This window comes from Kribbella sp. CCNWLW201, from assembly GCF_037203805.1.
Lineage (GTDB): Bacteria > Actinomycetota > Actinomycetes > Propionibacteriales > Kribbellaceae > Kribbella.
Genome location: NZ_JBBCBQ010000001.1, coordinates 1,413,802 through 1,525,666, shown reverse-complemented (window position 1 = coordinate 1,525,666; position 111,865 = coordinate 1,413,802). Strand labels below are relative to the sequence as shown.

The following is a 111,865-nucleotide window of genomic DNA, read 5'->3' as shown; positions in this document are numbered from 1 at the left end:
GTGAGGAGCGTCGTACGGCGCTTGCGGAGCCGGAGGCCCTGCTGGACGGTGCGTTCGAGCAGGTCGGTGGACACTGGCTCGAGGTTCTCGGTGGCCCGGTGCATCAGACCGGGCAGGGTGTCGTTGAGGTTGTTCATGGGTTCTCCCGGTGAGGTCAGTGGACGATCAGTTGGGCGGCACCGTCGCCGAGGACCGCCCGCAGACGGTCGAGGGCGCGGGACGTCCGGGTCGTGATCGCGCTGGCGTTCTTGCCGAGATCGAGCGCGACCTGCTCGACGCTGCGATCTTCGAAGAACCGCAGCACCAGCACAGCCCGATCCAGCGGCGCCAGCTCGGCCAAAGCACTCTGCAGCGACAACCGCAACTCAGGGTCACCAGTCCGCTCGGCCCGCTCCGGCACCTCCGCGGTGGGCCGCTCCGACCAACTCCGCCGCCGGCGCTGGGAGATGAACGTCCGCACCAGCGCGGCCCGCGCATACGCCCCCGGATTGTCGATCCGCTGCCACGTCTTCAGCATGTTCGCGAGCGTGTCCTGCACCAGATCCTCGGCATGATGCCGATCACCCGTCAGCAACCAGGCGGTCCGGTACAACTGTGGAATCCGCGCCCGCGCGAACTCCTCGAAATCCTCCGTCGTAGCCCTCATCGCAGCCTTTCGATCGACGCTCCTGCCTACAAGACGCACCGACCGCCCGCGCAGATCACACCCGGATCAGAAGACCTTCGACAACACCCACACCGAGAACGCCAGAAACCCCACCACAAACGTGACCAGAAGCACGACGCCGTACCCCAACCACAAACTCCCAGAAGACTTCACCGGGCCATCCTGCCAGCCCAACAGACAACCTCAACCACAGGAGCAAAAGCCGAACGACAAGATCAGCCACAGCAGCCGAGCGAAGCGAAGGCGCGGGGGGTGCGGGTGGCGGAGCCCCCGCTCGCGGCGAGCGGAGCGAAGCCGCACAAATGCCGAAGGCGACCCGGTCCGCGCTTTCCGCGGACACAGATCGCCTTCGACTTCGGGTGAGTGACGGGACTCGAACCCGCGACCACCTGGACCACAACCAGGTGCTCTACCAGCTGAGCTACACCCACCATTGCCGGTCTTACTGCGACGGCTGAGCAATCATAGCGATGAAGGCCGATTACCAGAAATCGGGTCGGCGGACGCCCCGTTGCCTGTGTCGGAGACCAGGCTGGCGGCGGCTCGGGCGGTGTCGGAGTCGGGGCCGGGCTGGGGGACGAAGACGGTCTGGCGGTAGTACCTGAGCTCGGCGATGCTCTCGGTGATGTCGGCCAGGGCGCGGTGGTTGCCGGTCTTGGCCGGGGTCGCGTAGTACACCCGCGGATACCAGCGCCGGACCAGCTCCTTGATCGAGCTGACGTCGACGTTGCGGTAGTGCAGGTGCGCCTCGACCCGGGGCATGTCGCGGACCAGGAAGGTCCGGTCGGTGCCGACCGAGTTGCCGGCCAGCGCGGCCTTGCGCGGCTCCTTGACGTATCCGGAGATGAAGTCGAGCACCTGCTGCTCGGCGTCGGCCAGCGGGATCCCGTTCGGCAGTTCGGCGAGCAGCCCGGAGTCGGTGTGCATTTCGCGGACGAAGTCGCCCATCTGCTCCAGCGCGGCCGGGGGTGGCGCGATCACCAGGTCGATCCCGTCACCGAGCACGTTCAGTTCGTAATCGGTGACGAGGACCGCGACCTCGATCAGGGCGTCCGCCGCCAGATCGAGGCCGGTCATCTCGCAGTCGATCCACACCAGCCGGTCGTTCATGGGCACCCACCTTACGGTGACCCGGGGACACCGTCGCGCTCCCCACCTCCGAAGCCGCCGCGTGGCGCGGACTTGCACCACTCACCAAACCCCGCGGACGGCAGGTGTCGAGCGTCGGCTGAGCGTGAGGCACCCGAGTCGTCGGTGGTTGGTGAGTGGTGCAGGTCCGGGTCAGGCAGGTGCGTGGCCGAGGTGGATGCTGCGGACGGACAGTACGGCGAGGTCCGTGCGCCGGCCGAGATAGTGCTCGCTCTCCGGATCCAGCAGCTGTGCCCAGACCGCCAGATCCTCGGGCGAGAGCCACTCCTGCGCCTCGACATGCCCATGACCGTGCCCATGCCCATGCCCATGACCGTGTGTCGGTTCGGCGTCCGGAGTCAGCCAGTCCACCCGGTGCTGGAACTGCGTGATGAGCTGGTCACGCTGCTCAGCCGACAGTGGTGCCGGGGACTCGCTCAGAATGCTCCGAGTGGTCACGTCAATCAGCCCGGCCCGGGTCAGCGCGTCGGTCCAGCCGTATGGCATCGGCACCGTGCCCGGCAACCCGTCACGCATCGCCGCGAAGTACCGGTCCTGCGCCAGGTCCAGCCGCAACTCCAGCCCGGGCTCGCCGATCCCCAGGTCCCACGGCAGGCTCCGCGACGGCAGACCGCCCTCTGCGAGCGCCAGCCGCCCACCCGGTGCCAGCAACGACGCGAGCGCGTCGACGGCCGCCTGCTGGTCCCCTGCGTGATGTACCGAGGCCGACGCCCAGATCAGGTCGGCCGGTGCATCGATTGCCTTGCGCAACGGTTCGGCACCGTCGTCCATCGACGCCAGCTCACACCGGACTGCTCCGGCCGTGTGCTGCCGCGCCTGCTCCAGTACGTCGGGATCCGCGTCGATCGCGACCACCGTCGTACCCGCCGGCATCGCCTCGGCCAGCGCCTTCGCCATCCCGCCGCCGCCGCAGCCGACGTCCACCGCCACCTTGTCGCTGTCCCGGACCAGACTCGCCGCGACCGTCGCGTTCCACTCGGCCTCGTTCGCCGCCGACGCCCGCAGCCGTCCGGCCTCTTCACTCCACTGAATCTCCACCATGCCGCCAGTCTCAGCCCGCCCACCCCAAAATCACACCTCCCGTTGCCGTTCCGGCAAGTGGGGGTGTCCCGGCTGTGTCAGGAGCTTTGCTCACCCCATTCGGGAGATTTTCACGTTCAACCAGGAGATCAGGGCTAACACGGTTGCGGCCCGGTGACACGGGGTGCTGTCCTATTCGAGTCTGGGGAGGAGGTGGGGCGCCGGTGGAATCCGTGGCGGGGACGGTGGGGCGGCCCCGGTTGTCGTCGTTGCTGGACGAGGGCGTCCAGCGGCGGCTGCTGACCGTGGTGGCGGACGCAGGCTTCGGGAAATCGACACTACTGAGTTCTTGGGCGGCCACCCGGCCATGCGCCTGGCACACAGTCCGCGCGGAGGACGCCTCGCTCGCAGCCATGGTGTCCGGTCTGGTCGCCGCACTTCGCCGCCAGGTGCCTGCTCTCGAAGCCATCCCGGCTGAGCTGCAGAGCCCCCGCGGCCCGGATGCCGATGCCGAGCAGCAGACCCGGGCTCTCGCGTACGCCGCTCTCCTCGCCGAGGCCCTGGAGGAGAACCTCAGCGGCGACCTCATCCTCGTCCTGGACGACCTGCATGAGATCGACCCGGATGCTCCCGCGGCCAGACTGATCGAAGGCCTGGTCCGCATCGCACCGTCGAACCTCCACATGGTCGTTGCCTCCCGCACGCACATGCCCTTCGGTATCGACCGTCTCCGGGGCCGCGGTCAGGTGCTGGAGATCGACGCGACCGCTCTGGCGTTCACAGTCCCCGAGACCCTCGCCGTACTGCGGAAGGTCCTTGGTGAAGGCACCGACGACCTCGCTGAGTCGTTGCAGACCGCAGTGCAGGGCTGGCCGGCCGCCGTACGCCTTGCTGTGGAAGCACTGCGGACTGCACCGGCCGACGAGCGTGGCAGCCGGTTACGACGCGCCCTGCGGTCGGACGGCCCGCTGTACGACTACCTCGCCGAGGAGGTCTTCGCAGCAGAGCCTCCAGCGGTACGGCGCTTGGTCGCCGGCGTGGCTGTATTACCGCGGTTCGGGTCCGAGCTGTGTAAGGCAATAGGACTGACAGACAGTGCGGAGACTCTCCAGCAACTCCGGACCAGGGGACTACTCGTCTCGGCCGGTGATGCGGACGGCTACGAGCTCAACCCACTGGTGAGGAACTTCGCCAAGGACAGGCTGGCAGTGGACCCGGAGGAGCTGGCTGAGCTCTCTCTGGAAGCCGGCAAGTGGTTCGAGTCGACAGGCGAGTACCGGGATGCCCTGACCTGCTACCAAGCTGTCGACCCGGCTGCGGCCGCTCGCATGTTGGCCGAGCGAGGCCATGCGATGGTCAGCGGTGGCCTGGCGGAGATCGTGGTCGCTGCGGTCGCCGCACTGCCTGCAGAGCTGCGTGACGCCAGCATGGACCAGTTGGAGGGTGAAGCCCGGCAGGTCCTCGGTGACTGGCAGGGTGCGGTGGAGTGCTTCGACCGGATCATCGAGCCCGCGGGTGAGATCCCGGTCGCTATCGCCTGGCGACTCGGACTCATCCACCACCTACGCGGCCATACGGACGTGGCGATCGCGATGTATCAGCGCGGTCGGATCGACGGGCAGCACCCCACCGACGAGGCATTGCTGCAGGCGTGGTGGGCGGGTGCGCATTGGCTGCGTGGTGAGTTCGAGGAGTGCCGTGCGCTGGTCACCGCTGCGCACGCGACGGCCAAGGTCTCCGGAGACGATGGGGCACTGGCCATCAGCCACACCGTCCGAGCGATGCTCGCGGCGGTCGACAGCGATCCACAGGGCAACTACACCAACTACGTACGAGCGTTGGAGCATGCGGAGCGAGCCGGCGACCTGCTGCAGTCGATCCGCATCCGGGTGAACCGCTCCTCGCACCACGTCGCTGAGGGCGACTACGCGCTGGGTCTGAAGGAGTTGGACGTCGCTCTGGAGCTTGCGGACCGTGCAGGCTTCGCAGTGTTCCGTGCCCTGGCTCTGAACAACCGTGGCGAAGCTCTGCTCAGGCTGGGCCGGTTGGACGAGGCCATCGGTGAACTGGAGGCGTCACGGGCGCTCTACCAGAAGCTGGACTCCAAGCGAGTCGCTCAGCCGCTGTCCATCCTCGGTGAGGTCTACCGCGAGCGTGGTGACCGTGCCATGGCCAGAGCCTGCTTCGAAGAGGCCAAGGCGATTGCCGAGGAGACCAAGGACATGCAGGCCCTCGTGCCTTCGCTGGCCGGTCTCGCTCGAGTGCTGGCCGTCGAGGAGCCGCAGCGCGCCGCCGAGCTGGCCGCCTTGGCTCGGCAGGCAGTTGCCTACGGCCCTGTCCTCGGCCTCTCCGGTGCACTGGTCGCGCTGGGGTGGGTCACCCTGCACGCTGGCAACCAGACCGAGGCGGCGGCCACAGCACAAGAAGCGGCCGCGCTCTGCCGCAAGAGACGCGACCGGGCCGGCCTGGCCGACGCTCTGGAGCTGTACGCGGCGGCAGGCGGCGGCGAGGTGCTGCACGAGGTCCTGAACATCCGCAGCGAGCTCGGCGACCAGTTGGGTCTGGCCCGGGCCGAGTTGATGCTCGCCAAGCGCACGACCGGTGCCGAAAGCCGTGAGCTCGCTCTGCACGCGCACCAGCAGTTCCTGGCCGCGGGAGCGACCCGCTACGCGGCAGCAGCGCTGGCAGCCAGTGACGAGAGTGGCCCGGCTCCCGTCCGGATCGAGTGCCTCGGTGGCTTCCGCGTGCTCCGCGACGGCAAAGCGGTCCAGTTGGGGGAGTGGCCGTCAAAGAAGGCCCGGGATCTGCTGAAGATCCTGGTCGCGCGTCGCTGCCACCCGGTGGCCCGAGTGCAGTTGCTGGACCTGCTCTGGCCGGAGCAGGACGAGTCGGTCGCCTCACCCAGGCTGTCCGTGGCCCTGTCGACCGTGCGGTCCGTGCTCGACCCGGAGAAGAGGTACCCGCCAGACCGCTTCGTCGGCGCCGACCGGGCCACCATCTGGCTCGACGGCGACCAGGCGTCCGTGGACGTCGAGCGCTTCCTGCACGACGCCCGGGAGGGTCTCAACACGAGCGATCTGCGGTTGCTCCGCGCGGCAGAGGCGGCGTACAGCGGGGACTTCCTGGAAGAGGACGTGTACGCCGACTGGGCCGCCGGGATGCGTGAGGAGGCCCGGGCGCTCTATGTCCGAGTGGCGCGGGTGCTGGCCGAGCGGGGTCGCCGTGACCCCGATGCGGCGGCCGGATACCTGCTCAGGATCCTCCAGCGGGACCAGTACGACGAGCGCGCCCATCTGGGCCTGGTGTCGGCGTTCCAGGCGAGTGGTGCCCACGGCGAAGCGCGTCGGGCGTACCGCACCTACGTGCAGCGGATGGCCGAGCTGGAGGTCGAGCCGGCCCCGTATCCGGCGGTGCCGGCCCGGCTTTAAGGATTTCTGAAGGTGCGGTCGCACCATCTGACCATGGCAGCGCCGGTGCACAACCCAGTGGTGGTTCGCGAGTTCGGTCTGGCGGGTCAACCCGGTCGCGACTACCGCACCGAACCAGGTACGCCCGTCAGGGCGACTCTGGCCGGTGTGGTGGTCCAGGTCGAGGCCGGGCGGGTCGTGGTCGAGTCGAACGCGATCTGGCATGTCTACGACCAGCTGTCTGAGCTCACGGTCAGCCAGGGGGAGACCGTGGAGACCGGGGATCTGCTGGGGGTCGCGGCTGGTGCACAGCTGCGGTACGAGGAGCGGGTCGCGCCGTACGGGGTGGGGGACCAGCGGAGTCCTCAGTTCGACCTGCACACGAATGCCCGGATGCGGATGGTGGCGCAGGGCGGGTCGGTCGAGGAGGGAGCGACCGAGCCGTCCGGCGCTACCGTTGAGCCGTGATCGCGACCACGTTCCACACCGCCCGGCTCGTCATGCTCCCGTTGCAGGTCGAGTACGCCGCGGAGATGGCCAAGGTCCTCGCCGACCCGAACCTCTATACGTTCACGGGCGGCGAGCCACCCACCGTGGACGGGCTGGAGAACCGCTACCGTCGTCAGCTCGCCGGATCGGGTCGTGACGACGAGCACTGGCTCAACTGGGTGATCCAGTACGACGGCCAGCTCGTCGGCTACGTGCAGTCGACCGTCACCGGCAGTACGGCGGAGATCGCGTGGGTCGTGGGCACCGACTGGCAGGGCCGCGGCTACGCGAAAGAGGCCGCGCTAGGCCTGGTCTCCTGGCTGAACGAACAGGGCGTCGAGCGGATCATCGCCCACGTCCACCCCGACCACGCCGCGTCAGCAGCCGTCACCACCGCCGCAGGCCTCACCCGCACCGACCAGCTCGAAGACGGCGAGTACCTCTGGACCACATGACAACAGGCCCGGCCCCCTGAGGGGACCGGGCCTGTCGAAGTGAGGCTCAGACCGGGCGGACGTTCTCCGCCTGCAGGCCCTTGGGGCCCTGGGCTACGTCGAACTCGACCTTCTGGTTCTCCTCGAGCGACCGGAAACCGTCGGTCGCGATCGCCGAGTAGTGCACGAAGACGTCGGCGCCGCCGCTGTCCTGGGTGATGAAGCCGAAGCCCTTCTCACCGTTGAACCACTTCACTGTTCCGCTGGCCATGCTGTACTCCCTTGTGGGCCCATGATGGGCACGGGTCGGGCCCGACGGGTGCCGGCGCCCGGGTTGCCGCAACGAGCCCTCTCACAACAGACCTAGGCCTGGAATGAGAAAACGCCCGGCGGATTACAATCCGCGGGCGCTTCGCAACGAACGTGGAACTGCAAAAACTGCAACCACGAAGACCCTAGCACGCTCAGCAGACCATCAACCACTCGTCACCACGCTGTGTCGTCGCGTGTCCGGAAACTGGCGAGCGCTTGCCGAGAGTGTGATCTTGACCGCATTCAGGCTCCCGCCTACTGTATCCCGTATACCAAGCCCCTCCGGAAGGTGGGACACATGAAGGTAGCTGTTCTCGGCGCCGGTGCGATCGGTGCCTACGTCGGCGCGGCCCTGCACCGCGGCGGCACCGAGGTCCACCTGATCGCCCGCGGCGCCCATCTGGACGCGATCCGCTCCGGCGGCGTCCAGGTCCTCAGTCCGCGCGGCGATTTCGAGGCCCGTACGCCGGCCACCGACGACCCGGCCGAGGTCGGCCCGGTCGACTACGTCTTCCTGGGATTGAAGGCCAACTCCTATGCCACCGCCGGCCCGTTGATCCAGCCGTTGCTGCACGACGAGACCGTCGTCGTCGCGGCGCAGAACGGCATCCCGTGGTGGTATTTCCACGGTCTCAAGGGCCCGTACGAGGGCCGCCGGATCGAGTCGGTCGACCCCGGCGGGTCGGTGACCGAGGTGCTGCGGCTCGACCGGGCCGTCGGCTGTGTCGTGTACTGCTCGACCGAGCTCGAGGGACCGGGCGTCGTACGCCATCTGGAAGGCACCCGCTTCTCGATCGGCGAGCCGGCCGGCGGCATCTCGGACCGGTGTGTGGCCTTCAGCGAGGCGATGATCGCCGGCGGGCTGAAGTGCCCGGTGGAGGAGGACATCCGCAAGGACATCTGGATCAAGCTCCTCGGCAACGCGGCGTTCAACCCGATCAGTGCCCTGGCCCGGGCGACGATGGTGGAGATCGCCACTCACGAGGGCACCCGGGCGATGGTCCGGCTGATGATGGAGGAGTCGCTGGAGATCGCGGCCGCACTCGGCTGCCATCCGGACATCTCGGTGGACAAGCGGATCAACGGCGCCGAACGGGTCGGCGAGCACAAGACGTCCATGCTCCAGGACCTGGAGAAGGACAAGCCGCTCGAGCTCGACGTGATCCTCGCCGCCGTCGTCGAACTGGCCGACCTGACCGGTACGCCGGCCCCGACCCTGCGCGCCGTCCACGCAGTCGCCGACCTGCTGGCCACCAAGGTCGGCATGGCCCACGCGCCGACCCCAGCGCCGGCGCCCTCATAAAAGCCAGGTGGGTCCGACCACAGCGACGTCGGACCCACCTGTTCCACCCTGACTCGCCAGTGAAGCCACCGTGCCCTAGGGCCCTCACCTCATCGAGTGAAATAAGTCGGTGGTTGGAACGCGCTTGCCAGCAGCAAAGTCGTCACACTCGATGATCGTGAGCACGGTGGCTTCAGTGGCGGGGTGGGGAGGTGGGCACGGTGGCTTCAGTGGCGGGGTTAGAGCTCGCGCGGGCCTAGGGACAACTCGGCGACGAAGTGGGCGACCGGGTCGGCCATTACGTCGAGTTCCAGTACGACGAGTTCGTTGCGGCCCGGTCGCAGTACCGGACCCGGCACGTAGAGCGTCTCCTGCGGACCGCGGCGCCAGTAGCGGCCGAGGCAGAAGCCGTTGACCCAGGCGAGGCCCTTGCCCCAGGCAACGGTGGAGAGGAAGTGGTCGACCGGCTCGGCGACGTCGAATCCGGCCCGCCATGCCGTGGGTCCGACACCAGGGGCATCCGGCGTCAGGCCCACGGAGTCCCACAGCTGCGGTACGCCATCGAGGTCGATCGCGCAGGCAGACCAGTCGGTCAGCTCCACGGCGCCGAGCTGGACCGGGCCGATCAAGCCCTTGGGCTCGCCGATGCGCTTCCCGTAGTTGACCCGGCCCTGATCCTCGACGACTATCTCGAGCCGACCGCGTCCACGCGGCACCATTAGCGCCCGATCGTGCCGTTCCCGATCGAGGACGCCGATCGGATCGCCGTCGAGGAACACGTACGCCCGGTCCCGCACCTCGTCGACACTCAGCAGCGCCGGACCGTCGACGTCGATCGAGGTGGCGAAGACAGCCAGGCGCGCATCCAGCGAGTCGAGCGTCGGCATGACCTCGTGCTGCGAGGACACACCCCAGGCCGACGGGTCCGCGAGCAGCCGGATCGGCGAGCCCAGCGCTGCGGAGGTCTCCGGCGCCGCCGCCCCCGACGCCGGGACAACGTCGGGGACCGGCGCGTACCGGGAGATGACCTCCCGGAAGGCGTGGAACTTCGCTGTCGGGTTCCCCGCCTCGTCCAAGGGGGCGTCATAGTCGTACGACGTGATGGTCGGCCGGTAGACGCCCTTGTCGTTGGCCCCACTGGTCAGCCCGAAGTTCGTGCCGCCGTGGACCATGTAGATGTTCACCGACGCACCCGCCGCGAGCAGCGCGTCCAGCTCGGCGGCAGCCTCGGCGACACTGGTCGTGTGGTGCGGTCCGCCCCAGTGGTCGAACCAGCCGTCCCAGAACTCCATGCACATCAGCGGCCCGGTCGGCTGATGCTTCCGCAGCGTCGCCAGCCGCTCATCGGCCCGCGATCCGAAGGACCCGGTCCGCAGTACGCCGTCCAGTCCGCCGGCCGCGAGCATCGCGTCGACCGGCTGATCGACCGTCACCAGCGGCACCGTGATTCCGGCGCCACGGATGATCTCGGCCACTGACTTCAGATAAGTCTGGTCGTCGGCGAAAGCGCCGTACTCGTTCTCGACCTGGACCAGCAGCACCGGTCCGCCCTGGTCCACCTGAAGCGGCGTGAGGATCCGCAGTACCTGCTCCAGATATTCGCGAACGGCCGCCATGAACTGCGGTTCGTAGCGGCGGACGCCCATCCCCGGCGTACGGAACAGCCAGGCCGGGAGGCCGCCGTTGTCCCACTCGGCGCAGATGTACGGACCCGGGCGGACGATCGCGTACAGGCCGGCGTCCGCGATCTCCCGGAGGAAACGCTCGAGGTCGAGCATGCCGGAGGTGTCGAAGACACCCGGCTGTGGGCTGTGGGCGTTCCACGGCACGTAGGTCTCGATGGTGTTGAGGCCCATCAAGCGGGCCTTCTCGATCCGGTCCGCCCAGGTGTCCGGGTGCATCCGGAAGTAATGCAGCGCGCCGGACAGGATCCGGAAGGGCTTTCCGTCGAGCAGGAAGTCGGACTCACCGATCGCGAACTCGGTCATCTCACTCTTTTCAAGACAAGAAAGATGGCAGCGGCCGGGCCGGATCCCGGCCGCTGCCAGCGTGTGGAGTACTAGCCGTTGACCTGGAAACCCTGCTGGTTGCCGTAGGCAACCAGAGCGTCCTGCCAGGCCTTCAGGCCGGTGTTCAGATCGGACTTGGACTGGTACGACTTACCAACCGTGTCACCGTAGATGCTGTTGGCGTACAGCTCGTACGGCAGGTAGCTCCAGCCCTTGACGACCGAGTCGGCCGCACCGGTGAGCACCTGGTTGATCTTCTGCCCGCCGAAGTAGGCGCTCGCCTTGTCGACGAAGGCCGGGTCCTTCAGGTCCGCCGTGGTGGCCGGGAAGCCGCCGCTGGCCAGGAACGGCTTGACGCCCTCGTCGTGGTTCAGCCACCGGACGAACGCCGCGGCCAGCGCCGGGTTGGCGCTCTGCTTCAGCACGGACTCGGTGCTGCCGCCGTTCTCCGCGGTCGCCGGCTGGCCGTCGTACGTCGGCATCGGGGCAACCGCCCACTTGCCAGCGCCGGCCTTGACCGAAGCCTCCATCACACCCGGCATCCAGGCGCCGGTAGGCAGGGTGGCGATGGTGCCGTCGCCGAGGGCCTTGAACCACTCGTCGGTCCAGCCGGGGATCTGCGAGACCAGGCCGCCCTCGACCAGCTGGTTCCAGGTCGAGGTCCACTTCTTGGAGCCGTCGTCCTGCAGGTTGATGGTGATGTTCTTGCCGTCGGTCTTGAACGGCTGACCGCCGGCCTGCCAGATCATGCTGGTGGTGAAGCCGGCGTCACCGGAGTCGTTGGTGATGTAGGACTTCGGGTTGGCCGCGTGCAGCTTCTTCGCCGCGGCGATGTACTCGTCCCAGGTCTTCGGTACGGCGATCCCGTACTTGTCGAAGACCTCCTTGTTGTAGAACAGCGCCATCGGTCCGGAGTCCTGCGGCAGACCGTAGAGACCGCTGCCGGCGTGGACGGCGGCCCAGGTCGAGGCCGTGTAGGCGGACTCGTACTGGCTGAAGCCGTACTGGTTCAGGTCGACCAGCGAGCCGGGCAGCGCGAACTGCGGCAGCGCCTGGTACTCGATCTGCGCGACGTCCGGCGCACCTGAACCGGCCTTGATCGCGTTCTGCAGCTTGGTGTAGTGGTCGTTGCCGGTACCGGCGTTGACCAGGTTCACCTTGACGTTCGGGTACTGCTTCTGGAACGCCGCGACCTGAGCCTCGGCCGACGGGGTCCAGCTCCAGTAGGTGATCGTCCCGCCCGCCTTGAGCGCGGCGTCGACCGCGTCGACGGAGCCCGTGGTCGCGCTGCCGCTGCTGCCGGCGGAGCTGTCCGATCCGCCGCACGCGGCCACGACCGCGAGGGCCGTGAGAGCGGCCCCGGCAACCACCAGGTGCCGGATGCGCCGATGTGCCTTCATGGTGTTCCCTTTCACTTGACACTCCCTGCGGAGAGGCCCGACTGCCAGAACCGCTGAAGAAGGAGGAAGGCGACCACCAGGGGCACGATCGTCAGCAACGATCCGGTGATCACCAGGTTGTAGATGGGGCGGGCACCCACGCCGGTCGCTTGGTTGCTCCACTGGGTGAGCCCGACCGTGAGTGGGTAGAGGTTGGGTTTGCTGAGCATGATCAGCGGGAGGAAGTAGTTGTTCCAGGTCGACACCACCGCGAACAGCAGGGTGGTGACGATGCCGGGGGCAAGCAGTCGCAGCGCGACGGTGAAGAAGATCCGGACCTCGCCGGCCCCGTCGATCCGGGCCGCCTCGAGCAGTTCCACCGGTACGGCGTCGGTCGCGTAGACCCACATCAAGTACAGGCCGAACGGGCTGACCAAAGACGGGATGATGATCGCCCACACGGTGTTGGTCAGGCCGAGGTTCGAGAACATCAGGAACGTCGGCACCGCGAGCGCCGTCCCCGGTACGGCGACCGCACCCAGGAGCACCGCGAACACCGCGCGCCGGCCGGCGAACTTGTACTTCGCCAGGCCGTAGCCGGCCGCGGTGGCGAGCAGCGTCGCACCGCCGGCACCGACGACGACGTACAGCACCGTGTTGCCGAGCCAGCGCAGGAAGATGCCGTCGTTGTAGGTCAGCGTGTCCTTGATGTTGGTGAACAACGCGAAGCTCTTGCCGAACCACAGGCCCGGGCTGGAGAGCAGGTCGTTCTGCGTCTTGGTCGCGCTGATCAGCAACCAGAGCAGCGGAACCAGGGTGTAGATCAGGTAGAGGACCATCACCCCGGTCAGCAGCGGCGACCGCTTCGGCCGCAACGGCGACGTCCGGGTCTTCTTCGCGGCCCGCGTCGTGCTCGCGACGCGGGGTGCTTCAGCTGTCGTGGTCATGGGGCCTCCCGGCCTGGACTGAGGAGCGCAGGGAGCGAAGCGACTGAAGTGACGAGGGAAGGCTGGGAGCCAAGGCCCCATGACCCTGCCGGCGCCGAAGGCCCGGCCAAAAGCAGAGTCACAGTGCCTCCCGGGAGCCGCGGAGTTGGACGACGTACGCGATGATCGCGGTGATGACGCCCATCACGATCGCGATCGTGGCGGAGTAGTTGAACTGCTGGCCGGCGAAGGACAGGTTGTAGGCGTACATGTTCGGCGTGTAGTACGTGGTGATCACGTTCGGCGCCAGCGTGCGCAGGATGTTCGGCTCGTTGAACAGCTGGAAACTGCCGATGATCGAAAAGATGGTGGCGATCACGATCGCGCCGCGCAGCGCCGGCAGCTTCACCGCCCGGATGGTCCGGAACGTCCCGGCCCCGTCGATCGCGGCCGCCTCGTACAGCTCACCAGGAACCGTGCGCAACGCCGAGTAGAAGATCAGCATGTTGTAGCCGACGAACTCCCAGGTGACGATGTTGGCGATCGACGGCAGCATCCAGGTGCCGCTCAGCGGCTGGATGGACGTCGTACCGAACAACTCGTTCAGGTCGGCGGCCAGGCCGAAGTTGTTGCCGTAGATGTAGCCCCACATCAGCACCGCGACCACACCCGGTACGGCGTACGGGAGGAAGATCACGATCCGGAAGAAGCCGGCCGCGTGCAGCCGGAGACTGTCGATCGCCAGCGCGGCCAGCAGCGCCAGGATCAGCATCACCGGCACCTGGACGATCAGGAACACCAGGACCCGGCCGAAGGAGTCCCAGAACTTCGAGTCCTGGATCGCGTCGGCGTAGTTGTCCAGGCCGACGAACACGTTGCCGCCGAAGAACGCCTGCTCGCGGAACAGGCTCAGATAGATCGCGTACCCGATCGGGGCCAGGAAGGTGAGCGCGAACACGGCCAGGAACGGGCCGACGAAGACCCACCCCTTCGCGTCCTTGTGCACCCCTCGCCGCCGAGGGGAGCCGGCCGCCTTGCTGAGTTGACCTTGGGCCACGGACTCCGCCATCTGCCCGTCGACCTCCTCTCGCTTCCCGCGTCACCCGACGCGCCCGATGTTGACGTCAACATCGTCGGCGTGACGGTAGCGTGTTTACGTCAACATGTCTACACTGCGGACACAAGCGAGGAGGACCCGATGTCAACGGAGGAGACGCCGGTACGGCGGCGGCGCGGCCCGTCCATGGCGGACGTCGCCCGGCTGGCCGGGGTGTCCGGGCAGACGGTGTCCCGCGTCGCGAACGAACGGCACAACGTGGACTCGGCCACCCGGGACCGGGTCCAGGCCGCCATGCGCGAGCTCGGCTACCGGCCGAACAGCGCCGCCCGGGCGTTGCGCAACGGGCAGTTCCGCAGCATCGGCGTGATCGTCTTCGAGCTCTCCAGCTTCGGTACGACGCGCACCCTCGACGCGGTCGCCGCGGCGGCCACCATCAGCGGCTACGCGATCAACCTGCTGCCGGTCCTGGACGTCAACCAGCGCGCGGTGACGAACGCCTTCAGCCGGCTGGGGGAGCAGGCGGTCGACGGTGTGATCATCCTGATCGAGGCGCACACCCTGGACGAGGCCGGCGTAGCGCTGCCCGAGGGACTGCCGGTCGTCGTGGTCGACTCCAGCGCCCATTACGACTACCCGATAGTCGACACCAATCAGGCCCAGGGCGCCCGTCTCGCCACCGAGCATCTGCTGGATCTCGGGCACGAGACGGTCTGGCACCTGGGCGGCCCGCCGACGTCGTTCGCCGCGGACCGGCGCCGGCGCTCCTGGGAGCGGACGCTGATGCAGCGGGGGTGTGAGGTCCCACCGGTGCAGGACGGCGACTGGTCACCCGGATCCGGGTACGTAGCCGGCCGCCGCCTGGCCGCGAACCCGGACGTCACCGCGGTGTTCGCCGCGAACGACCAGATGGCGCTCGGGCTCCTGCGCGCGTTGCACGAGGTGGGCCGCGCGGTGCCGGGCGACATCAGCGTGGTCGGCTTCGACGACATGGAGGAAGCCGCCCACTTCTGGCCGCCGCTGACCACGATCCGGCAGAACTTCGCCGACGTCGGCCGGCTCAGCGTCGACGCCCTCATCCGCGAGATCCAAGCCGGCGAACACCACCACGACCCGGTCGCCGTACCCACCAAACTCGTGGTCAGAAGCAGTACGGCGCCGCCGCGCAAGAGCTGACGGTCAGACGGCGACAGCCATCACCGCGCGCATCAGTTGGGCCGTCTCCGACGGGGTCTTGCCCACGCGTACGCCGACGGCCTCGAGGGCTTCTTGTTTTGCTGCTGCTGTCCCGGAGGAACCGGACACGATCGCGCCCGCGTGACCCATCGTCTTGCCCTCGGGCGCGGTGAACCCGGCCACGTAGCCGACGACCGGCTTGGTCACGTTCGCCTTGATGAACGCGGCCGCCCGCTCCTCGGCGTCACCACCGATCTCGCCGATCATCACGACCGCGTCGGTGTCCGGGTCGTCCTGGAACGCCTGCAACGCGTCGATGTGCGTGGTCCCGATGATCGGGTCGCCGCCGATCCCGATCGCGGTGGAGAACCCGAAGTCGCGCAGTTCGTACATCATCTGGTAGGTCAGCGTGCCCGACTTCGACACCAATCCGATCCGGCCGGGACCCGCGATATCGGCCGGGATGATGCCCGCGTTGGCGCGCCCCGGGCTGATGATGCCCGGGCAGTTCGGGCCGATGACCCGGGTGCCGGCCGCCTGGGCGTGCGCGAAGAACGCAGCGGTGTCGTGGACCGGTACGCCCTCGGTGATCACCACGACCAGGGGAACACCCGCGTCGACGGCCTCGATCACCGCGCCCTTGGTGAACCGCGGCGGTACGAACACCACCGACACGTCGGCGCCGGCCGACTTCACCGCGTCGGCACAGGATCCGTAGACCGGGATCGACCGCTTGGCGAAGTCGACCGACTGGCCGCCCTTGCCCGGGGTCACGCCGCCGACGATATTGGTGCCAGCGGCAAGCATCCGGCTGGTGTGCTTCTGTCCTTCGGACCCGGTCATGCCCTGCACGATGACCCGGCTCTGCTCGGTCAGGAAGATCGCCATGTCGCACCTCTCAGTTCTGGGCTGCCAGCTCGGCGGCACGGGCGGCGGCGCCGTCCATCGTGTCCACCACGGTCACCAGCGGATGGTTGGCCTGGGCAAGGATCCGGCGGCCTTCCTCGACGTTGTTGCCGTCCAGCCGGACCACCAGCGGCTTGTCGGCCTTGTCACCGAGTACGGCGAGCGCCTGCACGATCCCGTTCGACACCGCGTCGCACGCGGTGATGCCGCCGAACACGTTCACGAACACACTGCGCACCTGCGCGTCGCTGAGGATGATGCCCAAGCCGTTGGCCATCACCTCGGCCGAGGCGCCGCCGCCGATGTCGAGGAAGTTGGCCGGCTGCACGCCGTACTCCTGCCCCGCGTACGCGACCACGTCGAGCGTCGACATGACCAGGCCGGCGCCGTTGCCGATGATGCCGACCGAGCCGTCCAGCTTGACGTAGTTCAGGCCCTTCTCCTGCGCCGCGGCCTCGAGCGGATCCGCGGCCGCCTTGTCCTCGAAGCCGGCATGGTCGGAGTGCCGGTACGACGCGTTCTCGTCGAGAGTCACCTTGCCGTCGAGGGCCTCGAGTGACCCGTCGCCCAGCTTGACCAGCGGGTTCACCTCGACCAGGGACGCATCCTCGGCGATGAACACGTCCCACAGCTTCCGTACGACGTCCTCCGCGCCGGCCGGGAAGCCCGCGGCCGCGACGATCTCGGCGGCCTTGGCCTCGTCCACGCCGACGGCCGGATCGATCGCGATCTTGGCGATCGCGTCCGGGTTGGTGTGCGCGACCTCCTCGATCTCGACACCGCCCTCGGTGCTGGCGATGCAGAGGTAGTCGCGGTTGGCTCGGTCGACCAGGAAGGAGAAGTAGTACTCCTCGGCGATGTCGGCGGCCGGCGCGAGCAGCACGCGGCGGACGGTGTGGCCCTTGATGTCCATGCCGAGGATCTCGCGCACTCTGCCGACCGCATCGGCGGGGGACTGGGCCAGCTTCACGCCGCCGGCCTTGCCGCGGCCGCCGGTCTTCACCTGCGCCTTCACCACCACCCGGCCGCCCAGATCCTCGGCGGCCGCGGCGGCGTCGGCCGGGTCCTCGATCACCCGGCCGAGCGTCACCGGGACGCCGTGCCGGGCGAACAACTCCTTGGCTTGGTACTCCATCAGGTCCACGGCAGCAGCCTCCTCATCGGGGTTATCGGCGACTGTATGCTGTATGCATTCCGCTTCACAAGAGCCCAACCGCAACACACCGGGTCTGGACAGCCGTACGCCGGAGGAGTACCAAGGTTCCATACGGTATGCAGTAGTCAGGAGGCCGGAGATGAACCACGCGACTCCACCGCCCCGGGACGTGCGCGACGTCTACGGTCGCCGCTACCGGATCGGCGAAGATGCCCGTGACCTGACCGGGCACCCGCGACGCTGGCAACTGTGGGCCGCCTGGGCCTGCATGGTCGCCATCAGTCCGCTGCAGTACTCCTTCGGTACGGCGGCTCTCGGCCTCGACGCGGATCGCGGTTGGGGTGCGGCCCGGACGATGTGGCTGCTCGCCGTCTTCGTCGCCTGCCAAGCACTCGTGGCGATCCCGGCCGCCTGGGCTCATCGGGTACGACGTGCCACACCGACGCAACTCGTCGTCCTCGGAGGTGTGCTGGCCGCCATCGGTCTCACCACCCTCGCGCACGCGGACGGCTACGTCACCGTCGTCCTCGGCTACGCCTTGATCGGTGGCACGGGCGCGGGTCTCGTGTACGCCGCGTGCATCACCACGTCGGCCCGGTGGTTCCCGGATCGGCGGACCGCGACGATCGGATTCGTCACCGGTGGGTTCGCGATCGGCGCCGTACCGAGTATCGCGTTGCTGACCATCGTCGACTCGCCTGGTGGGCGTCGGCTGGTGTTCGATCTGACCGCGCTCGTCGCCGTACTCGTCGTACTGACGGCGGGTGGGCTGCTGAAGGATCCGCCGCGGCATTGGTGGCCGGCCGAGATCGACGCGCAGTCGTGGGCGATCGACCGGAAGCTGAATCGGAGCATCCCGCACAACGCGCCGGCGGTCCGGCATTACCGGCCGGCTGAGGCGATGCGGACCGGCGCGCTGCCGTTGATGTGGCTGACCTTGGCGTTGAGTACGGCGCTGTCTCTGTTCGGCATCGCGTTCGTCGTGAGCTATGCCGTCACCGCTGAGCTGGGGGTCGCGGTGGCCGGGTTCGCGGCCGGAATGCTTGCCGCGGTCAACGGTCTTGGCCGGTCGCTGGCCGGGCATCTGTCGGACCAATTCGGCCGGCGTCGGGTGTTGGCCGCCGTACTGATGGTCGAGGGGTTCACCCATGTGGGGCTGGTCATCGCCGGTGAGGCCGGTGCGGGCTGGGCGTTCGTGTTGTGTGCGATGTTCGCCGGGCTCGGTGGTGGCGCCTTCTACGCGATCATGGCGAACCTGGTGCTGGAGTTCTTCGGTGAGAACAGCCTGCTGCAAAACCAGGCGATCCTGTACTCGGCCAAGGCTGCCGGTGGAGTCGTCGGGATCGGGGTGGCGGCTTCACTGGTGGCTGTGGTCGGCTATCGGCCGTTGTTCCTCGGTGCTGGCCTGCTCGGCGTACTGACTGCGTTGACTGTGCGGTTCCTGAAGCAGCCTGGGCGACCTGCGCTACCGGTCCGCCCGCAATTGGGCACGCCGGTCGCCGGCTCGGGCTCGGGCGAGTGAGCGGCTACGGCAGGGTCGCGCGGCCCGATCCCTGTGTGATGGAGCTGGTGTCGAAACTGGCTCGTGAACCCTGGACGGATCGCCCGACCAGCGTGCATCCGACGTTGAGTGCGGTGGCCAGGGCGGTTCACGATCACAGCAGTTCAGTCGGTCGCCGGGCCCTGCTGCCGCTGGCGTCGAGCTTCATCGGCACCGCGCGGCCCGGGTTCGAACCGTCCGCCCGCCTGGTCGCGTTGTGTGTCTCGACCGCGCTGGCCGGCGGCGAGATGACGAAGGACGAGCGGGTGCGGTTGGCGAGGGCTCATCAGACCGCGATCCACTTGATGACTGGTCGCGACGAGCCCGGGGGAGCGGCACGCTGGTGGCTGCCGCTCCTCGGCCGGGTCGGCTGGAGCGAGCCGTTCTACCGGACCTTCGTCGCGACCGAACAGGCCGCGGAAGCGGTCGCGGTCACCGCCCGTGGTTCGAACGGCGACCGCGACGTACGCCTGAGGCAGTTACTCAAACAATGCCTGGCTGCTCATGGTGCCCGCCGGTCGGGCGCTCCCAGGCCCTCGTGCTCGACATCGGCCCAGAAACCGTGGTCGTAGTCGCCGTCCGGGATCACTACTAGTTCGTGCCGACGAGGAGCACGGACCTGCTGCTCGAGTCGGTGCAGGTCCGTCGCGCACCGGTCGAGATCGTCCATCAGCCGCAGTACGTCGAGATGCGGACCGAGCTGATTCCTCAACGCCAGCAGGGATTTCTCCAGTGCCTGAACGGCTTGACGGGTCCGATCGAGATCCTCGTGAATCGTCATCGCAGCTCCCTGGCTTCGAACTCTGGACAACCCCCATGGTGTGCGATAAGACTACGACTACACCATACGGTATGCAATCTACCACACTTCAGTGCTTCATTCATTTGGCGCACCCCGGCCCTTCCGAGGAGATGACTGCAGATGGCGCAGACAGTGTCGGAGACCCAACCAGTCGCAGACGTCAAGGAGCCCGACGCGTCACAGCCGGCGACCATCTCAGGTGGTCACTTGGTCGCAAAGGCCTTGAAGGCTGAGGGGGTCGACGTGATCTTCACCCTCTGTGGCGGTCACATCATCGACATCTACGACGGCTGTGTGGACGAGGGGATCGCGGTCGTCGACGTCCGGCACGAGCAGGTCGCCGCGCACGCGGCCGACGGCTACGCACGCATCACCGGCAAGCCCGGGTGTGCGGTCGTCACCGCCGGCCCCGGGACGACGAACGCCGTCACCGGTGTCGCGAACGCCTTCCGCGCGGAGAGCCCGATGCTGCTGATCGGCGGCCAGGGCGCGCTGAACCAGCACAAGATGGGGTCCCTGCAGGACCTGCCGCACGTCGACATGATGACGCCGATCACCAAGTTCGCCGCGACCGTGCCGCACACCGCGCGCGCCGCCGACATGGTGTCGATGGCGTTCCGCGAGTGCTACAACGGTGCGCTCGGCCCGTCGTTCCTGGAGATCCCGCGCGACATCCTGGACAGCTCGGTCCCGGTCGACTCGGCGACGGTCCCCGAGGCCGGCCACTACCGGGCCTCGACCAAGAGCATCGGCGACCCGGCGGCTGTCGAGGCGCTGGCCGACCTGCTGGTCCGGGCCGAGAAGCCGGTCGTCCTGCTCGGCGGCCAGGTCTGGACGTCGCGCGGCAGCGAGGCGGCGACCGAGTTCGTCCGGGCCCTCGACGTACCGGCGTTCATGAACGGCGCGGCGCGTGGCACGCTGCCGCCCGGCGACCCGCACCACTTCCACCTGTCCCGCCGGTACGGGTTCAACAACGCCGACCTGATCGTGATCGTCGGGACGCCGTTCGACTTCCGGATGGGCTACGGCCGCCGGCTGCCGAAGGCGGCGACCGTGGTCCAGATCGACATGGACTATCGCACCGTCGGCAAGAACCGCGACGTCGACCTCGGCCTGGTCGGCGACCCGGGCGCGATCCTGGCCGCGGTCACGCAGGCCGCCTCGGGCCGGATCGCGAAGAGCGACCGCAAGGCGTGGTTCAAGGAGCTGCGCGCGGAGGAGGAGGCGGCGTACCAGAAGCGGCTGCCGCGGCAGCTGTCCGACGCGAACCCGATCCACCCACTGCGGCTCGCGCACGAGATCAACGAGTTCCTCACCGAGGACTCGATCTACATCGGCGACGGCGGTGACATCGTCACCTTCTCCGGCGGCGTCGTACAGCCGAAGTCGCCCGGCCACTGGATGGACCCGGGCCCGCTCGGCACCCTGGGGGTCGGCATCCCGTTCGTCCTCGCGGCGAAGTACGCGCGGCCCGACAAGGAGGTCGTCGCGCTGTTCGGTGACGGCGCCTTCTCGATGACCGGCTGGGACTTCGAGACCCTGGTCCGCTTCAAGCTCCCGTTCGTCGGCGTCATCGGCAACAACTCGTCGATGAACCAGATCCGGTACGGCCAGGAAGCGAAGTACGGCCATGACCGCGGCCGCGTCGGTAACACCCTCGGCGACGTCAAGTACGACGAGTTCGCCCGGATGCTCGGCGGGTACGGCGAGGAGGTTCGCGACCCCAAGGACATCGGGCCGGCCATGCAGCGCGCCCGCGAGTCCGGCCTGCCGTCACTGATCAACGTCTGGGTCGACCCGGACGCGTATGCCCCCGGAACCATGAACCAGACCATGTACAAGTAGCAGGAGGACCCGCATGACCAAGGCCCTCGAAGGTGTCCGCGTACTCGACATGACCCATGTGCAGTCCGGTCCGTCCTGTACCCAGATCCTCGCCTGGCTCGGTGCCGACGTGATCAAGCTCGAGGCACCCACCGGTGACATCACCCGCCAGCAGCTGCGCGATGTACCGGACGTCGACAGCCTCTACTTCACCATGCTGAACTGCAACAAGCGCAGCATCACGCTGAACATGAAGTCCGACCGCGGCAAGGAGATCTTCACCGACCTGGTGAAGGACGTCGACGTCCTGGTGGAGAACTTCGCCCCCGGCGCGATCGACCGGATGGGCTTCACCTGGGAGCGGCTGCAGCTGATCAACCCTCGTCTCATCTTCGCTTCCATCAAAGGCTTCGGCCCCGGTCGCTACGAGGACTTCAAGGCGTACGAGGTGGTCGCCCAGGCGATGGGCGGCGCAATGAGTACGACGGGATTCGAGGACGGACCGCCAACCGCGACCGGCGCCCAGATCGGTGACTCCGGCACCGGGATCCACTTGGTCGCCGGCATCCTGGCGGCGCTCTACCAGCGAACCAACACCGGTTCGGGCCAGCGGGTCACGGTGGCGATGCAGGAGGCCGTACTCAACCTGACCCGGGTCAAGCTGCGCGACCAGCAGCGACTGGCTCACGGCCCGCTGCCCGAGTACCCGAACGAGCACTTCGGCGACGAGGTGCCGCGGTCCGGGAACGCTTCTGGCGGCGGCCAGCCCGGCTGGGCGCTGCGGTGTGCACCCGGCGGTCCGAATGACTACATCTACGTGATCGTCCAGCCGCCCGGCTGGGCCCCGATCGCGAACCTGATCGGCAAGCCCGAGCTGGCCGACGACCCGGACTGGGCCACCCCGGCCGCCCGGCTCGACAAGCTGGACAAGATGTTCGCGCTGATCGAGCAGTGGACCGAGCAGCACACCAAGTTTGAGGTGATGGACAAGCTCAACGCACTGAACGTGCCGTGCGGGCCGATCATGTCCACCCGGGAACTGATCGAGGACGAGACGCTGGCCGAGCTCGGTGCCGTGGTCGAGGTGAAGCACCCGCAGCGCGGCAGCTTCAAGACCGTCGGCTGCCCGATCAAGCTGTCCGACTCCCCGGTCCAGGTCGAGACCTCACCGGGCCTCGGCGAGCACAACTCCGTCGTGTACGGCGGGCTCGGTATCGACACCGCTGAGCTCGAGGAACTCAAAGCAGCCGGCGTCGTCTGACGTCGCTCTCTTCCTGCACCTGACGGTACCTACCGCGCATAAGGAGCTCATGGCATGACCTATGACAAGGCAGCAGTCCAGACCATCCTCGACCAGGCTCTGGCGGACGGCCGCACCTCACTGAGCGCACCCGAGGCCAAGCAGGTCGCGGACGCGTACGGCATCCCGACGCCGGGTGAGGGGCTGGCCACGACTGCCGAGGGAGCGGCCGGTCTCGCGGCCGAGATCGGCTTCCCCGTCGTGCTGAAGATCGTCTCGCCGGACATCCTGCACAAGACCGACGCCGGCGGTGTCGTGGTCGGCGTGGATTCCGCGGACGCCGCGAAGCAGGCCTTCACGAAGATTGTCGACAATGCGAAGGCCTACAAAGCTGATGCCGACATCACCGGCGTCCAGGTGCAGAAGATGCTGGTCACCGGCGGTGACGTGCAGGAGGTCATCGTCGGCGCGGTCACCGACCAGACGTTCGGCAAGGTGGTCGCGTTCGGGCTGGGTGGCGTCCTGGTCGAGGTACTGAAGGACGTCACCTTCCGGCTGGCCCCGCTGTCGGCCGACGAGGCCCGCTCGATGATCGACGGGATCGGCGCGCACGAGATGCTGAACGGCGTCCGCGGCGCCAAGCCGGTGGACAAGGACGCCGTGGCCGACCTGATCATGCGGCTGTCCGACCTGGTCACCGACTTCCCGCAGTTCGCCGAGGTGGACCTGAACCCGGTGCTGGCCGGGCCGGACGGCGCCACCGCGGTCGACTTCCGGATCATCGTGGACGCCGAGGCCGGCAAGCCGGTCGAGCGGTACAGCCAGGAGGAGATCCTGACCGCGATGACCCGGATCATGAAACCGCGCGCGGTCGCGGTGATCGGGGCCTCGAACGAGACCGGCAAGATCGGCAACTCGGTGATGAAGAACCTGGTCAACGGCGGCTACCAGGGCGACATCTACCCGATCAACCCGAAGGGCGGTGAGGTCCTCGGGCTGAAGGCGTTCCCGTCGATCACCGATGTCCCGGGTGACGTCGACGTCGCGGTGTTCGCCGTACCGGCCAAGTTCGTCGGCGGCGCACTCGAGCAGTGTGGCGAGAAGGGCGTGGCCGGGGCGATCCTGATCCCGTCCGGGTTCGCCGAGACCGGTGAGCAGGAACTGCAGGACGAGGTCGTCGCGATCGCCCGCAAACACAACGTGCGCATTCTCGGGCCGAACATCTACGGCTACTACTACCTGCCGGAGAGCCTCTGCGCGACGTTCTGCACGCCGTACGACGTTCGCGGCAGTGTGGCGTTGTCGTCACAGAGCGGAGGCATCGGGATGGCGATCCTCGGCTTCAGCCGGTCCAGCCGGATGGGCGTCTCCGCGATCGTTGGGGTAGGCAACAAGGCCGACATCGACGAGGATGACCTCCTGACGTTCTTCGAGAACGACGACAACACCAACCTGATCGCCATGCACCTGGAGGACCTGAAGGACGGCCGGGCGTTCGCCGAGACGGCGGCCCGGGTGTCGAAGCAGAAGCCGGTCGTCGTCCTGAAGGCCGGCCGCACCGACATGGGCGCGCGGGCGGCCAGCTCGCACACCGGCGCCCTGGCCGGCAACGACAAGGTGTACGACGACATCCTCCGGCAGAGCGGTGTGGTCCGGGCGCCGGGGCTGAACGAGATGCTCCAGTACGCCCGCGGCATCCCGCTGCTGCCGAGGCCGAAGGGTGAGAACGTCGTCATCATCACCGGCGCCGGCGGTTCCGGCGTACTGCTGTCGGATGCGTGTGTCGACAACGGCCTGCAGTTGATGTCGATGCCGGCCGATCTGGACGAGGCGTTCAAGAAGTTCATCCCGCCGTTCGGTGCCTCCGGCAACCCGGTCGACATCACCGGCGGCGAGCCACCGTCGACGTACCGGAACACGATTGCCCTCGGCCTTTCCGACGATCGGATCCATGCCTTGATCCTGGGTTACTGGCACACGATCGTGACACCGCCGATGGTGTTCGCGAAGCTGGTCGCCGAGGTGGTCGAGGAGTACCGCGCCAAGGGCATCGACAAGCCGGTGGTCGCCTCGCTGTCGGGTGACGTCGAGGTCGAGGAAGCCAGCCAGTACCTGTTCGACCACGGTGTGGTCGCCTACCCGTACACCACCGAGACACCGGTCCAGGTGCTCGGTGCCAAATATCGCTGGGCCCGCAACGCCGGGCCTCTTGGTTAGGTCGTCCGTCGAAAGGAAGCCGGTGATGCGTTTGGTCCGGGGGGAATGCACGGGGGAGCCGTAAGTCAGCAGCTGGCGTCGATCTAAGGAGTCCGCCTTGGACGTCACGAGCAAGACCTCAGAAGTACCCGAAGAGCCCGCCGCGGCGGCCGCGACCGAGCGGGTCTGGCGCGCGGGCCGGCTCGAACCGATGCCGATCCGGAAGCTTCCGGACGCTCCGCCCTCGATCCACATCCTCGGTCCGACCGTCTTCCTGGTCGCGCTGGGCGTCGGTATGGGTGAGTCCTACATGTGGCCCCGGCTCGTCCTGGTGTTCGGGCCGGACATCCGCTGGCTGTTCATGGTCGGTGTCACGCTGCAGGCCTTCGTCCTGCTGGAGATGGCCCGCTATGCGATGGCGACCGGAGAGAGCATCTTCTTCGGCGCGGCCCGGATCTTCAAACCGTTGATGTGGTTCTTCTATGTCGCGGCGATCCTGATCTATATGTGGCCCGGCCACCTGTCGGCCGGGGCCGCCGCGTTCGAGGAGGTCAGCGGCATACCTTGGCAGGTGTCCGCCTGTGTCGCGCTGATCTTCGTCGGTGTGCTGTTCAGCATGCTCTCGGTCATCTACAACTTCCTCGAGAAGCTGCTCGGCCTGCTGATCGGCCTGCTGGTCGTCGGTACGTCGGTGATCGCGGCGATCGTGGGCAGCTGGAACGACCTGGCCAGCACGCTGTCGGGCATGTTCGCGTTCGGGTACTTCCCGGACAAGGCGCTGTCCGAGGCCTGGTTCCCGATCGTGGTCGGTTCGATCGCGTTCGCCGGACCGTCCGGGATGCAGCAGATGTGGTACACCCTGCAGCTGCGCGACAGCGGGGCCGGGATGGGTGCGCACATCCCGAAGGTCCGCGGTCTGCGAGCGGCCAACGAGGCCGAGTCGATGCCGTCGCGGGGCTTCATGTTCGACACCGACGACCCGGCCGAGATGCAGAAGTGGAAGGGCTGGCGCAAGTGGGTGACGTTCGACGCGCTGCTGCTCTTCTGGGGCATCACCATGCTGGTCACGGTCTCGTTCACGGTGCTGGCCATGTCGGCGGCCCGGACGAACCCGGACGTGGCGGGGCTGATCGAAGGCGGTGACCGGGAAGCGGCGCTGAAGGCGATGTCCGACGCGTTCGCCTCGGCCGGCGGCCCGATCCTCGGCTCGCTGTTCTTCGGCTTCATCGCACTGATCGGGCTGAACGCGACCCTCGGTCTGTTCGACTCGTTCTCCCGCGGTCAGGCGGACATGACGTACTACTTCGTCCCGGGAGCCAAGCGGGTCTCGATGTCGAGGCTGTACGCCGGATTCCTCTGGGGTGTGATCACCTTCGGCATCCTGATCCTGCTGTTCGGGCCGGCCGACGGTCCGGCGGGCATCCTGGACATCCTCGCCTTCCTGTCCACGTTCGCGATGGGCGCGTACTGTGTCGTGTTGCTCCTGGTGAACAACATGCTGCTGCCCAAGCCGATCCGGCCCGGACCGGTGCGCAACCTCATCATCGGGTTCGGCGCGGTGTTCTACCTCGGCCTGCTGTTCTACAGCCTGGTTCGCTTCGGTGTGGTCGTGGGTTGAGATGGCCGATCTGAAGCAGCTCGCGGAGTTCTCGGTCCCGGCCGCCTCGGTCGGGGTGGCCGGCGGTGTGGTCGCCGGTGCCCTGGGTGCGGTGGTCGGTCAACCGGCCGGCTGGGCGATCGTCAGTGGCCTGGCGCTCGGCGTACCACTGGTGCTGTTCGGCGCCGGGTACGCGGTCCTGCTGGCAACGGGCAAGATCCCGGCCGGGGTGTTCGCACCGGCCGCGGTCTACTGGGTGATCGGCTTCCCGCTGGCACTCATGGTGCACGCAGTGGCCACCGAGTGGTCCATCACCGGGAACCCGGGGCTGCCGGCCGAACCGTGGAAGTTCCTCGCGTTCCGTGCCCTGGTGAGCATGGGATTCGCGATCGGCTTCCTCTGGATGCACGAGCAGGTCGGCCGGCACTGGTGGCCACGCATCCTGGACCGCAACGAGTACGCCCAACGGACGGTCCAGCAGTACGTCCACCTGGCCGCCGCCCTGGAGGCCCGCAAAGCCGCCACCGGCCGCGGCCGCAAGAAGAAGCTGGCCTGACATTCAAGGGGATATCTGGCTCTCCTGCTTGATGTGTGGGTGATCTGTCCGCACCGGGCGCGGGCTGGCGCCACCAGTCCGCGGGAAGGCCACCAGCACAGGGGTGGCCCGTTCAGTAGGAGGGTTGCCCACTCAGAATTTGAGTGGGCAACCCTCCACCTTGATGGGCAACCCCCTGACATGAGGCTCCGCTCGCCGCACGCCAGTCCCCGGGGGCTGGGAGTCGGCAGTGGGGGTGGCCGGTGACGTGGTGGTCGCCAGGTGCGGCGGCGTACCGATCGACGGGTAGTGGTCAGGTGCCTGGTAGTGCAGCTGAGCGGGGGATGGTGCCCGCGCGTACGTCGTAGCGGGGTGCACTACCCGTTCGTCGGTACACGCACCGGAACGCGCGACTGGTGCTGGGCATCGAGGGGGCCGTTGAGGGTGCCGTGGGGATAGCGCAGGAACTGATGGGCGGTGACCTGCTACTTCCTGTCCCAGGTCACCGTTGACAACCTCTCCTGTCTCAGGTCACCGTGCCGGGTCACCCCGGGCACGCTCGATCCACCCACACATACGGCAGAAGAGGCGGGTATCCCCTCGAATGCGTTCGGTGCAGGGAGGGGCTGGTGTCAGGTCGTCGTACGGCGGCGGCGCGGGCGGGGGGCCGGGTCGGGTGTGGGGTCCGGGGTGGCGGTGCCGGCCTGGAGGTCGTGGTAGGCCTTGCGGGTGTGCTCGGTGTGCTCGCGCATGGTCTGCGCGGCCTTGTCCTCGTCACCCTCGCTGATCGCCTTGACCAGCCGGTTGTGCTCCCGCCAGGACGCCGCACCACGCACCGGCGCGACCGGGGTGTAGTACCACCGGACCCGGCGATCCACCTGGGCGGCGAAGTCCACCAGGAACCTGTTGCCGGACATCTGCGTGATCAGGCTGTGCAGCTCGCCGTTCGTCCGGACCGCGCCGTCGATGTCGCCGGCCTCGTGGTACGCCGTACCGACCTTGCACAGCTCGCGGAGCGTTGCCACGTCCTCTTTCGTCGCGTGCCGGGCCGCGAGCCGCGCGGACTCCGACTCCAGCGCCGCACGGGCCGCCAGCAACTGGTCGACCTCATCTTCGGCGGGCACGTGCACCATCGCGCCGAAGCCCGGCCGCAGGTCCACCCAGCCCTCGTTGTTGAGCCGCTGGAGGGCCTCGCGGACCGGCTGCCGGGACACGCCCAGCATGCCGGCCAGCTCGACCTCGACCAGGTGCCGGCCACGCTCGAGGGTGCCGTCGATGATCATCTCGGTCAGGGCCTCGTAGACGGACTCACGCAACGGCGTCGGCCGCTTGACGTGCCGGACGCCAGGGGAGACCGGATCGGTGGCACCCGCGCTGATGGTCGTCATGAGGTCCTTCCCAGAACAAGCACTGAAGAGATCAGGATGGCACTTGGTAGACAGTCTACCAAGTGCCATGACCGAACATATTTTTTCAGCGCTGAATCCGGCGCTGGATTCAGTGCGTCGGGGTCAGGCGGCGGTCTCGTCGGCCTGGCGCCGGCTCTCATCGGTGAGCTGGGCCTCGGCGGTGAGCCGGGCGAGCTCGACATCCAGGTCGAGCTCCTGCTGCAGTTCCGGGGCATCCGGGAACTGCGGGCGAGCCGCCAGAGCACCGAACCTACGGGTGAAGATCATCATTGCCTTTCCGCTCCGGAACCGTCCGGAGACTCTCCGTTCCCGGATCGGGTGATCCGGGAAATACTGGCTTCTGTATACATTCAACCAGCCGTACTCACCGGTTATGCCCTCGTCTCACGTGATCCCGGTTACCCCGGGCGTGATCCCGGTTACACGGGCTTCCTGATGTGGGCTGGCATCTCCACAGTCGCCGCGGAACGGCCCGACGGTCAAAGACTTGCTTGCTATCTCGCGATAGGGCCGCTCTATCAGTTGAGCTGCGCGGAATAGCCCGAGCCCATCAGGTGTACGTCGAGCAGCTCGTCCAACGCGTCGTGGACGCCAGCCTGCCGGGCGACGTCGAGGAGCGCGCGAGCCAGCACCGGCTCGGGGCTGCGCGCCGCGATCACCAGACCGACTCGCGGGCCGTGTGCCGGACTCTTCAGCGGTACGACGCGCATACCCTCAGGTACCCCGAACATGTGCAGCCACGCGTGCGAGATCACCGTCGACCAGTGATTGCCATGGAGGTGGCTGTAGAGGCCGGAGACCGTGTCGCTCTCGATCGCCGGCGAAGCGGTGACACCGTCGTCGGTGAAGTAGCCGTTCATGATCCGGCGATTGCGCATGTCGGGGGAGAGCAGGCAGAGCGGTAGCTCGGCGACCTGCGCCCAGGTTGCCACCGGCAACTCGGCGAGCTCGGAATGTTGTGGGGTGAGCAGCAGATAGCGCTCCTCGTACAACGGGGTCTTGCGGACCTGGCCGAGCGTGTCGTCGTCGAGGTAGGTCATCGCGACGTCCAGGTCGAACTCGGCCAGCTTCTGGGTGATGTCGCGCGACGACAGCGATTCGATGGTGACCCGCGCGTTCGTGTGCCGTTCGCAGAACGGGGTGGTGAGCAGCGAGACGACGGGCATCGCGGTCGGGATCGCGCCGAGCCGCAGCGTTCCGGTCAGGCCGCCGCGCATCACCGACAGCTCGTGCCGCAGCGCGTCCTGCTCGGCCAGGATCCGCTGGGCCCAGAGCAGGACCCGCTCACCCTCGGGCGTGAGACCCTCGAACCGGCGCCCGCGGCGGACGATCGGTACGTCGAGCTCCTGCTCGAGCTTGCGGATCGCGGCGGACAGCGACGGCTGGGACACGTAGCACGCGTCGGCGGCGCGGGCGAAGTGCTTCTCCCGGGCCAGCGCGACGAGGTACTCCAGCTGCCGGAGCAGCATCAGAACCCGGCCTCGTTGTGGACCGCATACCAGTCGTCTGTATACATAATCCAACTGTAGTGACAGCGATCGGGTGTCGGTAGGTCTCGGGGACCGCGCTCGTGTCGTGTGATGTGGATCACATTCCAAGGTGGTCTATTCCCGCGGCTCCTGTTCGACGGTTGGGCAGGGAATCCCTTGAGTAAGGAGCTGGGTGATGGACAAGGTTGTCTCGAAGGACGGCACCGAGATCGCGTACGACGCGGCAGGCAGCGGGCCAGGGCTCGTGCTCATCGCCGGGGCGTTCACCGACCGGTCGTTCTTCGCTCCGTACGCCGAGGCGCTGTCCACCGCGTTCACAGTGGTCAACTACGACCGGCGCGGCCGCGGTGATTCCGGCGACACCCCGCCGTACGCGGTCGAGCGGGAGTGGGAGGACCTGAACGCGGTGCGCTCGGCGACCGGTGCGCGGTTCGCCTGCGCGTTCTCGTCCGGTGTGATGGTGCTGCTGCAGGCCGGGCTACCGTTCGAGAAGCTGGCGATCATGGAACCGCCGTTCCGGGTCGAGGGCGCGCCGCCGGCACCGGAGCGGTACCTCGAGCGGCTGCAGGAGTACGTCGACGTCGGCAACCCAGGCGGTGCGGCGGAGCTGTTCATGGTGGAGGCGGTCGGGCAGCCGAAGGAGATGGTCGACCAGATCCGGGAGACGCCGATGTGGGCCGGTCTGGAGGCGATGGCGCCGACCCTCGTGTACGACGGCCTGCAGATGCGGGACAGCGCCGTACCCGTGGACCTGCTGTCGTCTGTCTCGGCTCCGGTGTTGGCGCTGTACAGCAACGCCAGTCCGGAGTGGATGCAGCGGGCGGTGCGGGAGACCGCGGCCGCATTGCCGAACGGACAGGTGGAAGGGCATGACGGGACGTTCCACACGCTCCCGCCGGAGACGCTGGCGGCGGTCCTGACGCGCTACTTCATCGCGAGCTGACGCGTTCCGGACAGGACGCGTTTGAGGCGCGGCGCGAGCGGCCGTTCGACCCAGCGGTGCAGCGCGGCGGCTGCGGCGACCATCACGATCATCGTGGCGGCGACCAGGAGGACATGGTTCACCTGGTCGCCGAGCCGCTCGAAGACGATGACGCCGATGTGTGCGTGGATCAGGTAGAGCGGGTAGGTGAGCGCGCCGAGGACGGCGAACCACGGCCTGCCCAGGCGCTGCGTGAGTTTCAGCGCGACCGCGAGCATGACCGCGAAGATCAGCACGATGACGGCGACCACGACCGGGCGGTGGATCTCGGTGCCGTACCGGATGCCGACCCGGTCCGCGAAGCCGATGCCGCGGTAGATCGCGTTGCCCAGTGCGAGCGCGACGATGAGCAGGTACTGCGGTTTCGCGCCGTACCGATGGACCAGGCAGAGCGCCATCCCGGCGATGAAGTAGTGCGAGAACTGGGTGTTCAGGACCAGGTCGGTTGCGTGCGGCAACAGGCCGGTCTGGAACACGAACGTCGCGGCGAGCCAGGCCCAGAGGAACCCGGTGACGCGGCGGCGGGTGATGCCGATCCAGGTGAGGACCAGGATCATCGCGTAGAACCGCAACTCGGCCCACAGCGTCCAGTAGACGACGTCGACGTTCTCGATGTTCGGCACCGAGTTGAACATCGTCAGGTTGGCCAGGTACTGCGGGATGGAGACGGGGAACCGGCCTTGGCTCAGCGTGATCGAGACGACGGTGGTCAGGGTGACGGCGATCCAGTACGCCGGATAGAGCCGGACGGCCCGGGATACGACGAAGGACCGCGGCGTCCGGTCCCACGCGCTCAGCAACACGACGAACCCGCTGATCGTGAAGAACAGGTCGACCCCGAGGTAGCCGTAGCGCGCGATCACGTCGGCGTGCGGAAAGTGCATGGGCGCGAGCCCGCCCGCGTACGCGGAGAACAGGTAGTGATACGCCATCACCGAAACCGCGGCGATGATCCTCAGAAGATCGACTTCGTACAGCCGACCCGATGCACGTGGTTCCACAACCTGTCCTTCCGTCTGCGCAGAACCACTAGACCCTCTTCGGGCTGCGTGATCGTCAGCCCACGGCCTGATCCCGGCCTGCGACCTACGGATGACAAGTGGTTGCCTCAGGCCCCGGCTGCTCTGACCAGCTCGGGGTGTGCGGCTGCGACGCGCTCGTAGGCGGCCAGCACGTGCTCGGAGATGTCGACGTGGTCGATGAAGTTCCGGCCGCGCGGACCGTATCCGTCGGCGTCGTCGCGCAGCCGGCGGATCTCGCCGAGCAGGAGTGACGTGAAGCGCTGGCGGCTCCAGATCTCCGGGAGGTCCGGGCCTGCGCTCACGTGCTTCGGCCCGATGTATGGGATGAGTGGGGCCCGGCTGATCAGGTGGGTTCCGGGAAAGGATCGCTCGAAGCAGGCGTGCGTTCGCCGTTGCATCGTCGGATCCTGGATCAGCAGCAGCCGGCTTGGCCGGTCGATCAGCTGCCGGCTGAAGTCCGCGTTCTCACCACAGTTGGTGGACTGGTCCTCGACCGCGATCGCTGGCGGCGGCACGTCGTACCGGCTGATGAGCAGCTCGCGGAAGATGTGGGACTCGGGTCGCCCGGTGGTGTCGACCTCGAGGCCGCGTCTTGCTGCCGCTTCCTCGAGGTGATGCGTCGAGTGCCCGATCCCGCCGCTCACCAGGATCCGCGGCGCGCGGTCGGCGTGGTAGAGCTCGGCGGCCGCTTCGACCGACTCCAGGACGGCGGAGCCCATCAGGACGATGAGATCCACCGGCTGGTCGTCGGCATCCTGGCGGGCCAGATATCGCGCGATCAGCGCCTCATCCACAGGTCACGCGCTCCAGGTCGGAGTCGAGGCCTTCTGACCTCAGCCTTGCAGACGCATGGGCATCAGGATGTACGCCGACTCACCCGACGGACTGTCGTCGGGGGAGCGGAGACCGGTGAGGTTGGCCGGTTTGATCGGCTGGGTGAACGCGAAATGCGCGATCGGAGCACCGATCGACGCCAGGCCGTCCAGCAGATAGCCCGCGTTGAACCCGGTCACCACCGGATCGCCGGTCAGCGTGACTTCCACCGACTCGGACGCCTGCGCCTCGTCCCCGCTGCCTGCGTCCAAGGTCGCTCTACCGTCCGCGAAGGTCAGACGGATCGGTGTCGTCCGCTCCGCCACCAGCGAGACCCGCTTCACTGCCTCGACGAGCACCGCTGTCTCGACCCGCACGGTGCTGGTGATCGCGGACTCCGCCGGGATCAGGCTGCGGACCTTCGGGAAGTCGCCGTCGATCAGCCGGCTCGTCGCCTGTCGGCCGGCTCCCTCGAACCCGATCAATCCGTCCCCTGTGTGGGTCGAACCGAGCGCGAGAGTCAGGTCGTGACCGGTCATCGCCTTCGCCACGTCGGCGAGCATCCGGGCCGGCACGAGCGCATTCGCCTCTACCTCAGGATCGACTGGCTCCCATTCGAAGGTCCGGAGGGCGAGTCTGTACCGGTCGGTGGCCAGCAGTGAGACGGTCGACCCACGGATCTCCAGCCGGATCGCGGTGAACACCGGCAGAGTGTCGTCCCGCCCGGCTGCGCTCACCACCTGACCGACCGCCCGCGCGAACAGGTCGCCACTCACCACACCGGTCGCTGCGGGCACCTCGGGCAGAGCGGGATACTCGCCGATCGGCAAAGCGTGCAGCACGAAGCGCGAACTCCCGCTGTTCACCTGCACTCGAGCCGCCTCGCCACTCAGATCCACCGAGTCGCCCGGCATGCTGCGGCAGATGTCGGCCAGCAACCGGCCGGACACCAGGAACTGCCCCTCGTCCGCCACCTCGGCCGGCACGCTCACCTGCGCCGAACTCTCATAGTCGAACCCGGCCAACGTCACCTGCCCGTCGCGGGCCGTCACCAGCATCCCGGCCAGGATCGGCACACTCGGCCTGCTCGGCAGCCCTTTGGCCACCCATCCGACCGCGTCCGCCAGCACCTCACGTCCAACCCGAACCTTCACGCGAACTCCTCCCCATCAAGAAGTCCGAGTCAATCACCCGCCACCGACAATTTCTGCCGGCTAGTAACGGAACACCTGGGTTGGTGAGTTGCTGCAGTTCGCCAGGGTTACCTGTTCGGCGTTGAGCTTGCCGGGAGCCGACAGGCAGAGCTTCGGTTTGGTGGTGGACTTGATCCTGCCGTCGGAGCTGATGGTCCACTTCTGGGCCGGATCGGTGCTGCTGCAGAGGTCGGTCCGCAGCGGAGCGCCCACCTTGAGGTTGCCTCCTGGGACGTCCGCGCACACGCCGAGCGCCCGCAACGTGCCGTCGGCCGGACGCGTCCACCGCTGCGCCTGGGTGCCGTTGCAGTCCCACAGCTGGATCTTGGTGCCGGGCACGATCGAGCTGTGGTCGATGTCCAGGCACCGGTCGCCCGGTCCGCTGACGGTGAGCCGCACTGGCGCCGGCGCCGGCGGGGCGGTCGCGGTCAGCTGGACCATCCGCGCCACCGACGGCACACCGTTGCTGTCGACAACGAACAGCATGTAGTGACCGGGCGGGGCGAGGTTGACGTTGGCCGGTGAGGTGATGGACAGCGTCGTACCCGAGGCGCTGAAGGAGAGCGGCACGTAGCGCTGACCTTGGTCGTCGCCGTGGGTCGGCGCACCAAGTCCGACGAGTCCCACCTTGGCGATCGACCCGGCCTGCGGCGAGGTCACCGAGAACGTGCTCGCGTACGACGCGGTCGCCGGAGCCGCCGTGATCGCCGGACGAGGTGCCAACTGCCCGTCGGCGCCGTACAGGTAGGGCGGGGTGAAGTACTCGATGTTCTTTTCGAGGTAACCGACCCGCTGGCACTCGCCGCAGATACCGCCGCCACCGGTCATCACGCGGCCGTCGGGCAGCAAGAGTGCGGTCGAGTGGTACTGCCGGATCCGGTTCGCCGCGGCCAGATTGCGCCACGTACCCGTCTCGGTGTCGTAGAGCTCAGCGGCGTACACCGGACTGGCGAGGTTGACACCGCCGTCGCTCATCACCGCGTTCATGCCACCCGTGGCGAGCGCGTCCCCGTCAGCGAGGACAGTCAGGTTGTGCTGCCTTCGTCCAGTGGCCATCGAGCCGGTTGACAGTGCGAGGGTCGGACCGTTGGAATCCACGATCACCGCGGTGCGGGTCGGCACGCCGACCTTGCCGTCCTCGGCGACGACGCCGCCGCCGGCCACCAGCGTCTTGCCGACCCGGATGGTGGCGAAGCTGGCGTAGTCACGGTTGATCAGGTCCCGGATGGACGTGCCCACTTGCGCGCCGGCCGCACTCGTCTGCAGCGTGCGCATGACTGCGCCGGTACCGACCAGGTCGACATTCCCGTCCGGGCGAACGGTGAGCAGCGGGTACAGCCGGCTGGACGGTGTGGTGAAGCCGGTGAGCAGCCGGATCCACTGGTTGGTCTGATGCACCTCGGCGTTCTCCGGGCCGCCGCCCTGGATCAGGGCCTCCTGGTTCGGGAGTGCGGTGACCGACGGGTACCAGCGCTCGACGGCCATGTCCGGGCCGCGTCGCCAGGTCTCTGTTCGCCAGTCGAACAGGTGCGTCTTCCGGATCCCGTTCAGCGACATATCGCGGTTGCCGCCGGCAACAAGGACGGTGCCGTCGGAGAGTTGGGCGTAGCCGGCGCAGAAGATGTTGTACCCCTGGACGTCGACCCGCTTGCCGGTGTTCGTCACCGGGTCCCACACCGCGGCCCGGGTGAATGACTGGTCGCTGTACGACTCGGCCGGGCCTTCACCGACGGAGTCCCACATGAGCACCTTGCCGTTCGGCAGCGTGGCGCTGAACACCGGTACGACGGGACTCTCGATCACACCGCTCCACGTCCCGGACACCGCCGGGTCGGCCGCCGCGGCGACCGCGTCGGCCACCGCCTGCTCCTTCGGGGACCGGCGGCCGGGCCGTTGACCGGTCTGCCGGGTGACCTCGTCCGACCGAGCCTTGGCAGCGCGCTCGATCTCGTTCATCGGCACCCCGACCAGATCTTCGGCCGCGTGGTCGTGATCGTGGCTGTGATGGTCGTGTGCGGGCGGCGTCGGCGGCGGATCCTGAGCGGTGGCCGGTGTGGTGACGGCCAGCGCCGCCACCAGCGAAACGGCGACGGCGACCGCCGCCCGGGCACGCGAGAAACGTGAGCGCATGACAGGTTCCCCCCTGCAAGCAGACGCGATCAAGGCGGACGATCGCTGGGGTCAGAGTGGTTTCCCCCGCGCTCCGGCGTCAATTCCCAACGAGGTCACGATCAGCGATCGTTACCGCCCGGCGTGCCCCGATTACCCGTTGTACCGCGGATACATCCGATGACTGTCGGTGAGGGCGGTGACCTCTATCCAGCGGCGAAACGGCGTCGTACGGTCGAAAAGTCCGTCTGTGGGGGCGGATTCGGGGGAGGCGCCGCGGCGTCCGTCTGCGGCGGGATTGATCACAGAGGGGGGCCTCTGATGGGCCGCAATCGTGGGGTGTTCGCTGTCGTTGCCGCAGTGTCGGCTGTCGCCGCCGGAGGTGTGCTCGGCGTGGGCTTCGTCTCCCAAGCCGGCGCCACCTCGAGTACGACGAGCACAACGACCACTACAACCACCGCTACGCCGCCGTCGACACCACCGTCGACGACGACTCCGCCGACCACACCGCCGCCTGGTGGTGAGTTCTGCACACCGGGGTTCTGGAAGAACAACCCGGGTGCGGTGGCTGAGACCGGCGTCAACATGTCGCAGTCGTACAACGCGCTGTTCGACCCGGACGTCAACGGCACCAAGAAGGGCGGCGTCGCGAACCCGACTCTGCAGCAAGTGCTGGACGACCCGCAGTTCTACGGCGGTGAGGCGGCCAACAACGTTGGCGCACTGCTCAGCGACGCGCACCCGGACGTCAACTTCACCGGCGACCGCACCGAGGACACCTGCCCGCTGGACGCGGACGAGAGCAACAACTAGTTCGTGCGGTAGGGCCTGGCCGCGGAGTCGCGGCCAGGCCCTGTGCTGGTGATCAGTAGACGGTGACGCCGTACCGGCTCGCGGCTTCGGGCACCGGCTGGTAGAACGTCGTACCGCCGGTCTGGCAGTTGCCGCTGCCGCCTGAGGTGATGCCGAGGGCCTTCGAGCCGTCGTACAGCGGACCACCGGAGTCACCCGGCTCTGCACACACGTTGGTCTGGATCATGCCGCTGACTCGGCCGCCGCCGGAGTACCGGACGGTGACGTTGAGCGCGGTGACCCGGCCGCTGTGGGTGCCTGTGGTGGAGCCCTTGCGGGTCACGTTCTCGCCGACGAACGCGTTGGCCGCGGTGAAGCCGCCCGGGTGGCTGAGCGACGTGTTGCTGTACTGCACGAGTGCGTAGTCGTTGCCGGGGAAGCTGTAGTCGACCGTCGGGCCGATCAGGGTGGTCTTGGCGGAGTTGGCGTACCAGGTCTTCGCGACCTTGCCGCAATGGCCGGCGGTGAGGAAGTAGTAGGTGCCACCCTTCACCACGTTGAAGCCGAGCGAGCAGCGGTACTGACCGCCGTAGATGGCGTCGCCGGCCGACAGCAGCGGCCGGAACACACCACTCGTCCGGTTGACCTGGACACCATCGTGTTTCAGAGCCGCGAGGTCTTTGGCCGAGACAGAACTGTCTGCTGTGACGACCACCTTGCCGGAAGCGGCGTCGGCGTACCAGGCGATGCCCTTCACCCCTGACTGGTCGACCTTGGCAGTCGCAGCCGACAGTTGGGCGGCCGGCGACGGTGCGGCGGCTGCGGGCGGTACGGCGTACAGGCAAGCCGCGACCGCACTGACGGCGGCTGCCAGTTGGGCGATCCGGCGGCGGGCTGACGTGCGTTCGATCCTCACTTGGGCCTCCAGAGGGAGAGCACGGGACCTGCTGGGCGGGGTCCCTCGAACCGTCCGCCGGCAGCAGCACGTAGCCACCGGCTGACACTTTGGAGTATTGGCCCGCCCCGCCGTACGAGCAACCGCTGGCTACTCGAAGGCGATTCGCTCGAGTCGGCTTGCTTGGCCGCGGCTGAGGACTACTGCGGAGACGGCACCGGGTACGACCTGGCTGGGGTCGGCGGCGGCTTGGGCCAGCAGCTCGGGCCAGCGGCGGCAGTGGGTCTCCATGCTGGCCGACCGTACGACGCGACCGCGGGCCCACTGGCCGGAGCGGGCGACGTCACCGGGTACGTCGAGTAGGACGAGGTGCACCGCGAGTCCGGACCGACGGGCGCGCCAGCCGATCAGTCGCCGTACCCAGGGACGGGTGGCGCAGTCGTGGAGGATCATCGGGCCGGTGTGCATCGCGCTGAGGACCTTCACGTAGTACGAGAGGTGCAGCAGCGGCCGCCACCAGGAGTACCGGATCCGGCCGAGCACGGGCATCCAGCGAGCCCGGAGCCGCTCGGAGTCGTACACCCGCACGCCCTGGTGGTCAGCGCCCTCCGGGAACAGCCGCCGGAGCAACGTGCTCTTACCGGCCCCCGGAATCCCGGCCAGCACCACCACCGAGTCCACCGGGTACCGCAACTCAGCCCTGTCCTGCGCCAGGTGGGTCCCCGGCGCCTCGGCGATCCCCAAACCTGCCACAGCAACTCCCGTTCCGCTCGTCCGTACTGGTCTCAACAACCACTTAGACGGACGACGTTCCCCCAACGCCTACAAAGCACGCTAAGAACTCACTGGGAAAACCCTGAGAGCCAGCGACCGGTGGGGACCGGAACGGTGATGCCGGCGACGCTCGTACGAGAGGTCCCTCGAGCCGACCCTGCCGGCGACTCCACAGTGCGCCCCCGGCAGGACTCGAACCTGCGACCAACGGATTAGAAGTCCGACGCTCTATCCAGCTGAGCTACGGGGGCGTGTGGCAGGGAAGAGTCTCTCAGATGGCCGGGGGATCGCGCCTCCGGGTTACCCGGGCATGTCTTCGGGGCGAGCGTCGTACCGCCGGGAAATACAGCCTTGTCGTTCCATCCCGGTAACGCTGCGTGGGCGGTCCTGCCAGGAGATCGGCTCTCCAACTAGGCTGCGGGCATGAGTTACCCCTCACCAGGCCCGGCCGGATCGCCGCAACCCGCGGCGGGGTCGGCGTACTCGCCCGGCGGACCGTACCCGCAGCCGAACCTGCTCGGCAGCCATCCCGTCCCCGGCCAGCGGCGCAACCAGGGCATCCTGATCGGCATCGTGATCGCGGTCGTGTTCGCGATCGCGGGCCTGGTGATCTTCGGCATCGTGGCCAGGTCGACCGGCGCGGGCGGCTTCACCTGGGGGCTGGCGTTCGCGTTCATCCCCGTCATCCCGGTGATCGCGCTGTATCTGTGGCTGGACCGCTACGAGCCGGAGCCGACCAGATACATTCTGTTCGCACTCTGCTGGGGTGCCTTCATCGCCACGCTGGCCGCCATCTTCATCAACACCGAGGTGTCGCACTGGCTGGAGGAGACCGGCGGCGGCGGTGACCGCTCGGCCGTCTTCGTCGCGCCACCGGTGGAGGAGTTCGCCAAGGGCGCGGTGATCCTGCTGCTCGCGCTGATCCGGCGCAAGGAGTTCGACGGCATCATCGACGGCCTGGTGTACGCCGGGATGGTGGGTGTCGGCTTCGCCTTCACCGAGAACATCCTCTACTACGGCCGGATCTTCAGTCAGCTCGCCGAGGAGGGTGGCAGCAACGCCGGCCTCAGGGGGCTGCTCTTCCTCTTCGTCGTCCGCGGCATGATGTCGCCGTTCGCGCATCCGCTGTTCACCTCGTTCACCGCGATCGGAATCGGGATCGCGGTCCGGCATCGCAGTACGGCGGTGCGCTTCCTGGCCCCGGTCGTCGGCTACCTGGCCGCGGTGCTCGCGCACGGGCTGTGGAACGCGGTCGCGAGCTGGGCGGACGCGGCGGGCTTCATCATGTCGTACCTGTTCCTGATGGTCCCGATCTTCATCTGCCTGGTCATCTTCGCGCTGATCATGCGGTCGCGAGAAGGCAAGATGATCGCCTCCCGGCTGTACGACTACGTCCGGTTCGGCTGGCTGGTCGCGCAGGACGTACCGCTGATCGCGACACTGCGCGGCCGCAAGGCACTGCGCCAGCACGCGAAGCGGTACGGCGCCGAAGCCGAAGCCGCCGCGAAGGCGTTCCAGCGGAACGCGACCGACCTGGCCTACCTGCGGGACAAGATCGTCCGCCAGGTGATCGGCCCGGAGGCGCTGGAGAGCGAGAAGCGGCTGCTGAACGAGCTGCGGGCCCGGCGCCCGAGCGTGCCGTTCCCGCCGATGCCGGCGTTCGCCCAGGCCGCACCCCAGTTCCAGGGACCGCCGGCCGGGGGACCGGGTGGACCTGGTGGACCGCCTGGGGGACCTTCGTCCGGAGGGCCGGCTCCGGCCGGGCCCGGTGGTCCGCCGCCGGGTGGTTATCCACCCGCCCAGGCGGGGTATCCCTCGGGTCAAGCCGGTTACCCAGCGAGCCAGTCCGGTTACCCACCGGGACCCCCTGGTCAGCAAGGACCGCCGGGGGGATACGGTCCGTATCCACCATCGCAGTGACTGCCACCCGTCCACGCCGCCAAACGGGGATGACGATGACTTTGCTTCTGCGCTGTCCGACCGGGCACTCTGTGCTCGTGGGCGGACACCGTGGCTGACACCAGGTCAGCAGCTGGTGAGGGTTCGGAGCGCTCGGGAGAGCCGCGGGTTCCGAACCGGGATCAGCCTGCCCAGGAGCTGGCGAACCTGATCGCCCAATCAGATGCCAAAGGCAAAGGTTTCTGGCGCCGCCGACGCCGCAAGTCCGCCACCCCGCCAGTCGCCGATGGCAGCACCCCCGCCGCCGGTACGACGCCTGCCGCCGAGCCGGAGCCTGAGACGCCCGACACCCAGACAGCCGACGCTCAGGCGGCCGAGGCGGCCGAGGCGGGCGTTGACGCGGCGTCCGGGGTGAAGGCGGAGGCTGACAACGCGGCCGAGACCTCAGCTGCGGACAACCAGGCAGATACGTCGGCTGGTGCAGTCGAGGACGCCAAGTCCTCGTCAGCTGCCGACGACCCCACCACAGAGCAGACCACCACCGCCGACGCGGCCAACAAGCCTGTCGAGGCGGATGCGGCCCCCGAGGCAACTACAGCGGGAGACGCTGCCACCGAGGCACCAACGGCCGAACGCGCCGCCACCGACGTACCTGCGGGAGGCGCAGCAGCTGAGGTGCCTGCGGGAGACGCGCGTGCTGAGGTACCTGCGGCGGGAGACGCGGCTACCGAGGTGGCTGCGGCGGGTGACGCGACCGCCGAGGAGCCTGCGGCGGAGACGGATGCCGCGGCGACCGCGGAGGCTGAGCCGCAGCGCCCGACCGTGGGTGTTGTGTACGAGCCGGACGAGTCTCCGGACGGCTTCCCGATGGAGTTCGCCAACATCATCGTCGGCCTCCCGAAGAAGCCGGGTGCAACCAACCCCAGCACCGACGACCCCGCTGACCCACATGCGGCGCCGGACCAGGCAGAAGCCGACCCGGCGCCGACAACTGCCGACCAGCCCGCCGCCCCGGCGAACCCTGCCGGCGGCAACCCGGACAACCCCGGCGGCGACGGCACAGCCGAGCCCACCCAGCCATACGCCGACACCGCGAATGCCGAGCAGGCTGACACGGAGGCCGCATCCGAAGGCGCGGAGTCCCCTGACGAGCAGCCCGCTGGCGCCGAGGCTGAGGCCGCATCCGAGCAGCCGCACGCCGAGGCCGGCCAGTCAGGTGCGGACACCGAGCCGGCTGACACGGACGCTGCGCCCGACGGCACAGAGTCCGCCGACGACCAGTCCGCTGACGCCGAGGCTGAGTCCGCGTCCGAGCAGTCGCACGCCGAGGCCGACCAGTCAGGCGCGGACGATGGCCAGTCCGGTACGGGAGACGAGTCGTCCGACGCGCAGGCTGCGTCTGATGGCGCAGGGTCTGCCGACGAGCAGTCCGCCGAGGCTGAGGCTTCCTCCGAGCAGTCCGCCGAGGCTGAGGCTTCCTCCGAGCAGTCCGCCGAGGCTGAGGCTTCCTCCGAGCAGTCGGACGCCGAGGCCAGCCAGTCCGGAGCGGATGCTGACCAGTCCGGCGCGGAGGCCGAGCAGGCGGACGCGGAGGCTGCGGCCGACGGCGCGGAGTCCGCTGACGCGCACACCGATGGCGCCGAGGCTGAGGCCTCGTCCGAGCAGGTAGCAACCGAGGCCGACCAGTCCGGCGCGGACGCTGAGCAGGCTGAGGCGGAGGCTGCACCCGACGGTGCGGAGTCTGCAGACGAGCAGTCCGCTGGCGCGGAGGCTGAGGGTTCCCCTGAGCACGCGGACGCCGACCAGTCAGGCGGGGACGCTGACCAGTCCGGTTCGGGAGACGAGCCGTCAGACGCGCAGGCTGCGGCTGATGGCGCGGAGTCTACCGACGAGCAGTCTGCCGGCACTGGGGCTGAGGCCTCGTCCGGAGATGCGGGGGCCGAGGGCAACCAGTCTGGCTCGGATGGGCAGTCGGGTGGTGATGCTGAGGAGGCCGGGGCGGAGGCTGAGGGGGCGCGGTCGGCTGACGGGGCTGAGGCTGAGGTTGTTGAGGAGCTTTCGGCTGAGCAGATGGCTGAGCGGGTGGCTGCTGAGCAGGCTGCTATGGCGTTGATTACGGCGCTGATGCGGTTGCGGGGCGCGTTGGCTGCCAGTCAGTTGCCGATTGATGTGGTGGGGGCCGATGAGGCTCGCCAGCAGCAGAAGGCGATGCTGGATCAGCTGGACGACTACATCCTGCCGCGGCTGGTGCAGCTCGAGGCTCCGGTGCTCGCGGTGGTCGGCGGCTCGACCGGTGCGGGGAAGTCGACGCTGGTGAACACCATCATCGGCAAGGTCGTCAGCGAGCCCGGTGTACTGCGACCGACCACCCGCTCGCCTGTCCTGATCCACCACCCAGCCGACGCGGAGTGGTTCGCCGGCGATCGGGTGCTGCCGGGCATGGCGCGGTCCAGTGGCGACAAACCCGGCGGCATGGAGGACCCGGGCCAGCTGCGGTTGGTTGCCGCCGACACCGTTCCGCAGGGGCTCGCGATCCTGGACGCCCCCGACATCGACTCGGTTGTCGAGGCGAACCGCGATCTGGCCACGCAGCTTCTCGCCGCAGCCGACCTCTGGCTGTTCGTCACCACGGCCGCCCGGTACGCCGACGCCGTACCGTGGGACTTCCTGCAGAGTGCTTCCGACCGCAGTACGGCGGTCGCCGTGGTGCTGGACCGGGCGCCGGAAGACACCATCGACGACATCACCGGCCACCTGGCGCAGATGCTGCTCGAGCGCGGCCTGGGTGACTCGCCGCTGTTCTCGATCAAGGAAACGGTTGTCGACAGCAACGGCATGCTGCCGGCCGAGACCGTTGCCTCGATCAAGGACTGGCTGATCGACCTGGCCGCTGACGCGGAGGCTCGGGCAGCCGTCGTCCGGCGTACCCTGCACGGCGCCGTCACTGCGATGGTCAAGAAGACCCCGGCGTTCGCGGCCGCGGTCCGGGCACAGGCCGAGACCGTGATCGAGCTGCGTTCGACGGCGGAGACCGCGTACGACCGGGCCGTCAAGGACGTCGCGAAGGCGACGCAGGACGGCACGATGCTGCGCGGTGAGGTGCTGGCCCGCTGGCAGGAGTTCGTTGGCACCGGCGAGCTGCTGAAGGGTCTGCAGACCAACGTCGGCCGGCTGCGCGACAAGATGAAGGCCACGGTCGTCGGCAAGCCGCCGCCGACCCGGGACCTCAACGATGCGGTCGAGTCCGGGCTGGAGTCGTTGCTGCGCGAGCACGCCGAGGCAGCCGCCGAACGAGCCGAGGAGTCGTGGCAGTCCACGGCCCCGGGCCGCCAGTTGCTCGCTGCCGGAGACCGGGACATGGGCCGGATGTCGAAGGACTTCCCGGCCGCGGCCGGACGCGCGGTCCGCGACTGGCAGGGCTTCGTGCTCGACCTGGTGCGCAAGGAAGGCGCCGACAAGCGCTCGACTGCCCGCATCCTCGCGTACGGCGTGAACGGTCTGGGCCTCTCGCTGATGGTGGTGATCTTCGCCAGCACGGCCGGGATCACTGGTGCCGAGGTGGGTGTGGGTGCCGGGACCGCGGTGGTCGGGCAGAAGTTGCTGGAGGCCGTCTTCGGCGATCAGGCCGTTCGGACCCTGGTGGCTAAGGCCCGGGAGGACCTTGACGGTAGGGTTCATGCCCTGATGGATGCCGAATTCGCCCGCTATCTGGCTGTCCTCGACCAGCATCCGGTCGATCCTGAGGCGGCCAGGCAACTGACGGAGGCCGCGCGCGCGGTGGAGGACTGCACGTGACGGGAATTGTGGATACGGTCAAGGGCCTGGTGAGGGGTTCGACCGATGTCCTGACGAAGATCGAGGCACTGGAGGCGGCCGCGGAGGCCGGTCAGGGCCGGCTGGACCCGGTGGTACTCACCGAGGCCACGCAGATCGTGGAGCGGGCCGGACATCGTCTCAGGATGTCCGGCGAGCTGACCGTGGTCGCGCTCGCCGGTGCGACCGGATCGGGCAAGTCGTCGCTGTTCAACGCGATGACCGGACTCGACCTGGCCGCGATCGGTACCCGCCGGCCGACGAGCTCGATGCCGCTCGCCTGTGTGTGGGGCGAGGAGCCGGCCGGTGAAGTGCTGAACTGGCTGGGGATCCCGCGGCGTCACCAGGTGCAGCATCGCAGCTCCCTGGAGGAAGCGCAGTCGGAGGACCTGGACGGGCTGGTGCTGCTCGACCTGCCTGACCACGACTCGACCGAGGTCGAGCACCGGCTGATCGTCGACCGGCTGGTCGAGCTGGTCGACCTGCTGGTCTGGGTGGTCGACCCGCAGAAGTACGCCGACGCCGCGCTGCACAACCGGTACATCAAACCGTTCGCCTCGCACTCCGGTGTGATGGTGTTCGCGCTGAACCACATCGACAAGCTGACGCCGGACCAGCGGAAGAGCTGCCTCAACGACCTCGACCGGCTGCTCAAGTCGGACGGACTCAAGTCGCCGAACGTCGTGGCCACGTCCGCGGTGAGCGGAGACGGCCTGGACGAGTTGCGCGCCCAGCTGGTCAAGCGGGTCAACAACAAACGGGCTGCCCGTGAACGGCTCGCCGCCGATGTCGACCGCGTCGCGGACCGGATGGCCAGCCAGTGCGGCAACGCCAAGACTCCCGAGATCGCGAAGAGCGACATCACCGAACTCGTCGACGCACTGTCCGACGCGAGTGGTGTCCCGGTCGTCGTCGATGCGGTCCGCCGGTCCTACCTGCAGCGTGCTCGTGCCGCGACGGGCTGGCCGGTGACCAAGTGGCTCCTTCGGTTCCGGCCGGATCCGCTCCGGCGGTTGCACCTGGATCAGGTGTCGAGGCAACAAGGCAAGGCGCTCCGCAAGTCGGCCTCCCACGAGGTCGCGATCGCTCGCTCTTCGTTGCCTGCGGCAACACCGGTGCAGCGGGCCCGGATGGACACCGCCGTTCGCACCATCACCAACAAGGCCGCGGAGGGACTGTCCCGTCCGTGGGCCGACTCCGTCCGCTCGGCGATCCGCCGCCGCGAGGAGGCACTCGGCGACGAGCTCGACCAGGCGGTTGCCCGGACCGACCTCGGTGCGAGCAACAACCCCGGCTGGTGGGGTGCGGTGCGGTTCGTCCAGTGGCTGCTGTTCCTGGTGGCGCTCGGCGGTGGGCTGTGGCTGGCCGCCATGGCCGTGTTCGGCTTCCTGCAGTTGGAGGACCCGCCGCTGCCGAAGTGGAACGGCATCCCATACGCCACGATCATGCTGATCGGCGGCGCAGTACTGGGAGTCGGCGTCTCCTTCGCCTGCCGTGTCTTCGCCACCAGCGGAGCCGCCCGCCGCGGCCGCCTGGTCGCCAAGGCTCTCCGGACCGAACTGGAAAAGGTTGCCGACAGCCACGTTGTGGCGCCGGCTCGCGAAGAGCTCGCCGCCTACACCACCTGCCGCGACAGCCTGGCCACCGCCCGCCGCTAGCCGCGGCGGATGCGTGTGGGTCAGACCTCAGCGCCTGGTGAGTACTGCGCCATGGAGAGCTTGGCGGCTTCGGCGAGATCCTCTTCGGAGGTGGTGCCGGAGTCGCGGACGGCTTCGATCCAGACGCGGACCGACTGCTCGTTGTACTTGATGACCTCGGGAGAGTTGGCCATTTCCCACGGGTCGGTGTCCTCGGCGAGCTCGCCCGCGATGTAGAGGGCGAGGCCGAGGAGGCCGCCGTCCCAGCCGGGGCCGACCCAGAGAGCGCCTGAGCCACCGGGGGCCGGTGGCTCGCCCATCGCGTGCTCGAGCTCCAGCTCGGTCGACGCGTCGGAGCCTGGCCGCAAACGGATCTCGAGCAGACTCGTCGGGCCGCCGAAGGTGACCTTGAACCGCTCGGGTGGTTCGCACTCGAGGATCTCCCCGCCGGCGTTGTGCTCCAGTTGGAACGTCCCGCCGACCTTGAGGTCGCCGGTGACCGGCAGGAACCAGCGGCGCATCCGCTCCGGATCCGTCAGCGCGTCCCAGAGCTCCTCGGGCTCGGCCCGGTACGACCGGCGCATCACCACGGTGACCGTCTCCCCGGTCCGGCTGACTTCCCGCTGAACCGCGTTGATGTGCTCGAGCATGTCGATCACGGTTGTTTCCCTCTCGTCTCCGGCTGTCGTGCAGCCCAGAATGCCGCCCATCGCTTATATAAGTCAATGCTGAGATAGTCATGCGGCCTCGGACTCCCGGGTGGTGGGCGTCAGCGGGGTCGGAGTGGCGTACTCGTCGGGCGGGTACGGCGAAGCGGTCGCCTCGGCCGGGCCGGACGACGGTACGGCGCTGAGCGCGGCAGGCTCGGAAGCGGTTGCTTCACCGTCGGCGGCTGACGCGTTGGCTGGGCGAGGAGGGTTCTTGGTGAAGGTCGTCGTACCTCGGGTGAGGTCGTGGCCGATCGAGAAGGCCTCGAGCACGACGCGGCTGCGGACTTCGCCGGCTTCATCGGTCCACTCGTGGGTTCGCAGTCGGCCGGCGACGATGACCGGCTGGCCGACATGCACCGAGTCGAAGGCGTTCTGGGCCAATGCGCGCCAGCACTCGACGCTGAACCAGGTCGTCGGTTTGTCGACGTACACGCCGCGGTTGCGGTCGTATTGTCGTGGTGTCGAGCCCATCCGGAACGTCGCCCGGGCCGTCTGCCCACCGATCTCCTTGAAATCCGGCTCGCTGCCGACCCAGCCCTGCACCGTCACATAGGTCTCGCCGAGACTCATGATGGCCACCTTCCGTCTGATCGCGATGTCGCTGTCACCGGAGAAGATGCACGTCTCGTCCCAGCATCCGGCGGCCGAACTTCGCATCTGTGGACAACCGAGAGGGCGGTTGGGTCCTGGTGGGTGCGAGCACATAGGCTCTGGGGTATGGCGGAATTCATCTACACCCTTCGCAACGTCCGGAAGGCACACGGCGACAAGGTCGTTCTCGACAACGTCACGCTGAACTTCCTGACCGGGGCGAAGATCGGCGTGGTCGGGCCCAACGGCACCGGTAAGTCCTCGCTGTTCAAGATCATGGCGGGGCTCGATCAGCCCTCCAACGGCGAGGCCCGGCTGGCTGACGACTCGACGGTCGGGATCCTGCTGCAGGAGCCGCCGCTGAGCGAGGGCAAGACGGTGCTGGAGAACGTCGAGGAAGGCGTCGGCGACACCAAGCAGAAGCTGGACCGCTTCAACGAGATCTCCGCCGAGCTGGCCGACCCGGACGCGGACTACGACTCGCTGCTCGCCGAGATGGGCGACCTGCAGACCGAGCTCGACCACCGCAACGCCTGGGACATCGACGCGCAGCTGGAGCAGGCGATGGACGCGCTGCGCTGCCCGCCGGCCGACGTGCTGGTCGACAACCTGTCCGGTGGTGAGCGTCGCCGGGTCGCGCTGTGCAAGCTGCTGCTGCAGCAGCCCGACCTGCTGCTGCTCGACGAGCCCACCAACCACCTGGACGCGGAGTCCGTGCTGTGGCTGGAGCAGCACCTGCAGAAGTACCCGGGCGCCGTCATGGCGATCACCCACGACCGGTACTTCCTGGACAACGTCGCCGAGTGGATCCTCGAGCTCGACCGCGGCAAGACGTACGGCTACGAGGGCAACTACTCGAAGTACCTGGAGACCAAGAAGCAGCGGCTCGTGGTCGAGGGGCAGAAGGACGCGAAGCGGCAGAAGATCCTGGAGCGCGAGCTCGAGTGGGTCCGGTCGAACGCGAAGGCCCGGCAGACCAAGAGCAAGTCCCGGCTGGCCCGGTACGAGGAGCTCGCGGCCGAGGCTGAGCGGGCCAAGAAGCTGGACATCGACGAGATCAACATCCCGGCCGGTCCGCGACTGGGCAGCACCGTGCTGGAGGTCTCCAAGCTGGAGAAGGGCTTCGGCGACCGCAAGCTGATCGACGGCCTGAGCTTCAGCCTCCCGCGCGCCGGCATCGTCGGCATCGTCGGCCCGAACGGCGTCGGCAAGTCGACGCTGTTCCGGATGATCGTCGGCGAGGAGCAGCCGGACGCGGGCAGCCTCAAGCTGGGTGACACGGTCAAGGTCTCGTACGTCGACCAGTCGCGCGGCGGCCTGGACCCGAAGAAGACGGTCTGGCAGCAGGTGTCCGACGAGCTCGACTACATCAAGGTCGCGAACTTCGAGATGCCGAGCCGGGCCTACGTCGCCTCCTTCGGTTTCAAGGGCCCGGACCAGCAGAAGCCGACCGGCGTGCTGTCCGGCGGTGAGCGGAACCGGCTGAACCTCGCGCTGACGCTGAAGATGGGCGGCAACCTGCTGCTGCTCGACGAGCCGACCAACGACCTGGACGTGGAGACCCTGCAGTCGCTGGAAGACGCGCTGCTGGAGTTCCCGGGCTGTGCCGTGGTCGTCTCCCACGACCGGTGGTTCCTTGACCGGGTGGCGACGCACATCCTGGCCTGGGAGGGCACCGACCAGGATCCGGCGCAGTGGTTCTGGTTCGAGGGCAACTTCGCGTCGTACGAGGCGAACAAGGTCGAGCGCCTCGGTCCGGAGGCGGCCCGGCCGCACCGGGTCACCTACCGCAAGCTCACCCGCGACTGAGCTGTACGCGTGAAGAACCCCACCTCCACGAGCAGGTGGGGTTCTTCACGCGAGAGCGTTGTGGTCTTCGAGGACGCGCTCCACAACCGGGAGGTCCTTGGTGATGAGGGCTTTCCAGAGGGCCCAGGCGCGGGCGCGGGCCCACGTGTCGGCGTCTTGCTGGACTGCGTCCCGGAATACCGAACGGGATGAGCCGGAGAAGAACGTGTAGGCGATCACCAGGTCGCAGGCGGGGTCGCCGACTCCCGACGTGCCGAAGTCGATGACAGCCGACAGCCGGCCGTCCTGCACCAGCAGGTTGCCGCTCGCGATATCGCCGTGGAACCACACCGGCGGCCGGTCCCACGAGGTCGCCAGGGCGGCCTCCCAGACTTCGCGAGCGAGATCGGTGTCGATCTTGCCCTCGAGTACGGCGAGCGCCTCCATCGTCTGGTCGTGGTAGACCTCCGGCGGCGCACCGCGGTGGAAACTGTGCGCGCCGGCTTCCGGGCCGCCGGTGGCGTCGACGCTCTGCAGCGCCCGTATGAACTCGGCGATCGACCGCGCGAAGTCGTCGAGATGCGAGACCGTCTCGCACGACGCGGTCTCGCCGTCGATCCAGCGGCGGATCGCCCAGTGGTGCGGGTAGCCCTGACCTGGTTCGCCCTTCGCCACCGCCTCGGGGATCGGCACCGGCAACGCCGGTGCAAGGATCGGCAGCCACTGGTGTTCCTTGTGCACGGCCGCGGTGTAGCTCTCGTGGGTGGGCAGCCGCGCGGTCAGTTCGTCGCCCAGGCGGTACGTCCGGTTGTCCCAGCCGTCGATCTTCACCGGGGTCACCGGCAGGTCGGCCCAGTGCGGGAACTGGTCCGCGATCAAGCGCCGTACCAGCGCAGCGTCGATCCCGGCTCGGCCGTCGTGGTGAAAGTCTGTCACACCTCGGGATTCTCCGAGAGTGGTTCGGTGCCCGGCAAAGCCTTTAGCTCCGCGCTACATCGTCAGCGTTGGCCGATGTGTTCCGAGACGGTGTCGAAGACTCGTCCGACCGCGGCGAAGTCTTCGGGGTCGGCGAGGTCGACGAGGTTGTCGCGGACACCTTCCACGTGGGTCGGGGCGGCCTGCTCGAGGAGGGTGAAGCCGGCGTCGGTCAGCTCGGCCCAGACGCCGCGCTTGTCGCTGACGCAGGACGTACGGCGGACCAGTTCGGCGGCCTCGAGGCGGCCCACGGTGTGGGTCAGCCGGGAGCGGCTCTGGTGCAGCCGGTCGGCCAGGTCGGCCATCCGGAGCCGGCGGTCGGGCGCTTCGGAGAGCCGGACCAGGATCTCGTAGTCGTTGATTCCGATGCCGAACTGACGCAGGTCGTCGTCCAGCTTCGCCATCAGGCGCGCGGTGCCCAGCAGGTACGCGCGCCACGCCACCTGCTGCTCGGCGTTGAGCCACCGGGTCTCAGTCGTCATCGTCACGGGAACAGTGTACCGGGAATGTAGTTGACTTTTAAACCGTTCCTCTCTAGTGTCGTAGCCAAGAGATTGAGCATTGAACTTCCTGGCTGCGTCGTCCCCCCGACCAGTACGACCCCCCCCACAGAAGAGGAACCATGAGCGAGATCACCACCGCCGGCACCACCCCGACCAGCACCATCCCCGGCCTGGTCGCCGGCACCTACGCGATCGACGCCGCGCACAGCGAGATCGGCTTCACCGTCCGTCACCTGATGACCAAGGTCCGCGGCACCTTCAAGGAGTACGCCGGCGAGATCGTCGTCAAGGACTCGCTCGAGGAGTCGACCGCCAACGTCACCGTCGAGCTGTCCTCGGTCGACACCCGCAGCGAGCAGCGCGACGGCCACCTGCGCTCCGGCGACTTCTTCGACGTCGAGAAGAGCCCGAAGATGACGTTCGCCAGCACCGCGCTGACCCCGAACGGTGACGACTACACCCTGTCCGGCGACCTGACCATCAAGGACGTGACCAAGCCGATCGAGCTCGCGGTCGAGTTCCTCGGGGTGGACCAGAACGCCTACGGCCAGACCATCATCGGCTTCGAGGCCACCGCGTCGATCAGCCGCAAGGAGTGGGGTATCGACTTCAACGTGCCGCTCGAGGGTGGCAAGCTGCTCGTCGGCGACAAGGTGGACATCCACCTCGACGTCCAGGCTGCCCTCCAGGCCTGACGCCAGCACTCGAAAGGCCCCGCACCAGCTGGTGCGGGGCCTTTGCTATGCCTGGACCATTCGGTGGGCGAGGTCGGCGTACAGCTTGCCGAGTGCTGCCGGGTCGCCCCGGTGTGGCGTGTACCACCGGGCCACGTCGATGGCGAGGGAGAGTACGGCGAGCGTCGTACCCGGTAGGTCGTCGACGGCGAAGGAGCCGTCCTCCACGCCGTGTGCCAGCACCTGCTCGATCTGTGCGGAGATGGACCGCCGGATCGCCGCCACCTCGGCCAGGTGCTCGGGGGAGAGAGCGGCCAGTTCGTACTGCACCACTCGGGCGATGGTGTGGTGCTCGGCGTGCCAGCAGGTGAATGCCGCGACCATCGAGCGCAACCGATCCGCGGCCGAGGGCTCCGTGTCGGCGGAGCGCAGTACGTCGAGGGCCGCACGGTGGCCGTAGAGGCTGATCTCGAAGAGCAGGCGCTCCTTGGACGGGTAGTGCACGTAGAGCGCGGCCGGGCTCATCCCCGCGCGTGACGCGATGTCGCGGGTGGTCGTGGCCTGGAAACCCTGCTCGGCGAACGCGTCGATGGCGCCGGTCAGCAGCCGGCGGGCGGCGGCCGGCTGGACGTGCTCCCAGACGAGGGGGCTGGTGACTGCGGACACGTTGACACCCTGCCCCAACCACGCGAAGCTAAGCAAGCGCTTAGCCATTTGTCTCACTTCCAGGGAGTCCCATGGAACGGGCCATCTTCAACGAGGACCACCACGCTTTCCGGGCCAGTGCGAAGGAGTACTGCGACCGCTCGCTGGTGCCGCGGATGGAGCAGTTCCTCGAGGAGAAGACGATCGACCGGGCCGCCTGGATCGAGGCCGGCAAGCAGGGCTTCCTCGGGCTGGACGTGCCGGAGGAGTACGGCGGTTCGAGTGTCGGCGACTACCGGTTCAACGCGGTGTTCGCCGAGGAGGTGTCCAAGGTCTCCGCGTCGCTGTCGAGCTGCTTCGGCATCCACTTCGACTGTGCGGCGCCGTACCTGGTGGATCTGGGTACCGAGGAGCAGAAGCAGCGCTGGCTGCCGAAGTTCTGCTCCGGTGAGTACATCGCCGCGATCGGGATGACCGAGCCGTCCGGCGGCTCGGACCTGGCCGCGCTGAAGACGACGGCGAAGAAGGTCGACGGCGGCTGGGTGGTGAACGGGTCGAAGACCTTCATCACCAACGGCGACATGGCCGATCTGGTCATCACCGCCGCCCGCACCGATCCCGCCAATGGCGCGAAGGGCATCAGCCTGTTCGTGATCGAGGAGGGCATGGACGGGTTCGCCCGCGGCCGCAAGCTGGACAAGGTCGGCCAGACCGAGTCGGGTACGTCGGAACTGTTCTTCGAGGACGTGTTCGTACCGGACGAGAACGTGCTCGGCGAGGTGGACCGGGGCTTCATCCACATGATGGAGCGGCTGGCCCAGGAGCGGGTCGGCGCCGCGGTGTCGAACATCGCGCAGGCCACCCAGATCCTGGACGAGACGATCGAGTACGTGAAGCAGCGCAAGGCGTTCGGCCAGTCGGTCGGCTCGTTCCAGTACAACAAGTTCCTGGTCGCCGAGCTCGTCACCAAGGCCGAGGTCACCCAGGCGTACGTCGACAACGCGATCGTCGCCCACGACGAGGACCGGCTGTCGGCCGTGGACGCGGCCAAGGTGAAGTGGTGGAGCGCCCACGTGCAGAACGAGATCCTGGACGCCTGTGTCCAGCTGCACGGCGGCTACGGCTACATGAACGAGTACCGGGTGGCGCGCGCCTGGCGGGACGCCCGGGTGACCAAGATCTGGGCCGGCTCCAACGAGATCATGAAGGAACTCATCGGCCGCGACCTGGGCCTCTGAAAGGGAACTGAGATGCCTGAAGCAGTCATCGTGTCCACCGCGCGGTCGCCGATCGGCCGGGCGTACAAGGGGTCGCTGAAGGACATCCGTCCGGACGACCTCGCCGTACAGATGATCCAGGCGGCGGTCGGCAAGGTGGGCCTCACCGGCGACCAGATCGAGGATCTGGCGGTCGGGTGTGCGGAGCCGCACGACGAGCACGGCGGCAACATGGCCCGCCGGATCGCGGTCCAGCTCGGCTGGGACAACACGCCGGCGACCACGGTCAACCGGTTCTGCGCGTCGTCGACGCAGACCGCGCGGATGGCCTTCCACGCGATCAAGTCCGGTGAGGGCGACGTCTTCGTCAGCGCCGGCGTCGAGTGCGTGTCGCGGTACAAGAACTTCGGCTCGGCCGGGGTCGGCGACCCGAGTTCGTTCAACCAGATCTTCGCCGACGCGGTGCAGCGGACCGAGAAGTACGCCGAGACCAACGACACCTGGCACGACCCGCGGCAGGACGGGCAGATCCCGGACATCTACATCTCGATGGGCCAGACCGCGGAGAACGTGGCGACGCTCAGGGGGATCACCCGGGCTGATCAGGACGCGTTCGGCGTCCGGTCCCAGAACCTGGCCGAGAAGGCGATCGGCAACGGCTTCTTCGACCGCGAGATCGTCCCGGTGACGCTGCCGGACGGGACCGTGGTGAGCAAGGACGACGGCCCGCGGGCCGGCACCACGCTGGAGAAGGTCAGCCAACTGCAGCCGGTGTTCCGGCCGGACGGCACGGTCACGGCCGGCAACTGCTGCCCGCTGAACGACGGTGCCGCGGCGGTCGTGATCATGAGCGACACCAAGGCCCGCGAGCTCGGTCTCACCCCGCTGGCGCGGATCGTGTCGACCGGTGTCAGCGGCCTCTCGCCGGAGATCATGGGCCTCGGACCGGTCGAGGCGTCGAAGCAGGCGCTGGCCCGGGCCGGGATGAGCATCGACGACATCGACCTGGTCGAGATCAACGAGGCTTTCGCGGTCCAGGTGATCGGCTCGGCGCGTGAGCTCGGCATCGACGAGGACAAGCTGAACGTGCACGGCGGTGCGATCGCGCTCGGCCACCCGTTCGGTTCGACCGGCGCGCGGATCATGACCACGCTGGTGAACGGGCTGCAGTTCGAGGACAAGCAGTTCGGTCTGGAGACCATGTGCGTCGGCGGCGGCCAGGGGATGGCAGTCATCCTCGAGCGGCTCAGCTGATGTCCTTGGAGAACCGTACGGCGATCATCACCGGAGCGTCCCGGGGGATCGGGCTGGCGATCGCGCAGCGCCTGGTGGCCGATGGCGCGCGCGTCGTCATCACCGGCCGCACCCAGGAGACGCTCGATGAGGCGGTGAAGTCACTCGGCGGCCGCGATCACGCCTTCGCGGTCGCGGGCAAGGCGGCCGACCCGGAGCATCGTGCGAGTGTGGTCGCCGCCGCGGTGGCGACGTACGGGTCGGTGGACCTGCTGGTGAACAACACCGGCATCAACCCGATCTACGGCAAGCTGCTCGATGTCGACCCGGTGGTCGCGACCAAGATGGTCGACACCAATGTGCTGGCCACGATCGCCTGGGTGAAGGCCTGCCGGGACGCGTGGATGCGCGCTCACGGCGGTGCGGTGGTCAACCTGTCCTCGGTGGCCGGCCTGTCGCCGTCACCGGGGATCGGCTGGTACGGCGCGACCAAGGCGATGCTGTCCCGGGTGACGGCCGAGCTGGCGGTCGAGCTGGCTCCGGAGATCCGGGTCAACGCAGTGGCTCCGGCGGTGGTGAAGACCAAGTTCGCCGGAGCCCTCTACGAAGGCCGTGAGGACAAGGTCGCCTCGACGTACCCGTTGCAACGGCTGGGTACGCCGGAGGACGTGGCCTCGCTGGTGTGGTTCCTGCTGTCGGACGAGGCGTCCTGGATCACCGGCCAGACCATCACCATCGACGGCGGCCTCACCCTCAACGGCGGGATCGTCGGCTAGCGCTTACGGCTGCCTGCCTTGCCAGGCGGCCAGCCGGTCGTATGGCGATGCGTCGTCGGCGACCGGTACGACGGGGCCGAACGGGATGTGGTCGCCGCCGCGCGGCTCGGCCGGCAGGAACTTGCGGACCAGCGGTAGGCAGTGCGTGGCGATCGCGTCGTCCAGCAGATCCAGGCGGTTCGTCGCCTTCGCCAGGTCCCACGAGTGGGTGGCGAGCTCACCGGTGTACGCCGCGATCGCGGCCGAGCCGGGGAGCGTTGCCCACGGCAACTTGCAGATCTTGGTCAGTACGGCGTCATCCGAGAGGGTCTCGTCGATCGCCGTACGACGTTCTTTGAAAGCGGCGGGCACGTCGTCGACACCGGTCGTGACCGTTGGGATCTCGAGCGGATTGCCACCGTTCAGGGCCAGAGAGACGCGGGCGGCAACAGTGAGCAGGTGCCCGAGCAGGGTGCGTACGTCGTACTCGGGACACGGGGTGGGCAGGGCAAGGTCGGCTGGTCCGACGGTGTCGATCAGTCGCTGGGTCTGGTCCAGGGCGACGATGAACATGGGGCGAGGATCGTTCACGAGATCTGTCATGGTGACAGCCTCGCGCCCTATATAAGACATCTTCTGTCCCATATTGTTGGCCTTGTGCGAGCGGACCGGTTGTTGCAGATCATCCTGTTGCTGCAGCGGCATGCGCGGTTGAGTGCGCGGGAGCTGGCCGAGCGGCTGGAGGTCTCCACGCGGACGGTGATGCGGGACATGGAGGCCTTGTCTGCGGCCGGCGTACCTGTGTACACCGAGCGCGGTCGCAATGGCGGGTGTGTGCTGCTGCCCGGATATCGCGCTGACGTGAGCGGTCTGACGCCGCGGGAGGCGCAGGCGTTGTTCGCCTGGTCGGGGCGGGCCGCGCTGTCGGAGGAGCTCGGGCTGCGGGACGCGTTGCAGTCCGCGATGGGCAAGCTGTCGTCGACGCTGCCGCTGGCGCTTCAGGATGATGCCGAGGCGTTGTCGGGTGCGATCGTGGTGGACCGTCGCCGCTGGTTCGCGGAGATCGAGGACACCGGAGCTCTGCCGGTACTGCGGCAAGCGGTGGTGACTCGGAGACGGGTGCGAGTGCTGTACGCGTCGGCGAGTGCTGGGCGGCCTCAGCGTCGTACGGTCGATCCGTGGGGGCTGGTTGAGCAGGCCGGCCGGTGGTATCTGGTCGCGGCGCATCGTGGGGTAGCGCGGATGTATCGCGTGTCACGGGTGCAGCAGGTCGACGTACTCGAAGAACTCGCTGATCGGCCGATCGACCTGGACCTGCAGGCGGAGTGGGATCGCCTGCGCTCCGGACTCGAGCAGAACCTGCCGGTCGGGGTGGAGGTGGTCGTGCGGGTGCGACCGGAGCGGGTTGATCAGGTACGGCGGATTGCCACGCCGATGCTGGCCAAGGGAGAACAGGCGCGAGACGTGCCGTCGGACGACGAGTGGCCGCACCTCGCCATGCACTTCCGGGTGCGTGAGGCGGCGTGTGGCGTGCTACTGGGGTTCGCCACCGATGTCGAGGTGCTGGAGCCGCCCGAGATACGCGAACGCATGCTGGAGCTCGCCACCGCGGCTCTCGAGCTCTACGGCTGAGCTGGGCGGGTCGCGACGAAGCGTTGGCGGACGATGACGGTGCCGTCGGCATCTTCGTCCTCGTTGCGCCAATGGAAGCCCGTCTCGCTGATGTCGGTGAAGATCCAGCGGGTCTTGGTGGCGAGAGGTTCGCGGGCGTCGAGGGTGATGGAGTTCTCGCCGGGGTGACCGATGAACGTCATCACGAAGGCGTGCTTCGGACCCATCCAGGTGGAGCGGAAGGCCTGGAGCTCCGGGTCGTGGATGCGGATCGTGAGACCCCATTCGCCGTCGCCGTCGGTTGCACGGGCAGCCCGGCTGGGAGTGATCCAGATGTCGGCGACCGCACGGCCGTCGAGGGCCCAGGCGAAATGCCATTCACCTTTGGTCTGCCGGGTGACGTTGCCGGCGTCGTCGTACCAGCTGACATCGAGATCCCAGCTGCCGATCAACGGTGCGAAGGGCTCGAACGCCTTGGTGAACTCGGGCCGCGGTTGGTCGGACACCATCAGACCGGCCAGCACTTCGGCGGCCGCCACTCCATCAGTCATGTGCATGTTGGCCATTTACTCCTGTCGCACCCGGGGTCTGTCAAGGGCCCGCGGGCCGCCCGCCGCCGGTGACCACGTCGTGTCCCAGCACGATGGCACTTCCGGCGGTCGGGGCGATCAGTCCAACAGCACCGGGCCACTCTAGTGCCAGTCGGGTACACGGCAGAATCACAGTGAGCGCGCACCTGTTGCGATCGCGTTGCTGTTCGTCGCCGGCCGTTATTCCGTGGCGGCCGACCCACCTGCTGGTTAGGGTCCGGGCATGACGACAGGGGTGAGGATCCGGTCGGCCGTGGGTGACGACGCCGACGCGGTGACTGCGGTACGGCGCGCGGTCTACTCGTACAAGGTGATGTCGCCGGCGGCCACCCGGCACATGATCACCGCGCCGGCGCCGAGTGAGCGTTTCCTCGCTCTCGTCGCGGAGTCGGGCGGTGAGTTGGTCGCGTTGGGAACGGCTGGGCTGAACATCTGGACCAGCGAACCGGGGCAGAGCCACGTCGCGATCTACGTCCATCCGGACCATCGCAAGCAGGGCATCGGAAGTGCGCTCGCGGATCGGCTGCACCAGCACCTCGGTGAGGTCGGCGCGGTCCGGGCGCGAGCCTTCGTGCATCCCGACGGCCTCGAGTTCGCCCGCAATCGCGGGTACGACGGAACGCGGCAGATGCACTTCTCGCGCGTCGATCCACGCGTCCTGCCGGACCAGCCGCCGACCCCGGACGGCATCGAGCTGGTGACGATGGATCAGCTGGACCCGCGGCAGGCGTACGTCGCCGACTCGGTCGCGACACTGGACGAACCGAGTGACTCTCCGCTCGACTCGATCGACTACGACCGCTGGCTCGAGGAGATCTGGAACGGTCCGTCCCTCGACAAGTCGCTCAGCATCGCCGCGCTGGCCGGTGACGAGGTGGCCTGTTTCACCGCGGTCGAAACCGACAGTGACCGGGCCTGGTCGGGGATGACCGGGACCATTCCGTCGTACCGGGGCCGTGGGCTGGCGAAGCTGGTGAAGTCGGTCGCGCTGCGTCGCTGCGCCGCGGCCGGGATCACCGCCGCCTACACGTCGAACGACGACGAGAACGGCCCGATGCTTGCCATCAACAACTGGCTCGGCTACCGCCGGGTGCAGACCGAGATGGGACTGCTGCGACCGCTCGGCGGCTGATCTTCGAGGCGCGTAAAGAATGCGCTGAGACAGAGCTGTAATCGGTTTCGCATTCGGTACGCACCAGGTACCGCGTTATGTTCCGGAGAACTTCGCCGAAGGAGTTCGCATGGAGATCAGGCGTGCTGAGCCGGGGGATGTGGAAGGCGCGATCGCGTTGCACGACGCGCATGCGCCGTACCTGGTGGTCACGGCCTCGGCGCTCCAGCGCGGGCTGGCGTCTGCTCCCGTTCCGGGCCGGGGCACCTTCGCCGCTGTGGACGCGGGCGAGGTGGTCGGCTGGGCGTTGACGGAGCTGATCGCGGGATCAGATCCGCTGGCCGGGCAGCTGCGGGTGCTGGTCCGGCCGGACCACCGCGGCCGGGGCATCGGTGCGAAGTTGCTGGAGGCAACGCACGAGGAGCTGCGATCGGCCGGGGCGACGAGCGCGCGGGTGTTCGCCGACCCGTCGACGGTCGAGTGGGCGGCGCGCTGGGGCTACCGGCAGACGCGGCAGGTGCACTACGCCGGGATCGATCCGCGGAAGGCACCAGACCTCCCCGGAGTGCCGACCGGAGTGAACCTCACACCGCTGAACGAGGTCGACCCGCGCCGGCTCTACGAGGCGGATCTGGTCGCCCAGCGCACCAAACCGGGTGACGCGAAGATCACCACCCGGCCGTACGACGACTGGCTCGCCGGCGTCTGGAAGTCACCGGCAATGGTGCTCGAGCTGAGCATGGCGGCCGTCTACCACGACCAGGTGATCGCGTTCACCCTGGGCAACGGCGACCACACCAGGATCTGGTCGAAGATGACGGCGACGATGCCCGAGTACCGCGGTCGCGGCCTGGCCAAGCTGGTCAAGTGTGCTGCCTTGCGCCGGGCCGCCGACGCGGGAGTGCAGGCCGCCTACACCGCCAACTACGACGGCAACACCCCGATGATCGCGGTCAACGAATGGCTCGGCTACTACCGCGTCGCCACCCACGCAGTGCTGATCTGCCCGCTCTAAGGCACCAGCAGTACGACGGTCTCCGCGACGCAGGCGGGTTTCGTGGAGTTCTCGATCTCGATCACCCAATTCAGCGAGACCTGGATGCCGGCCGGGGTCTCGGCGGTGTTCGAGATCGACGCACTGGCGCGGACACGGGAGCCGACCGGGACCGGAGCCGGGAAGCGGACCTTGTTGACACCGTAGTTGAGCTTGGCGGTGACACCGCTGATCGAGAACAGTTCGTCACCGAAGCGCGCGATCAGGCTGAGGGTCAGATAGCCGTGCGCAATCGTGCCGCCGTACGGGCCCTTCTTCGCGCGCTCGACGTCGACGTGGATCCACTGGTGGTCGCCGGTCGCGTCGGCGAACGTGTTCACCTGCTCCTGGGTGATCTCCAGCCACTCGGTCTCGCCCAGCTGGGTGCCGACCGCGTGCACGACCTCGTCGATGCCGGTGAACGACTGCGCCATCTGCTGCTCCCTTTAGTTTCGCGGTCCGCCGGCGACGTACAGGACCTGGCCGGAGACGAAACCGGCCTCCTCGCTGCAGAAGAACGACGCGGCCGCGGCGATGTCGTCCGGCGTACCGGTCCGGTTCACCGGGATGGTCGCGGCGGTCGCCTTCTTGAACTCCTCGAAGTCGACGCCGACCCGGGCCGCGGTGGCCGCCGTCATGTCGGTCTCGATGAACCCCGGCGCGATCGCGTTCGCGGTGACGCCGAACTTGCCCAGCTCGATCGCCAGCGTCTTCGCCAGCCCCTGCAGGCCGGCCTTCGCGGACGCGTAGTTCGCCTGGCCGCGGTTGCCCAGCGCCGAGGTCGAGGACAGGAACACCATCCGGCCGTAGCCGGCCTCGACCATGTGGGCCTGGCAGGCCTTGGACATCAGGAAGCTGCCCTTGAGGTGTACCGACATGACCGTGTCCCAGTCGTCCTCGGACATCTTGAACAGCAGGTTGTCGCGCAGCACGCCGGCGTTGTTCACCAGGACCGTCGGTGCGCCCAGCTCGGACACCACCCGCTCGACCGCGGCGGTGACCTGGTCGGACTTGCTGACGTCGCAGCCGACCGCGATCGCCTTGCCACCGGCCTCGGTGATCGCCTTCACGGTGGCCTCGCAGGCACCCTCGTCGAGGTCGAGGACGGCAACCGCGTTCCCGTCCTTGGCGAGCCGCTGCGCGACGGCCGCGCCGATTCCCCGGGCCGCCCCGGTCACGATCGCCACCCGCTGTTGCGTCATCGCCTGCTCCCATCGGTCCATGCTCACGGCTCTGTGATACCGGGGATGACATTACCCACGCTCCGTCACGCCGGGAGGACCCAGGATGCGATGATCGCCGTGTGGATGATCACAGCACCGGTGAGAACCGCCACGTGTATCACTGCCCGCTGCGATGGGGTGACCAGGACGCCCTCGGCCATGTGAACAACGGAAGGTACGTCGACTACCTGCAGGATGCCCGGGTCGACTTCCTGTTCCGGACCGCCAAAGAGCTCGGCGCCGAGCTCCTCGAGACCGGCCTGCTGGTGGCCCGGCACGAGGTGCACTACCGCGCGCCGCTGCACTTCCGGCCGGAACCGGTCCGGATCGAGCTGTGGATCAGCGAGATCAAGGCCGCCTCGTTCACCGTCGACTACGAGATCCTGGACGCTGAGCCGGAGCGGACGACGTACGTCGAGGCACGGACCCGGCTGGTCCCGTTCGACTTCGCCGCCAACCGCCTGCGCCGGATCAGCCCGGTCGAACGCGAGGCCCTGACGAAACTGGTGGGCGCATGACCTTCACACATCCGGTGTTGGTCCGGTGGTCCGACATCGACTCCTACGACCACGTCAACAACGTCCGGTACTTCGACTACCTGCAGGAGGCCCGGATCGCCTTCCTGTCCGAGGTCATCGGTACGACGGGCGACTTCTTCGCCGATCACCCGTGTGTCCTGGTCAGCCAGACCGTCGACTATCTGCGACCGATCCTGCTCAGGCATCCGCCGTACGACGTCGACGTGTGGGTGGAGTCCGTCGGTACGACGTCGTACACGCTCGGCTCGAGGATCGTCGACCGGAGCGGGGAGAGCGAGGACGTGTACGCGAAGGCGGTGTCGGTGATCGTCACCGTGGACGGTGAGACACACGTCAAGCGGCCGCTCGCGGACGGCGAACGGGACGCCCTGCTCGGGCACGTTATGACGGCTTGAGACACTGGGGTTGTTATGACTGAGCAACTGAGCTTCTACGACGCTGTCGGCGGGCAAGAGACGTTCCACCGGCTGGTGGCTGCCTTCTACCGCGGCGTCGCCGCCGACCCGGAGCTGCGCCCGATGTACCCGGAGGAGGACCTCGGCCCGGCCGAGGAGCGCTTCCGGATGTTCCTGGAGCAGTACTGGGGCGGCCCACGGACGTATTCCGAGCAGCGCGGGCACCCCCGGCTGCGGATGCGGCACGCCCCGTTCGCCGTCACCCCGAGCGCCCGGGACCGCTGGCTCGGCCACATGCGTGCCGCGCTGGACGAGATCGCACTGCCACCGGATCGGGACGAGGAGATCTGGACCTACATGGTGATGGCGGCGCACAGCATGGTGAACACCGACGAACCGCAGTACCCGGGCGCGATCGACGTGTCCGGCCGCTGAACCTCTCTTCGAAGGAGACAACACGAGCATGGCCGCAACCCGTACCGCCAAGGCCCACTGGGAAGGTTCGCTGCTGGAGGGGGCCGGTCAGGTCACCCTCGAGTCGTCGGGCCTCGGCAGCTTCGACGTGACCTGGGCCGCCCGCACCGAGCCCGAGGCCAGCGGCAGGACCAGCCCGGAGGAGCTGCTCGGCGCCGCCCACTCGAGCTGCTACAACATGGCGCTCTCGAACATCCTGGCCAAGGCCGGCCACGCGCCGGAGTCGCTCGACACGTCCGCCGCCGTGACCTTCGTCCCGGGCGAGGGCATCACCGGCAGCCACCTCTCGGTGAACGGCAAGGTCCCCGGCCTGACCGCCGACGAGTTCGCCCAGTACGCCGAGGACGCCAAGAAGAACTGCCCCGTCTCCCAGGCGCTCGCTGCCCCCATCACGCTCGAGGTCAGCTTCACCGCCTGAGCGGTACCGACCCGCCGCCCGCGCAGCTTCTCTGCGCGGGCGGCGTGCTGATGGGGGAGCACCCGAGGCAGCAGGTGGCGGGCCGTTGTCGTGTTCCCGCCAGACGGCGCCGGGCGACCGGGCGCATACTGCGCCTGTGCCAGATGACGTTGCGCTGCTCGACAACCACTTGGCCTTCCTGGCCGCCCACCGGGGTGAAGTACGGCGTGCCGATGCCGGCATCGAGGTGGTCGGCGAGGACGACTTCTTCTCCTGCTGGATCCCGCTGACGGCGGCTGCCGAGATTCCGGACGGGATTTCGGCCGTGCGGCTGGTGCCGTGGAGCGGCTACGGGTGGGAGCAGCGGCTGACGGCCGCCGGGTTCGAGCCGGCCGAGGTGCTGGTGCACATGGAGTCAACAGACGAGCCGGACCAGAGTGACCCGCTGGACGCCGTCAGCACGGACGAGGACGCGGTGGCCTTCGCCGAGGTACAGGCCGCCGCCTTCCTGGGTGAGGACGATCCGGACATCGGCTGGTGGCGGCAGAAGCTCCGGGAGATGGCGCTCCACAACTATGCGAACCCGGATCAGTCCTTCTACCTGCTCCGGGTCGACGGCGACCCGGCCTCGATCACGCTGGTGTTCCGGACCGGGGAGGTCTACGGCATCTACGCGGTCGCGACCAAACCGGCGTACCGGGGGAGAGGCCTGGCCACGAGGTTGCTGGGCCAGGCGCGGCGGGATGCGGCCGGCGGGCGGCTCACCTTGCAGGTCGTCGAGGGCTCGGCCGCTGAGCGGCTGTATCTGAAGCTCGGCTTCCGTCCGGTGTTCCGGTCACCACATTTTCGTCGTCCGGCTTAGCCTCTTCGGCCTTTTCAGCCGCGCTGCCGACGCCGGAGGGCGCGGTGCTTTCGGGGTCGCGGGTGGTCAGGTTGCCGATCCGGAGGACCTCGCCGTTGCGGACGTACCAGGTGGTGCCGTCGTCGCCGCGCAGGGTCGTGATCCGCAGGCCGACCGCAACGACCACACCGGTCGCCTTCTCCATGTCGATCAGGTCGCCCACGCCGTACTGGTCCTCGAAGATCATGAAGACGCCGGCCAGGAAGTCCTTGACCAGTGTCTGCGCGCCGAAGCCGAGGGCGACACCGATGATGCTCGCCGACGCGATCACCGGCATGATGTTGAAGCCCAGCTCGGCCAGCACCATCACCACCGTGACGGCGCTCAGCACGATCGTCACGGCGCTGCACAACAGCGAGGCGATCGTCTCGGCCCGCTGGGTCCGGCGTTCGTTGGCCAGTGTGTTCTCGACGAACCCCTGGCCGATCTTCGACTTCGACAGCACGCCGGCGACGGCACCGTTCCCGGTCCGGCGGGCGAACCGGCGGATCACCTTGTGCAGGACCCATCGGAGCACGAAGAAGCCGATGATCAGCCCGGCGATCCGGGCCGGGACGACGACGATCTGGTCGGTCACCTCCAGGTTGCCGTCGTTGCCGTACCGGAAGAAGGTCGGGAAGGCCTCCGGCAGCGAAAACAGGGGGTGACTGACTAAGGACACGGGGTAGCTGGTCAGAATAGGCATCTCGCCGCCCGATCTTAGTAAGGCTGACAAGGGAGACGATCGCATGCCCAGCCGGCTGGATGACGAGCTGTCCAGGCTCGTGAGCGCGGGTGTGCTGCGCCAGTACCAGGCCGACGCGCTGCGGGACGCCGCGGACGCCGAGGTCACGGCCGCGCTGGCCGACCCCGGACGAGCCCGGCCGCAACCCGAGGCCGAGCCGCCTCCCAAGCCCAAGACTCCGCCGACGGCGACGCACTCGAGTGCGCTGATCGAGGTGCTCGGCTACATCGGCGGGGCGTTACTCCTTGGTGCGGTCGCACTGCTCACTGTGGCGAACTGGGGTGAGATGGGGCGCGCTGCCCGCGTGAGCACCGGTACGAGCGCCGCCGTGATCCTGCTCGGCGTGGCGGCGGTCCTCGGCGTGTTGCGGCGCAACGAGCAGCTCAGTTCGGCGCTGGCGTCGCTGGGATGCTGCGTGGCCGGGTTCGCCGTGTACGTCGCGATCGAAGGCGAGACCGGTCGCATCGTCGGGGTCGCCGTCGCGCTCGCGCTGGCCGCGGCCGGGCTGTGGTGGCTGGCCGGCTCATCGTTGCTAGTGGCAACCTTTGCGATCCTGGCCGTCGGTGTGTTGGTGATCACGGCAGATGTCCTCACTCCGGACACCGGGACGGCGGACAACAGCGCGGGCATCGCCGGGACCGGTTTCATCCTGGTCGCGTTCGTGATGGCGATGCTCGGACTGTTCCGGGACCAGGTGACCGCGTGGTCGCTGGCCGGGGCGGCGATGTTCAGTTCGTCGATCTGCTGGCTGATCCAGGACCGTGGCGAGATCATGGCGCTGGCCGTCGGCACCGCCGGTCCGGCCGCCCTCTTGGTCGCCTACGGTCGCCGGCACGCGTCGGCGTACGCGGTGGTGGGCTGCGCGATCCTCCTCGTCATCTGGCCGACCGCCCTCTACCAGCTCACAGACAACATGGCCGGCGTGGCGATCGGTCTGGTGGTCGCCGCCGCGGTCCTGCTGGTCGCAGTACTCCTGCTGAGTCGCAGACGCGCGAACCGGTAACCAAGCGGTGTCTGATGGTCCAGCCACCACCTACGGCGCGCGGCGTTACGCAGAAGGGCGGTTGATGCGGCAGACTCGCTGAGGTGACTGCTCCTACTCCGGCCCTTGTCGAGCTAGCGGTTGCCCATGGCGTGGCGACGGAGTACTGGAACTGGCAGGGCGAGCATGTGATCGTCTCCACCGAGGTGGTGGCCGCCGTACTCGCCGCACTCGGTGTGGACGCTTCCACGCCGGAGAAGGCGGCCGAGGCGCTGGACGCACACCGCCAGGCGCGTTGGCGTCGTACGCTGCCACCCACCCTGGTGATGCGGGAGGGCTGGACGCCCTGGTTCGCCGTACACCTGCCGCACGGGTCCACCGCCGAGGTGTGGGTGGACCTGGAGGATGGCGGGCACCGGCGGGACGTCGTGCAGCAGGACCACTGGGTCGAGCCGGAGTGGATCGACGGCATCCAGGTCGGTGAGGCGACGTTCCAGCTCCCGGGCGACCTGCCGATCGGCTACCACCGGTTGTGCGCGCGGATCGGCGGCAGCCCGGAGATCTCGGTCAGCACGCTCATCGTCACCCCACGCAAGCTGGAGCCGGAGAAGCTTCACCGCACCTGGGGCTGGGTGCTTCAGCTGTACTCCGTCCGCTCCCGCCGGTCCTGGGGCATCGGCGACCTCCACGACCTCGCCGATCTGGCTGCCTGGTCCGCCACCGACCTGAGCGCCGGCTTCGTGCTGGTGAACCCGCTGCACGCCGCGGAGACCGCCGGGCGGATGGAGCCCTCGCCGTACCTGCCGGCCTCGCGGCGCTTCGGCAACCCGATCTACCTCCGCATCGAGGACATCGACGAGTACGGCGACCTCGCGCCGGCCGAGCGGGATCGAGTCCGGGCCCTGAGCCTGCAGACCCGGGCGCTGAGTGAGGACCCGACCGCATTGGACCGCGACACCGTGTGGGCGGCCAAGCGGGAGGCACTGCAACTCCTGTTCGGTGTCAGGCCGTCGATCGGGCGGATAGCGGAGTACGGCGCTTACTGCGACCGGGAGAGCCAGGGGCTGATCGACTTCGCCACCTGGGCCGCGATCGCCGACGTCCACGGGCCGGAGTGGAGCAAGTGGCCTGAGGAACTGCGGGAGCCGACCGCTCCGGCTGTCGTTGCCTTCCGCAACGAGAACCCGGACGCGGTGGAGTTCCATTGCTGGCTGCAGTGGCAGCTGGACGAGCAGCTCGCCCGCACGCAGGCCCGGGCCAAGGCGGCCGGCATGTCGCTGGGCGTCGTACATGACCTGGCTGTCGGCGTACATCCGGACGGTGCGGACGCGTGGGCGCTGCAGAATGTGCTGGCACCCGGTATCCACGTCGGTGCTCCGCCGGACGCGTTCAACCAGCAGGGCCAGGACTGGTCGCAGCCGCCGTGGCGCCCGAACGCGCTGGCCGAGACCGGGTACGCCGCCTGGCGGGACCTGGTCCGTGCGGTGATGCGGCACGGCGGTGGGCTGCGGATCGACCACATCCTCGGCATGTTCCGGCTCTGGTGGGTGACGTCGCCGGAGCGCCCGACCGAGGGCACGTACGTCCGGTACGACCACGAGGCGCTGGTCGGCATCCTCGTTCTGGAGGCCACCCGGGCCGGTGTGACCGTGGTGGGGGAGGACCTCGGCACGGTGGAGCCGTGGGTGCGCGACTACCTGACCGAGCGCGGCATCCTCGGTACGTCGGTGCTGTGGTTCGAGCGAGACGCTGACGGGAAGCCACTGGCACCGGAGCGCTGGCGTGAGCTGTGCCTGGCGACTGTGACCACCCACGACCTGCCTCCGACGGCCGGCTACCTGGCCGGCGACCACGTGGAGCTGCGCAACCAGCTCGGCCTGTTGACCAGGCCAGTCGCCGAGGAACTCGAGGTGGACGAGGCCGACCGGGACTCGTGGCTCAACGCCCTGCGCGAGCGGCACTTGCTGAGCAACACCGACGGCGACGTCGAGCGCATCGTCGAGGCGCTTCACCGGTACGTCGCTCACACCCCGGCGAAGCTGGTCGGTGTGGCGCTGACGGATGCCGTGGGTGAGCGTCGTACCCAGAACCAGCCGGGCACCACGGATGAGTACCCGAACTGGCGGGTGCCGCTCGGTGGACCGGACGGGTCGCCGGTGCTGATCGAGGATTTGCCGAACAACCAGCGTCTTCGCCGGTTGATCGGCGCCCTCAACATTTAGTCACCGCTCGGTCACGAGCTGTTGACAATAGATTTGAACGGTTGTTTTCTATCTCTTGAGAAGGCGCCTTCCTTCACTGTCTTTCCGCCCCAACAGTTGAAGGAGTTGTCCGCATGCTGCGAGCACGGAAACTCAGCCTGGCCGGAATCGCCGTCGGTGCCCTGGCGCTGACGGTCAGCACCTCTGTCCCGTTGGCGTACGGCCACGGCTACACCACCGGGCCGACCAGTCGCGCCAAGCACTGCCAGAACGGCACCGTCCAGAACTGCGGCCAGATCCAGTGGGAGCCGCAGAGTGTCGAAGGCCCGAAGGGCTTCCCGGCGGCCGGTCCGGCCGACGGCAAGCTCTGCTCCGCCGGGCTGGCCCAGTTCGCCCAGCTGGATGATCAGCGTGGGGGAGCGTGGCCGGCGGAGCAGTTGCCGGCCGGTCAGAACTACAACTTCCGCTGGTACCTGACCGCACCGCACGCCACCACGGACTTCAAGTACTACATCACCAAGCAGGGCTGGAATCAGAACGCTCCGCTGACCCGCTCGGCGCTCGACCTGAATCCGTTCCTGACCGTCACCATGAACGGCGGCCGGCCGGCCAACAACGTCAGTCATCCCGGCACCGTTCCGTCCGGCCGGACCGGGCGGCACATGATCCTCGCCGTCTGGACCATTCACGACACGGCGAATGCCTTCTACCAGTGTTCGGATGTTCGTTTCTGATTCAGCCTGACGTTTCGTCAATATCTTTCCTGGGCAGTGCACTCCTTGAAATAACCGCCCCTATTTCAAGGAGTGTCCCCATGAAGACTCTGCTCCGCCGGGTTCTCGTTCCGGTCGTCGCCGTACTCGCCGGACTGCTGCCCGGCGTGGTCGCCGTCGAGCAGGCCGCCGCGGTCACCAAGATGACGCACTCGCAGGCGACCGCGATCTTCCGGGCCGCCGGGATCACCTGGTCGTCCAGCGGCAACTGTTCCGACTGGAACAACCCGACCTGCACGTCCTTCACCAACATCAACGACACCACCGTGTACGGCGTCCGCACGCTGAAGCAGGCGAGTGGATGCGCCATCAACCTCACCGGCGGCACCGAGGTCGGCCACGCCAGCGGAACCTACAGCCACCGCAACGGGTACAAGGTCGACTTCTCGCTCTACACCTGTGTCGGCAACTACATCCGGAACACCTTCACCCGGATCGCGGACCGTGGTGACGGAGCCGCTCAGTGGCGCAGCGGCGCAGGCAACATCTACGCGCTCGAGAGCAATCACTGGGATGTGACGTACTACAACTGCGGCGGTTGCTGAGAGGCGCTGACTGGTGCGGGGAGCCGGGGGATTAGGCTCTGGGTGTGATCACTGAAGTTTCCGGGCACAGCCTGCTGATCTTCGTCGGCATCCCCGCACTGGTCATCGCGGTGGTGGCGCTGCTGGTCTTCGCGCCGTCGATCGCGAACGGACCGCGGTACCGCCCAGGCCTGTCCTGGTGGGCTCCGCCGGTCTGGATCAACGGGCCGACCGCGACCAAGCCCGACCCGGCCAAACTGCCCGAGCTGCCAGGTGCACCGGGGACCACCGCGACCGCCGGTTCCGGCGTCGCCCGTTCGACCGGAGGCGCAAGTGCCAGCTGGTGACGCTTTCAACCCCGACCAGCTCTACGACATCGAGAGGGCGGTCCGGCACGCCGAGGAGGTCTCCGGCCTGCACTTCTCCGTGTACGTCGGCGGCGCCGACTCCGAGACCCGGCCGTTCGCCCTCGAGCTGCTGAACGAGCTGGACGACCCGGACCACTCGGTCCTGGTGTACGTCGACCCGGCCGGACGCCGGCTGGAGATCGTCACCGGTGCCCTCGCGAAGCGGCAGCTCTCGGACACCTCGGCCGGTCTGGCCGCGCTGGCCATGCAGACCTCGTTCGCCACTGGTGACCTGACCGGCGGTCTGGTCACCGGCGTACAGCAGCTTGGCCAGCACGCTCACCAGGCCCCGCTACTGCACGCGAACGAGCCGCACAAGCAGTGAGCCAGCGGCTCGAGCCACACCGCATCGAGCTGGACGACATCGTCCTGCGCCCGTTCGCGTGGTCGGACGAGCCGGCGGTCGCTGAAGCGCTGCAGGATCCGCAGATCCTTCGCTGGACCGCAGGTACGGCGGTGATCCGCACGCCCGCGGACCAGCGGGCGAAACGGTGGCTCGAGACACGGGTCGACGGCTGGGCGCGTGGCAACGCGGTCTTCGCGGTTGCGGACGCGTCCAGCGACTACGTGCTCGCCACGGTGTCCGTCCGCGAGGTCAACCGCCTGCCTGATCAGGCAGTCGTCGCGTACTGGGTCAGCCCGGCCGCACGCGGCCGCAGGCTCGCCGCTCGCGCACTGGATGCGGCAGCGCGCTGGGCGTTCGCCAAGGACGGACTGGGTCTGCATCGGCTGTCGCTGGACCACGCCCTCGTCAACGAGGGCTCATGCCATGTCGCCGTACGCGCAGGGTTCCAGCTGGAAGGCACCATGCGCGAGTTCTTCGTCGAGCCGACCGGCGAGCGGCACGACTCTCACCTGCACGCCCGACTGGCTACTGACCCTGTCGTTTAGTTGGGCGCACCGGCTGGCTCGAAGGTGGGGCAGGCCGGGCTCGGGTAGGCGCGCTGTGTCTTCGGTGCGGAGCACATGTCGAGCATCTGCGCCGACGAGGTGCCCGGACCCAGATAGACGATCCAGGTGTCGGTGACCGGCTCCAGGGAGCTGTTGGCGATCCCCGGGTACTGCCCGTCGACCAGCATCGCCTTCGCCGGGATGCCGGCTCTGATCATCTTGATGGCCAAGTCCTTGGCGGTCTGGTCCGCGGCCATCCCGACGTCGGTCGGGTATTTCTCGATCACCACGATCCACTGGCCGCGCTTGAAGGCCGGCGAGGTCGGTCCGGTGTTCGGCGTCGCGCTCGTCTCTGCCTTGGTCTTCGGCGCGACCGAGGAGGCCGGCGGCTTGCGATCCGCCTTGGACGTGTTCACCGACGGAGATGGATCCGTGCTCTGGGTCGGCACGCTCGCCACCGGTGCTCCGCCACCGCCGTTTGCCGCGGCGCCTGCTCCCAGACCCTCGTCGGTGGTCGGGGTCGATGCGCCCCGGGTCAGGATGAACGCGAACACGGCGACCATCGCGGCGGCGGCCACGATCGCCGCGCCGACCGCGCTGTGCGAGCGCTGGGGCTTGCGCGCATGGACGCTGTGCTGGGAATGACTCTGCCGGGAAGGGCTCTTCTGCTGTCTCCGGGCGGCGCGGGCGGGCGGCCTCCGGTGATCCACGGGTGTCACGGCAAAGGTCCCTCCCCAGATTCCCCGGTGGCGGATATTTCCGTGCAGCTTAAACCGAACCACTGCATAAATGAGTACTGCTCAGGTGATGAGAATCTCGTTCTGGCCAAGGGCATCGCGGGCCGCAGTCGATTCCTCACTTTCCGCCGAAGAACAATCGTTTGATCCTCACCGGTAGCGTTCGCGCTACCACTGTCCGGGTCCGTGGGCGATGGTGAGAATTCCCCGGCGCTGAAAACCTCCAGGCAAATGCTTGACCTACTGGAGGGCTGATGAGGGCTTTGATCCTGACGATCGCGGTGACGCTCGCGGCGTCCGTCGTACCGGCGAATGCCGTGGCCGGGCGATCCACGTTGCAGCGGGATGCCGACGCGATCCGGGCCGTCGGCGTCACCGGCGTACTGGCTCGGGAGACGTCACCGCACGGGTCGCGTACGGCGGTCAGCGGGGTGGCCGACCTGGACACCGAGCGGCCGCCGCGACCAGATGGCCGGTTCCGGATCGGCAGCACCAACAAGACGCTGGTGGCGACCGTCGTACTGCAACTGGTCGCCGAGCGGCGGATGGGCCTGGACGACCCGGTCGAGAAGTGGCTGCCGGGTCTCGTGCAAGGCAACGGGTACGACGGCCGGCGGATCACCGTCCGGCACCTGCTGCAGCACACCGCCGGCATCTACGACGGCTACTTCCCGAACATCGAGAACGCGCAGCAGTACTACGAACGCCGGTACCTCATCCACACCGAGGAGGAGATCGTGCGGGCCGGGCTGAGCCACGCACCCGACTTCCAGCCGGGGGAGGGCTGGAGCTACTCCAACACCGGCTACGACCTCGTCGGCCTGGTCATCAAGGCCGTCACCGGCCGGACCTGGTACGACGAAGTCGACCGGCGGATCGTCCGTCGGCTCAACCTGCGCGACACCTACTTCCCCGGCACGAACCCACGGATCGCCGGACCGCACGCCCACGGGTACACGCGGTTCACCGCAGGCGAGTACACCGACACGACCGAACTGATCGACGCGGACGCATCAGGCGGCTACATCTCAACGGTCAAAGACCTGGACATCTTCGTGCGAGCCCTGTTCGGCGGACGGCTCCTGAAGCCGGCCCAGTTGCGCGAGCTGATGCGGACAGTCCCGACCGACGGCAGCGCCGAAGAGATCTGGCCCGGTGCTCGCTACGGCCTGGGCGTCTTCTCGCGCAACCTGTCCTGCGGCGGCACGGTCTGGATCCCAGGCGGCGACCAGATCGGCTACAAAACCCGCCTCGCCTCCACCGCCGACGGCCGCCACACCGTGGTCGTTCGATGTCAACCCAACTGAACGACTCAATGGACGCGGTCTTCGCCCAGGAACGAACCGCCAAGACCCTGATCGACAACGCGATCTGCGACTAGGTGCCGGACGGGATGCCGTCGGACTTGGGCTGCGGGCGGGTGTCGAGGGCATCGTCGAGCCAGGCGTCTACGTCGACGTCGGCGCTGAGGATGTGGTTGACGTAGGAGGCTCGTTCGTGGCTGAGGACCTCGAGTTCCCAGACGCAGGGGGCCGCGCCGATCGGGGCCGGCCGGAGGTCGTCGACGTCCATCCCGCTGAAGATGCTCTGCCGGGACTGGAAGTCCTTCGCCCAGCTCTGCACGACGAGGTAGATGCCGTCGTCACCGAGGTGCAGTACGACGACGCCGAGCCCGACCGCACCCATCGCATCGTCGAACTCGAGCTGCCGGGTGGCGGTGGCGCGGGCGGCCTCGACCATCTGGTCGTCCCACTGCCGTCCGCGAGCAGTGATGATGTACGGCTTCACCAGGCGATGCGGATAGCGCCAGGGCATCAGCGGAGTGACAGGGCGAGGGCGGTACGCCTCGGCCAGTCCGGTCAGCGCTACGGCTGCCGCACCGGCCAGGGCGGGGTCAGAAGCGGGCACCGCCCCAGTCTTACCCCTACTCGGTCCAACACAACACCGGCGGTCTCAGTGAGAGACCGCCGGTGTTGTGTTCAGCTCGCGTCGCGGGCCTGGGCCGCCAGAGCGCGGGTCAGGTCGGCCTGGGCCTCGCTGACGTAGCGCAGGGTGGGAGCGTCCACTGTGGACGACTCCGTCGACAGCCAGGACGTGAGCGCGTCCAGTGTCGGCTGCTCGGCCAGGTTGCGCGGTGACAGGTAGACCAGGACGTTCTCACCCATCGAGGAGCCGAGGCGGGTGTACACGTCCTTGGCCGCGTTCAGGTACTTCTCGACGTACGGTCGCAGCAGCTCTTCCTGGCCGGGCTGCTGGAAGCCGAGGATGGTCCGGAACTGCGTCTCGTTCGGGGTGTCTCCGGACTCGACCGCGATCCGCCACGCGTCTTCCTTGGCCTCGGCGGTGGGTCGGGCGGCCCGTGCCTGCGCGGCCCGCTCCTGCCCGGTGATCGTGGTGTCGCGGGTCAGCTCGTCCTCGATCTCGTCGGCGCCGATCCGGCCGAGCCGGGCCAGTGCGACGATCAGCGTCCAGCGCAGATCGGTGTCGACGACCAGTCCCGTGGGCAGGTCGCGGTCTTCGAGCCAGGCGGCCAGCCGGTCGCTGCCGGCGTCGGAGAACACCGCGGAGCTGTAGGCCCGGGCGAACGCGAGCTGGTGGTCGCTGCCCGGCTCGGCGGTGGCGAGCAGCTCGGCCAGCGTCTCCTCGAACTGCGCCCGCAACGCCGGCCGGTTGTCTGGGGCGGCGTACAGGTTGATCGCGCTGGTCGCCTGCGTGAGCAGCGCTCGTACGCCGGTCAGGTCGGTCTCGGCCTTGATGCCGCGCAGCACGATGCCGACGTACTGGCTGGCCGGCATCTCGGCGTCGCGGGTCATGTCCCAGGCCGCACCCCAGGCAAGGGCCCGGGGCAACGATTCGGTCAGCTGGTCGATCGACTCGACCAGCGTGGCCCGGGACCGCTCGTCCAGCCGGATCTTGGCGTAGGTGAGGTCGTCGTCGTTCAGCAGCACCAGGTCGGGCTGGGTCGCGCCGACGAGCTCGGCCAGCTCGGTGCGCGGCCCGTCGATGTCGACCTCGAACCGCTCGGTCCGGACGAGTCCTTCGTCGGTACGGCGGTACAGGCCGACCGCCAGCCGGTGCGGCCGCAGGACCGGGAAGTTCTCCGCCGCGGTCTGCTCGATCGCAAAGGAGGTGAAGGCACCGGAGGAGGAGTCGACCGCGAAGTCGGCCCGCAGCGTGTTGACGCCGGCTGTGCGCAGCCAGCGCTCGGTCCAGTCGTCCAGGTCGCGCCCGGACGCCTTCTCCAGCGGCTTCAGCAGATCGGTCAGCTCGGTGTTGCCGAACGCGTGGTCGGAGAAGTACTCCTTCAGCGCGGTGATGAAGGTGTCCTCACCGACGAACGCGACCAGCTGCCGCAGCGTCGAGGCGCCCTTGGCGTAGGTGATGCCGTCGAAGTTCACCTCGACCGCGTGGAAGTCGACCATGTCGGCGGCGATCGGGTGCGTCGAGGGCAGCTGGTCCTGCCGGTAGGCCCAGTTCTTCCGTGCGTTGCAGAAGGTCGTCCAGGCCCCGGCGTACTTGGTAGTGGCAACGGCCTGCGCCCAGTGGCTGGCCCACTCGGCGAACGATTCGTTCAGCCACAGGTCGTCCCACCAGGTCATCGTGACCAGGTCGCCGAACCACATGTGCGCGAGCTCGTGCAGGACGGTGTTGGCGCGCGCTTCCATCTCGGCGTGTGTGGTCCGGCTGCGGAAGATGTACTCGTCCCGCAGCGTCACACAGCCCGCGTTCTCCATCGCGCCCATGTTGTACTCAGGCACGAACGCCTGGTCGTACTTGTGGAACGGGTACGGCGTCCCGAACGCCTTCTCGAACAGCTCGAAGCCCTGCTTGGTCACCTCGAACAGATCGTCGACGTCGAGCGAGTCCTTCAGCGACGGCCGGCAGAGCAGCGACAACGGATAGCTGCCGTGCGGCCCGACGTACTCGTCAGTGACGACGTGGTACGGCCCGGCCACCACCGCGGTGATGTACGTCGACATCCGCTCGGTCGGCGGGAACTCCCAGCGGGCCAGCTCCTCACCGTTCGCACCGGAGTACGACGTGGGCTCGGGCGTCGGCGCGTTGGAGATGACCACCCAGCGGGCCGGTGCGGACACGGTGAAAGTGAAAGGGGCCTTGAGGTCTGGCTGCTCGAAGGTGGTGAACACCCGGCGGGCGTCCGGCACCTCGAACTGCGTGTAGAGGTAGGTCTCCTTGTCGGCCGGGTCGACCGAGCGGTGCAGCCCTTCACCGGTGCGCGAGTAGGTGCAGTCCGCGACCACCGTCAGCGTGTTGCGGTCCGCCAGCCCGTCCAGCTGGACCCGGGCGCCGTCGTACACCGTGTCCGGGTCGAGCGAGCGGCCGTTGAGGGTCACCTCACGGACCTTCTCCGCGATCAGGTCGGCGAAGGTGCTCGCGCCGGCCGTGGCGGCGAACGTGATGGTGGTCACCGACCGGAAGGTCGGAGCGCCGCTCGGGGCGTTGGTCAGGTCGAGCTCGATCGCGTACTCGACATCGCTGACCACGCCGGCACGGGTACGCGCCTCGTCGCGCGTCAGGTTGGTTCCAGGCATGTCGGCATCCTATGCACCTGGCTGCCCGCTTCGCCGACGGTTTCCCCGCGACATTGGCCATGGATACCAAACCGGTGCCAAGTTGTTCGATTTTGTATGATGGTGAATATGACTGCCCCCGCAGATTTCTGGTTCGACCCGGCCTGCCCCTGGGCCTGGATGACGTCTCGCTGGATGCTCGAGGTCGAGCAGGTCCGCGATGTGAAGACGACCTGGCACGTGATGAGCCTCGCCGTCCTGAACGACGGGCGGGACGACCTGCCCGAGAAGTACAAGGCCAATCTGGTCAACCTCTGGGGCCCGGTCCGGGTCCTGATCGCGGCCGAGCAGGCGCACGGGAACGAGGTGCTGTTGCCGCTCTACACCGCACTCGGCCAGCGCATCCACGTCGACGGCCGCGGGGTCGGCGACGGCAAGGGTGACGTGGTGAAGGAGGCCCTCGCTGAGGTCGGCCTGCCGCCGTCGCTGATCGAGGCCGCCGACACCGACCGGTACGACGATGCGCTGAAGAAGTCCCACAATGCCGGCATGGACCTGGTCGGCATGGAGGTCGGTACGCCGGTCATCTCGGTCGAGGGCACCGCCTTCTTCGGCCCGGTGGTCACGCCCGCACCGAAGGGTGAAGCGGCCGGCAAGCTCTGGGACGGCGTCCGGCTGGTGGCCGGCACCGAGGGCTTCTTCGAGATCAAGCGGACCCGGGATCGCGGCCCGATCTTCGACTGATTCGGTCTCTACTTCAAGGCTTGTTTCGAGCCGGTCCGGCTGGTGAAGGTTGCTCACCAAAGAGTTCCCTCAAGTGGTGAGTAGGTACCAGATGACGTTACGTGCCGGGATCGCTGTCTTCGACCGTCGTACCGGGCAGTTCGTCCACAAGGACAACGCGGACCACCGGTTTCGGTCCGCGTCCGTGGTCAAGCTGCTCATCGTGCTCGACTATCTCTGGGACCGCGCTCCGGCATACGACGTACCGGCCGCGGACCGGGACCGGCTCGAGGTGATGCTGCGCAGTAGCGACGATGACGCGGCGAGCTACTACTGGGAGGAACTCGGTGGTGCCGCCATCGTCGACCGGATGGTGAAGCGGCTCGGCCTGACCCACACGGCCGGGCCGCCCGCCACCCACCCGGGCTTCTGGGGGTACGTCGCCATCACCGCCGCCGACACCGTTCAGATCTATCGATACATCCTGGACGAGGCACCTGAGCCGGTGCGGCAGTTCGTGATGGGCCTGCTGCATCAGCCGACCCGCCTCGGCACCGACGGTTTCGATCAGTACTTCGGGATCGCATCGGTCTTCGATCCTGACTTCAGCATCAAGCAGGGCTGGTCCGGTTTCCTCGGGTCGAGCGGCTACCGCTCGGACACGGCCAAGCCGGTCGATGCCCCGCTGGACCTGGTCAGCGATGCCCTGCACACCACGGGGACTGTAGGGCCGGGGGACCGGACGATCGTCGCGGTATTCACGTTGCACCCGTCCGGAACGCCGTACGAGACGGCCTACGCCGAGGTGACGCGGCTGACCGCGGAGCTGACAGTGCCAGGCGGCGTACGCGCGCAAGGCGGCGGACAGTAGATTGCAGGCCATGCGAGTGCACATCGGCTCCGACCATGCCGGCTTCGAACTGAAGAACCACCTGGTCCAGCACCTCAAGGGTGCCGGGCACGACGTCGTCGACCACGGCCCGGCCGTGTACGACGCGATCGACGACTACCCGCCGTTCTGCCTGCGGGCCGGTGAGGCGGTGGCGAAGGAGGAAGGCAGTCTCGGCATCGTGGTCGGTGGTTCCGGCAACGGTGAGCAGATCGCCGCCAACAAGGTGAAGGGGATCCGGGCGATCCTGGCCTGGAGCACCGACACCGCGCGGCTCGGGCGCGAGCACAACAACGCGAACGTGATCAGCGTCGGAGCGCGGATGCACTCCGAAGAGGAGGCGACCGGGTTCGTCGACACGTTCCTGGCCACCGACTACTCGGGCGAGGACCGGCACACCCGCCGGATCGACATGCTGTCCGCCTACGAGTCGACCGGCGAGCTCCCGCCGCTGCCCTGATCGGTCGGCTCGCCGTTCTCTGGCTTGTCGTCGCCGGTCTGTTTGGCCTCGACCGGCCGGCGGTTGACCGGCTGCCGCGGGCGGGAGACGTCCCGGGCCCGCATCGAGCGAGCGGTTCCGACCACGGCAGGCGTGGGCGGACCGCTCCGGCCCTTGGCACCACTTGTCATCCCCATATGAGGAATCATGCCTGAAGGTCACACCCTGCACCGCCTGGCGAACGACGTCTGGGACGCGTTCGGCGGCCGCCCGGTCCAGGCGTCCAGTCCGCAGGGCCGGTTCGCCGACGGCGCAGCCCGGCTGAACGGCCAGATCCTGCGGCAGACCGAGGCGCACGGCAAGCACTTCCTGGCCGACTTCGAGGGTGCCGGCTGGCTGCACATCCACCTCGGCCTGATCGGCAAGGTCGACTTCGGGTCGGCCCCGGTCCCCGCACCGGTCGGCCAGGTCCGCCTCCGGTTGCAGAACGAGACGTCGTACGCCGATCTGCGCGGAGCGACCGTGTGCGAGGTGCTGACCGATCCCGAACGTGAGGCGTTGATGGCGCGGCTCGGTCCGGATCCGCTGCGCGACGACGCCGACCCCGAGCTGGCCTGGAAACGGATCCACCGCAGCAAGCTGCCGATCGGGCAACTGCTGATGGACCAGGAAGTACTGAGTGGCGTCGGCAACGTCTATCGTGCCGAGGTGCTGTTCCGGGCGAAGCTGCACCCGATGACACGCGGCCACCTGGTGAAGAAGCGCGAATGGCAGGGGATGTGGGACGACCTGCTCGAGCTGATGAAGTACGGCGTCGAGACCGGCCGGATCGACACCGTTGCCGACGACCACACCCCCGAGGCGATGGGCCGTGATCCACGCCAGGACGACCACGGCGGCGAGGTGTACGTGTACCGCCGGCAAGGGCAGCGCTGCCACGTCTGCCACTCGGTGGTCCGGACCGAGATATTGGCCGGACGCAACTTGTTCTGGTGCCCGAAGTGCCAGCGCGCCGGCCTCACTCGCAAGAGCTGACAGTCATCAGTTGTGTTACGACTGGATGCGCGGACCGGCCAGTCCCGTTATCTTCTTCACACCATGAACAGGAGCGGCGGTCTCGCGGGCGTACGACGGATCGGTCGCCGGGTCGAGGCGCTGGTCCGGCGTGCGCGTCGCTCCCACCAGTTGGCGTTCGTCGCGCTGCTGCTGATGTCGGTGGTCATCGCCGGTTTCAGCCTGGCCTGGCCCGCGCATGTGCCGGCCTCGGCCCTGATCGTCCCGCTGTTGCTCGGCGGCCTGGTGCTGCGCTTCCGGCTACTGGTCGCGCTGACCTGCATCACCTTGGCGTTCGGTTCGTACGTCGTCTGGTCGCGGCCGCCGCCGTTGCCGAAGATGGGCTTCGTCCTGGTGCTCGGGGTGGTCGGGTGGATCGTGATCACCAGCGCCAAGGTCCGCAGCCGGCTCGGCGTATCGGGGACCCGGGGCGAGTCGATGCTGATGGAGTTGCGCGAGACGCTGACGGCCCAGGGTGAACTCCCGGACCTGCCGGCCGGGTGGCGGGCCGAGGCTGCGATCCGGTCCGCCGGTGGGTCGAAGTTCTCCGGTGACTTCGTCGTGTCGACGACTCGCGGCGACCGGCTCGAGGTCGCGCTGGTCGATGTCTCGGGCAAGGGAATCGACGCGGGCACCCGGGCGCTGCTGTTATCCGGTGCGTTCGGTGGACTGCTCGGCGTCGTACCGGAAGCGGAGTTCCTGCCGTCGGCGAACCAGTACATGCGGCGCCAGGACTGGGACGACGACTTCGCCACCGTGGTTCATGTCGCCGTCGACCTGAAGACCGGGGACTTCGACGTACGGACGGCCGGTCATCCGCCAGCGATCCAGTTCGACGCGTGGTCGGGGCGATGGCAGACGCGGGACGCCGACGGGCCGTTGCTCGGGTTGGTGGAGACGCCGGACTTCACGGTGAACCACGGGCTGCTGAAGCCGGGGGACGCGTTGTTCCTGTACAGCGACGGGATGGTCGAGACACCGCTGCGGGACATCGGGCGGGGGACCGACCGGCTGGCGGGGCACGCGGAACGCCTGGTCGCCAAGGGGTTTCAGGGCGGTGCCGCGGAACTGGTCGAGGCGGCCGGCGGGCCGGGGGACGACTCCGCGATCGTGATCATCCATCGCGCGGCGCTCGGCTAGCTCCGGAGATGGCTCCGGGGATGGCTCCGGGGATGGCTCCGGGGATGGCGTAGCCTGCACGGTCGTGACGATCGACAAAGATGTCTCGTTCGACGTGGACGCTGATCGGGCTGCGCCGGACGTCTCGTTCGATGAGCTGCTCGCGTCGATGCCGGACGAGGTCCGGGACGCGTTCCCGCCGTACCACTGGCAGCTGGAGAAGTTGTGGGAACTCGATCTGAAGGTCGAGCCGGTGGAGGTTGCCGACCTGATCTGGATGTTCGACCTGCCGCTGTGGCAGCTCGACGGCGAACGGTTCAAGGTCACCCCGAACCAGGTCGCTGCCACTCCGATGAACTTCCGCGCCCACTATCAGCGCGTGATGGACGCCGACCTCGACTTCCCGATCAACCTGGTCGCGTATCGCGGCCGTCTCGTCGTCCTCGACGGCGTCCATCGGCTGCTCAAGGCCCACTTCCTGCGCCGCCGCTGGATCGAGGCCACCATCGCGACCGCGACCCAGCTGCAGGCCTGTGCACCTTGATGTGCAAGTGGCGACTTGCACATCGGTTAGTTGCGTGGCAGGGTTGGGGGCATGGAGAGCACGGTGGAGCGTGAGGTGTACGTCGAGGCGCGGCCGGAGGTGGTGTGGGCGGCCGTGACCCAGCCGGAGAACTTTGCCCGTTGGTATGCGTTCGGCGGGGTCGAGATCGATCTGCGTCCAGGTGGTCGGCTGGTGATGCGGTGGGACGAGCACGGGGAATATCTCGGGTTCGTGGAGAAGGTGGAGCCAGGTCGCCGGTTCGCCTATCGGTACGCCGTCGATCCTGGTGTGGACCCGATTCCGGGGAACTCGAACCTGGTCGAGTTCACCCTCACGCCGGAAGGTGAGGGGACGAGGTTGCGGGTGGTGGAGACCGGGTTCGATCGGCTGGATGTCTCGGCGGAGGAGCAGGTCAAGCGTGCGGATGAGTCCGCGCAGGGCTGGGACGGTGGCCTCGCTGCGCTGACGGAGTTGGCGCCAACGCTGTGATGGAGACTGTCGCCTCGCCTGCCGACCCCGAACGCCCCGATCCCGCCGTGGCTCCGGTTGTGAGCGTGGATGGTGTGCTGGGGGCCTTGGGTGATGCGACCCGGCGGACCGTCGTGGAGTTGCTGGCCGCGGGTGGTGGGCGGACGGCGACGTCGTTGGCGGGGGAGTTGCCGGTGACCCGGCAGGCGGTGGTGCAGCATCTCGCCGTACTGCGCGAGGCCGGCCTGGTCGAGAGCCGCCGGGTGGGCCGAGACGTCCGCTTTGAGCTACGCCCCGAGGCCCTCACCGAGACCGCGGCCTGGATCGCCGACGTGGCCGCCCAATGGGACCGCCGCCTCACCGTCATCGCCGAAATCGCCGAAACAGCCCGGGTCGAGGCGATGCTGTCGGCGCCCACAGAAGCAAGTCCGGCGGCGACGCCCCCCGGGCGCTTGGGGAGGGCTGACGACGCGCGGTGATTTTTTGATGTTGATGTGTCACCATTAAGATCGGTGACATGACATCGAACAAGGACGACTACGCCCCGAGTCCGACTGACTGGGTTCGTACCCAGGTGGAGAAGGTCGAGGCGGCCGGAACTACCGCCGTGGTCGACATCATGGGTATGCGCGTCGTACTGCTCACCATGCGCGGCGCGAAGTCGGGCAAGATCCGCAAGGTCCCGTTGATGCGGGTCGAGCACAACGGTGTGTACGCCGCCGTCGCCTCGCTCGGCGGCGCCCCCAAGAACCCCGTCTGGTACTACAACCTCAAGGCCGACCCGAAGCTCACGCTGCAGGACGGCGAGGTCACCAAGGAGTACGTCGCCCGCGAGATCGAGGGCGCCGAGTACGACGAGTGGTGGGAGCGGTCGGTCGCGGCCTACCCGCCGTACGCCGAATACCAGACCAAGACCTCCCGCAAGATCCCGCAGTTCGTGCTCGAGCCGGTCGTCTAGTAGGCCAGCCCGGTCGTCCCAGTAAGGTCTGTGCACAGATCCGCGGCGGAACGGTACAGGGTGCCCGGAGGAGCCCAGCGGTTGTGAGACGCTGGGCCCTGCCTGGTTTCATTGACCAGGCACGACGCGCTGCGTCGACAGAGTTCTGGGAGTCGTCCTGACCACACACGACGCGGTGCAGGAACCGTTCGTCGGGTCAACGCGATTGCGTCTGGCCGGACTGGCACTGCATGCCTATACCGCGAGCGGAACGGTGCTCGCGCTGCTCATCGTCATCGCCGCAATCGACGGGGATGCCGTCCGCGCGCTCTGGCTCGGCCTGGCCGCACTGGTGATCGACGGAACCGACGGGATGCTCGCGCGCCGGTTGCGGGTGAAGGAAACCATCCCGTGGTTCGACGGCGCGATGCTGGACAACATCGTCGACTACCTGACCTACGCCTTCGCCCCGATCGTGCTGCTCTGGACCGGCGACTACCTGCCGTCCGGTGCCTGGGGCGCGGTGCTGGCCGCGTTGCCGTTGCTTGCCTCCAGCTACCAGTTCTGCCGGGTCGACGCGAAGACCGACGACCACTTCTTCCTCGGCTTCCCCAGCTACTGGAACGTGGTCGCGTTCTACGTGGTGATCCTCGGTCTCAGCCCGGTCACCACCGGTGTGATCCTGGTCGTCTGCTCGATCCTGGTGTTCGTGCCGGTGAAGTATGTCTACCCGTCCCGGACCAAGGCGTTCCGGTCGCTGAACCTGCTCACCACGGCGATCTGGCTGGCGTCGTACGCCGTCCTGCTCGCCCAGATGCCGAACCCGAACGCCATCGTGGTCGCCGTCTCGCTGTCCTATCTCCTGTACTACGGGGTCCTCAGCCTGTACCTGACCTTCTGGGTGCCCCGACGCAAGGTCGCATAGGTGTTCCTTGGCCTCAGCGCGGCACTAGGTGCCGCGGTGCTCTTCGGTATCGCCTCGATCCTGCAGGCGGTGGGTTCGCGCAAGGTGCCGACCGAGTCGGAGCTCGATCCGCGCCGGCTCGGCGCCTTCGTCGTCGCCCTGCTCAAGCAGCCTGCATTCCTCGCCGCACTGGTCCTGAACCTGGCCGGTTTCGCGCTGCACTTCGTTGCCCTGCGCCTGCTTCCGCTCTACCTCGCCCAGGCCGGAATCGCGGCCAGCCTCGTGGTCACCGCCTTGCTCGCGACCCGGCTGATGTCGGATCAGCTGAGCGCGCTCGAATGGTCCGCGGTGATCGCGGTCTGCGTCGGCCTCGGCCTGCTCGCGGTCTCGGCCGGCGACGCGGGTGACAGCGCCCGTCACCAGGGCCTCACCATCGGCGTCATCGTCGGCCTCGTGGTCATCGCCGTACTCGGAGCCATCGCCAGCCGTTCGAAACACGGCGTCTCCACCGCCCTCCTCGGCCTACTGGCAGGCCTCGGGTACGCCGGCGTCGCCATCTCAGCCCGCTTGCTCCAGGACGGCTCGATCGCCGAGCTCCTCGGCAGCCCAACGACGTACACACTCCCCATCAGCGGCGCCCTGGCCTTCATCCTCTACTCCCTCGCCCTCCAGCGCGGTTCGGTGACCCTGGCAACCACCCCGATGATCGCCCTCCAAACCATCACCCCCGCCGCCGTAGGCGTCTTCGTCCTCGACGACGCCGTCCGCACCGGCTGGTGGCCCGGCGCCATAGGCGGCTTCATCCTCTCCGCCATAGGCTCCCTGATCCTCGTCCGCTTCGAATCCATCAAAGACTGACTTTCTTCCCCACGCCTCGCTACGGCTCCTACGTCGCCCGCTTCGCGACCGCCTCGTGGTGTCGCCAGCGGGCGGACCGGCAGCAGACCGTGGACGGCCAGCAGTGTTCGAGCGACCGGAGTGTCGTCATGCGATGCTGGGCTGGTGGGTGAGCTTCAGTCGGTCGAGCTTCAGATTCCGTCGCCGGTGTCGGAGCTTCACGACGACCGCCTGGCCAGGTCAGCCGTCCGCGTCCTGCTCAAGCGTGACGATCTCATCCACCCAGAGATCCCGGGCAACAAGTGGCGCAAGTTGAAGTACAACATTTCCGCGGCGCGCGAACGCGGCATGGACACGCTCCTGACCTTCGGCGGCGCCTACTCGAACCACATTCGGGCGACCGCAGCGGTTGGCCACTATGGCGGCTTCGGGACGATCGGCGTGATCCGGGGCGAGGAGCATCTGCCGCTGAACCCGTCGCTCGCCTATGCCGCGGCCCGCGGCATGCAGCTCACCTATCTTGATCGGACTACCTACCGCGCCAAGTCCTCGGATGCTGTGATCAGCGGCCTGCACCGAGAGTTCGGTGACTTTTATCTGCTTCCCGAAGGCGGCAGCAACAGCGCGGCCGTGCTCGGGTGCGCAGAACTGCCGACTGAACTGACAGAGCCGTTCGACGTGCTGTTCTGCGCGGTTGGCACCGGCGGCACGCTGGCCGGCATCGCAGCAGGAACGGCTGCGCATCAACTCGTGGTCGGCGTTCCGGTCCTGAAAGGCGGCGATTTCCTCGAGGACGAGATCGTCGATCTGCAGGAAGCCACGTATGGCTCGCGGGTCGGTACGTGGCGCCTCGAAAGTGCCTACCACTTCGGTGGCTATGCGAAGCGGACACCTGAGTTGGATGCCTTCATCGATGATTTCGACGCGAGACATGGCCTGCTGCTTGATTGGGTCTACGAGGCCAAGATGATGTACGCGCTCTTCGACCAGGTGAGTCGCGGAGCGTTTGCCAGAGGTACGACGATCATCGCCGTCATCAGCGGATCCGGTGAGGTCCCCGAGCTCTGAGCTCAGTGCTCGAGCCATTCAAGGCGCCAGTCGCCCGAGTTGACCTTGAACTCCTTGTCGAATCCAAGCCAGCGACCGGTCATCTAACGTCCATGCGGACTGACAACGAGCTGAATCGTTCCGTGGTACACGGCCCCTCGGTAGTAACCGACAGATGATGTTCGCGTTGAGGGGCAGCCCCCCGCGGGCGCCGCGGTGGTTGTCCTCTGCGCCGTGCAGGCGAGCAGTTCTCGTTCTCCGTGGTTGGTTAGCGCGAGGGCCATTTCCAGGGTGGTTCGTCTAGGGGGCGTTGGTTGGCGATGGTGGTGGCGCCGTGGTCTTTGATGAGTTCGGTGGTGTGCAGGTCGTCGGCGAGGGCCTCGAGGGAGGCCACGAACGGGCGGGAGTGGGTTACGACGATGACTTGGGTGTCCTTGGCGGCGGTGACTACTAGGTTTGCCAGGGCGGGGAGGAGGTCCGGGTGCAGGCTGGTTTCGGGCTCGTTGAGGACCAGGAGTTCGGGTGGTCGTGGAGTGAGCAGAGCAGCGACCCACAGGAGGTATCTGAGGGTGCCGTCGGAGAGCTCGGCGCCGGAGAGTGGCCGGAGCAGGCCGTGCTGCCGGAAGGCGACCTCGAAGCGTCCGGCGGCGTTGACGATCTCCACCCGGCTGCCCGGGAACGCCAACTCGATCGCCTCGTCGAGCGCACCCTTCGCTCCGATCTCGCGGATGGTCTGGAGGGCGGCCGCGAGATCGGCTCCCTCGGGGCCGAGGATCGTCGTACGGGTACCGATCTGAGCCTGCCGGGCCGGCGCATCCGCGTCGGTGCGCAGGTGGTCGTAGAAACGCCAGGCGCGCATGCGCTCTCGCAGTGCGAGCAGTTCGGGCGCCCGTTGGGGGTCGGCGAACTCGCTCAGCATGCTGTCGAACGGCTGTAGCACGTGGCCGGTGTCCTGCCACCGGCCATCTCCGTCGCGGATGCGCGCCCCACCGCCACCACGCTCGACGAGCAGAGCGGCGGGCCGCAGGAACGGGCCGGCCCACAGCGCCTCCCGCTTGATCTCCGGATCGAGGTTGAACGCCGACGGCTCGTTGTGGACACCCTTGGTCGGTATCGGCAGCCCGAAGTCGACCGCGTAACCGTAGTCCTCGGAAGCAAAGCCCATCCGGAGTGCGATGGGACCGGTCCGCACCGTCCCTTGCACCGGCCGGTCTTTGCGGACGTGCTCCGGGCCCGCCCACAGCGTGGACTGGAGGCCGCCTTCGCGGGCCAGGGCGGCGACGGCGCCGTTGCGGGAGGCGTCGGCGAGGAGCCGGAGCGCACGGTAGAGGCTCGACTTGCCTGTGCCGTTCGCCCCGGTCACGACGTTCAGCCCGCGAAGGGGCATCACCAGTCGCCGCAGCGACCGGTAGTTCTCCACCGCCAGGCTCGTCAGCATGCTCGTCACGCTACCTACCGGCTCCGACAGAACTCCGCGCCAGCTGAGATAGGGAGGATTTCTGATGTGCGGGCCCACCTCAGGCGAGCAGATTCGGGCGGCGGCAGAAAGCCGACCACTTCTCGGAGGAGGGCAGATGTCGACCACCGGACGGCCCCGCGTCCTGGTCATCGGCGGCAAGCTCCAGCATGTGCGCAAGGCGCGGGAGCTCGGCCTGGATGTGGTGCACATTCAGTTCCCGGACGAGTATGGCCGTGGCCATTGGCCGTACGTCGGTCAGGCGCTGCTGCTCGAGTACGGCGACATCGACCGGCTTCTGCCGTTGGTCCGGGCGCTGCACGAGGCGTACCCGTTCCAGGCGGCCGTGTCGCTGTTCGAGCTCGGGCTGCTGCCGGCGGCGCGGGTCAACGAGATGCTCGGCCTTGGCGGCGAGTCCGTCGCCACGGTGGAGCTGCTGCTGGACAAGTGGCGGATGCGCCGGCACCTGGCCGCTAGGGGCATCAGCCCGGTGGCCTCTGCGGTCGGCCGTTGCGGGCGGGACGTTCGGAAGTTCGTGCAGGCTCACGGGCTCCCGATCATCGTCAAGCCGATCCGCGAATCGGGCAGCCTGGGGGTGTTCCGCCTCCGCGACCAGGCCGACGTGGACGTCGTCGCCGAACGGTTCCGGGCTCTCGACGACGGGCATTGGGCCGCCAAGGACCTGTCCGATGCCGAGTCGTTCGACGAGTTCCTGATGGAGGAGTTCCTGGACGGCCCGGAGATCAGCGTGGAGACGCTGAGCTTCGACGGCCGGCATGTGGTCGTCGCGGTGACCGACAAGGAGACCGGCGTCGACGCCGTACGCGCGGATCCGGCGTTCGTCGACCTCCAGTTGGAGGTGCAGCCGGGTGACGACGTACCGGCGCTGAGGTGGAACGAGGACAAGGTCGGTCACGTCATCGCCCGCGGTGCCACCGCCGCCGAGGCGATCGCCAACGGCAGGCGGCTGGCCGCGGCGATCCACGTGCGCACCGAGCCCGTCGCGTGAACGCCGCGCCGGGCGACGGTTCGGGCGTCCACGGGCCGCGGTTTCGTGACGCGCTGCGCAGCCTGCCCGGCCGGGTGTGGATCGTCAGCCTCGGAATCCTGGTCAACCGGGTCGGCAACTTCCTGCCCGTGTTCATCGTGCTCTACCTGACCGAGCGCGGCTATTCGGCCGGTGCCGCGGGGTTCGTGCTGGGCGTGTCCGGTCTGGGCAACGTGCTCGGCAACACCGTCGGCGGCTACCTCGCCGACCAGATCGGCCGGCGCTGGACCATCGTGCTGTCGGCCGTGACCACCGCCGGGCTGACGGCGCTCGTGCCGTACCTCGGACCGTTCCCGCTCATCGTCGCGGTGGTCGGCCTGATCGGGGTGACCTCGCAGGTCTACCGGCCGGCCGCGGCCGCCGTCCTGCTCGACTCCGTCACGACCAACCAGCAACGGCTGGCCGCCTTCGCGGTGTTCCGGTTCGCGATGAACATCGGCGCCGCGCTGGGCGGCGTCATCGGCGGTGTGCTGGCCAGCACGTCCTATGTCGAGCTGTTCTTGGGCAACGCCGCCGCGTGCCTGCTGTTCGGGGTGGTCGTGGCGGTGCTGCTGCGGAACGCGCCCCGGCCGCTGTCCGACCAGGACGACGCGGACACGCAGGCCGACCACGTGGGGTACCGGCAGGCGCTCGGCGACCGCAGGCTGGTGCGGTTCCTGGTGATGACCCTGGTCGCGGAGTTCGTCTACATCCAATCCACCGTCGGCCTGCCGCTGCACGTCACCGACGTGGGCCTGAGCGCACGCGACTTCGGTCTGCTCATCGGACTCAACGGCCTGCTGGTGCTGCTGCTGGAACTGCCCATCACCGGCGCGGTCTCCCGCTACCGACCGGAGTACGTCCTTGCCATCGGCAACCTGCTCATCGGTGCCGGTCTCGCACTGACCGGATTCATGACCGACATGGGCCTGCTCGCGGCCACCGTCCTGATCTGGACCCTCGGCGAGATGATCACCAGCTCCGTCGCCGCCGCCTACCTCGGCAGCCTGACCCCACCACGCATGGTCGGCCGCTACCAGGGCCTGTACGGCGCCGCCTACACCATCGGCACCGGCACCGGCCCCCTCATCGGCGGCGCCACCTACACCCTCGCCCCCTGGACCCTCTGGACCCTCATCGCCACCGCCGGCCTCCTATCCGCCTACCTCTGCCTCCCACGCGGCAAGCTTTCACCGAAGGAGCGTGAGTAGTGGGCGCGTGGGTTGGATGAACCCACGCGCCCACGGTTCGCTCAGGCCAGGGAGTCTTCCCAGGCTTGGTGGAGGCCGGAGTAGTGGCCTCCGGTGGTTACCAGGTCGCCGGGGGCGCCGTCTTCGATGATGCGGCCGTGTTCGAGGACGAGGACGCGGTCCGCGGTTTCCACTGTGGAGAGGCGGTGGGCGATCACGATCGCCGTACGGTCGGCCAGGATGGTTCGCAGCGCGCGCTGGATCAGCCGCTCGCTGGGAATGTCGAGGCTGGATGTCGCCTCGTCCAGGATCAGTACGGCGGGGTCCGCGAGGAACGCCCGGGCGAACGCGACCAGCTGACGCTGACCCGCGGACAGCCGGCTGCCGCGCTTCTCCACCTGCGTCTCGTACCCCTCCGGCAGCGCCATGATGAAGTCGTGCGCGCCGATCACCTTGGCCGCCTCGACCACCTCGTCGAGCGTGGCGCTCGGCTTGCCGAACCGGATGTTGTCCGCGACCGTGCCGGTGAACAGGAAGTTCTCCTGGGTCACCATCACCACCCGCTCGCGCAGGTCGTCCTCGGTGAGGTCACGCAGATCGGTCCCGTCGAGCAGCACGTGACCGCTGGTCGGGTCGTAGAACCGAGCTACCAACTTGGCGATCGTGGTCTTGCCTGCACCCGTCGTACCGACCAGTGCGAGCGTCTGACCGGCCGGCACGTCCAGGTCGAGGCCTGGCAGCACCGGTACGCCGTCGACGTACTGGAACCGCACGTTGCGCAGCTCGAGGTGCCCGCGGCTCTTACCGGGACGGACCGGCTTGACCGGCTCCGGTACGTCGGGCTTCTCGTTCAGCACCCCGGACAGCTTCTCCAGCGCCGCACTCGCGGACAGGAAGGTGTTGTAGAACTGCGAGATGTCCTGCAGCGGCTCGAAGAACTGCCGCAGGTACAGCAGGAACGCGGTCAGCACACCGACCGTCACGTGACCGTGGTACGCCTGGTAACCGCCGTACGCCAGGATCGCGACGATGGTGATGTTGCCGACGCCCTTGATCGACGGCATGAAGATCGCGTTCAGCCGGAACGACTCCAGGTTCGCCGCCCGGTACCGGTCGTTGACGCCGTGGAAGATCTCCTCGTTGCGCGGCTCCCGCCGGAACGCCTGCACCGCGCGGATCCCGGTCATCGACTCGACGAAGTGCACGATGACGAGTACGACGGCCTCGCGGGTCTGGCGGTAGACGATGGCGGACCGGCGCCGGAACCAGGCGGTGATCAGGATCAGCGCCGGGAACGACAGCAGCGCCAGCAGGCCGAGCTTGAAGTCCAGCGTCAGCAGCAGGATCGCCGTACCGATCAAGGTCAGCAGCGCCGTGACCAGGCCGTCGAACCCGTTCGCCAGCATCTCGTCGATCACGCCGACGTCCGAGGTGAGCCGGGAGATCACCCGCCCGGACGTGAACTTGTCGTGGAACGACGGGCTGAGTCGCTGGAAGTGGTCGAAGACCCGCCGGCGCAGACCGAGCAGGATGGTCTGGCCGAGCTTGCCGGACCGCATCAGGAACAACTGCCGGGCGAACGCCTGCAGCAACGCCATCGCGAACACGGTGCTGACGACGGTGATCAGCGTGGTCGCGCCCTCACCTCTGAGGATCGGCGGGATGCCGTTGTCGATGCCGAGGTGGACCAGGTACGGCACCGCGAGCCGGGCTCCGTTCTCGACGATGACGATCGCGACCAGGATCCAGATCAGCTTGTGGTACGGCCGCAGCAGCTCGCCGAGCAGCTTGCGGGAATCCTCCTTCAGCCGGATGGTCGTTGCCCTCGACAACTCCCGGTCGCCCTCGTCCTCGAAGTACCCCCGCCAGGATTCCTCCGGCGACTTCTCCTCCTCGGGCACGTCCTTGGGAGGTGTTTGCTGGGTCGTCGTCATGCGTGCACCTCCTCTTCTTCGGCCGCGAGGAGCAGCCGGTACGCCGGGACGTCGGTGAGCAGCTCGTGATGCGTACCGACGTGGGTGATCGTCCCGTTCTGCAGCAGGGCGACCTTGTCGGCCAGCATCACCGTCGACGCGCGGTGTGCCACCACGATGCCGGTGGTGTCGGCGAGCACGTTGCGCAGAGCCTCCTCGACCAGCGCCTCGGTGTGGACGTCGAGCGCCGACAGTGTGTCGTCGAGCACCAGAACCGCGGGCTTGGCGAGCACCGCCCGGGCCAGTGCGAGTCGTTGCCGCTGGCCACCGGACAGCGACATGCCCTGCTCGCCGACCCGGGTGTCGAGGCCCCAAGGCAGGTCGTTGACGAACTCGGCCTGTGCTACCTGGAGGGCCTGCTGGATGTCCGCCTCGGTCGCGTCCGGCCGGCCGAGGGTGAGGTTCTCCCGGACACTCATCGAGAACAGCGTCGGGTCGTCGAACGCGGAGGCGACCGCGCCGCGCAGCGACGACAGGGTGAGGTCCCGGAGGTCGTGCCCGTCGATGGTGATCCGCCCGCCGGTGACGTCGTACAGGCGTGGCACCAGTGCGGTGAGGGTGGTCTTTCCGGACCCGGTGGCGCCGACGAGTGCGAGCGTCGTACCGGGAGTGAGGTCGAGGTTGACGTCGTGCAGGATCTCGGGGGAGTCGGGTGAGAACCGGAAGCTGACGTTCTCGAACCGCAGGTGGCCGCGCGGGTTCGTCAGCTCCTCGTCGCCGGACTGGATGGTGGACCAGGTGTCGAGGATCTCGCTGATCCGGTCGGCCGCGGTCATCGACTCCTGCGCCATCGCCAGGATCGCGCCCAGGGACGTGACCGGCCAGATCAGCGAAAGCATCAGCGTGATGAACGCGACCAGGGTGCCGAGCGTGATCGCCTCCCGGCCGACCGCGAGCGCGCCGAGCAGCAGCACGATCACGAGCGTCAGGTTCGGGATCACGCCGAGGAAGCTCCAGAACCTCGACGCCAGCCGAACCTTCGCCACCGAGGTGTCGTAGAGGGTGATCGCGCCGTCGTCGAACTGCTGCTGGACGTGCTGACGGCGGCCGAACGCCTTGATCACCCGGAAACCGAGCGCGGACTCCTCGATCTGGGTGGCCAGGTCGCCTTGCTGGTCCTGGACCTGGCGGGAGATCACCAGGTACTTCCGCTCGAACTTCAGCGACACCACGATGATCGGCACCGCCGCCAGCAGTACGACGACGCCGAGCGGCCAGTAGAGCCGCAGCAGCAGGGTGGTGACGACCACCAGTTGCAGGATGTTCATCACCAGGAACAGCAGGCCGAAGCCCATGAACCGGCGAATGGTGGACAGGTCGGTGGTGACGCGGGAGAGCAACTGACCGCTCTGCCAGCGGGTGTGGAACTCCATCGGGAGTGACTGCAACCGGACGTAGAGGTCGTGCCGGAGCGTGGCCTCCAGATCGCTGACCGTCCGGGACTGGGCCCAGCGGCGGACCCAGACCAGCAGGACCTCACTGATGCTGAGACCGAGGGCGAGCAACGCGAGCGGGACGAGGAGATCGAGCTCGCGGCGGGTGACCGGACCGTCGATGATGGCCCGGGTGACGAGGGGAACGGTGAGGCTGACGGCGACACCGAGGCAGGCGGTGGAGAACATCAGCGCGAGGCGCCAGCGGTGCGGTCGGAGATAGGGGCGGAGCCGCCAGAGATTGCGGCTGCGTTCGGGTGCTCGGGTGGTAGGGGCTGCGATCGACGGCGCGTGGGCAGGTCTCTCTGAGGGCATCTGGACGGGCGCACTTCCCATCATGCTTGGCGTGTAATAGGGGGTCGCGACCGGAAAACGGCGCACTTTCCAGTATCGCCTACCGGTAAGCGCTTGTCTTTCGAATTCCATTCCCGGGTGATGAATTACCGCGTGTCGCAATAGGCAACCCCCGTCACCACGCGGTGACGGGGGTCACAGTCATTACGGATCGCGATAGGTCTGCTAGTTGGCCCTGAGGAACGCGATGCCGTCGATGGTGGCGGGGGCGGTCGAGGTGGAGACGATCTTGACCGCGCCGGTGCGGAACGGGGTGATCGGCAGGTAGGTGACCTTGCGGGCCGTGGTGGTGGCCGCGAGATTCACGGTGCCGATCTTGATGTTCGCGTGGTAGACGTCGACACGGCCTTGCCCCGGGCCGTGGATGGCGACCAGCGCGATCCGGGCGCCGGCCTCGGTTGCCTTGGTCAAGTACGCGCCGTTCGCCTTGAGGATCGAGGTGGTGCCCTGGAAGGCGAGGGTGCTGGTGGAGCGCGTGACGGACCCGGCCGACGTCAGGGCCCGGTCGTCCTGGGGTGCGACGGCGCAGAGTTGCGGCGACCAGGCGGACAGGTTGCCGAGGTAGTCGCGGGACCGGACCATGAAGCACTCGTCCCAGCCGAGCCGCGGCGTCCAGGTGATCGACGTGATCCGGGTGTTCTGCCAGGTCGCCGGGAAGATCCACTTGCCCAGAGCAACACCCGGCGCGGCGATCTTGTAGACGACGTCGTACGACGCGATGTCGGTGTCGTCCTTGTACGTCCAGCGGAAGGTGACCGGCGCAGTCACCGCCACGCGGTCGCCGATCCGCAGGGTGTACAGCGACGGCGCTGTCCCGTCGACCTCACTGCAGTACGACGTACTCCACGCGCTCACGTTGCCCGCGTAGTCGCGAGCCCTGACCTGCCAGCACGTGTCAGTGCCGATCGGTGCGCTGTAGCTGGCCCCAGTCGTCTTCAGACCCTGCCACGACGGGACCTGGTTCCAGGCGCCGTACGGCGACGTGCGGTTGGGCCGCTGCTGGATGCGCAAGTCGTAGGAGTCGACCCCGGTCGCGGGGGAGTTGGGGTCCTGCGGGTCGGTGTAGGCCCACTCGAACGACAGACTCGTGTTGTCGCGGATCCGGTCGCCTGCTGAGGCGCTGGTGAGGACCGGTGCCGTGGTGTCCGGTCGCTGCTGCGGGTCTGCGGTCAGCCAGCTGAGGGTGATGATGCGCGGCTTTGAGGTCGGGTCGGCGTACACGATCTTTGCCACACCAGAGCCGTCGGCGCGGAAGCTGGCCGGCTGCACGCGGACCGGCCCGTAGCGGCGTTGGCCGAGAGCCTGGTCGTTGAGGTCGGTGACGAGCAGATCCTGGTCTGGCGTCGTCTGGACCGTGAAGCCGTTGCCGAGCTGGGAGTCCGCCGCGACAGTGAGGTTGCGGGGCGCTTCAGGGCCCTTGACGTCGACGACCTGGTTGCAGCCGCTGAGCAGGGCCCAGCGACCGTTGACGCGGTCCGGGCCTACTGTGCATGCGCTGGCGACCAGGACGGTCTTGACGGTGCCGGTGGTGAGGTCCTTGCCGGTGAGCTGGCCGGGCTCGGTGACCTTCCAGACCGTGCTGTCGGACATGGCGAACGGTGGTGCGTAGTCGGCCACCTTGGTCTTGGTCGCTACGTCGTACACCTCTGCCGTGGCCGCGTTCGGTGTGCGGTGGGAGACGAGCTTGCCGCCCTTGCCGAGGATGACCTCATCGGCAGCGGGGAAGGTGAGGCCGTTGACCTTGGCCGTGCCGGACTGGAAGCTCAGCAGGCTGGAGCCCTCGAGTTGGAAGGGCTTGGTGTCGTTGGCGCCGCCGGTCGCGGTCCAGCTCGTGCCGTTGTTGCTGGTCTCGTAGAGAGTGCCGTCGGGCTTCTCTGACGCGACCACGCGCGCGGCGGACAGGCCGAGATCGCTGACCTGTGTCGTGGCTGTTCGGCTCGCGACCGGTGTTCCCTCGCCCAGGTGCTGCGGCGGATCGGCCGCCATCACCTGACTCGCGACGACCGGCACCAGCGCGACCGCACAGGCGACAGCAGCGACCTTGACTCGCAACCTGACCACAAGAACCCCCTCGGCGCGCTCCCCAGCGGCACCTCGACACAGGGCGGCACCCTAGCCAGTAACCACGGGTAACGGAAGTGTGCACCGGTCTGGGCCGGTCAGTCTTCGATCGCGTTGAGGATTACGCCGCCGGTCGTCCAGGCGAGGTCGCTGATGATGCGGTTCGCAGTGTCGTCGAGGGTGCTGGTCGGGTCGATGATCTGCTCAGCAGGTACGCCGAGGACGTCGCAGGGCTCGTACCACTCGCGCATCTGCTCCGGCGTGACGACTTTCGACAGCGGTCGGGTGGCATGGCGTCGTACGGTCTCGTCGTACGGGATCTGGAAGTAGTACACCCCGGTCGGGCCGGCGTGGTCGGCGATCAGTTGCCGGAGCATCGCGCCGTACGTCGGACTGTAGAGGCCGCCTTCCAGGATCACGTGGTAGCCGTGATCGAGCGAGTAGCGGACGGTCTGGTCGATCAGGCCGATGTTCGGAGCACCTGGTTTGGGGTGCTCACGGAGCAGGATCCGGCGTAGATAGTCCTGCTCGACCCAGGCGACCCCGCGCCCGACTCGCCGCCGTACCTCCTGCGCCGTAGTGCTCTTCCCGGAGCCCGAGTTCCCCCGAAGCACCACCAGCCGCGTCGTCTCATCCCCAAGCCTCGACACCCCCGAGACCCTAGACCATGCCAGAGTCGTGGAGATGGGATCCAGCTTCACAGAGTTCCGGGGGTTCGGCTTCTGGTCGCGTGACCAGCTGCTGGAGACCTGGCTCGAGTTGCTTGCCGAGGTTGTGCCTGCCGACGCGCCCGGGTGGCTGCGCGAAGCCGAACAGCATTGGCGCATGCAAGCCCGCGCCGGCTTCCAGGGCTGCGTCAACGCCGATCTGGATGCTCGGCTCACCTCAGACGACCGGATCGAGACCGTGCTCGCACTCACGGAGCAGGCCTCCGCGTACGCTGCCCGACTCGCTGCCCAGACAGGCAAACTGCCGGCCGACTGGCTGAACACCCGAGGCGTCGGCGGCGAAGGCACCGTATGGCCCCGCGATCTAGAACTCGAGTCAGTGCGCCAAGTAGCCAACGCGCTGACAGCACTCCTCCGCGGCAACCTCCAAACAACCGCCAAAACAAGCCCAGTCCTGCACTAACGCGGGTACGGGCTGACTACGCGCGCCCGCTACACGTTCTGATGCTCAGGTGCGGGGGATCGGCGGGAGCCACATGGTCGTCCTCGGGTGATCGGGCGCCTCGTTGTCGTTGGGGATCACGACGACTTGGTGGGGATCCTCGTAGATGATCTGGCCGGGGTCTGCTGAGGTGTACCGATCGCACGGGAGATTGTGCGCGGCGAGGATGGCGAGATACCCAGGGATCGGCTCCATCAGATGCTCGGCCGTCGGAACGAACCAGGCGGTCGCCCGCGGGTTGATGTCCGGGTCGTAAACGGTCGGATCGACACTCGTCGGGTCCACGTACGTCGCGTCGTACCAGGCGTTCGTCGTACGGCGGAAGTGTTCCTCCTCCGCACTGAGCAGCCCCCGCTTCCCAAGCATGTTGACCAGCCCAAAGATCCCAATCCGCCGCCCCAGGCGATCAGGAACGGGACTCTGAAACCTGACATACGCCGCGGCACCCATGCCCAGATTCTGACCTGCCAACAGGTCGTCGCGTGTTGCGCGCTGGTCGCACGACCTGGCGAAGAGGAACAGCGACCTGCTTCCCATCGACGCAGGTCTCGCAAAGCTCTGTGCATGATGTTTGCTGCCGCTGCACTCTCTATGGGGCGGTGAGAGATTTCTGTGGGGCCGTGTCGATCCGGGCGTCGCCCGTTCGACCTGTGGGTGCGCGGGCCGAGAGGCGGCCCCGGCGGACGAGGAGAACGTGATGCCGAAGTACATGCTGATCATGCGGGGCACCGATGAGTCGAACGCGGCCCTGATGGCCAAGTTCGAGGAGTTGGCGGCCTCGACGTACCACTACATCGAGGAGTTGGTGAAGGCCGGTGTGTTCGTCGCCGCCGAAGGGCTGGACGATGCGGGCCAGGGCGTTGTGGTCGACTTCAGCGGCGAGGCCCCGGTGGTCACGGACGGGCCGTACGGCGAGACCAAGGAACTGTTCGGGGGCTACTTCCTGCTCGATGTCGCCTCGAAGCAGGAGGCGGTCGAGTGGGCCAAGCGGGTCCCGTCGGTCACCGGGTCCAAGATCGAGATCCGTCGGGTGGCCGGCGAAGACGAGATGCCGCCGGGCCACGAGGGGTCCGTCGAGGAACTGGCCCGGGGCGAGAGCACCAGGATCTGATGGACACGGCCGACGTCGAGGCCGTCTGGCGGATCGAGTCGGCGCGGATCGTCGCCGCGCTGACCCGGTTCACCGGCGATTTCGGGCTGGCCGAGGACGCCGCCCAGGAGGCGGTGGCCGAGGCGCTGGTGTCGTGGCCGCTCACCCCTCCGGCCAATCCGTCCGGCTGGCTGATGGCCACGGCCCGGCGGCGGGCGATCGACGCGATCCGCCGCCGGTCCGCGCTGCGGGACCGATACGCCTTGCTGGCGGCTGACCCGGTGGTCGACGAGGACATTGACCCGGACCGGATCGACGACGACATCCTGGCGCTGATGTTCGTTAGCTGCCACCCGGTGCTCTCGCCCGAGGCCCGGGTGGCGCTGACCCTGCGCGTGGTCGGCGGCCTGTCCACTGAGCAGATCGCCCGCGCGTTCCTGGTGCCCGTGCCGACCGTCCAGGCCCGCATCACCCGGGCGAAGAAGACGATCGCGGCGGCCGGGGTGCCGTTCGAGCTGCCGCCGGCCGATGAGCGCCGGGAACGACTGGGCGGTGTGCTCAGCGTCGTCTACGTCATCTTCACCGAGGGGTCGACGGCCACGTCGGGCGACCGGCTGCTGCGCCCCGGCGTCGCGTACGAGGCGATCCGGCTGGCGCGCACGCTGGCCGCGCTGCAGCCGGACGAGCCGGAGGTGCACGGTTTGCTTGCGCTGTGCGAGCTGACGGCCGCGCGCTTCCCGGCTCGGACCGGCCCGGATGGTTCGCCGATCCTGCTGGAGGACCAGGACCGGCGGCGGTGGGACTTCTCGGCGGTCCACCGTGGGCTGGCCGCGCTGGCCAAGGCATCCGCCCGCGGGCTCGGCCCCTACGGCCTGCAGGCTGCGATCGCCGCTACCCATGCGTCGGCGCCGTCGGTGGAGGCGACCGACTGGGACCGGATCGTGGTGCTCTACGAGGCGCTCGGCCGGGTCGCGCCCTCGCCGGTGGTCGAGCTCAACCGGGCCGTCGCCGTGGCCATGGCCTCGGGACCAGCGCAAGCCCTGGCGATGGTCGACGAGCTGATCGCCTTGGACCGGCTCCCCGGTTCGCACCTGGTTCCGACCGTACGTGGGGAACTACTGGCCCGCCTCGGCCGGCGACCAGAGGCCCGCGCCGAGCTGGAACTGGCGGCCCGGCTATGCACCAACCAACGCGAACGCTCAGTCCTACTACGCAAGGCAGCCGCACTGGGCTAAGGGCACGGGGCCTACGCATCCCGATTGTCCCAAGGCAACCACCTGTGGTCGGCGGGGTACGCCGCCCTCCACAGGGCGATTGCCGGCGGCCAGTATGTGATGGCCGCCACGAGGACGTACGTCGGCCTGATGGTCTCGCTCACCCAGTCAACGTGCCCGTTGTGCTTTGCCCACAGAGCGACGAGCCAGACCCAGCCGCCGAACCCGACGAAGTACGCCGTACCCCACACCCATCGCATCGCACGTGAGGACTTGCGCGCGAGCCAACCCCTCGACCAAGAATCGGAACAGTCGGGTTCGTCGGCCATGTGCAGTACTACCTCGCGACCTTGGCACAGTCCGCCTGTGGCGCTCGTGAGCGAGCGCTGCCCATCCACGAGTCCGCTGACGGACGCCGCCGCGGCACCGGCCGGGTGTAGTCTCCGCGTCCAGCGCGCACGAGGCCGATCGGATGGGCTGGGGGGGTCGACCAGGGTGGCGGAGAAGCCTTCGGGCTGGAGAGATCGCTTCCCGACCGGGCTTCTCCTCGGTGCACTGATCGGCGGCCCCGCTGCCTACGGAGGCGCGGCCCTGCTCGGCAGTGGGTGGTCGGCCTGCGACAAGGCGTCAACGCCCGCGCCAACTCCTTGACCCTGCTGCTCTTCGTGCTGTCGCTCCTCTGGGTGGTCGACTCATTCGTGTTCGGCCTGGTTTTCGCAGTCACATCCGGCAACACGCGCCGCCAGAAACTGCCCGCCGTCCTGGCCGCCCTTGCCGCCGGGGTCGCCCTTGCCTGGTCCGTCTTCGCCTAGCTCGGCACCCCAACTGACTCTCCCGACCCGCAAAGCCCCGCCGGCCTCCCAACCTGGTGGCCATGATGGATCCCTGCCTAAACCGAGCAGCAGACGAACGCCCCAGGCAGAATGCCCGCGGCTTAGGCCTTCTGTGCGCCCACTGCTGCGCTCTCGTGAGGGCACAGCGCGATGATGACGGTGTGAGCGACACCGACCCGCGGGTTGTATTCCTCTTTGACGGTATGGACCTCAACATGTTCCCGTCACTAGCCGCTGCCGAGGACTGGATGGAAGCGGTCGACGTTGATGCCGGCGAGTACACCAACGCGCTGACAGAGACAGGGCGGGTCATCACGATGAGGACAGAGAACGAGGAAGTCGTCCTCGCACTGACTGACGATGTCGACCTGACCAAATTGCACGACCTACTGCGCGAGCACGGTGAACTAATCGGGCAACCTGGTATCGAGTTGGACCCCGTGGGCTTCGCCAATCGGTGCTGGATGCTCGAATGGGAGCAGCGATGGCCGAAATGGCCTCGCTGGTTGGACTCACGCCTCCACCCGCACGGCCCCATCCAGGCGTAGAGCCAGTCTGTCGCGCGATCCGATGACGCCGGGACCCCCGTGCCGACGCGCCAATTGCACGGTAATGGCACAAGACGTGGGAGCGGTCCGCACATACGAATGGCCCAGGCTGGAGGTTGGTGCCTCTGACCTGGGCCGTTGTCCGTGGAGCGGGTGACGAGAATCGAACTCGCGTACCCAGTTTGGAAGTGCGGCCTATCGCCCGTGTGCACACGGCTTTCACGCTCGCAGCCGCACCCCTCTGGACCCTCTTAGCGACCGTCAACGCCCACCCATTGGGACGCGTCTAGGGCGCGAAATATCGCTAGGGCCCGGTCGCCTTGCCCGCATTGTCCCTCACGTTGTCCGCCGCTCGCTGAGCGTTTGAGCGGCTGGCGAAAGACTCGCCGGACGAGGCCACCTTGCTGGATGAGCGCCACGCCCGCCATCGGTACTTAGACCCGGCGTCGAGATAGACCTCGTAACGCGCTGTGGCGGCGCCGACCTTGAACGCCTCGGCTGCGCGTACGGCGTTGCTCCGGCTGTAGAAGGATTCCCCGGCCCAGGCGACCATCTGGCTGCCGCTGTACAGCCGCCATGTGTAGTGCCCGCCCGCATCGGCCTTCACTTCAAACTTCATGTCATTCCCCCCTGACCAGCTCCCTTGGCTGGCCGTGTGCTGTTACTCGGGGTATCGGTAGTCACCGCAACTCGTTACAGAGCACGCGACGGACGAGCGCGCTCGGGAGATCGCCGACCGGCTGAACGCAGTAGTTGAGCGGAAACCACGGTCGGTCATGGGGGCACGCCGGATGGCGAGGATAGGGCCGACGGGTGTTGGTCCCGGTCCGTAGGGCATGTGGAGGGCACGCCGCTGGAATCCCGTTCCGGCATGACGAAGGCCCCCGAGCCTCAGGATGTCTGTGGCTGGGGGCCTTTCGCGGTTTGAGCGGGTGACGAGAATCGAACTCGCGTAGCCAGTTTGGAAGACTGGGGCTCTACCATTGAGCTACACCCGCGGTGCTCGGACATGATTCCACATGTTCTGGGGTGGACTCAAAACGGTTAGCAGATGTGCAGGCGGATCGGGCCGGTGGCTGACTGGACGAGGACCTGTTCGTCGGCTTCCCAGCGGATCAGTGCCCCGGGTGGGACGTCGTACGGCGGACCGTCGACGGCCTCGATGCCGAGCACCATGAGCTCCTGGTCGCCGACTCGGGCGAGGGCGGACGGGGCGGCCAGGTTCAGGGCCGCGGTACGGCGCTGCAGTTGGGAGGCCGGCTCGGTCAGGTCGAGCCAGCGTTCGTCCTGGGTGAAGTGTGGGGCCGCAGTGGCCAGAGTGTCGTCCTGTGGTTCGCCGGGGTCACCGGCCAGCAGGCGTTCGACGCCCTCCTCGAGGACTTCCCTGAGCAGCCGGGTCCAGAGGTCGCGGAGGAGGCGGGCGGTCAGTGGGTCGGGCAGGGGGACCTCGCGCCGGGACAGGATCGCGCCGGTGTCGAACGAGGCCGCCGTACGGTGCAGTGTGGCTCCGGCAGTGCTGTCACCCGCGTAGATCAGTCGCTGTGGATTGGGCCCGCGTCCTCGTGGCAGTGCGGACGGGTGCAGGTTCACCGCGCCGTACGTCGGTATGCCGGTGAGCTCAGTCGGGATCAGCCGCGGGTACGTCGCCGAGATCACAAGATCCGGCCGGAGCGCGGCAACCGCCGGAACAGCGGTCTCGAGGAGCCTGTCGGTCGGCAGACACGGCTGACCGAGCCCAGGGAGTTGCAGCGCGAGTGGCGTCTGGTCGCCGCCGTAACGCCGGATCGCCTCCTCGGCGCTCGGTGTGACGACCAGGGCGAGCTCGTGACCGTGCCGGGCGGCCCAGTCCGCCACCAGTTGGTAGCCGGCCGGCGAGGCGTGCAGGCTGACGATGCGTAGCATGAACAACCTCTCCTAGGTACGGCGCGTACCCGCCAGGGGAGGGTGGTGGCGCGAGCATTGGGTTGGTTCGACTAGACTCGTGCGGTCACTGCGGGGCGTAGCGTAGTGGCTAGCGCGCCTGCTTTGGGAGCAGGAGACCGCAGGTTCGAGTCCTGTCGCCCCGACAAACCCCCTGCAGCACCCCTGCAGCGCGGGCTGTCCCCGTGCTGTGAAGTCATCGATCAAGGAGAACCGCCACCGTGAAGAGCACCGTCGAGTCCATGAGCCCGACGAAGGTCCGGCTCATCGTCGAGGTGCCGTTCGAGGAACTCAAGCCGAGCCTCGACGCGGCGTACCAGAGCATCGCGAAGCAGATCACCGTCCCGGGGTTCCGCAAGGGCAAGGTGCCGCCGCAGGTGATCGACCAGCGGGTCGGTCGCGGGCCGGTGCTCGAAGAGGCGATCAACGACGCGCTGCCGAAGCTGTACTCGCAGGCGGTCCAGGACAACCAGGTCAAGGCGATCGGCCGGCCTGAGGTCGACGTGACCGAGTTCAACGACAAGGAGAGCCTGCAGTTCTCCGCCGAGGTCGAGGTCCGCCCGGAGATCACGCTGCCGGACCTGGAGGGCCTGGAGGCCGAGGTCGAGGACATCGCCATCTCCGATGACGAGGTGGACGAGCAGATCGAGGCGCTGCGGCAGCGGTTCGGCTCGCTGAACCCGGTCGAGCGGGCGGTCCAGGACAAGGACTACATCACCCTCGACCTGTCCGCCAGCAAGGACGGCGAGAAGGTCGAGGAGGCGCAGGCCACCGGCCTGTCGTACCAGGTCGGCAGCGGACAGCTGCTGGACGGTCTGGACGAGGCGGTCATCGGTCTGAACGCCGGTGAGAGCAAGACCTTCGTCACCCAGTTGGTCGGCGGCGCGCTGAAGGGCGAGGACGTCGACGTCGAGGTCACCGTGACCGCGGTCAAGGAGCAGGAGCTGCCGGAGTTCGACGACGAGTTCGCGCAGACCGCGTCGGAGTTCGACACCGCCGAGGAGCTGAAGGCCGACGTCCGCGGCCGGCTGGAGCGCGGCAAGCGGCTGGAGCAGGCCGGCGAGGCGCGGGACGCCGTACTCGAGAAGATCCTGACGCTGGTCGACGTACCGGTGCCGGAGGGTCTGCTGACCGACGAGCTGGCCGCCCGGAAGGAGAACCTGGAGCAGCAGCTCGGGTACTCCGGGATGAGCTTCGAGCAGTTCCTGGAGGGCGAGGAGCAGTCCCAGGAAGAGTTCGACGAGGACCTGAAGAAGCGCTCCGAGGACGCGATCAAGGCCCAGTTCGTGCTGGACCTGGTGGCCGAGCAGCAGGAGCTGAGCGTCAACGACCAGGAGCTGACCGAGCACATCGTCCGGCACGCGCAGCGCTCCGGCGTCAGCCCGGACCAGTTCGCCCAGCACGCGGTCGAGCACAACCTGGTGCCGAGCCTGGTCTCCGAGGTCGTCCGCGGCAAGGCGCTGGCGCACCTGGTCGAGAACGCCAAGGTCACCGACGCCTCCGGCAACGTGGTCGAGCTGAAGACCCTGCAGCCGGACGGCTCCTACGCCGACCCGGCGGCGGCCGAGGCTGACGCCGAGACCCCGGCCGAGGCTCCCGCCGAGGAGCCGGCCAAGGCCTGACAAGCGGTACGACGCGACGGCCCGGATCCCCCGTGGATCCGGGCCGTCGCTGCGTACTCAGGTCGCTGAAAGCGAACTGAAAGCGGCGTTCCCTAGCGTTACCGGCGCATCGTAAGTCCGCCCTGGGGAGCGCCTGATGGAATCGAGACCGCCGGCCGAGCTCGACGAGCCCTGTCTGTGGCTGCCAGGACATCCCGTAGTGCACCGGCTGAGCGCCTGCCGGCCGCCCCGGCTTCAGGTTCGGCCCTGCCACGGACGGAAGACGATGCTCGCCGTACCCGCATCCGATCTGCCGACCGCTCAAGCACCTGGTGAGAGCGCCAACAGATACGAGATGCACGCCTTCGCCGCCGTTGCGCTCTGTGGCTGGTGACCGACGGCACGGGGCCTGTCGAGCGAAAGTTGTTGGCCGGAAAGAACTACGCTCAGGGCAGACACGGTGCGCCGTGAGCGAACACCTGTGGCCCAGCCTTAGGTCTGTCGCCGCCGCCCAGTAATGTCGGCTTCGTGAACGAGACATTTGCAGCCAGCCCCACCGCCGCGGGCGGCAACGGATCCGGCGGACTCGACGACCACATCTACCAGCGCCTGCTGCAGAACCGGATCATCTTCCTGGGGTCCGAGGTTCGCGACGACAACGCGAACGCGATCTGCGCGCAGATGCTGCTCCTCAACGCCGAGGACCCCAACAAGGACATCTGGCTGTACATCAACTCCCCGGGCGGCTCGGTGGACTCCGGCATGGCGATCTACGACACCATGCAGTGGATCTCCAACGACGTCGCCACCGTCGGGATGGGCCTGGCCGCCTCGATGGGCCAGTTCCTGCTCTGCGCCGGTGCGAAGGACAAGCGGTTCGCGCTCCCGCACGCGCGGATCATGATGCACCAGCCGTCCGGCGGTATGGGTGGTACGGCGAGTGACATCAAGATCCAGGCCGAGCAGTCGCTGCACATCAAGGCGCAGCTGTTCAAGCTGATCGCCGAGCACACCGGCCAGCAGCTCGAGCAGGTCGAGAACGACGCCGACCGGGACCGCTGGTTCACCGCCGAGCAGGCCAAGGAGTACGGCTTCATCGACCACGTCGTCGCCAGCGCCGCCCAGCTCAGCAGCGGCAGCCCGAACTCCTGATCTCCCACTCCGTCAGTTAAGGACGCACCCCATGAACTACTTCATCCCGCAGTGGGAGGAGCGCACGTCGTACGGCATGCGCCGGATCGACCCCTACACCAAGCTGTTCGAGGACCGGATCATCTTCCTCGGTACGCCGATCACCGACGAGATCGCGAACGCGGTGATGGCCCAGCTGCTCTGCCTGCAGTCGATGGACTCCGACCGCGACATCAGCATCTACATCAACTCCCCGGGCGGCTCGTTCACCGCGCTGACCGCGATCTACGACACCGTCCGCTACATCAAGCCGGACGTCCAGACGGTGTGCCTGGGCCAGGCCGCGTCGGCCGCCGCCGTGCTGCTCGCCGCCGGTACGCCGGGCAAGCGGCTGGCGCTGCCGAACAGCCGGATCATCATCCACCAGCCGGCCACCGAGGGCACCTACGGTCAGTCCAGCGACATCGAGATCCAGGCGAACGAGATCCTCCGGCTGCGCGCGCTGCTGGAGAAGATGATCGCCGACGCCAGCGGCAAGCCGCTGGAGGAGGTCTCGCGTGACATCGAGCGGGACAAGTTCCTGACCGCCGACCAGGCGATCGAGTACGGCCTGATCGACGACGTCCTGCAGACCCTCAAGACCCCGGTCCCGGCCGGCGTCTGAGCCTCGATCCGTGCGTCCCGGCCGCCGTACCCCAGTGCGGCCGGGAGTGCGGACCGTAGTGCTCCCATCACGTCCGACCCGCATCGACGGTGCTGACATGAGGCTGTCAAGGGCTCAGTGCGTTCGCCACCGGCGTAGTCACAACGCGGCGGCGGGCGCGGCGTTTCGGCCTTTGGCGCGGTACCGTCGAATCGGATCCGGGTTTGCCGTACGGCACCCGGCCCGAGCGGCCTACGCCCCCTTGGCCCACGGTTCGACTGCTCAGAGAAGGGATCTGTCCCGGTGGCACGCATAGGTGACGGCGGCGACCTGCTGAAATGCTCGTTCTGCGGAAAGAGCCAGAAGCAGGTCAAGAAGCTCATCGCCGGTCCCGGCGTCTACATCTGCGACGAATGCATCGATCTCTGCAACGAGATCATCGAGGAAGAGCTGAACGAGGGCTCCGAGGTCGGCCTCACCGAGCTGCCCAAGCCGCGGGAGATCTACGACTTCCTCAACGCATACGTCGTCGGACAGGACGTGGCCAAGAAGGCACTCGCGGTGGCGGTGTACAACCACTACAAGCGGGTCCGGGACGGGCAGGGCAGTTCGAGTGCCGGCCGGCACGCGAAGGACGAGGCCGTCGAGCTGGCCAAGTCGAACATCCTGCTGATCGGCCCGACCGGCTGCGGCAAGACCTACCTGGCCCAGACGCTGGCCCGGATGCTGAACGTCCCGTTCGCGATCGCCGACGCCACCGCACTGACCGAGGCCGGGTACGTCGGTGAGGACGTCGAGAACATCCTGCTCAAGCTGATCCAGGCGGCCGACTACGACGTCAAGAAGGCCGAGACCGGGATCATCTACATCGACGAGGTCGACAAGATCGCCCGCAAGAGCGAGAACCCGTCGATCACCCGGGACGTCTCCGGCGAGGGTGTCCAGCAGGCACTGCTGAAGATCCTGGAAGGTACGACGGCCTCGGTGCCGCCGCAGGGTGGCCGCAAGCACCCGCACCAGGAGTTCATCCAGATCGACACCACCAACGTGCTGTTCATCGTCGGCGGCGCGTTCGCCGGCCTCGACCACATGGTGGAGCAGCGGGTCGGCAAGAAGACGCTCGGCTTCAACACTTCGCGCGAGCCGGAGAAGCCGAAGGAGAGCGGCGGTTACTCCGATGTGATGCCGGAGGATCTGCTGAAGTTCGGCCTGATCCCCGAGTTCATCGGCCGGCTCCCGGTGATCACCACGGTGTCGCCGCTGGACCGTGACGCGCTGATCAAGATCCTGTCCGAGCCGAAGAACGCGCTGGTCAAGCAGTACCGGCGGCTGTTCGAGATCGACAACGTCGAGCTGGAGTTCAGCGACGACGCGGTCGAGGCGATCGCCGACCAGGCGCTGCTGCGCGGCACCGGCGCCCGCGGGCTGCGGGCGATCATGGAAGAGGTTCTCCTCAACGTGATGTACGAGGTGCCGAGCCGCGAGGACGTCGCCAAGGTCGTCGTCACCGGCGAGGTGGTGCTGGAGAACGTGAACCCGACGTTGATCCCGCGCGACCAGATCGAGCGCAAGCGCGAGCGCCGCGAGAAGACCGCCTGAGTTTTCGACGAAGGAGGCCGGGAGTCCGCTGTACGGCGGATACCCGGCCTCCTTCTGTTGATGGACACGACCGGAGCCGGCACCCGCCTACGTTCGTGGTTCGCCCAGTTCCTCTCCGAGTACGAGAAGGCCGGACCGAACGACTGTGCGCTGGCCGAGCTCGGTGATCCGAAGACTGTTGCCGAGAGCACCTTTGACCGGTTGAAGACGCATCCCGTCGTACTCACGGGCGTCAGAGCTGTTGGTGGAGTGGAACCGGCGCAAGGAGGAGTACGCGACGGTCGAGGGCTGCGGCCACACCGTGCTCGGCGAGAGCACCTGCGCCGACAACCTGCTGACCACCTACCTCACCACCCTCAAGGCGGGGAAGTTGGTTCCGCGGTGCATGTCAGGCCGTTCTCTCGATGGTGTCGGCCAGGATCGTGTCGATCGCTTCGAGCAGGTCCGGGTCGAGTTTGACGCCGGCGGCAGCGGCCGAGTCGGCGAGCTGCTCGGGGCGCGAGCCGCCGACGATCGCGGCCGAGATCCCGGGCTGCTGCAGGACCCACGCGATGGACAACTGTGCCAGCGACAGCCCCGCGTCGGCGGCCAGGGGCTTGAGTCGCTGGACCCGCTCGAGGAGGTCGTCGTACAGGAGCCGCTCGATGAACTCGGACCCGGTCGCGTCGGTCGCGCGCGAACCCGCGGGCGGCGGCTGACCGGGGAGGTACTTGCCGGCCAGTACGCCCTGGGCCAGCGGCTGGTAGACGATCTGCCCGATACCTTCGGGCTCACACAGCGGCACGACGTCGGACTCGATGGTGCGGCGGAGCATGTTGTACTGCGGCTGGTTGGACACGATCCGGTCCAGGCCCATGCTGTCGGCGATCTCCAGCGCCCGCCTGATCTGGTCGGCGGTCCACTCGGACACCCCGACGTACAGCACCTTCCCCTGCCGGACCAGGTCGTCGAAGGCCCGCAGCGTCTCCTCGAGGGGCGTCTCCTCGTCGTACCGGTGCGCCTGATAGAGGTCGATGTAGTCGGTGCCGAGGCGTCGCAGCGATGCGTGTGCGGCTTCCATCACGTGCTTGCGGGACAGGCCGCGCTCGTTCGCACCCGGGCCGGTCGGCCAGTACAGCTTGGTGAGGACCTCGACCGATTCCCGCCGTACGCCGGCCAGCGCGAGCCCAAGCACCTCCTCCGCCCGGGTGTCCGCGTACGCGTCTGCGGTGTCGAACGTGGTGATCCCGGCGTCGAGCGCGGCCCGGGTGCAGGCCAGCGCCTGCTCCTGGTCGATCTGCGCGCCGTGCGTGATCCAGTTCCCGTACGCGATCTCGCTGATCTTCAGGCCGCTGCGGCCGAGCCTGCGATGGAGCATCAGAGCTGTCCTCTCGTCGCGGTGGTGTGGGCGCCGCAGGGCGGAATCTGGGAGCGCTTCCAGTCCGCAGTCTAGACAGCTCGGGGAGCACTGTGAACCCTCGAAATCGAACTGAGCAACCCGGAGCGCGGTCTTGACGCGCACGGTCAACGGTCGGCACCATGCCTTCTGACACCGCTGAGAGCGGGTCAGATTGAAAGCGCTCCCGGACTGTCTTCCGCCCACGTCACCCAGACAGGAGAGCAGCACTCATGAGATGGATCACCCGCGGCCTGCTGGCGGCCGCGCTCGCCCTCGGTGTGGTCGTACCGACCACCGCGCCCGGCGCCAGCGCCGCCACCGAACTCATCAAGAACGGCACCTTCGCCTCCGGTACGACGAACTGGTGGGGCTCCGGAAACACCCCGATCAGCGTCGACGCCGGCCAGCTCAAGGCCGTCGTCCCGGGCGGCACGGCCCAGAAGTGGGACGCGATGCTCGGCCAGAAAGTGCCGGCGTTCCCGATCCACAAGGACCACCGCTACGTCCTGTCCTTCGACGCCCGCGCGAGTGCCGTCCGCGAGGTCCGGACCACTGTGCAGTTGAACGACGTCCCCTACACCGCCAACCTCGACAAGCTCTTCACCGTCGGCACCACGACCAAGCGGTACGCGTTCGCCTTCACGGCCGCGAATGAGATCACCGCCTCGGAGCTCACCTTCCAGCTGGGCGGCGTGGCCGGATACACGCTGTGGCTGGACAACGTGTCGCTGGTCGACAACTTCGGCAACGTGGCCGGCAACCCGGTCTCGATGACCAGCGGCTTCTACGTGGACCCGGACAACAACGCCAGGATCTGGAAGGACAAGCCGGAGAACCTCAATCACCCGGATCGGCAGCTCATCATCGACAACATCGCCACCAAGCCGGGGGCACGCTGGTTCGGCGGCTGGAGCGGTGACATCGCCGACGCGGTCCACCGGTTCGTTCGTGACGCGGACGCAGCCGACAAACTGCCGACGCTGGTCGCGTACAACATCCCCGGTCGCGACGCCTGCGGCGGACATTCGAGTGGGGGCGCGGCCGGTGAGGCCGCCTACAAGGCCTGGATCGAGACCTTCGCCGCGGCCATCGGCAACCGGCCCGCGCTGGTGATCCTCGAGCCTGACTCGATCGGCGACATCCAGTGCATCGACGTACAGCTGGAGAAGGACGCGCGGATCCGGATGCTGAGCTTCGCGCTGCAGGCGTTCAAGGATCTGGCGCCGAACACCTGGACCTACGCGGACGCCACGAACAAGGGCTGGGGGGAATACATCACCCTCGAGCAGGTGGCGGATTCGCTGACCAAGATCGGTGTCCAGAACGCCCATGGCCTCGCGGTGAACGTGTCGAACTACTACGACACCCCGCAGAGCATCACCTACGCGAACGCGCTCAACGGCCACCTCTCGTCGGCCAAGCCGTTCGTGATCGACACCAGCCGCAACGGCAAGGGTTCCCTGAACGGCGAGTGGTGCAACCCGGCGGACCGCAAGCTGGGCGTGACCTCGCAGGTCGGCGGCGGCGCCGAGATGCTGCTGTGGATCAAGGTCCCGGGTGACTCCGACGGCCTCTGCGGCATCAAGCGGGTCGATGCCGGCACCTTCGATCCGGACCTGGCGAAGTCGCTGATCCTCGGCGACAGCACCCCGTAAAGACTGACCGGGCCCGGGTGGGCCGTCCCGTCGGCTCGGGCCCGGTCGCTTGACGCTGGTACGACGTACGGATGACAGGCGCCCGTACGTCGTACCGGCTTCTACTGCTTCAGGGCGGCGGCGATCGAGTCGGCGATCGGGGTGGTCGGGCGGCCGATCAGCCGGCTGAGGTCGCCGCCGCGGCCGGCCAGCAGGCCGCGCTCGATGGCGTTGTCGACGTTGACGAGGATCGGGGCGAACTGCTCCGGGACCCCGGCGCCGGTCAGGATGCCGAGCAGCACCTCGGCCGGAACGTTGTTATAGGCAACGTCCTTCCCGGACTGCTTCGACAGCTCGGCGGCGTACTCGGCCAGCGTCCAGGACGTGTCGCCGTTCAGCTCGTACGCCTTCTTCTCATGGCCCTCGCCGGTCAGCACGACGGCCGCGGCGGCAGCGAAATCGCGACGGGAAGCCGAGCCGATCCGCCCCTCGCCGGCGCTCCCGACGACACCGTGCTCGAGCTGGACGGCCACCTGGGCGGTGTAGTTCTCGTTGTACCAGCCGTTGCGAAGGAACGTGTACGGCAGACCCGAGTCGAGGATCGCCTGCTCGGTCGCCTTGTGGTCGGCGGCCAGGTCGAAGTCGGCCTCCGGTCCACCGAGGACGCCGGTGTAGGCGAGCCGGCTGACTCCGGCGGCCTTGGCGGCGTCGATCACGGCCTGGTGCTGGGCGACGCGGTTGGGGTCGGTGCCGGAGATCAGCAGGACCGTGTCGCCTTCCTCGAAAGCCTTCGCGAGCGCGGCCGGGTCGTTGTAGTCGGCGATCCGGACCTCGACGCCACGGGCCCCGAGGCCAGCAGCCTTCCCGGCATCCCGGGCGACGGCGACGACCTGGTCGGCCGGGACGCGCTCGAGGAGTTCGTCGATGACGAGCTGACCGAGTTGACTGGTGGCGGCGGTGACGACGATGGCCATGAATTCTCCTTGTGATTGAGGGTTGCATCACCGAGGTTAGACAGGTCATGGGAGCGGTTCTATGTCCATTCAGCGCTCATTTATGTCTGATCGTCTTTCTGGACTGGCGTATGATGCGAGTATGGATGTTCTTGCCGACGTCGTCACCGCAATGCGCTCCGGTCCGGCCAGCTCCGGCCGGACCGACGTGCGTGGACCGTGGGGCCTGCGGTTCACCGAATCCGCGGGGGCGACGTTCCACCTGGTTCTGCAGGGGAGCTCGTGGCTCCTGCCGCCCGACGGCGGTGCGCCGATCGCGATGGGGCCGGGTGACGCGGTCCTGTTGCCGCGTGGGATCGAGCACGGGCTCGCAGATCATCCTGATTCACCGCTGGTGGACTTCGATCCCGCCGTCGAGCAGCCGACAGGCGGCGACGGCGCCCGGTCGTTGTTGCTGTGTGGGACCTATCGGCTCGATCGGCAGCGGCCGCATCCCGTGCTGAGCAACCTGCCGGATGTCGTCCACGTGCCGGCGGATCCCGGGCGGCATCGGACTCTGCACACCACGATCGGTGTTCTGGGGGAGGAGCTCGACGCCAATCGGCCGGGCGCGGCTGCCGTCGTACCGGCGTTGGTCGATGCCCTGCTGGTGTTGATCCTGCGGGCTTGGCTGGAAGACCGGCGATGCCCGACCGAGAGCGGTTGGTCGCGGGCGCTGACTGACACCGCCGTCGCACGGTCGCTCGAGCTGATCCATGCCGAGCCTGGTGCGACGTGGACTGTCGCCGATCTCGCCGGGGATGTCGGCCTGTCTCGCGCCGCGTTCGCGCGCCGGTTCACCGAGTCGGTCGGTGAACCACCGCTGACGTACCTCTCCCGGTGGCGAATGACGACGGCCGCGCGGTTGCTGCGTGATCACGATCGGCCGCTGGCCACTGTCGCGAAGGAGATCGGGTACACGTCGGAGTTCGCCTTCGCGAAGGCGTTCAAGCGTGACTTCGGGATCGCGCCCGGTGCCTATCGCAAGCAGTTGGCGGTCAGCGGTACGTGAGGTCGTCCGGCCGCAGTGTTGCCACCAGTTCACCCCGGCTGCGGACGCCGACCTTGGCGAACGCCGACTTCAGGTGGTCCTGGATGGTGTGCGGCGAGATCGACAGCCGGTCGGCGATCTCCGCGGTCGTGTGACCGGAGATCACCTCGAGGCAGATCTCCCGCTCCCGCGTGGTCAGTCCGTACGCCGCCAGCAGCATGCCGACCAGGTGATGGCCGGAGGCCGGCTCGATCGTCACCACGACCTCTGACTGGTCGTCGTCGCTGATCAACCGGCTGCCCTGCAGGACCACCCAGCCACCGGTGGGAGTGTGAATCCGGGCCTGGAACGTCCCCGTCGCAGCAGCTCTGGTCCCGGTCACGACGGCGCGCAGCAACACGTCGAACCGACCGGGCGCGATCTCGTTCAGCGCGTCCTTCCAGCTCTGCGCGGCCGAGGTGACCGCGCGCGGCTCACCGCCCGGCCCGGTCACCACGATGGACGGTCCGACCCCTCCTCGATACCCGTGGGCATCGGTGCGCACCGCCACTCTCGTTGCCGCGCCGATCGCCGGCGCCACCGACCCGATGAACTCCACCTCGCGCTCGGTGAAGTCCGTCCCGCCCCGGACGAACCCGGCCGCACCCCAGCAGTCGCCGTCGACCGTGAAGGCGGCCCGCAGTTCGTGGTCGATCCCGAGCGGCCGCCACACCTCGTTCAGCCGGCGATGCCCGACGACCTCGCGATAGGGCAGGTCGGACAGCCGGACCACCGGGTACGGCCGTCCGGCCAGTTCGGCGAATGAGTTCGGGTTGTTCGCGGCGTACTCCGTTTCGGCCAGTTTCAGCTCGTACTCCGCTGGGATGCGGCCGCGGCCGCTGGTCATCGAACCGATCACCAGCGTGCCGGGATCCATCGACGCCCAGCAGGTCAGATCCGCGCCGATGACCTGCTCGACCACCTCGATCGCGGCCGCGTGCAGTTCCGCGACGCCCAGTCCCGACGTCGCCAGTGCCGCGATGTCCCGCCGCGCGGACCGGGCCCGGCCCTCCCACATGGGCTCAGTATGCGCCGCCGACCACCGCCCGCCTATCCCCGAAATGTGGGGATTCGGTCGCCCGGAGAAGCCCCGCCGGACGGGATGGTTCCGCCTCCGGGCGGTTCCTACGGTCAGGTCAACAACTCTTAGGGGAGGTCATCATGACCGAATCGGTGCACCTGAGCACAGCCGGCACGGGCGCGGAGTACGTCGCTCCGGACGCGACCGTCACGGTCAAGGTCGGCAGCGAGCACACCGGCGGGCAGTACGAGATCTTCGAGATCGACGCACCCCGCGGGCCGGCCGCGCCGCCGCATAGCGAGACCTGGAGCAAGGCGTTCTACGTCCTGCAGGGCCGGATCCTGGTCCAGGCCGGCGACCAGGGCTACGACCTCGGACCCGGCGCGTCGATCAGTATCCCGGCCGGCACGATGAACACGTTCTCGGTGCTGACGCCGTCGGCGAAGTTCCTGGCTGTCAGCCAGACCGGGAAGATGGGCGAGTTCTTCGCCGACCTGGCGACCGCCGACCCGACCGACTTCGCCGCGCTGGGGGAGATCT

General features: G+C 68.0%; 113 protein-coding genes and 4 tRNA genes (2 of these 117 running past the window's edge). 66 read left to right on the top strand and 51 right to left on the bottom strand.

The window, feature by feature from the left end; genetic code table 11:
• The 5 genes from V9K99_RS07380 to V9K99_RS07360 form a co-directional block, all read right to left on the bottom strand.
• On the bottom strand, positions 1–137 hold the beginning of the coding sequence (locus V9K99_RS07380; RefSeq protein ID WP_337323149.1) for a hypothetical protein. It extends 643 nt beyond the left edge of the window; 137 of the gene's 780 nt are visible here — the first part of the coding sequence; its start codon is at positions 135–137; its stop codon lies off the left edge, out of view.
• 17 nt (positions 138–154) lie between these two features.
• Entirely contained in the window at positions 155–646 is a 492-nt protein-coding gene (locus tag V9K99_RS07375) for a SigE family RNA polymerase sigma factor (protein ID WP_337323150.1), read from the bottom strand.
• Between the two features lie 379 nt (positions 647–1,025).
• A tRNA-His gene (locus tag V9K99_RS07370) sits at positions 1,026–1,098 on the bottom strand.
• Between the two features lie 31 nt (positions 1,099–1,129).
• A complete protein-coding gene (gene orn, locus V9K99_RS07365) occupies positions 1,130–1,777 on the bottom strand; it encodes an oligoribonuclease (RefSeq protein ID WP_337323151.1) in 648 nt (215 codons plus the stop codon).
• 171 nt (positions 1,778–1,948) lie between these two features.
• Positions 1,949–2,857 carry a class I SAM-dependent methyltransferase gene (locus tag V9K99_RS07360; protein WP_337323152.1) on the bottom strand — a complete coding sequence of 303 codons (909 nt, stop codon included), beginning with the start codon at positions 2,855–2,857 and terminating at the stop codon, positions 1,949–1,951.
• 203 nt (positions 2,858–3,060) lie between these two features.
• Here V9K99_RS07360 and V9K99_RS07355 point away from each other — a divergent pair, with 203 nt between their 5' ends.
• The 3 genes from V9K99_RS07355 to V9K99_RS07345 are packed head-to-tail and all read left to right on the top strand — an operon-like array spanning position 3,061 to position 7,187.
• On the top strand, positions 3,061–6,264 hold the full coding sequence (locus V9K99_RS07355; RefSeq protein WP_337323153.1) for a tetratricopeptide repeat protein: 3,204 nt from the start codon (positions 3,061–3,063) through the stop codon (positions 6,262–6,264).
• Between the two features lie 33 nt (positions 6,265–6,297).
• Positions 6,298–6,711, top strand: a complete 414-nt coding sequence (locus tag V9K99_RS07350; RefSeq protein ID WP_337323154.1) for a M23 family metallopeptidase — start codon at positions 6,298–6,300, stop codon at positions 6,709–6,711.
• Positions 6,708–7,187: a GNAT family N-acetyltransferase gene (locus tag V9K99_RS07345; protein ID WP_337323155.1), complete on the top strand. Its 480-nt coding sequence runs from the start codon at positions 6,708–6,710 to the stop codon at positions 7,185–7,187. The genes V9K99_RS07350 and V9K99_RS07345 overlap by 4 nt, the downstream gene beginning before the upstream one ends.
• Positions 7,188–7,233: 46 nt before the next feature.
• On the opposite strand, the gene V9K99_RS07340 is transcribed toward V9K99_RS07345, so the two are convergent.
• Positions 7,234–7,437: a cold-shock protein gene (locus tag V9K99_RS07340; protein ID WP_132207650.1), complete on the bottom strand. Its 204-nt coding sequence runs from the start codon at positions 7,435–7,437 to the stop codon at positions 7,234–7,236.
• Between the two features lie 339 nt (positions 7,438–7,776).
• Here V9K99_RS07340 and V9K99_RS07335 point away from each other — a divergent pair, with 339 nt between their 5' ends.
• Positions 7,777–8,781, top strand: coding sequence for a 2-dehydropantoate 2-reductase (locus V9K99_RS07335; RefSeq protein ID WP_337323156.1), 1,005 nt, complete (start codon positions 7,777–7,779; stop codon positions 8,779–8,781).
• 218 nt (positions 8,782–8,999) lie between these two features.
• Here V9K99_RS07335 and V9K99_RS07330 read toward each other — a convergent pair whose 3' ends face one another.
• The 4 genes from V9K99_RS07330 to V9K99_RS07315 form a co-directional block, all read right to left on the bottom strand.
• Positions 9,000–10,748, bottom strand: coding sequence for a glycoside hydrolase family 35 protein (locus V9K99_RS07330; RefSeq protein WP_337323157.1), 1,749 nt, complete (start codon positions 10,746–10,748; stop codon positions 9,000–9,002).
• A 71-nt stretch (positions 10,749–10,819) separates the two neighbouring features.
• Positions 10,820–12,184 (bottom strand): ABC transporter substrate-binding protein, encoded by a 1,365-nt coding sequence (locus V9K99_RS07325; protein WP_337336375.1) that lies wholly within the window; start codon positions 12,182–12,184, stop codon positions 10,820–10,822.
• A complete protein-coding gene (locus V9K99_RS07320; protein ID WP_337323395.1) occupies positions 12,181–12,987 on the bottom strand; it encodes a carbohydrate ABC transporter permease in 807 nt (268 codons plus the stop codon). The genes V9K99_RS07325 and V9K99_RS07320 overlap by 4 nt, the downstream gene beginning before the upstream one ends.
• A 226-nt stretch (positions 12,988–13,213) precedes the next feature.
• Positions 13,214–14,143, bottom strand: a complete 930-nt coding sequence (locus V9K99_RS07315; protein ID WP_337323159.1) for a carbohydrate ABC transporter permease — start codon at positions 14,141–14,143, stop codon at positions 13,214–13,216.
• A 129-nt stretch (positions 14,144–14,272) separates the two neighbouring features.
• On the opposite strand from V9K99_RS07315, the gene V9K99_RS07310 reads away from it, so the two are divergent.
• Positions 14,273–15,307, top strand: a complete 1,035-nt coding sequence (locus V9K99_RS07310; protein WP_337323160.1) for a LacI family DNA-binding transcriptional regulator — start codon at positions 14,273–14,275, stop codon at positions 15,305–15,307.
• A gap of 3 nt (positions 15,308–15,310) precedes the next feature.
• Here the strand turns inward: V9K99_RS07310 and sucD are convergent, their stop codons facing one another.
• Together sucD and sucC are read right to left on the bottom strand one after the other, a co-directional pair.
• The gene (sucD, locus tag V9K99_RS07305) at positions 15,311–16,195 is read right to left on the bottom strand and encodes a succinate--CoA ligase subunit alpha (RefSeq protein WP_337323161.1); all 885 of its coding nucleotides are present in this window, start codon (positions 16,193–16,195) and stop codon (positions 15,311–15,313) included.
• 10 nt (positions 16,196–16,205) lie between these two features.
• The gene (sucC, locus tag V9K99_RS07300; protein ID WP_337323162.1) at positions 16,206–17,357 is read right to left on the bottom strand and encodes an ADP-forming succinate--CoA ligase subunit beta; all 1,152 of its coding nucleotides are present in this window, start codon (positions 17,355–17,357) and stop codon (positions 16,206–16,208) included.
• A 151-nt stretch (positions 17,358–17,508) separates the two neighbouring features.
• Here sucC and V9K99_RS07295 point away from each other — a divergent pair, with 151 nt between their 5' ends.
• Entirely contained in the window at positions 17,509–18,891 is a 1,383-nt protein-coding gene (locus tag V9K99_RS07295) for an OFA family MFS transporter (RefSeq protein WP_337323163.1), read from the top strand.
• Positions 18,892–18,938: 47 nt separating this feature from the next.
• Complete coding sequence (locus V9K99_RS07290; RefSeq protein WP_337323164.1) at positions 18,939–19,481, top strand: hypothetical protein; 543 nt, start codon at positions 18,939–18,941, stop codon at positions 19,479–19,481.
• On the opposite strand, the gene V9K99_RS07285 is transcribed toward V9K99_RS07290, so the two are convergent.
• Entirely contained in the window at positions 19,412–19,690 is a 279-nt protein-coding gene (locus V9K99_RS07285; RefSeq protein WP_337323165.1) for a hypothetical protein, read from the bottom strand. The two genes, V9K99_RS07290 and V9K99_RS07285, sit on opposite strands and share 70 nt — an antisense overlap.
• A gap of 141 nt (positions 19,691–19,831) precedes the next feature.
• Here V9K99_RS07285 and V9K99_RS07280 point away from each other — a divergent pair, with 141 nt between their 5' ends.
• The 5 genes from V9K99_RS07280 to V9K99_RS07260 all read left to right on the top strand — a co-directional run bounded on the left by V9K99_RS07280 (position 19,832) and on the right by V9K99_RS07260 (position 27,124).
• A complete protein-coding gene (locus V9K99_RS07280; protein WP_337323166.1) occupies positions 19,832–21,556 on the top strand; it encodes a thiamine pyrophosphate-binding protein in 1,725 nt (574 codons plus the stop codon).
• Positions 21,557–21,569: 13 nt separating this feature from the next.
• Positions 21,570–22,796: a formyl-CoA transferase gene (gene frc / locus V9K99_RS07275; protein ID WP_337323167.1), complete on the top strand. Its 1,227-nt coding sequence runs from the start codon at positions 21,570–21,572 to the stop codon at positions 22,794–22,796.
• A 54-nt stretch (positions 22,797–22,850) separates the two neighbouring features.
• The gene (locus V9K99_RS07270; protein ID WP_337323168.1) at positions 22,851–24,992 is read left to right on the top strand and encodes an acetate--CoA ligase family protein; all 2,142 of its coding nucleotides are present in this window, start codon (positions 22,851–22,853) and stop codon (positions 24,990–24,992) included.
• Positions 24,993–25,089: 97 nt separating this feature from the next.
• Positions 25,090–26,589, top strand: a complete 1,500-nt coding sequence (locus V9K99_RS07265) for an Nramp family divalent metal transporter (RefSeq protein ID WP_337323169.1) — start codon at positions 25,090–25,092, stop codon at positions 26,587–26,589.
• A 1-nt stretch (position 26,590) separates the two neighbouring features.
• Positions 26,591–27,124 (top strand): hypothetical protein, encoded by a 534-nt coding sequence (locus V9K99_RS07260; RefSeq protein ID WP_337323170.1) that lies wholly within the window; start codon positions 26,591–26,593, stop codon positions 27,122–27,124.
• Between the two features lie 611 nt (positions 27,125–27,735).
• Here the strand turns inward: V9K99_RS07260 and V9K99_RS07255 are convergent.
• The 3 genes from V9K99_RS07255 to V9K99_RS07245 form a co-directional block, all read right to left on the bottom strand.
• A complete protein-coding gene (locus V9K99_RS07255; RefSeq protein ID WP_337323171.1) occupies positions 27,736–28,491 on the bottom strand; it encodes a GntR family transcriptional regulator in 756 nt (251 codons plus the stop codon).
• Positions 28,492–28,614: 123 nt separating this feature from the next.
• A complete protein-coding gene (locus V9K99_RS07250) occupies positions 28,615–28,782 on the bottom strand; it encodes a hypothetical protein (RefSeq protein WP_337323172.1) in 168 nt (55 codons plus the stop codon).
• 248 nt (positions 28,783–29,030) lie between these two features.
• Positions 29,031–29,981 carry a LysR family transcriptional regulator gene (locus tag V9K99_RS07245; RefSeq protein ID WP_337323173.1) on the bottom strand — a complete coding sequence of 317 codons (951 nt, stop codon included), beginning with the start codon at positions 29,979–29,981 and terminating at the stop codon, positions 29,031–29,033.
• A 196-nt stretch (positions 29,982–30,177) separates the two neighbouring features.
• Here V9K99_RS07245 and V9K99_RS07240 point away from each other — a divergent pair, with 196 nt between their 5' ends.
• A complete protein-coding gene (locus tag V9K99_RS07240) occupies positions 30,178–30,945 on the top strand; it encodes an alpha/beta fold hydrolase (RefSeq protein WP_337323174.1) in 768 nt (255 codons plus the stop codon).
• Here V9K99_RS07240 and V9K99_RS07235 read toward each other — a convergent pair.
• The 4 genes from V9K99_RS07235 to V9K99_RS07220 form a co-directional block, all read right to left on the bottom strand.
• Complete coding sequence (locus V9K99_RS07235) at positions 30,927–31,985, bottom strand: acyltransferase family protein (RefSeq protein ID WP_337323175.1); 1,059 nt, start codon at positions 31,983–31,985, stop codon at positions 30,927–30,929. The genes V9K99_RS07240 and V9K99_RS07235 overlap by 19 nt on opposite strands.
• Positions 31,986–32,092: 107 nt before the next feature.
• Positions 32,093–32,800: a YdcF family protein gene (locus V9K99_RS07230; protein ID WP_337323176.1), complete on the bottom strand. Its 708-nt coding sequence runs from the start codon at positions 32,798–32,800 to the stop codon at positions 32,093–32,095.
• Positions 32,801–32,839: 39 nt separating this feature from the next.
• A complete protein-coding gene (gene dnaN / locus V9K99_RS07225; protein ID WP_337323177.1) occupies positions 32,840–33,973 on the bottom strand; it encodes a DNA polymerase III subunit beta in 1,134 nt (377 codons plus the stop codon).
• 60 nt (positions 33,974–34,033) lie between these two features.
• Positions 34,034–36,142 carry a galactose oxidase-like domain-containing protein gene (locus V9K99_RS07220; protein ID WP_337323178.1) on the bottom strand — a complete coding sequence of 703 codons (2,109 nt, stop codon included), beginning with the start codon at positions 36,140–36,142 and terminating at the stop codon, positions 34,034–34,036.
• Positions 36,143–36,442: 300 nt separating this feature from the next.
• On the opposite strand from V9K99_RS07220, the gene V9K99_RS07215 reads away from it, so the two are divergent.
• Positions 36,443–36,934: a hypothetical protein gene (locus V9K99_RS07215; RefSeq protein ID WP_337323179.1), complete on the top strand. Its 492-nt coding sequence runs from the start codon at positions 36,443–36,445 to the stop codon at positions 36,932–36,934.
• A gap of 52 nt (positions 36,935–36,986) precedes the next feature.
• Here the strand turns inward: V9K99_RS07215 and V9K99_RS07210 are convergent, their stop codons facing one another.
• The 3 genes from V9K99_RS07210 to V9K99_RS07200 all read right to left on the bottom strand — a co-directional run bounded on the left by V9K99_RS07210 (position 36,987) and on the right by V9K99_RS07200 (position 38,833).
• On the bottom strand, positions 36,987–37,829 hold the full coding sequence (locus V9K99_RS07210; protein WP_337323180.1) for a S1 family peptidase: 843 nt from the start codon (positions 37,827–37,829) through the stop codon (positions 36,987–36,989).
• Positions 37,830–37,958: 129 nt separating this feature from the next.
• A complete protein-coding gene (locus tag V9K99_RS07205; RefSeq protein WP_337323181.1) occupies positions 37,959–38,561 on the bottom strand; it encodes an AAA family ATPase in 603 nt (200 codons plus the stop codon).
• Between the two features lie 198 nt (positions 38,562–38,759).
• A tRNA-Arg gene (locus V9K99_RS07200) sits at positions 38,760–38,833 on the bottom strand.
• Positions 38,834–39,005: 172 nt separating this feature from the next.
• Here V9K99_RS07200 and V9K99_RS07195 point away from each other — a divergent pair.
• The 3 genes from V9K99_RS07195 to V9K99_RS07185 all read left to right on the top strand — a co-directional run bounded on the left by V9K99_RS07195 (position 39,006) and on the right by V9K99_RS07185 (position 45,952).
• Positions 39,006–40,502, top strand: a complete 1,497-nt coding sequence (locus V9K99_RS07195; RefSeq protein WP_337323182.1) for a PrsW family intramembrane metalloprotease — start codon at positions 39,006–39,008, stop codon at positions 40,500–40,502.
• A 90-nt stretch (positions 40,503–40,592) separates the two neighbouring features.
• Positions 40,593–44,276, top strand: coding sequence for an AAA family ATPase (locus V9K99_RS07190; protein ID WP_337323183.1), 3,684 nt, complete (start codon positions 40,593–40,595; stop codon positions 44,274–44,276).
• The gene (locus V9K99_RS07185; protein WP_337323184.1) at positions 44,273–45,952 is read left to right on the top strand and encodes an ABC transporter; all 1,680 of its coding nucleotides are present in this window, start codon (positions 44,273–44,275) and stop codon (positions 45,950–45,952) included. The genes V9K99_RS07190 and V9K99_RS07185 overlap by 4 nt, the downstream gene beginning before the upstream one ends.
• 20 nt (positions 45,953–45,972) lie before the next feature.
• Here V9K99_RS07185 and V9K99_RS07180 read toward each other — a convergent pair whose 3' ends face one another.
• Complete coding sequence (locus V9K99_RS07180) at positions 45,973–46,581, bottom strand: SRPBCC family protein (RefSeq protein WP_337323396.1); 609 nt, start codon at positions 46,579–46,581, stop codon at positions 45,973–45,975.
• Between the two features lie 87 nt (positions 46,582–46,668).
• A complete protein-coding gene (locus V9K99_RS07175; RefSeq protein WP_337323185.1) occupies positions 46,669–47,211 on the bottom strand; it encodes a single-stranded DNA-binding protein in 543 nt (180 codons plus the stop codon).
• 147 nt (positions 47,212–47,358) lie between these two features.
• Here V9K99_RS07175 and ettA point away from each other — a divergent pair, with 147 nt between their 5' ends.
• A complete protein-coding gene (ettA, locus tag V9K99_RS07170) occupies positions 47,359–49,041 on the top strand; it encodes an energy-dependent translational throttle protein EttA (RefSeq protein ID WP_337323186.1) in 1,683 nt (560 codons plus the stop codon).
• Between the two features lie 45 nt (positions 49,042–49,086).
• Here ettA and V9K99_RS07165 read toward each other — a convergent pair whose 3' ends face one another.
• The gene (locus V9K99_RS07165) at positions 49,087–49,956 is read right to left on the bottom strand and encodes an aminoglycoside phosphotransferase family protein (protein ID WP_337323187.1); all 870 of its coding nucleotides are present in this window, start codon (positions 49,954–49,956) and stop codon (positions 49,087–49,089) included.
• 62 nt (positions 49,957–50,018) lie between these two features.
• Positions 50,019–50,477 (bottom strand): MarR family winged helix-turn-helix transcriptional regulator, encoded by a 459-nt coding sequence (locus V9K99_RS07160; protein WP_337323397.1) that lies wholly within the window; start codon positions 50,475–50,477, stop codon positions 50,019–50,021.
• A gap of 140 nt (positions 50,478–50,617) precedes the next feature.
• Between V9K99_RS07160 and V9K99_RS07155 the strand changes: the two genes are divergently transcribed.
• Entirely contained in the window at positions 50,618–51,193 is a 576-nt protein-coding gene (locus tag V9K99_RS07155) for a YceI family protein (RefSeq protein ID WP_337323188.1), read from the top strand.
• Between the two features lie 45 nt (positions 51,194–51,238).
• On the opposite strand, the gene V9K99_RS07150 is transcribed toward V9K99_RS07155, so the two are convergent.
• Positions 51,239–51,838 carry a TetR/AcrR family transcriptional regulator gene (locus V9K99_RS07150; protein ID WP_337323189.1) on the bottom strand — a complete coding sequence of 200 codons (600 nt, stop codon included), beginning with the start codon at positions 51,836–51,838 and terminating at the stop codon, positions 51,239–51,241.
• Positions 51,839–51,909: 71 nt separating this feature from the next.
• On the opposite strand from V9K99_RS07150, the gene V9K99_RS07145 reads away from it, so the two are divergent.
• Genes V9K99_RS07145 through V9K99_RS07135 form a run of 3 tightly spaced genes read left to right on the top strand, consistent with a single transcriptional unit; the run spans position 51,910 to position 55,043 of the window.
• Positions 51,910–53,055, top strand: coding sequence for an acyl-CoA dehydrogenase family protein (locus V9K99_RS07145; protein WP_337323190.1), 1,146 nt, complete (start codon positions 51,910–51,912; stop codon positions 53,053–53,055).
• A 12-nt stretch (positions 53,056–53,067) separates the two neighbouring features.
• Positions 53,068–54,288: an acetyl-CoA C-acetyltransferase gene (locus tag V9K99_RS07140; RefSeq protein WP_337323191.1), complete on the top strand. Its 1,221-nt coding sequence runs from the start codon at positions 53,068–53,070 to the stop codon at positions 54,286–54,288.
• Positions 54,288–55,043 (top strand): SDR family oxidoreductase, encoded by a 756-nt coding sequence (locus V9K99_RS07135; RefSeq protein ID WP_337323192.1) that lies wholly within the window; start codon positions 54,288–54,290, stop codon positions 55,041–55,043. Before V9K99_RS07140 ends, V9K99_RS07135 begins: the two co-directional genes overlap by 1 nt.
• Before the next feature lie 3 nt (positions 55,044–55,046).
• On the opposite strand, the gene V9K99_RS07130 is transcribed toward V9K99_RS07135, so the two are convergent.
• Complete coding sequence (locus V9K99_RS07130; protein WP_337323193.1) at positions 55,047–55,625, bottom strand: TIGR03086 family metal-binding protein; 579 nt, start codon at positions 55,623–55,625, stop codon at positions 55,047–55,049.
• A gap of 54 nt (positions 55,626–55,679) precedes the next feature.
• On the opposite strand from V9K99_RS07130, the gene V9K99_RS07125 reads away from it, so the two are divergent.
• Positions 55,680–56,654: a helix-turn-helix transcriptional regulator gene (locus V9K99_RS07125; RefSeq protein WP_337323194.1), complete on the top strand. Its 975-nt coding sequence runs from the start codon at positions 55,680–55,682 to the stop codon at positions 56,652–56,654.
• Here V9K99_RS07125 and V9K99_RS07120 read toward each other — a convergent pair.
• Positions 56,645–57,190 (bottom strand): hypothetical protein, encoded by a 546-nt coding sequence (locus V9K99_RS07120; RefSeq protein WP_337336374.1) that lies wholly within the window; start codon positions 57,188–57,190, stop codon positions 56,645–56,647. The genes V9K99_RS07125 and V9K99_RS07120 overlap by 10 nt on opposite strands.
• Before the next feature lie 256 nt (positions 57,191–57,446).
• Between V9K99_RS07120 and V9K99_RS07115 the strand changes: the two genes are divergently transcribed.
• Together V9K99_RS07115 and V9K99_RS07110 are read left to right on the top strand one after the other, a co-directional pair.
• Complete coding sequence (locus tag V9K99_RS07115) at positions 57,447–58,355, top strand: GNAT family N-acetyltransferase (protein ID WP_337323196.1); 909 nt, start codon at positions 57,447–57,449, stop codon at positions 58,353–58,355.
• A gap of 109 nt (positions 58,356–58,464) precedes the next feature.
• Positions 58,465–59,349: a GNAT family N-acetyltransferase gene (locus tag V9K99_RS07110; protein ID WP_337323197.1), complete on the top strand. Its 885-nt coding sequence runs from the start codon at positions 58,465–58,467 to the stop codon at positions 59,347–59,349.
• Here the strand turns inward: V9K99_RS07110 and V9K99_RS07105 are convergent.
• Complete coding sequence (locus V9K99_RS07105) at positions 59,346–59,801, bottom strand: MaoC family dehydratase (protein WP_337323198.1); 456 nt, start codon at positions 59,799–59,801, stop codon at positions 59,346–59,348. The genes V9K99_RS07110 and V9K99_RS07105 overlap by 4 nt on opposite strands.
• A gap of 12 nt (positions 59,802–59,813) precedes the next feature.
• Positions 59,814–60,569 (bottom strand): 3-oxoacyl-ACP reductase FabG, encoded by a 756-nt coding sequence (gene fabG / locus V9K99_RS07100; RefSeq protein WP_337323398.1) that lies wholly within the window; start codon positions 60,567–60,569, stop codon positions 59,814–59,816.
• Between the two features lie 101 nt (positions 60,570–60,670).
• Here fabG and V9K99_RS07095 point away from each other — a divergent pair, with 101 nt between their 5' ends.
• The 5 genes from V9K99_RS07095 (at position 60,671) to V9K99_RS07075 (ending at position 63,257) form a co-directional block, all read left to right on the top strand.
• Complete coding sequence (locus V9K99_RS07095) at positions 60,671–61,108, top strand: acyl-CoA thioesterase (protein ID WP_337323199.1); 438 nt, start codon at positions 60,671–60,673, stop codon at positions 61,106–61,108.
• On the top strand, positions 61,105–61,524 hold the full coding sequence (locus tag V9K99_RS07090) for an acyl-CoA thioesterase (RefSeq protein WP_337323200.1): 420 nt from the start codon (positions 61,105–61,107) through the stop codon (positions 61,522–61,524). Before V9K99_RS07095 ends, V9K99_RS07090 begins: the two co-directional genes overlap by 4 nt.
• 15 nt (positions 61,525–61,539) lie before the next feature.
• Entirely contained in the window at positions 61,540–61,959 is a 420-nt protein-coding gene (locus V9K99_RS07085) for a globin (RefSeq protein WP_337323201.1), read from the top strand.
• Between the two features lie 28 nt (positions 61,960–61,987).
• Positions 61,988–62,416 (top strand): OsmC family peroxiredoxin, encoded by a 429-nt coding sequence (locus V9K99_RS07080; RefSeq protein WP_337323202.1) that lies wholly within the window; start codon positions 61,988–61,990, stop codon positions 62,414–62,416.
• A 136-nt stretch (positions 62,417–62,552) separates the two neighbouring features.
• Complete coding sequence (locus V9K99_RS07075; RefSeq protein WP_337323203.1) at positions 62,553–63,257, top strand: GNAT family N-acetyltransferase; 705 nt, start codon at positions 62,553–62,555, stop codon at positions 63,255–63,257.
• On the opposite strand, the gene V9K99_RS07070 is transcribed toward V9K99_RS07075, so the two are convergent.
• A complete protein-coding gene (locus tag V9K99_RS07070; protein ID WP_337323204.1) occupies positions 63,157–63,957 on the bottom strand; it encodes a mechanosensitive ion channel family protein in 801 nt (266 codons plus the stop codon). The genes V9K99_RS07075 and V9K99_RS07070 overlap by 101 nt on opposite strands.
• A 67-nt stretch (positions 63,958–64,024) precedes the next feature.
• Here V9K99_RS07070 and V9K99_RS07065 point away from each other — a divergent pair, with 67 nt between their 5' ends.
• From V9K99_RS07065 to V9K99_RS07035, 7 genes are all read left to right on the top strand, one after another.
• Positions 64,025–65,023, top strand: a complete 999-nt coding sequence (locus V9K99_RS07065) for a hypothetical protein (RefSeq protein ID WP_337323205.1) — start codon at positions 64,025–64,027, stop codon at positions 65,021–65,023.
• 83 nt (positions 65,024–65,106) lie between these two features.
• Positions 65,107–67,224 carry a 4-alpha-glucanotransferase gene (gene malQ / locus V9K99_RS07060; RefSeq protein ID WP_337323206.1) on the top strand — a complete coding sequence of 706 codons (2,118 nt, stop codon included), beginning with the start codon at positions 65,107–65,109 and terminating at the stop codon, positions 67,222–67,224.
• A 113-nt stretch (positions 67,225–67,337) separates the two neighbouring features.
• A complete protein-coding gene (locus V9K99_RS07055; protein ID WP_337323207.1) occupies positions 67,338–67,937 on the top strand; it encodes a lytic polysaccharide monooxygenase auxiliary activity family 9 protein in 600 nt (199 codons plus the stop codon).
• Positions 67,938–68,017: 80 nt separating this feature from the next.
• On the top strand, positions 68,018–68,521 hold the full coding sequence (locus tag V9K99_RS07050) for a hypothetical protein (protein ID WP_337323208.1): 504 nt from the start codon (positions 68,018–68,020) through the stop codon (positions 68,519–68,521).
• Between the two features lie 44 nt (positions 68,522–68,565).
• Positions 68,566–68,847, top strand: coding sequence for an aa3-type cytochrome oxidase subunit CtaJ (gene ctaJ, locus V9K99_RS07045; RefSeq protein ID WP_337323209.1), 282 nt, complete (start codon positions 68,566–68,568; stop codon positions 68,845–68,847).
• On the top strand, positions 68,834–69,232 hold the full coding sequence (locus V9K99_RS07040) for a DUF5130 family protein (protein ID WP_337323210.1): 399 nt from the start codon (positions 68,834–68,836) through the stop codon (positions 69,230–69,232). Before ctaJ ends, V9K99_RS07040 begins: the two co-directional genes overlap by 14 nt.
• Positions 69,229–69,798: a GNAT family N-acetyltransferase gene (locus V9K99_RS07035; RefSeq protein WP_337323211.1), complete on the top strand. Its 570-nt coding sequence runs from the start codon at positions 69,229–69,231 to the stop codon at positions 69,796–69,798. The genes V9K99_RS07040 and V9K99_RS07035 overlap by 4 nt, the downstream gene beginning before the upstream one ends.
• Here the strand turns inward: V9K99_RS07035 and V9K99_RS07030 are convergent.
• On the bottom strand, positions 69,795–70,508 hold the full coding sequence (locus tag V9K99_RS07030; RefSeq protein ID WP_337323212.1) for a hypothetical protein: 714 nt from the start codon (positions 70,506–70,508) through the stop codon (positions 69,795–69,797). The genes V9K99_RS07035 and V9K99_RS07030 overlap by 4 nt on opposite strands.
• A gap of 281 nt (positions 70,509–70,789) precedes the next feature.
• Between V9K99_RS07030 and V9K99_RS07025 the strand changes: the two genes are divergently transcribed.
• A complete protein-coding gene (locus tag V9K99_RS07025; protein ID WP_337323213.1) occupies positions 70,790–71,842 on the top strand; it encodes a serine hydrolase domain-containing protein in 1,053 nt (350 codons plus the stop codon).
• A gap of 70 nt (positions 71,843–71,912) precedes the next feature.
• On the opposite strand, the gene V9K99_RS07020 is transcribed toward V9K99_RS07025, so the two are convergent.
• Both V9K99_RS07020 and pepN read right to left on the bottom strand, forming a co-directional pair.
• Positions 71,913–72,443, bottom strand: a complete 531-nt coding sequence (locus tag V9K99_RS07020) for a hypothetical protein (RefSeq protein ID WP_337323214.1) — start codon at positions 72,441–72,443, stop codon at positions 71,913–71,915.
• Between the two features lie 71 nt (positions 72,444–72,514).
• Positions 72,515–75,088 carry an aminopeptidase N gene (pepN, locus tag V9K99_RS07015; protein WP_337323215.1) on the bottom strand — a complete coding sequence of 858 codons (2,574 nt, stop codon included), beginning with the start codon at positions 75,086–75,088 and terminating at the stop codon, positions 72,515–72,517.
• 108 nt (positions 75,089–75,196) lie between these two features.
• Here pepN and V9K99_RS07010 point away from each other — a divergent pair, with 108 nt between their 5' ends.
• The 3 genes from V9K99_RS07010 to V9K99_RS07000 all read left to right on the top strand — a co-directional run bounded on the left by V9K99_RS07010 (position 75,197) and on the right by V9K99_RS07000 (position 77,139).
• A complete protein-coding gene (locus tag V9K99_RS07010) occupies positions 75,197–75,811 on the top strand; it encodes a mycothiol-dependent nitroreductase Rv2466c family protein (RefSeq protein WP_337323216.1) in 615 nt (204 codons plus the stop codon).
• A 76-nt stretch (positions 75,812–75,887) separates the two neighbouring features.
• Positions 75,888–76,661: a hypothetical protein gene (locus V9K99_RS07005; RefSeq protein WP_337323217.1), complete on the top strand. Its 774-nt coding sequence runs from the start codon at positions 75,888–75,890 to the stop codon at positions 76,659–76,661.
• A 10-nt stretch (positions 76,662–76,671) separates the two neighbouring features.
• On the top strand, positions 76,672–77,139 hold the full coding sequence (locus V9K99_RS07000; RefSeq protein WP_337323218.1) for a ribose-5-phosphate isomerase: 468 nt from the start codon (positions 76,672–76,674) through the stop codon (positions 77,137–77,139).
• Here the strand turns inward: V9K99_RS07000 and V9K99_RS06995 are convergent.
• Positions 77,103–77,315: a hypothetical protein gene (locus V9K99_RS06995; RefSeq protein WP_337323219.1), complete on the bottom strand. Its 213-nt coding sequence runs from the start codon at positions 77,313–77,315 to the stop codon at positions 77,103–77,105. The two genes, V9K99_RS07000 and V9K99_RS06995, sit on opposite strands and share 37 nt — an antisense overlap.
• Before the next feature lie 10 nt (positions 77,316–77,325).
• Between V9K99_RS06995 and V9K99_RS06990 the strand changes: the two genes are divergently transcribed.
• The 9 genes from V9K99_RS06990 (at position 77,326) to V9K99_RS06950 (ending at position 84,048) form a co-directional block, all read left to right on the top strand.
• Positions 77,326–78,153 (top strand): Fpg/Nei family DNA glycosylase, encoded by an 828-nt coding sequence (locus tag V9K99_RS06990; RefSeq protein ID WP_337323220.1) that lies wholly within the window; start codon positions 77,326–77,328, stop codon positions 78,151–78,153.
• A 63-nt stretch (positions 78,154–78,216) separates the two neighbouring features.
• Positions 78,217–79,311, top strand: a complete 1,095-nt coding sequence (locus V9K99_RS06985; RefSeq protein ID WP_337323221.1) for a PP2C family protein-serine/threonine phosphatase — start codon at positions 78,217–78,219, stop codon at positions 79,309–79,311.
• A 64-nt stretch (positions 79,312–79,375) separates the two neighbouring features.
• Positions 79,376–79,834: a hypothetical protein gene (locus V9K99_RS06980; protein WP_337323222.1), complete on the top strand. Its 459-nt coding sequence runs from the start codon at positions 79,376–79,378 to the stop codon at positions 79,832–79,834.
• 51 nt (positions 79,835–79,885) lie between these two features.
• Entirely contained in the window at positions 79,886–80,323 is a 438-nt protein-coding gene (locus V9K99_RS06975) for an SRPBCC domain-containing protein (RefSeq protein WP_337323223.1), read from the top strand.
• A 65-nt stretch (positions 80,324–80,388) separates the two neighbouring features.
• The gene (locus V9K99_RS06970) at positions 80,389–80,781 is read left to right on the top strand and encodes an ArsR/SmtB family transcription factor (protein WP_337336373.1); all 393 of its coding nucleotides are present in this window, start codon (positions 80,389–80,391) and stop codon (positions 80,779–80,781) included.
• Between the two features lie 38 nt (positions 80,782–80,819).
• Positions 80,820–81,260, top strand: a complete 441-nt coding sequence (locus V9K99_RS06965; protein ID WP_337323225.1) for a nitroreductase family deazaflavin-dependent oxidoreductase — start codon at positions 80,820–80,822, stop codon at positions 81,258–81,260.
• Between the two features lie 175 nt (positions 81,261–81,435).
• Positions 81,436–82,164, top strand: coding sequence for a CDP-alcohol phosphatidyltransferase family protein (locus V9K99_RS06960; protein ID WP_337323226.1), 729 nt, complete (start codon positions 81,436–81,438; stop codon positions 82,162–82,164).
• Positions 82,165–83,001, top strand: coding sequence for a hypothetical protein (locus tag V9K99_RS06955; protein ID WP_337323227.1), 837 nt, complete (start codon positions 82,165–82,167; stop codon positions 82,999–83,001). It abuts the gene before it with no gap.
• Positions 83,002–83,145: 144 nt separating this feature from the next.
• Positions 83,146–84,048, top strand: coding sequence for a 1-aminocyclopropane-1-carboxylate deaminase/D-cysteine desulfhydrase (locus V9K99_RS06950; RefSeq protein ID WP_337323228.1), 903 nt, complete (start codon positions 83,146–83,148; stop codon positions 84,046–84,048).
• Positions 84,049–84,295: 247 nt separating this feature from the next.
• Here V9K99_RS06950 and V9K99_RS06945 read toward each other — a convergent pair whose 3' ends face one another.
• Positions 84,296–85,465: an AAA family ATPase gene (locus tag V9K99_RS06945; protein ID WP_337323229.1), complete on the bottom strand. Its 1,170-nt coding sequence runs from the start codon at positions 85,463–85,465 to the stop codon at positions 84,296–84,298.
• Positions 85,466–85,601: 136 nt separating this feature from the next.
• On the opposite strand from V9K99_RS06945, the gene V9K99_RS06940 reads away from it, so the two are divergent.
• Both V9K99_RS06940 and V9K99_RS06935 read left to right on the top strand, forming a co-directional pair.
• Complete coding sequence (locus tag V9K99_RS06940) at positions 85,602–86,492, top strand: ATP-grasp domain-containing protein (RefSeq protein WP_337323230.1); 891 nt, start codon at positions 85,602–85,604, stop codon at positions 86,490–86,492.
• Entirely contained in the window at positions 86,489–87,721 is a 1,233-nt protein-coding gene (locus tag V9K99_RS06935) for an MFS transporter (RefSeq protein WP_337323231.1), read from the top strand. Before V9K99_RS06940 ends, V9K99_RS06935 begins: the two co-directional genes overlap by 4 nt.
• Positions 87,722–87,762: 41 nt before the next feature.
• Here the strand turns inward: V9K99_RS06935 and V9K99_RS06930 are convergent, their stop codons facing one another.
• The 4 genes from V9K99_RS06930 to V9K99_RS06915 all read right to left on the bottom strand — a co-directional run bounded on the left by V9K99_RS06930 (position 87,763) and on the right by V9K99_RS06915 (position 94,171).
• Positions 87,763–89,634, bottom strand: coding sequence for an ABC transporter ATP-binding protein (locus tag V9K99_RS06930; RefSeq protein ID WP_337323232.1), 1,872 nt, complete (start codon positions 89,632–89,634; stop codon positions 87,763–87,765).
• Positions 89,631–91,295 (bottom strand): ABC transporter ATP-binding protein, encoded by a 1,665-nt coding sequence (locus V9K99_RS06925; protein WP_337323233.1) that lies wholly within the window; start codon positions 91,293–91,295, stop codon positions 89,631–89,633. Before V9K99_RS06925 ends, V9K99_RS06930 begins: the two co-directional genes overlap by 4 nt.
• 330 nt (positions 91,296–91,625) lie before the next feature.
• A complete protein-coding gene (locus V9K99_RS06920) occupies positions 91,626–93,521 on the bottom strand; it encodes a hypothetical protein (RefSeq protein ID WP_337323234.1) in 1,896 nt (631 codons plus the stop codon).
• Between the two features lie 98 nt (positions 93,522–93,619).
• Positions 93,620–94,171: an AAA family ATPase gene (locus V9K99_RS06915; protein WP_337323235.1), complete on the bottom strand. Its 552-nt coding sequence runs from the start codon at positions 94,169–94,171 to the stop codon at positions 93,620–93,622.
• Between the two features lie 34 nt (positions 94,172–94,205).
• Here V9K99_RS06915 and V9K99_RS06910 point away from each other — a divergent pair, with 34 nt between their 5' ends.
• Positions 94,206–94,652, top strand: coding sequence for a hypothetical protein (locus V9K99_RS06910; RefSeq protein ID WP_337323236.1), 447 nt, complete (start codon positions 94,206–94,208; stop codon positions 94,650–94,652).
• A 45-nt stretch (positions 94,653–94,697) separates the two neighbouring features.
• Here the strand turns inward: V9K99_RS06910 and V9K99_RS06905 are convergent, their stop codons facing one another.
• Positions 94,698–95,057, bottom strand: coding sequence for a hypothetical protein (locus tag V9K99_RS06905; RefSeq protein ID WP_337323237.1), 360 nt, complete (start codon positions 95,055–95,057; stop codon positions 94,698–94,700).
• Between the two features lie 331 nt (positions 95,058–95,388).
• Between V9K99_RS06905 and V9K99_RS06900 the strand changes: the two genes are divergently transcribed.
• The gene (locus V9K99_RS06900; RefSeq protein WP_337323238.1) at positions 95,389–95,802 is read left to right on the top strand and encodes a YciI family protein; all 414 of its coding nucleotides are present in this window, start codon (positions 95,389–95,391) and stop codon (positions 95,800–95,802) included.
• Positions 95,802–97,016: an RNA polymerase sigma factor gene (locus tag V9K99_RS06895; RefSeq protein WP_337323239.1), complete on the top strand. Its 1,215-nt coding sequence runs from the start codon at positions 95,802–95,804 to the stop codon at positions 97,014–97,016. The genes V9K99_RS06900 and V9K99_RS06895 overlap by 1 nt, the downstream gene beginning before the upstream one ends.
• 11 nt (positions 97,017–97,027) lie before the next feature.
• On the opposite strand, the gene V9K99_RS06890 is transcribed toward V9K99_RS06895, so the two are convergent.
• Complete coding sequence (locus tag V9K99_RS06890; RefSeq protein WP_337323240.1) at positions 97,028–97,255, bottom strand: hypothetical protein; 228 nt, start codon at positions 97,253–97,255, stop codon at positions 97,028–97,030.
• Between the two features lie 345 nt (positions 97,256–97,600).
• Between V9K99_RS06890 and V9K99_RS06885 the strand changes: the two genes are divergently transcribed.
• Positions 97,601–97,807 (top strand): hypothetical protein, encoded by a 207-nt coding sequence (locus tag V9K99_RS06885; RefSeq protein ID WP_337323241.1) that lies wholly within the window; start codon positions 97,601–97,603, stop codon positions 97,805–97,807.
• Between the two features lie 182 nt (positions 97,808–97,989).
• Positions 97,990–98,376 carry a hypothetical protein gene (locus V9K99_RS06880; protein ID WP_337323242.1) on the top strand — a complete coding sequence of 129 codons (387 nt, stop codon included), beginning with the start codon at positions 97,990–97,992 and terminating at the stop codon, positions 98,374–98,376.
• A gap of 304 nt (positions 98,377–98,680) precedes the next feature.
• Here V9K99_RS06880 and V9K99_RS06875 read toward each other — a convergent pair whose 3' ends face one another.
• The 3 genes from V9K99_RS06875 to V9K99_RS06865 all read right to left on the bottom strand — a co-directional run bounded on the left by V9K99_RS06875 (position 98,681) and on the right by V9K99_RS06865 (position 100,278).
• On the bottom strand, positions 98,681–98,995 hold the full coding sequence (locus tag V9K99_RS06875) for a hypothetical protein (RefSeq protein WP_337323243.1): 315 nt from the start codon (positions 98,993–98,995) through the stop codon (positions 98,681–98,683).
• Between the two features lie 308 nt (positions 98,996–99,303).
• Positions 99,304–99,374 (bottom strand) — tRNA-Gly (locus V9K99_RS06870).
• A gap of 46 nt (positions 99,375–99,420) precedes the next feature.
• Complete coding sequence (locus V9K99_RS06865) at positions 99,421–100,278, bottom strand: methionyl-tRNA formyltransferase (protein WP_337323244.1); 858 nt, start codon at positions 100,276–100,278, stop codon at positions 99,421–99,423.
• Between the two features lie 91 nt (positions 100,279–100,369).
• Here V9K99_RS06865 and V9K99_RS06860 point away from each other — a divergent pair.
• The 6 genes from V9K99_RS06860 (at position 100,370) to clpX (ending at position 105,270) form a co-directional block, all read left to right on the top strand.
• Positions 100,370–100,442: transfer RNA gene (locus tag V9K99_RS06860), tRNA-Pro, on the top strand.
• Positions 100,443–100,517: 75 nt separating this feature from the next.
• The gene (tig, locus tag V9K99_RS06855) at positions 100,518–101,918 is read left to right on the top strand and encodes a trigger factor (protein ID WP_337323245.1); all 1,401 of its coding nucleotides are present in this window, start codon (positions 100,518–100,520) and stop codon (positions 101,916–101,918) included.
• A 136-nt stretch (positions 101,919–102,054) separates the two neighbouring features.
• Positions 102,055–102,291 (top strand): hypothetical protein, encoded by a 237-nt coding sequence (locus tag V9K99_RS06850; RefSeq protein WP_337323246.1) that lies wholly within the window; start codon positions 102,055–102,057, stop codon positions 102,289–102,291.
• Between the two features lie 134 nt (positions 102,292–102,425).
• Positions 102,426–103,049 carry a ClpP family protease gene (locus V9K99_RS06845; RefSeq protein ID WP_132207551.1) on the top strand — a complete coding sequence of 208 codons (624 nt, stop codon included), beginning with the start codon at positions 102,426–102,428 and terminating at the stop codon, positions 103,047–103,049.
• A gap of 31 nt (positions 103,050–103,080) precedes the next feature.
• On the top strand, positions 103,081–103,692 hold the full coding sequence (locus V9K99_RS06840) for an ATP-dependent Clp protease proteolytic subunit (RefSeq protein WP_337323247.1): 612 nt from the start codon (positions 103,081–103,083) through the stop codon (positions 103,690–103,692).
• A 282-nt stretch (positions 103,693–103,974) separates the two neighbouring features.
• Entirely contained in the window at positions 103,975–105,270 is a 1,296-nt protein-coding gene (gene clpX / locus V9K99_RS06835; protein WP_337323248.1) for an ATP-dependent Clp protease ATP-binding subunit ClpX, read from the top strand.
• 87 nt (positions 105,271–105,357) lie between these two features.
• On the opposite strand, the gene V9K99_RS06830 is transcribed toward clpX, so the two are convergent.
• Together V9K99_RS06830 and V9K99_RS06825 are read right to left on the bottom strand one after the other, a co-directional pair.
• Entirely contained in the window at positions 105,358–105,612 is a 255-nt protein-coding gene (locus V9K99_RS06830) for a hypothetical protein (protein ID WP_337323249.1), read from the bottom strand.
• A gap of 46 nt (positions 105,613–105,658) precedes the next feature.
• Positions 105,659–106,627: an aldo/keto reductase family protein gene (locus V9K99_RS06825; RefSeq protein WP_337323250.1), complete on the bottom strand. Its 969-nt coding sequence runs from the start codon at positions 106,625–106,627 to the stop codon at positions 105,659–105,661.
• Between the two features lie 251 nt (positions 106,628–106,878).
• On the opposite strand from V9K99_RS06825, the gene V9K99_RS06820 reads away from it, so the two are divergent.
• Positions 106,879–108,303: a glycoside hydrolase family 6 protein gene (locus tag V9K99_RS06820; protein ID WP_337323251.1), complete on the top strand. Its 1,425-nt coding sequence runs from the start codon at positions 106,879–106,881 to the stop codon at positions 108,301–108,303.
• 101 nt (positions 108,304–108,404) lie between these two features.
• On the opposite strand, the gene V9K99_RS06815 is transcribed toward V9K99_RS06820, so the two are convergent.
• Positions 108,405–109,256 (bottom strand): SDR family oxidoreductase, encoded by an 852-nt coding sequence (locus V9K99_RS06815; protein WP_337323252.1) that lies wholly within the window; start codon positions 109,254–109,256, stop codon positions 108,405–108,407.
• A gap of 121 nt (positions 109,257–109,377) precedes the next feature.
• Between V9K99_RS06815 and V9K99_RS06810 the strand changes: the two genes are divergently transcribed.
• Positions 109,378–110,286, top strand: a complete 909-nt coding sequence (locus V9K99_RS06810; protein WP_337323253.1) for an AraC family transcriptional regulator — start codon at positions 109,378–109,380, stop codon at positions 110,284–110,286.
• Here V9K99_RS06810 and V9K99_RS06805 read toward each other — a convergent pair.
• Complete coding sequence (locus V9K99_RS06805) at positions 110,273–111,322, bottom strand: helix-turn-helix transcriptional regulator (RefSeq protein ID WP_337323254.1); 1,050 nt, start codon at positions 111,320–111,322, stop codon at positions 110,273–110,275. The genes V9K99_RS06810 and V9K99_RS06805 overlap by 14 nt on opposite strands.
• Before the next feature lie 143 nt (positions 111,323–111,465).
• On the opposite strand from V9K99_RS06805, the gene V9K99_RS06800 reads away from it, so the two are divergent.
• On the top strand, positions 111,466–111,865 hold the 5' portion of the coding sequence (locus V9K99_RS06800; RefSeq protein ID WP_337323255.1) for a cupin domain-containing protein. Its footprint extends 41 nt past the window's final position; 400 of the gene's 441 nt are visible here — the first part of the coding sequence; the start codon lies at positions 111,466–111,468; its stop codon lies off the right edge, out of view.

Bases quoted from the DNA above. Each gene is read 5' to 3' on its own strand.
- V9K99_RS06945 (WP_337323229.1), bottom strand. From the start codon at position 85,465: ATGCTGACGAGCCTGGCGGTGGAGAACTACCGGTCGCTGCGGCGACTG.
- V9K99_RS07025 (WP_337323213.1), top strand. From the start codon at position 70,790: ATGAGGGCTTTGATCCTGACGATCGCGGTGACGCTCGCGGCGTCCGTC.
- V9K99_RS06840 (WP_337323247.1), top strand. From the start codon at position 103,081: ATGAACTACTTCATCCCGCAGTGGGAGGAGCGCACGTCGTACGGCATG.
- V9K99_RS07335 (WP_337323156.1), top strand. From the start codon at position 7,777: ATGAAGGTAGCTGTTCTCGGCGCCGGTGCGATCGGTGCCTACGTCGGC.
- V9K99_RS06890 (WP_337323240.1), bottom strand. From the start codon at position 97,255: ATGCGATGGGTGTGGGGTACGGCGTACTTCGTCGGGTTCGGCGGCTGG.
- V9K99_RS06895 (WP_337323239.1), top strand. From the start codon at position 95,802: ATGGACACGGCCGACGTCGAGGCCGTCTGGCGGATCGAGTCGGCGCGG.
- V9K99_RS07175 (WP_337323185.1), bottom strand. From the start codon at position 47,211: ATGAGTCTCGGCGAGACCTATGTGACGGTGCAGGGCTGGGTCGGCAGC.
- V9K99_RS06805 (WP_337323254.1), bottom strand. From the start codon at position 111,322: ATGTGGGAGGGCCGGGCCCGGTCCGCGCGGCGGGACATCGCGGCACTG.
- V9K99_RS07360 (WP_337323152.1), bottom strand. From the start codon at position 2,857: ATGGTGGAGATTCAGTGGAGTGAAGAGGCCGGACGGCTGCGGGCGTCG.
- V9K99_RS06865 (WP_337323244.1), bottom strand. From the start codon at position 100,278: ATGCTACGCATCGTCAGCCTGCACGCCTCGCCGGCCGGCTACCAACTG.
- V9K99_RS06940 (WP_337323230.1), top strand. From the start codon at position 85,602: ATGTCGACCACCGGACGGCCCCGCGTCCTGGTCATCGGCGGCAAGCTC.
- V9K99_RS07065 (WP_337323205.1), top strand. From the start codon at position 64,025: ATGCCCAGCCGGCTGGATGACGAGCTGTCCAGGCTCGTGAGCGCGGGT.
- V9K99_RS07140 (WP_337323191.1), top strand. From the start codon at position 53,068: ATGCCTGAAGCAGTCATCGTGTCCACCGCGCGGTCGCCGATCGGCCGG.
- V9K99_RS06825 (WP_337323250.1), bottom strand. From the start codon at position 106,627: ATGCTCCATCGCAGGCTCGGCCGCAGCGGCCTGAAGATCAGCGAGATC.
- V9K99_RS07090 (WP_337323200.1), top strand. From the start codon at position 61,105: ATGACCTTCACACATCCGGTGTTGGTCCGGTGGTCCGACATCGACTCC.
- V9K99_RS07350 (WP_337323154.1), top strand. From the start codon at position 6,298: ATGGCAGCGCCGGTGCACAACCCAGTGGTGGTTCGCGAGTTCGGTCTG.
- V9K99_RS07315 (WP_337323159.1), bottom strand. From the start codon at position 14,143: ATGGCGGAGTCCGTGGCCCAAGGTCAACTCAGCAAGGCGGCCGGCTCC.
- pepN (WP_337323215.1), bottom strand. From the start codon at position 75,088: ATGCCTGGAACCAACCTGACGCGCGACGAGGCGCGTACCCGTGCCGGC.
- V9K99_RS07155 (WP_337323188.1), top strand. From the start codon at position 50,618: ATGAGCGAGATCACCACCGCCGGCACCACCCCGACCAGCACCATCCCC.
- V9K99_RS06810 (WP_337323253.1), top strand. From the start codon at position 109,378: ATGGATGTTCTTGCCGACGTCGTCACCGCAATGCGCTCCGGTCCGGCC.
- V9K99_RS06930 (WP_337323232.1), bottom strand. From the start codon at position 89,634: ATGACGACGACCCAGCAAACACCTCCCAAGGACGTGCCCGAGGAGGAG.
- V9K99_RS07255 (WP_337323171.1), bottom strand. From the start codon at position 28,491: ATGACGACCATCAGCGCGGGTGCCACCGATCCGGTCTCCCCTGGCGTC.
- V9K99_RS07180 (WP_337323396.1), bottom strand. From the start codon at position 46,581: ATGCTCGAGCACATCAACGCGGTTCAGCGGGAAGTCAGCCGGACCGGG.
- V9K99_RS07375 (WP_337323150.1), bottom strand. From the start codon at position 646: ATGAGGGCTACGACGGAGGATTTCGAGGAGTTCGCGCGGGCGCGGATT.
- V9K99_RS06990 (WP_337323220.1), top strand. From the start codon at position 77,326: ATGCCTGAAGGTCACACCCTGCACCGCCTGGCGAACGACGTCTGGGAC.
- V9K99_RS07055 (WP_337323207.1), top strand. From the start codon at position 67,338: ATGCTGCGAGCACGGAAACTCAGCCTGGCCGGAATCGCCGTCGGTGCC.
- V9K99_RS07245 (WP_337323173.1), bottom strand. From the start codon at position 29,981: ATGCTGCTCCGGCAGCTGGAGTACCTCGTCGCGCTGGCCCGGGAGAAG.
- V9K99_RS06905 (WP_337323237.1), bottom strand. From the start codon at position 95,057: ATGCTTGGGAAGCGGGGGCTGCTCAGTGCGGAGGAGGAACACTTCCGC.
- V9K99_RS06900 (WP_337323238.1), top strand. From the start codon at position 95,389: ATGCCGAAGTACATGCTGATCATGCGGGGCACCGATGAGTCGAACGCG.
- V9K99_RS07320 (WP_337323395.1), bottom strand. From the start codon at position 12,987: ATGGTCCTCTACCTGATCTACACCCTGGTTCCGCTGCTCTGGTTGCTG.
- V9K99_RS07310 (WP_337323160.1), top strand. From the start codon at position 14,273: ATGTCAACGGAGGAGACGCCGGTACGGCGGCGGCGCGGCCCGTCCATG.
- V9K99_RS06820 (WP_337323251.1), top strand. From the start codon at position 106,879: ATGAGATGGATCACCCGCGGCCTGCTGGCGGCCGCGCTCGCCCTCGGT.
- V9K99_RS07330 (WP_337323157.1), bottom strand. From the start codon at position 10,748: ATGACCGAGTTCGCGATCGGTGAGTCCGACTTCCTGCTCGACGGAAAG.
- V9K99_RS06925 (WP_337323233.1), bottom strand. From the start codon at position 91,295: ATGTTCTCCACCGCCTGCCTCGGTGTCGCCGTCAGCCTCACCGTTCCC.
- V9K99_RS07130 (WP_337323193.1), bottom strand. From the start codon at position 55,625: ATGACAGATCTCGTGAACGATCCTCGCCCCATGTTCATCGTCGCCCTG.
- V9K99_RS07120 (WP_337336374.1), bottom strand. From the start codon at position 57,190: ATGCACATGACTGATGGAGTGGCGGCCGCCGAAGTGCTGGCCGGTCTG.
- V9K99_RS06875 (WP_337323243.1), bottom strand. From the start codon at position 98,995: ATGAAGTTTGAAGTGAAGGCCGATGCGGGCGGGCACTACACATGGCGG.
- V9K99_RS06975 (WP_337323223.1), top strand. From the start codon at position 79,886: ATGGAGAGCACGGTGGAGCGTGAGGTGTACGTCGAGGCGCGGCCGGAG.
- V9K99_RS07220 (WP_337323178.1), bottom strand. From the start codon at position 36,142: ATGCGCTCACGTTTCTCGCGTGCCCGGGCGGCGGTCGCCGTCGCCGTT.
- V9K99_RS07135 (WP_337323192.1), top strand. From the start codon at position 54,288: ATGTCCTTGGAGAACCGTACGGCGATCATCACCGGAGCGTCCCGGGGG.
- V9K99_RS07050 (WP_337323208.1), top strand. From the start codon at position 68,018: ATGAAGACTCTGCTCCGCCGGGTTCTCGTTCCGGTCGTCGCCGTACTC.
- V9K99_RS07080 (WP_337323202.1), top strand. From the start codon at position 61,988: ATGGCCGCAACCCGTACCGCCAAGGCCCACTGGGAAGGTTCGCTGCTG.
- V9K99_RS07010 (WP_337323216.1), top strand. From the start codon at position 75,197: ATGACTGCCCCCGCAGATTTCTGGTTCGACCCGGCCTGCCCCTGGGCC.
- frc (WP_337323167.1), top strand. From the start codon at position 21,570: ATGACCAAGGCCCTCGAAGGTGTCCGCGTACTCGACATGACCCATGTG.
- V9K99_RS07250 (WP_337323172.1), bottom strand. From the start codon at position 28,782: ATGATGATCTTCACCCGTAGGTTCGGTGCTCTGGCGGCTCGCCCGCAG.
- V9K99_RS07160 (WP_337323397.1), bottom strand. From the start codon at position 50,477: ATGACGACTGAGACCCGGTGGCTCAACGCCGAGCAGCAGGTGGCGTGG.
- V9K99_RS07000 (WP_337323218.1), top strand. From the start codon at position 76,672: ATGCGAGTGCACATCGGCTCCGACCATGCCGGCTTCGAACTGAAGAAC.
- V9K99_RS07260 (WP_337323170.1), top strand. From the start codon at position 26,591: ATGGCCGATCTGAAGCAGCTCGCGGAGTTCTCGGTCCCGGCCGCCTCG.
- V9K99_RS06910 (WP_337323236.1), top strand. From the start codon at position 94,206: ATGGGATCCAGCTTCACAGAGTTCCGGGGGTTCGGCTTCTGGTCGCGT.
- V9K99_RS06965 (WP_337323225.1), top strand. From the start codon at position 80,820: ATGACATCGAACAAGGACGACTACGCCCCGAGTCCGACTGACTGGGTT.
- V9K99_RS07105 (WP_337323198.1), bottom strand. From the start codon at position 59,801: ATGGCGCAGTCGTTCACCGGCATCGACGAGGTCGTGCACGCGGTCGGC.
- V9K99_RS07085 (WP_337323201.1), top strand. From the start codon at position 61,540: ATGACTGAGCAACTGAGCTTCTACGACGCTGTCGGCGGGCAAGAGACG.
- V9K99_RS07145 (WP_337323190.1), top strand. From the start codon at position 51,910: ATGGAACGGGCCATCTTCAACGAGGACCACCACGCTTTCCGGGCCAGT.
- ettA (WP_337323186.1), top strand. From the start codon at position 47,359: ATGGCGGAATTCATCTACACCCTTCGCAACGTCCGGAAGGCACACGGC.
- V9K99_RS07295 (WP_337323163.1), top strand. From the start codon at position 17,509: ATGAACCACGCGACTCCACCGCCCCGGGACGTGCGCGACGTCTACGGT.
- V9K99_RS06850 (WP_337323246.1), top strand. From the start codon at position 102,055: ATGGAATCGAGACCGCCGGCCGAGCTCGACGAGCCCTGTCTGTGGCTG.
- V9K99_RS07215 (WP_337323179.1), top strand. From the start codon at position 36,443: ATGGGCCGCAATCGTGGGGTGTTCGCTGTCGTTGCCGCAGTGTCGGCT.
- V9K99_RS07285 (WP_337323165.1), bottom strand. From the start codon at position 19,690: ATGACGATTCACGAGGATCTCGATCGGACCCGTCAAGCCGTTCAGGCA.
- V9K99_RS07195 (WP_337323182.1), top strand. From the start codon at position 39,006: ATGAGTTACCCCTCACCAGGCCCGGCCGGATCGCCGCAACCCGCGGCG.
- V9K99_RS07115 (WP_337323196.1), top strand. From the start codon at position 57,447: ATGACGACAGGGGTGAGGATCCGGTCGGCCGTGGGTGACGACGCCGAC.
- V9K99_RS07110 (WP_337323197.1), top strand. From the start codon at position 58,465: ATGGAGATCAGGCGTGCTGAGCCGGGGGATGTGGAAGGCGCGATCGCG.
- V9K99_RS06985 (WP_337323221.1), top strand. From the start codon at position 78,217: ATGAACAGGAGCGGCGGTCTCGCGGGCGTACGACGGATCGGTCGCCGG.
- V9K99_RS06995 (WP_337323219.1), bottom strand. From the start codon at position 77,315: ATGGGGATGACAAGTGGTGCCAAGGGCCGGAGCGGTCCGCCCACGCCT.
- fabG (WP_337323398.1), bottom strand. From the start codon at position 60,569: ATGACGCAACAGCGGGTGGCGATCGTGACCGGGGCGGCCCGGGGAATC.
- sucD (WP_337323161.1), bottom strand. From the start codon at position 16,195: ATGGCGATCTTCCTGACCGAGCAGAGCCGGGTCATCGTGCAGGGCATG.
- V9K99_RS07340 (WP_132207650.1), bottom strand. From the start codon at position 7,437: ATGGCCAGCGGAACAGTGAAGTGGTTCAACGGTGAGAAGGGCTTCGGC.
- orn (WP_337323151.1), bottom strand. From the start codon at position 1,777: ATGAACGACCGGCTGGTGTGGATCGACTGCGAGATGACCGGCCTCGAT.
- V9K99_RS06815 (WP_337323252.1), bottom strand. From the start codon at position 109,256: ATGGCCATCGTCGTCACCGCCGCCACCAGTCAACTCGGTCAGCTCGTC.
- V9K99_RS07280 (WP_337323166.1), top strand. From the start codon at position 19,832: ATGGCGCAGACAGTGTCGGAGACCCAACCAGTCGCAGACGTCAAGGAG.
- V9K99_RS07270 (WP_337323168.1), top strand. From the start codon at position 22,851: ATGACCTATGACAAGGCAGCAGTCCAGACCATCCTCGACCAGGCTCTG.
- V9K99_RS07240 (WP_337323174.1), top strand. From the start codon at position 30,178: ATGGACAAGGTTGTCTCGAAGGACGGCACCGAGATCGCGTACGACGCG.